General features: G+C 41.6%; 131 protein-coding genes and 1 riboswitch (2 of these 132 running past the window's edge). Of the genes, 21 read left to right on the forward strand and 110 right to left on the reverse strand.

What is annotated here, in order from left to right:
• Positions 1–1,805, forward strand: partial view of a transglycosylase domain-containing protein gene (locus ACY8D0_RS18670; protein WP_462412002.1) — the 3' portion only. The gene continues 748 nt to the left of window position 1, outside the view; only the last 1,805 of its 2,553 coding nucleotides appear in the window; its start codon lies beyond the left edge, outside the window; its stop codon occupies positions 1,803–1,805.
• A gap of 13 nt (positions 1,806–1,818) precedes the next feature.
• Here ACY8D0_RS18670 and ACY8D0_RS18675 read toward each other — a convergent pair whose 3' ends face one another.
• The 17 genes from ACY8D0_RS18675 to ACY8D0_RS18755 form a co-directional block, all read right to left on the reverse strand.
• Complete coding sequence (locus ACY8D0_RS18675) at positions 1,819–2,184, reverse strand: YpoC family protein (protein WP_462412003.1); 366 nt, start codon at positions 2,182–2,184, stop codon at positions 1,819–1,821.
• On the reverse strand, positions 2,177–2,839 hold the full coding sequence (nth, locus tag ACY8D0_RS18680; RefSeq protein WP_462412004.1) for an endonuclease III: 663 nt from the start codon (positions 2,837–2,839) through the stop codon (positions 2,177–2,179). Before nth ends, ACY8D0_RS18675 begins: the two co-directional genes overlap by 8 nt.
• 199 nt (positions 2,840–3,038) lie before the next feature.
• Positions 3,039–3,737: a DnaD domain-containing protein gene (locus tag ACY8D0_RS18685; RefSeq protein WP_462412005.1), complete on the reverse strand. Its 699-nt coding sequence runs from the start codon at positions 3,735–3,737 to the stop codon at positions 3,039–3,041.
• A 124-nt stretch (positions 3,738–3,861) separates the two neighbouring features.
• On the reverse strand, positions 3,862–5,055 hold the full coding sequence (locus ACY8D0_RS18690) for a pyridoxal phosphate-dependent aminotransferase (protein WP_462412504.1): 1,194 nt from the start codon (positions 5,053–5,055) through the stop codon (positions 3,862–3,864).
• Positions 5,056–5,086: 31 nt separating this feature from the next.
• Complete coding sequence (locus ACY8D0_RS18695; protein ID WP_462412006.1) at positions 5,087–5,560, reverse strand: cell wall elongation regulator TseB-like domain-containing protein; 474 nt, start codon at positions 5,558–5,560, stop codon at positions 5,087–5,089.
• Positions 5,561–5,759: 199 nt separating this feature from the next.
• Complete coding sequence (locus ACY8D0_RS18700) at positions 5,760–6,611, reverse strand: ComEC/Rec2 family competence protein (RefSeq protein ID WP_462412007.1); 852 nt, start codon at positions 6,609–6,611, stop codon at positions 5,760–5,762.
• Between the two features lie 46 nt (positions 6,612–6,657).
• Complete coding sequence (gene dinG, locus ACY8D0_RS18705; protein WP_462412008.1) at positions 6,658–9,459, reverse strand: ATP-dependent DNA helicase DinG; 2,802 nt, start codon at positions 9,457–9,459, stop codon at positions 6,658–6,660.
• A gap of 142 nt (positions 9,460–9,601) precedes the next feature.
• Complete coding sequence (gene panD, locus ACY8D0_RS18710) at positions 9,602–9,985, reverse strand: aspartate 1-decarboxylase (RefSeq protein ID WP_462412009.1); 384 nt, start codon at positions 9,983–9,985, stop codon at positions 9,602–9,604.
• Complete coding sequence (panC, locus tag ACY8D0_RS18715) at positions 9,970–10,851, reverse strand: pantoate--beta-alanine ligase (protein ID WP_462412010.1); 882 nt, start codon at positions 10,849–10,851, stop codon at positions 9,970–9,972. The genes panD and panC overlap by 16 nt, the downstream gene beginning before the upstream one ends.
• Positions 10,848–11,684 carry a 3-methyl-2-oxobutanoate hydroxymethyltransferase gene (gene panB / locus ACY8D0_RS18720; RefSeq protein WP_462412011.1) on the reverse strand — a complete coding sequence of 279 codons (837 nt, stop codon included), beginning with the start codon at positions 11,682–11,684 and terminating at the stop codon, positions 10,848–10,850. Before panB ends, panC begins: the two co-directional genes overlap by 4 nt.
• A gap of 250 nt (positions 11,685–11,934) precedes the next feature.
• Entirely contained in the window at positions 11,935–12,924 is a 990-nt protein-coding gene (locus ACY8D0_RS18725) for a biotin--[acetyl-CoA-carboxylase] ligase (RefSeq protein WP_462412012.1), read from the reverse strand.
• Positions 12,897–14,096 (reverse strand): CCA tRNA nucleotidyltransferase, encoded by a 1,200-nt coding sequence (locus ACY8D0_RS18730; protein WP_462412013.1) that lies wholly within the window; start codon positions 14,094–14,096, stop codon positions 12,897–12,899. Before ACY8D0_RS18730 ends, ACY8D0_RS18725 begins: the two co-directional genes overlap by 28 nt.
• A 5-nt stretch (positions 14,097–14,101) precedes the next feature.
• Positions 14,102–15,232, reverse strand: coding sequence for an N-acetyl-alpha-D-glucosaminyl L-malate synthase BshA (gene bshA, locus ACY8D0_RS18735; RefSeq protein WP_462412014.1), 1,131 nt, complete (start codon positions 15,230–15,232; stop codon positions 14,102–14,104).
• Positions 15,233–15,237: 5 nt separating this feature from the next.
• Positions 15,238–15,945: a bacillithiol biosynthesis deacetylase BshB1 gene (bshB1, locus tag ACY8D0_RS18740; RefSeq protein ID WP_462412015.1), complete on the reverse strand. Its 708-nt coding sequence runs from the start codon at positions 15,943–15,945 to the stop codon at positions 15,238–15,240.
• On the reverse strand, positions 15,938–16,354 hold the full coding sequence (mgsA, locus tag ACY8D0_RS18745; protein ID WP_462412016.1) for a methylglyoxal synthase: 417 nt from the start codon (positions 16,352–16,354) through the stop codon (positions 15,938–15,940). The genes bshB1 and mgsA overlap by 8 nt, the downstream gene beginning before the upstream one ends.
• A gap of 12 nt (positions 16,355–16,366) precedes the next feature.
• Positions 16,367–17,173: a 4-hydroxy-tetrahydrodipicolinate reductase gene (gene dapB / locus ACY8D0_RS18750; protein ID WP_462412017.1), complete on the reverse strand. Its 807-nt coding sequence runs from the start codon at positions 17,171–17,173 to the stop codon at positions 16,367–16,369.
• A 5-nt stretch (positions 17,174–17,178) separates the two neighbouring features.
• Positions 17,179–17,556, reverse strand: a complete 378-nt coding sequence (locus ACY8D0_RS18755; RefSeq protein ID WP_462412018.1) for a nucleotide pyrophosphohydrolase — start codon at positions 17,554–17,556, stop codon at positions 17,179–17,181.
• Between the two features lie 135 nt (positions 17,557–17,691).
• Here ACY8D0_RS18755 and ACY8D0_RS18760 point away from each other — a divergent pair, with 135 nt between their 5' ends.
• The gene (locus ACY8D0_RS18760) at positions 17,692–18,564 is read left to right on the forward strand and encodes a YitT family protein (RefSeq protein WP_462412019.1); all 873 of its coding nucleotides are present in this window, start codon (positions 17,692–17,694) and stop codon (positions 18,562–18,564) included.
• Positions 18,565–18,589: 25 nt separating this feature from the next.
• On the opposite strand, the gene ACY8D0_RS18765 is transcribed toward ACY8D0_RS18760, so the two are convergent.
• The 29 genes from ACY8D0_RS18765 to ACY8D0_RS18905 all read right to left on the reverse strand — a co-directional run bounded on the left by ACY8D0_RS18765 (position 18,590) and on the right by ACY8D0_RS18905 (position 44,524).
• Positions 18,590–19,270 carry a zinc metallopeptidase gene (locus tag ACY8D0_RS18765; RefSeq protein WP_462412020.1) on the reverse strand — a complete coding sequence of 227 codons (681 nt, stop codon included), beginning with the start codon at positions 19,268–19,270 and terminating at the stop codon, positions 18,590–18,592.
• A gap of 55 nt (positions 19,271–19,325) precedes the next feature.
• Positions 19,326–20,114, reverse strand: a complete 789-nt coding sequence (ypjB, locus tag ACY8D0_RS18770; protein WP_462412505.1) for a sporulation protein YpjB — start codon at positions 20,112–20,114, stop codon at positions 19,326–19,328.
• A gap of 69 nt (positions 20,115–20,183) precedes the next feature.
• Positions 20,184–20,774 (reverse strand): lipoprotein heptaprenylglyceryl N-acetyltransferase LhaT, encoded by a 591-nt coding sequence (gene lhaT, locus ACY8D0_RS18775; protein WP_462412021.1) that lies wholly within the window; start codon positions 20,772–20,774, stop codon positions 20,184–20,186.
• A gap of 148 nt (positions 20,775–20,922) precedes the next feature.
• Positions 20,923–21,696, reverse strand: a complete 774-nt coding sequence (locus tag ACY8D0_RS18780) for a c-type cytochrome (RefSeq protein ID WP_462412022.1) — start codon at positions 21,694–21,696, stop codon at positions 20,923–20,925.
• Positions 21,697–21,748: 52 nt separating this feature from the next.
• Positions 21,749–22,423 carry a menaquinol-cytochrome c reductase cytochrome b subunit gene (qcrB, locus tag ACY8D0_RS18785; protein ID WP_462412023.1) on the reverse strand — a complete coding sequence of 225 codons (675 nt, stop codon included), beginning with the start codon at positions 22,421–22,423 and terminating at the stop codon, positions 21,749–21,751.
• Positions 22,424–22,425: 2 nt separating this feature from the next.
• On the reverse strand, positions 22,426–22,932 hold the full coding sequence (locus tag ACY8D0_RS18790; protein ID WP_462412024.1) for a Rieske (2Fe-2S) protein: 507 nt from the start codon (positions 22,930–22,932) through the stop codon (positions 22,426–22,428).
• 130 nt (positions 22,933–23,062) lie between these two features.
• Entirely contained in the window at positions 23,063–23,533 is a 471-nt protein-coding gene (locus ACY8D0_RS18795) for a YpiF family protein (RefSeq protein WP_462412025.1), read from the reverse strand.
• A gap of 120 nt (positions 23,534–23,653) precedes the next feature.
• Positions 23,654–24,220, reverse strand: coding sequence for a ReoY family proteolytic degradation factor (locus tag ACY8D0_RS18800; RefSeq protein ID WP_462412026.1), 567 nt, complete (start codon positions 24,218–24,220; stop codon positions 23,654–23,656).
• 30 nt (positions 24,221–24,250) lie between these two features.
• Positions 24,251–25,513, reverse strand: a complete 1,263-nt coding sequence (locus ACY8D0_RS18805; protein WP_462412027.1) for a tetratricopeptide repeat protein — start codon at positions 25,511–25,513, stop codon at positions 24,251–24,253.
• 19 nt (positions 25,514–25,532) lie between these two features.
• Positions 25,533–26,456, reverse strand: a complete 924-nt coding sequence (locus tag ACY8D0_RS18810; protein ID WP_462412028.1) for a hypothetical protein — start codon at positions 26,454–26,456, stop codon at positions 25,533–25,535.
• Positions 26,457–26,591: 135 nt separating this feature from the next.
• Positions 26,592–27,884 carry a 3-phosphoshikimate 1-carboxyvinyltransferase gene (aroA, locus tag ACY8D0_RS18815; RefSeq protein ID WP_462412029.1) on the reverse strand — a complete coding sequence of 431 codons (1,293 nt, stop codon included), beginning with the start codon at positions 27,882–27,884 and terminating at the stop codon, positions 26,592–26,594.
• A gap of 22 nt (positions 27,885–27,906) precedes the next feature.
• A complete protein-coding gene (locus tag ACY8D0_RS18820; RefSeq protein ID WP_462412030.1) occupies positions 27,907–29,013 on the reverse strand; it encodes a prephenate dehydrogenase in 1,107 nt (368 codons plus the stop codon).
• A gap of 81 nt (positions 29,014–29,094) precedes the next feature.
• Positions 29,095–30,183 carry a histidinol-phosphate transaminase gene (hisC, locus tag ACY8D0_RS18825; RefSeq protein WP_462412031.1) on the reverse strand — a complete coding sequence of 363 codons (1,089 nt, stop codon included), beginning with the start codon at positions 30,181–30,183 and terminating at the stop codon, positions 29,095–29,097.
• Between the two features lie 37 nt (positions 30,184–30,220).
• Positions 30,221–30,595, reverse strand: a complete 375-nt coding sequence (gene aroH, locus ACY8D0_RS18830) for a chorismate mutase (protein WP_462412032.1) — start codon at positions 30,593–30,595, stop codon at positions 30,221–30,223.
• A gap of 13 nt (positions 30,596–30,608) precedes the next feature.
• Entirely contained in the window at positions 30,609–31,679 is a 1,071-nt protein-coding gene (gene aroB, locus ACY8D0_RS18835; RefSeq protein WP_462412033.1) for a 3-dehydroquinate synthase, read from the reverse strand.
• A complete protein-coding gene (gene aroC, locus ACY8D0_RS18840; protein WP_462412034.1) occupies positions 31,679–32,857 on the reverse strand; it encodes a chorismate synthase in 1,179 nt (392 codons plus the stop codon). The genes aroB and aroC overlap by 1 nt, the downstream gene beginning before the upstream one ends.
• Positions 32,858–33,317: 460 nt before the next feature.
• Positions 33,318–33,764 carry a nucleoside-diphosphate kinase gene (ndk, locus tag ACY8D0_RS18845; RefSeq protein WP_462412506.1) on the reverse strand — a complete coding sequence of 149 codons (447 nt, stop codon included), beginning with the start codon at positions 33,762–33,764 and terminating at the stop codon, positions 33,318–33,320.
• 148 nt (positions 33,765–33,912) lie between these two features.
• Positions 33,913–34,875 carry a heptaprenyl diphosphate synthase component II gene (gene hepT / locus ACY8D0_RS18850; RefSeq protein ID WP_462412507.1) on the reverse strand — a complete coding sequence of 321 codons (963 nt, stop codon included), beginning with the start codon at positions 34,873–34,875 and terminating at the stop codon, positions 33,913–33,915.
• A gap of 39 nt (positions 34,876–34,914) precedes the next feature.
• Complete coding sequence (locus tag ACY8D0_RS18855; protein ID WP_462412035.1) at positions 34,915–35,619, reverse strand: demethylmenaquinone methyltransferase; 705 nt, start codon at positions 35,617–35,619, stop codon at positions 34,915–34,917.
• 2 nt (positions 35,620–35,621) lie between these two features.
• On the reverse strand, positions 35,622–36,440 hold the full coding sequence (locus ACY8D0_RS18860) for a heptaprenyl diphosphate synthase component 1 (protein WP_462412036.1): 819 nt from the start codon (positions 36,438–36,440) through the stop codon (positions 35,622–35,624).
• Positions 36,441–36,633: 193 nt separating this feature from the next.
• Positions 36,634–36,873: a trp RNA-binding attenuation protein MtrB gene (gene mtrB, locus ACY8D0_RS18865; RefSeq protein WP_462412037.1), complete on the reverse strand. Its 240-nt coding sequence runs from the start codon at positions 36,871–36,873 to the stop codon at positions 36,634–36,636.
• Between the two features lie 28 nt (positions 36,874–36,901).
• Entirely contained in the window at positions 36,902–37,468 is a 567-nt protein-coding gene (gene folE / locus ACY8D0_RS18870) for a GTP cyclohydrolase I FolE (RefSeq protein WP_462412038.1), read from the reverse strand.
• A gap of 206 nt (positions 37,469–37,674) precedes the next feature.
• On the reverse strand, positions 37,675–37,947 hold the full coding sequence (locus ACY8D0_RS18875; RefSeq protein ID WP_462412039.1) for an HU family DNA-binding protein: 273 nt from the start codon (positions 37,945–37,947) through the stop codon (positions 37,675–37,677).
• Between the two features lie 456 nt (positions 37,948–38,403).
• The gene (spoIVA, locus tag ACY8D0_RS18880; RefSeq protein WP_462412040.1) at positions 38,404–39,882 is read right to left on the reverse strand and encodes a stage IV sporulation protein A; all 1,479 of its coding nucleotides are present in this window, start codon (positions 39,880–39,882) and stop codon (positions 38,404–38,406) included.
• 357 nt (positions 39,883–40,239) lie between these two features.
• Entirely contained in the window at positions 40,240–40,950 is a 711-nt protein-coding gene (locus ACY8D0_RS18885) for a hypothetical protein (protein WP_462412041.1), read from the reverse strand.
• A gap of 35 nt (positions 40,951–40,985) precedes the next feature.
• A complete protein-coding gene (locus tag ACY8D0_RS18890; RefSeq protein ID WP_462412042.1) occupies positions 40,986–41,171 on the reverse strand; it encodes a DUF2768 family protein in 186 nt (61 codons plus the stop codon).
• A gap of 227 nt (positions 41,172–41,398) precedes the next feature.
• On the reverse strand, positions 41,399–42,448 hold the full coding sequence (locus tag ACY8D0_RS18895; protein WP_462412043.1) for an NAD(P)H-dependent glycerol-3-phosphate dehydrogenase: 1,050 nt from the start codon (positions 42,446–42,448) through the stop codon (positions 41,399–41,401).
• A 21-nt stretch (positions 42,449–42,469) separates the two neighbouring features.
• A complete protein-coding gene (gene der, locus ACY8D0_RS18900; RefSeq protein ID WP_462412044.1) occupies positions 42,470–43,780 on the reverse strand; it encodes a ribosome biogenesis GTPase Der in 1,311 nt (436 codons plus the stop codon).
• Positions 43,781–43,915: 135 nt separating this feature from the next.
• Positions 43,916–44,524 carry a YphA family membrane protein gene (locus ACY8D0_RS18905; RefSeq protein ID WP_462412045.1) on the reverse strand — a complete coding sequence of 203 codons (609 nt, stop codon included), beginning with the start codon at positions 44,522–44,524 and terminating at the stop codon, positions 43,916–43,918.
• A 109-nt stretch (positions 44,525–44,633) separates the two neighbouring features.
• On the opposite strand from ACY8D0_RS18905, the gene ACY8D0_RS18910 reads away from it, so the two are divergent.
• Positions 44,634–44,780, forward strand: coding sequence for a YpzI family protein (locus tag ACY8D0_RS18910; RefSeq protein ID WP_462412046.1), 147 nt, complete (start codon positions 44,634–44,636; stop codon positions 44,778–44,780).
• A gap of 48 nt (positions 44,781–44,828) precedes the next feature.
• Here the strand turns inward: ACY8D0_RS18910 and fni are convergent, their stop codons facing one another.
• The 15 genes from fni to ACY8D0_RS18985 all read right to left on the reverse strand — a co-directional run bounded on the left by fni (position 44,829) and on the right by ACY8D0_RS18985 (position 58,312).
• Positions 44,829–45,884, reverse strand: coding sequence for a type 2 isopentenyl-diphosphate Delta-isomerase (fni, locus tag ACY8D0_RS18915; protein WP_462412047.1), 1,056 nt, complete (start codon positions 45,882–45,884; stop codon positions 44,829–44,831).
• A gap of 12 nt (positions 45,885–45,896) precedes the next feature.
• Entirely contained in the window at positions 45,897–47,036 is a 1,140-nt protein-coding gene (gene rpsA / locus ACY8D0_RS18920; protein WP_462412048.1) for a 30S ribosomal protein S1, read from the reverse strand.
• A gap of 245 nt (positions 47,037–47,281) precedes the next feature.
• Positions 47,282–47,863 carry a lysophospholipid acyltransferase family protein gene (locus ACY8D0_RS18925; protein WP_462412049.1) on the reverse strand — a complete coding sequence of 194 codons (582 nt, stop codon included), beginning with the start codon at positions 47,861–47,863 and terminating at the stop codon, positions 47,282–47,284.
• Position 47,864: 1 nt separating this feature from the next.
• The gene (gene cmk / locus ACY8D0_RS18930; protein ID WP_462412050.1) at positions 47,865–48,539 is read right to left on the reverse strand and encodes a (d)CMP kinase; all 675 of its coding nucleotides are present in this window, start codon (positions 48,537–48,539) and stop codon (positions 47,865–47,867) included.
• A 170-nt stretch (positions 48,540–48,709) separates the two neighbouring features.
• Positions 48,710–48,898 (reverse strand): YpfB family protein, encoded by a 189-nt coding sequence (locus ACY8D0_RS18935; protein WP_462412051.1) that lies wholly within the window; start codon positions 48,896–48,898, stop codon positions 48,710–48,712.
• 96 nt (positions 48,899–48,994) lie between these two features.
• The gene (gene ypeB / locus ACY8D0_RS18940; RefSeq protein WP_462412052.1) at positions 48,995–50,344 is read right to left on the reverse strand and encodes a germination protein YpeB; all 1,350 of its coding nucleotides are present in this window, start codon (positions 50,342–50,344) and stop codon (positions 48,995–48,997) included.
• A gap of 12 nt (positions 50,345–50,356) precedes the next feature.
• Entirely contained in the window at positions 50,357–51,118 is a 762-nt protein-coding gene (sleB, locus tag ACY8D0_RS18945) for a spore cortex-lytic enzyme (RefSeq protein ID WP_462412053.1), read from the reverse strand.
• A gap of 89 nt (positions 51,119–51,207) precedes the next feature.
• On the reverse strand, positions 51,208–51,897 hold the full coding sequence (gene prsW, locus ACY8D0_RS18950) for a glutamic-type intramembrane protease PrsW (protein WP_462412054.1): 690 nt from the start codon (positions 51,895–51,897) through the stop codon (positions 51,208–51,210).
• A gap of 73 nt (positions 51,898–51,970) precedes the next feature.
• Positions 51,971–52,927 (reverse strand): asparaginase, encoded by a 957-nt coding sequence (locus ACY8D0_RS18955; RefSeq protein WP_462412055.1) that lies wholly within the window; start codon positions 52,925–52,927, stop codon positions 51,971–51,973.
• Positions 52,928–52,934: 7 nt separating this feature from the next.
• Entirely contained in the window at positions 52,935–53,906 is a 972-nt protein-coding gene (locus ACY8D0_RS18960) for a YpdA family putative bacillithiol disulfide reductase (protein WP_462412056.1), read from the reverse strand.
• A gap of 406 nt (positions 53,907–54,312) precedes the next feature.
• On the reverse strand, positions 54,313–55,590 hold the full coding sequence (locus ACY8D0_RS18965; protein WP_462412057.1) for a Glu/Leu/Phe/Val family dehydrogenase: 1,278 nt from the start codon (positions 55,588–55,590) through the stop codon (positions 54,313–54,315).
• Positions 55,591–55,816: 226 nt separating this feature from the next.
• Positions 55,817–56,395, reverse strand: coding sequence for an adaptor protein MecA (locus ACY8D0_RS18970; protein WP_462412058.1), 579 nt, complete (start codon positions 56,393–56,395; stop codon positions 55,817–55,819).
• 79 nt (positions 56,396–56,474) lie between these two features.
• Complete coding sequence (locus ACY8D0_RS18975) at positions 56,475–57,251, reverse strand: metallophosphoesterase (protein ID WP_462412059.1); 777 nt, start codon at positions 57,249–57,251, stop codon at positions 56,475–56,477.
• 21 nt (positions 57,252–57,272) lie between these two features.
• A complete protein-coding gene (locus tag ACY8D0_RS18980) occupies positions 57,273–57,614 on the reverse strand; it encodes a hypothetical protein (protein ID WP_462412060.1) in 342 nt (113 codons plus the stop codon).
• A 65-nt stretch (positions 57,615–57,679) separates the two neighbouring features.
• The gene (locus ACY8D0_RS18985; protein WP_462412061.1) at positions 57,680–58,312 is read right to left on the reverse strand and encodes a CBS domain-containing protein; all 633 of its coding nucleotides are present in this window, start codon (positions 58,310–58,312) and stop codon (positions 57,680–57,682) included.
• A gap of 144 nt (positions 58,313–58,456) precedes the next feature.
• Between ACY8D0_RS18985 and ACY8D0_RS18990 the strand changes: the two genes are divergently transcribed.
• Genes ACY8D0_RS18990 through ACY8D0_RS19000 form a run of 3 tightly spaced genes read left to right on the forward strand, consistent with a single transcriptional unit; the run spans position 58,457 to position 59,537 of the window.
• Positions 58,457–58,687 (forward strand): spore coat associated protein CotJA, encoded by a 231-nt coding sequence (locus ACY8D0_RS18990; RefSeq protein WP_462412062.1) that lies wholly within the window; start codon positions 58,457–58,459, stop codon positions 58,685–58,687.
• The gene (locus ACY8D0_RS18995; RefSeq protein ID WP_462412063.1) at positions 58,684–58,944 is read left to right on the forward strand and encodes a spore coat protein CotJB; all 261 of its coding nucleotides are present in this window, start codon (positions 58,684–58,686) and stop codon (positions 58,942–58,944) included. The genes ACY8D0_RS18990 and ACY8D0_RS18995 overlap by 4 nt, the downstream gene beginning before the upstream one ends.
• A 23-nt stretch (positions 58,945–58,967) precedes the next feature.
• Complete coding sequence (locus ACY8D0_RS19000) at positions 58,968–59,537, forward strand: manganese catalase family protein (RefSeq protein ID WP_462412064.1); 570 nt, start codon at positions 58,968–58,970, stop codon at positions 59,535–59,537.
• Between the two features lie 30 nt (positions 59,538–59,567).
• On the opposite strand, the gene ACY8D0_RS19005 is transcribed toward ACY8D0_RS19000, so the two are convergent.
• From ACY8D0_RS19005 to ACY8D0_RS19025, 5 genes are all read right to left on the reverse strand, one after another.
• Entirely contained in the window at positions 59,568–60,023 is a 456-nt protein-coding gene (locus ACY8D0_RS19005; RefSeq protein ID WP_462412065.1) for a YpbF family protein, read from the reverse strand.
• A 93-nt stretch (positions 60,024–60,116) separates the two neighbouring features.
• The gene (locus ACY8D0_RS19010; protein WP_462412066.1) at positions 60,117–60,836 is read right to left on the reverse strand and encodes a LysM peptidoglycan-binding domain-containing protein; all 720 of its coding nucleotides are present in this window, start codon (positions 60,834–60,836) and stop codon (positions 60,117–60,119) included.
• A complete protein-coding gene (locus ACY8D0_RS19015) occupies positions 60,829–61,437 on the reverse strand; it encodes a CPBP family intramembrane glutamic endopeptidase (RefSeq protein WP_462412067.1) in 609 nt (202 codons plus the stop codon). The genes ACY8D0_RS19010 and ACY8D0_RS19015 overlap by 8 nt, the downstream gene beginning before the upstream one ends.
• 4 nt (positions 61,438–61,441) lie before the next feature.
• A complete protein-coding gene (locus ACY8D0_RS19020; protein WP_462412068.1) occupies positions 61,442–62,935 on the reverse strand; it encodes a RecQ family ATP-dependent DNA helicase in 1,494 nt (497 codons plus the stop codon).
• Positions 62,935–63,972: a YpbB family protein gene (locus ACY8D0_RS19025; RefSeq protein ID WP_462412069.1), complete on the reverse strand. Its 1,038-nt coding sequence runs from the start codon at positions 63,970–63,972 to the stop codon at positions 62,935–62,937. Before ACY8D0_RS19025 ends, ACY8D0_RS19020 begins: the two co-directional genes overlap by 1 nt.
• A 239-nt stretch (positions 63,973–64,211) precedes the next feature.
• On the opposite strand from ACY8D0_RS19025, the gene ACY8D0_RS19030 reads away from it, so the two are divergent.
• On the forward strand, positions 64,212–64,460 hold the full coding sequence (locus ACY8D0_RS19030) for a ferredoxin (RefSeq protein ID WP_042355233.1): 249 nt from the start codon (positions 64,212–64,214) through the stop codon (positions 64,458–64,460).
• Positions 64,461–64,589: 129 nt separating this feature from the next.
• On the opposite strand, the gene ACY8D0_RS19035 is transcribed toward ACY8D0_RS19030, so the two are convergent.
• The 18 genes from ACY8D0_RS19035 to ACY8D0_RS19120 form a co-directional block, all read right to left on the reverse strand.
• Complete coding sequence (locus ACY8D0_RS19035; protein ID WP_462412070.1) at positions 64,590–65,156, reverse strand: ECF transporter S component; 567 nt, start codon at positions 65,154–65,156, stop codon at positions 64,590–64,592.
• 148 nt (positions 65,157–65,304) lie between these two features.
• Positions 65,305–65,438: riboswitch (FMN riboswitch) on the reverse strand.
• An 81-nt stretch (positions 65,439–65,519) separates the two neighbouring features.
• Positions 65,520–66,281 carry a peptidoglycan DD-metalloendopeptidase family protein gene (locus ACY8D0_RS19040; protein WP_462412071.1) on the reverse strand — a complete coding sequence of 254 codons (762 nt, stop codon included), beginning with the start codon at positions 66,279–66,281 and terminating at the stop codon, positions 65,520–65,522.
• Positions 66,282–66,451: 170 nt separating this feature from the next.
• Positions 66,452–67,621 carry a hypothetical protein gene (locus ACY8D0_RS19045; protein WP_462412072.1) on the reverse strand — a complete coding sequence of 390 codons (1,170 nt, stop codon included), beginning with the start codon at positions 67,619–67,621 and terminating at the stop codon, positions 66,452–66,454.
• On the reverse strand, positions 67,596–68,147 hold the full coding sequence (sigX, locus tag ACY8D0_RS19050; protein ID WP_462412073.1) for an RNA polymerase sigma factor SigX: 552 nt from the start codon (positions 68,145–68,147) through the stop codon (positions 67,596–67,598). Before sigX ends, ACY8D0_RS19045 begins: the two co-directional genes overlap by 26 nt.
• A gap of 310 nt (positions 68,148–68,457) precedes the next feature.
• Positions 68,458–70,239, reverse strand: coding sequence for an ATP-binding protein (locus ACY8D0_RS19055; protein ID WP_462412074.1), 1,782 nt, complete (start codon positions 70,237–70,239; stop codon positions 68,458–68,460).
• Positions 70,236–70,952 (reverse strand): response regulator transcription factor, encoded by a 717-nt coding sequence (locus ACY8D0_RS19060; protein WP_462412075.1) that lies wholly within the window; start codon positions 70,950–70,952, stop codon positions 70,236–70,238. The genes ACY8D0_RS19055 and ACY8D0_RS19060 overlap by 4 nt, the downstream gene beginning before the upstream one ends.
• A gap of 177 nt (positions 70,953–71,129) precedes the next feature.
• A complete protein-coding gene (gene ccsB / locus ACY8D0_RS19065; RefSeq protein ID WP_462412076.1) occupies positions 71,130–72,317 on the reverse strand; it encodes a c-type cytochrome biogenesis protein CcsB in 1,188 nt (395 codons plus the stop codon).
• On the reverse strand, positions 72,318–73,943 hold the full coding sequence (resB, locus tag ACY8D0_RS19070; protein ID WP_462412077.1) for a cytochrome c biogenesis protein ResB: 1,626 nt from the start codon (positions 73,941–73,943) through the stop codon (positions 72,318–72,320).
• A gap of 35 nt (positions 73,944–73,978) precedes the next feature.
• A complete protein-coding gene (gene resA / locus ACY8D0_RS19075; RefSeq protein WP_462412078.1) occupies positions 73,979–74,503 on the reverse strand; it encodes a thiol-disulfide oxidoreductase ResA in 525 nt (174 codons plus the stop codon).
• A gap of 104 nt (positions 74,504–74,607) precedes the next feature.
• The gene (rluB, locus tag ACY8D0_RS19080; RefSeq protein WP_462412079.1) at positions 74,608–75,342 is read right to left on the reverse strand and encodes a 23S rRNA pseudouridine(2605) synthase RluB; all 735 of its coding nucleotides are present in this window, start codon (positions 75,340–75,342) and stop codon (positions 74,608–74,610) included.
• Between the two features lie 200 nt (positions 75,343–75,542).
• A complete protein-coding gene (locus ACY8D0_RS19085) occupies positions 75,543–76,079 on the reverse strand; it encodes a spore maturation protein (protein WP_462412080.1) in 537 nt (178 codons plus the stop codon).
• 4 nt (positions 76,080–76,083) lie between these two features.
• On the reverse strand, positions 76,084–76,671 hold the full coding sequence (locus tag ACY8D0_RS19090; RefSeq protein WP_462412081.1) for a nucleoside recognition domain-containing protein: 588 nt from the start codon (positions 76,669–76,671) through the stop codon (positions 76,084–76,086).
• Positions 76,664–77,803 (reverse strand): D-alanyl-D-alanine carboxypeptidase family protein, encoded by a 1,140-nt coding sequence (locus ACY8D0_RS19095; RefSeq protein ID WP_462412082.1) that lies wholly within the window; start codon positions 77,801–77,803, stop codon positions 76,664–76,666. The genes ACY8D0_RS19090 and ACY8D0_RS19095 overlap by 8 nt, the downstream gene beginning before the upstream one ends.
• 157 nt (positions 77,804–77,960) lie before the next feature.
• Positions 77,961–78,854, reverse strand: coding sequence for a superoxide dismutase (locus ACY8D0_RS19100; RefSeq protein ID WP_462412508.1), 894 nt, complete (start codon positions 78,852–78,854; stop codon positions 77,961–77,963).
• Between the two features lie 115 nt (positions 78,855–78,969).
• Complete coding sequence (locus ACY8D0_RS19105; protein ID WP_462412083.1) at positions 78,970–79,458, reverse strand: YpuI family protein; 489 nt, start codon at positions 79,456–79,458, stop codon at positions 78,970–78,972.
• A gap of 31 nt (positions 79,459–79,489) precedes the next feature.
• Positions 79,490–79,909 carry a hypothetical protein gene (locus ACY8D0_RS19110; RefSeq protein WP_462412509.1) on the reverse strand — a complete coding sequence of 140 codons (420 nt, stop codon included), beginning with the start codon at positions 79,907–79,909 and terminating at the stop codon, positions 79,490–79,492.
• Between the two features lie 204 nt (positions 79,910–80,113).
• The gene (gene scpB, locus ACY8D0_RS19115; protein ID WP_462412084.1) at positions 80,114–80,692 is read right to left on the reverse strand and encodes an SMC-Scp complex subunit ScpB; all 579 of its coding nucleotides are present in this window, start codon (positions 80,690–80,692) and stop codon (positions 80,114–80,116) included.
• A 5-nt stretch (positions 80,693–80,697) separates the two neighbouring features.
• Positions 80,698–81,447 carry a segregation/condensation protein A gene (locus ACY8D0_RS19120; RefSeq protein ID WP_462412085.1) on the reverse strand — a complete coding sequence of 250 codons (750 nt, stop codon included), beginning with the start codon at positions 81,445–81,447 and terminating at the stop codon, positions 80,698–80,700.
• A gap of 184 nt (positions 81,448–81,631) precedes the next feature.
• Between ACY8D0_RS19120 and ACY8D0_RS19125 the strand changes: the two genes are divergently transcribed.
• Positions 81,632–81,724 (forward strand): YjcZ family sporulation protein, encoded by a 93-nt coding sequence (locus tag ACY8D0_RS19125; RefSeq protein ID WP_335476553.1) that lies wholly within the window; start codon positions 81,632–81,634, stop codon positions 81,722–81,724.
• A gap of 183 nt (positions 81,725–81,907) precedes the next feature.
• On the forward strand, positions 81,908–82,429 hold the full coding sequence (locus tag ACY8D0_RS19130) for a DUF309 domain-containing protein (protein WP_462412086.1): 522 nt from the start codon (positions 81,908–81,910) through the stop codon (positions 82,427–82,429).
• 19 nt (positions 82,430–82,448) lie between these two features.
• Here ACY8D0_RS19130 and ACY8D0_RS19135 read toward each other — a convergent pair whose 3' ends face one another.
• Positions 82,449–82,799, reverse strand: a complete 351-nt coding sequence (locus ACY8D0_RS19135) for a GNAT family N-acetyltransferase (RefSeq protein ID WP_462412087.1) — start codon at positions 82,797–82,799, stop codon at positions 82,449–82,451.
• Between the two features lie 649 nt (positions 82,800–83,448).
• On the opposite strand from ACY8D0_RS19135, the gene ACY8D0_RS19140 reads away from it, so the two are divergent.
• Positions 83,449–84,312 (forward strand): DUF1002 domain-containing protein, encoded by an 864-nt coding sequence (locus tag ACY8D0_RS19140; protein WP_462412088.1) that lies wholly within the window; start codon positions 83,449–83,451, stop codon positions 84,310–84,312.
• Positions 84,313–84,651: 339 nt separating this feature from the next.
• Here ACY8D0_RS19140 and lysA read toward each other — a convergent pair whose 3' ends face one another.
• From lysA to ACY8D0_RS19230, 18 genes are all read right to left on the reverse strand, one after another.
• Positions 84,652–85,959 carry a diaminopimelate decarboxylase gene (gene lysA / locus ACY8D0_RS19145; RefSeq protein WP_462412089.1) on the reverse strand — a complete coding sequence of 436 codons (1,308 nt, stop codon included), beginning with the start codon at positions 85,957–85,959 and terminating at the stop codon, positions 84,652–84,654.
• A 223-nt stretch (positions 85,960–86,182) separates the two neighbouring features.
• Positions 86,183–87,673, reverse strand: a complete 1,491-nt coding sequence (locus tag ACY8D0_RS19150; protein ID WP_462412090.1) for a spore germination protein — start codon at positions 87,671–87,673, stop codon at positions 86,183–86,185.
• Positions 87,624–88,235 carry a stage V sporulation protein SpoVABEA gene (gene spoVAEA, locus ACY8D0_RS19155; protein ID WP_462412091.1) on the reverse strand — a complete coding sequence of 204 codons (612 nt, stop codon included), beginning with the start codon at positions 88,233–88,235 and terminating at the stop codon, positions 87,624–87,626. The genes ACY8D0_RS19150 and spoVAEA overlap by 50 nt, the downstream gene beginning before the upstream one ends.
• Before the next feature lie 27 nt (positions 88,236–88,262).
• On the reverse strand, positions 88,263–88,685 hold the full coding sequence (locus ACY8D0_RS19160) for a stage V sporulation protein AB (RefSeq protein WP_462412510.1): 423 nt from the start codon (positions 88,683–88,685) through the stop codon (positions 88,263–88,265).
• Positions 88,675–89,295 carry a stage V sporulation protein AA gene (locus ACY8D0_RS19165; protein ID WP_462412092.1) on the reverse strand — a complete coding sequence of 207 codons (621 nt, stop codon included), beginning with the start codon at positions 89,293–89,295 and terminating at the stop codon, positions 88,675–88,677. The genes ACY8D0_RS19160 and ACY8D0_RS19165 overlap by 11 nt, the downstream gene beginning before the upstream one ends.
• Positions 89,296–89,425: 130 nt before the next feature.
• A complete protein-coding gene (gene sigF / locus ACY8D0_RS19170) occupies positions 89,426–90,184 on the reverse strand; it encodes an RNA polymerase sporulation sigma factor SigF (RefSeq protein WP_462412093.1) in 759 nt (252 codons plus the stop codon).
• Between the two features lie 12 nt (positions 90,185–90,196).
• Positions 90,197–90,637, reverse strand: coding sequence for an anti-sigma F factor (gene spoIIAB / locus ACY8D0_RS19175; protein ID WP_462412094.1), 441 nt, complete (start codon positions 90,635–90,637; stop codon positions 90,197–90,199).
• A complete protein-coding gene (gene spoIIAA, locus ACY8D0_RS19180) occupies positions 90,638–90,988 on the reverse strand; it encodes an anti-sigma F factor antagonist (RefSeq protein WP_462412095.1) in 351 nt (116 codons plus the stop codon).
• A gap of 119 nt (positions 90,989–91,107) precedes the next feature.
• A complete protein-coding gene (locus ACY8D0_RS19185; RefSeq protein ID WP_462412096.1) occupies positions 91,108–92,280 on the reverse strand; it encodes a D-alanyl-D-alanine carboxypeptidase family protein in 1,173 nt (390 codons plus the stop codon).
• Between the two features lie 145 nt (positions 92,281–92,425).
• A complete protein-coding gene (locus tag ACY8D0_RS19190) occupies positions 92,426–93,730 on the reverse strand; it encodes a pyrimidine-nucleoside phosphorylase (RefSeq protein WP_462412097.1) in 1,305 nt (434 codons plus the stop codon).
• A 28-nt stretch (positions 93,731–93,758) separates the two neighbouring features.
• Complete coding sequence (locus tag ACY8D0_RS19195) at positions 93,759–94,577, reverse strand: purine-nucleoside phosphorylase (protein WP_462412098.1); 819 nt, start codon at positions 94,575–94,577, stop codon at positions 93,759–93,761.
• A gap of 227 nt (positions 94,578–94,804) precedes the next feature.
• The gene (gene deoB / locus ACY8D0_RS19200) at positions 94,805–95,992 is read right to left on the reverse strand and encodes a phosphopentomutase (protein WP_462412099.1); all 1,188 of its coding nucleotides are present in this window, start codon (positions 95,990–95,992) and stop codon (positions 94,805–94,807) included.
• Positions 95,993–96,226: 234 nt separating this feature from the next.
• Positions 96,227–97,120, reverse strand: a complete 894-nt coding sequence (gene xerD, locus ACY8D0_RS19205) for a site-specific tyrosine recombinase XerD (RefSeq protein WP_462412100.1) — start codon at positions 97,118–97,120, stop codon at positions 96,227–96,229.
• 5 nt (positions 97,121–97,125) lie between these two features.
• Entirely contained in the window at positions 97,126–97,353 is a 228-nt protein-coding gene (locus tag ACY8D0_RS19210) for a YqzK family protein (protein ID WP_462412101.1), read from the reverse strand.
• Between the two features lie 144 nt (positions 97,354–97,497).
• Entirely contained in the window at positions 97,498–97,962 is a 465-nt protein-coding gene (fur, locus tag ACY8D0_RS19215) for a ferric iron uptake transcriptional regulator (protein WP_462412102.1), read from the reverse strand.
• A 129-nt stretch (positions 97,963–98,091) separates the two neighbouring features.
• Positions 98,092–98,736, reverse strand: a complete 645-nt coding sequence (gene spoIIM / locus ACY8D0_RS19220; protein ID WP_462412103.1) for a stage II sporulation protein M — start codon at positions 98,734–98,736, stop codon at positions 98,092–98,094.
• Between the two features lie 337 nt (positions 98,737–99,073).
• Positions 99,074–100,237 (reverse strand): endonuclease Q family protein, encoded by a 1,164-nt coding sequence (locus ACY8D0_RS19225; protein ID WP_462412104.1) that lies wholly within the window; start codon positions 100,235–100,237, stop codon positions 99,074–99,076.
• Positions 100,234–100,788 carry an NUDIX hydrolase gene (locus ACY8D0_RS19230; RefSeq protein ID WP_462412105.1) on the reverse strand — a complete coding sequence of 185 codons (555 nt, stop codon included), beginning with the start codon at positions 100,786–100,788 and terminating at the stop codon, positions 100,234–100,236. Before ACY8D0_RS19230 ends, ACY8D0_RS19225 begins: the two co-directional genes overlap by 4 nt.
• A gap of 73 nt (positions 100,789–100,861) precedes the next feature.
• Between ACY8D0_RS19230 and mciZ the strand changes: the two genes are divergently transcribed.
• Positions 100,862–100,993, forward strand: coding sequence for a Z-ring formation inhibitor MciZ (gene mciZ, locus ACY8D0_RS19235; RefSeq protein ID WP_462412106.1), 132 nt, complete (start codon positions 100,862–100,864; stop codon positions 100,991–100,993).
• 66 nt (positions 100,994–101,059) lie between these two features.
• Positions 101,060–101,971, forward strand: coding sequence for an aldo/keto reductase (locus tag ACY8D0_RS19240; RefSeq protein WP_462412107.1), 912 nt, complete (start codon positions 101,060–101,062; stop codon positions 101,969–101,971).
• 23 nt (positions 101,972–101,994) lie between these two features.
• On the opposite strand, the gene ACY8D0_RS19245 is transcribed toward ACY8D0_RS19240, so the two are convergent.
• Entirely contained in the window at positions 101,995–102,522 is a 528-nt protein-coding gene (locus tag ACY8D0_RS19245; RefSeq protein ID WP_462412108.1) for a GrpB family protein, read from the reverse strand.
• The gene (locus tag ACY8D0_RS19250) at positions 102,523–102,774 is read right to left on the reverse strand and encodes a YqkE family protein (protein ID WP_462412109.1); all 252 of its coding nucleotides are present in this window, start codon (positions 102,772–102,774) and stop codon (positions 102,523–102,525) included.
• Positions 102,775–102,947: 173 nt separating this feature from the next.
• On the opposite strand from ACY8D0_RS19250, the gene ACY8D0_RS19255 reads away from it, so the two are divergent.
• The 4 genes from ACY8D0_RS19255 to ACY8D0_RS19270 all read left to right on the forward strand — a co-directional run bounded on the left by ACY8D0_RS19255 (position 102,948) and on the right by ACY8D0_RS19270 (position 105,422).
• Positions 102,948–103,862 (forward strand): hydroxymethylglutaryl-CoA lyase, encoded by a 915-nt coding sequence (locus tag ACY8D0_RS19255; protein ID WP_462412110.1) that lies wholly within the window; start codon positions 102,948–102,950, stop codon positions 103,860–103,862.
• A gap of 58 nt (positions 103,863–103,920) precedes the next feature.
• The gene (locus ACY8D0_RS19260) at positions 103,921–104,061 is read left to right on the forward strand and encodes a hypothetical protein (protein WP_462412111.1); all 141 of its coding nucleotides are present in this window, start codon (positions 103,921–103,923) and stop codon (positions 104,059–104,061) included.
• A gap of 128 nt (positions 104,062–104,189) precedes the next feature.
• Positions 104,190–105,107, forward strand: a complete 918-nt coding sequence (locus ACY8D0_RS19265) for an alpha/beta hydrolase (protein ID WP_462412112.1) — start codon at positions 104,190–104,192, stop codon at positions 105,105–105,107.
• Positions 105,108–105,218: 111 nt separating this feature from the next.
• Complete coding sequence (locus ACY8D0_RS19270; RefSeq protein WP_462412113.1) at positions 105,219–105,422, forward strand: CDGSH iron-sulfur domain-containing protein; 204 nt, start codon at positions 105,219–105,221, stop codon at positions 105,420–105,422.
• 38 nt (positions 105,423–105,460) lie between these two features.
• On the opposite strand, the gene ACY8D0_RS19275 is transcribed toward ACY8D0_RS19270, so the two are convergent.
• Both ACY8D0_RS19275 and ACY8D0_RS19280 read right to left on the reverse strand, forming a co-directional pair.
• Entirely contained in the window at positions 105,461–105,796 is a 336-nt protein-coding gene (locus tag ACY8D0_RS19275) for a YolD-like family protein (protein WP_462412114.1), read from the reverse strand.
• Positions 105,797–106,059: 263 nt separating this feature from the next.
• Positions 106,060–107,319 carry a Y-family DNA polymerase gene (locus tag ACY8D0_RS19280; RefSeq protein ID WP_462412115.1) on the reverse strand — a complete coding sequence of 420 codons (1,260 nt, stop codon included), beginning with the start codon at positions 107,317–107,319 and terminating at the stop codon, positions 106,060–106,062.
• Positions 107,320–107,522: 203 nt separating this feature from the next.
• Between ACY8D0_RS19280 and ACY8D0_RS19285 the strand changes: the two genes are divergently transcribed.
• The 3 genes from ACY8D0_RS19285 to ACY8D0_RS19295 all read left to right on the forward strand — a co-directional run bounded on the left by ACY8D0_RS19285 (position 107,523) and on the right by ACY8D0_RS19295 (position 110,551).
• Positions 107,523–107,714 (forward strand): YqzH family protein, encoded by a 192-nt coding sequence (locus tag ACY8D0_RS19285; RefSeq protein ID WP_462412116.1) that lies wholly within the window; start codon positions 107,523–107,525, stop codon positions 107,712–107,714.
• A gap of 40 nt (positions 107,715–107,754) precedes the next feature.
• Complete coding sequence (locus ACY8D0_RS19290; RefSeq protein WP_462412117.1) at positions 107,755–108,330, forward strand: TetR/AcrR family transcriptional regulator; 576 nt, start codon at positions 107,755–107,757, stop codon at positions 108,328–108,330.
• A gap of 112 nt (positions 108,331–108,442) precedes the next feature.
• Complete coding sequence (locus ACY8D0_RS19295; protein WP_462412118.1) at positions 108,443–110,551, forward strand: MMPL family transporter; 2,109 nt, start codon at positions 108,443–108,445, stop codon at positions 110,549–110,551.
• Between the two features lie 99 nt (positions 110,552–110,650).
• On the opposite strand, the gene ACY8D0_RS19300 is transcribed toward ACY8D0_RS19295, so the two are convergent.
• Positions 110,651–111,448, reverse strand: a complete 798-nt coding sequence (locus ACY8D0_RS19300; protein ID WP_462412119.1) for an SDR family NAD(P)-dependent oxidoreductase — start codon at positions 111,446–111,448, stop codon at positions 110,651–110,653.
• A gap of 31 nt (positions 111,449–111,479) precedes the next feature.
• Positions 111,480–112,442, reverse strand: coding sequence for an MBL fold metallo-hydrolase (locus tag ACY8D0_RS19305; RefSeq protein WP_462412120.1), 963 nt, complete (start codon positions 112,440–112,442; stop codon positions 111,480–111,482).
• Positions 112,443–112,946: 504 nt separating this feature from the next.
• Here ACY8D0_RS19305 and proC point away from each other — a divergent pair.
• Positions 112,947–113,786, forward strand: coding sequence for a pyrroline-5-carboxylate reductase (gene proC / locus ACY8D0_RS19310; RefSeq protein WP_462412121.1), 840 nt, complete (start codon positions 112,947–112,949; stop codon positions 113,784–113,786).
• Positions 113,787–113,876: 90 nt separating this feature from the next.
• Complete coding sequence (gene namA / locus ACY8D0_RS19315) at positions 113,877–114,899, forward strand: NADPH dehydrogenase NamA (RefSeq protein WP_462412122.1); 1,023 nt, start codon at positions 113,877–113,879, stop codon at positions 114,897–114,899.
• Between the two features lie 230 nt (positions 114,900–115,129).
• Here the strand turns inward: namA and ACY8D0_RS19320 are convergent, their stop codons facing one another.
• Positions 115,130–115,343, reverse strand: partial view of a Gfo/Idh/MocA family protein gene (locus tag ACY8D0_RS19320; RefSeq protein WP_462412123.1) — the final stretch only. It continues 908 nt past the right edge of the window; only the last 214 of its 1,122 coding nucleotides appear in the window; its start codon lies off the right edge, out of view; its stop codon occupies positions 115,130–115,132.

Genomic DNA, 115,343 nt, shown 5'->3' on the forward strand with positions numbered 1-115,343 from the left:
TTGTCTTATCATTAATGAAGCAGCATGGGTTTATTACAAAAGATGAGATGGAAGAAGCAATAAAAATAAAAGTGGCCGATACTGTTTTAAAACCGGAACAGCGTACTGTTAACGACAAACCTTATGATTCGTTTGTTGACCAGGTTATATCGGAAGTAAATAATAATACTGACTTTGATATTAACACAGATGGTTTGACCATTTATACAACGCTGGATTCAAATGCCCAATTATATGTGGATAAAATTTTGAACTCCGATGAAATCATTAACTATCCGGACGATCAGTATCAAGCAGGGATTGTTCTGCTTGATACAAAAACAGGAGAAATCCGGGCAATTGGGGGAGGAAGAAACCGGCAGAAGCGCGGCTTTAACTATGCTATTCAATCCCAGCGTCAGCCTGGTTCCACCATTAAGCCTGTCCTAGACTATGCCCCAGCCATCGAATACTTAAATTGGGGCACCTATCAAATGATTGAGGATAAGCCGATTACCTACTCTTCTGGTAAACAATTTGGGAACTGGGACTCCAAATATCTGGGAGCCATGACGATCCGGACTGCCTTGCAATTATCCCGGAATACCCCGGCAGTCCAAGCGTTACAGCAAGTAGGACTTGACAAAGCAAAGGACTTTGCTGTCAATTTAGGCATACCTTTAAAGGAAATATATGAATCATATGCCATTGGTGGTTTTGGGGGTAAAACGGTTGGGGTATCTCCGCTTCAAATGGCAGGAGCGTACAGTGCATTTGGCAATAACGGGATATATACCAAACCACATGCGGTTGCTAAAATTGAACTTCGTGATGGTACAGTGATGGATACTGCGCCAGAACCAAAGGTAGCCATGAAGGATTCTACTGCCTTTATGATTACAAGTATGCTTAAAAGTGTACTCGTCTCCCCAGGAACCGGTACCAGGGCCAATGTGCCTGGCGTTCCTGTTGCAGGGAAAACAGGAACTACCAACTATACAGTCGACGAAATGAAACAATGGGGAATCAAAAGCAGCAGTTCTGTCCCTGACGCATGGTTCACTGGTTATTCCACCAACTACACGGCATCGATTTGGACGGGATATGGTGATCGTAAAACACCGATTGAAGCTAAGGGTGACAACCAAAGGATCGCCCAAATGATATTTAAGAATTTAATGACGTACGTATCTAAAGATATTGAAACACCGGATTTCACGATGCCCGATAGTGTCCAGCAGGTTAGGATTGAAAAAGGATCAATGCCTCCTGCACTAGCAGGTGAATACACTCCGGATAGTGAAGTCATTACGGAATATGTAGTTAAAGGGCATGCCCCTAAAACAGTTTCTGAAAAGTATAACAAGCTTGAGACCCCTGTTAACCCGGCTGCTACTTATGATGCCGCGTCAAAGCAAATCACTTTAACATGGGAATATAAAAATGCAGTGAATGCAACCGTTCAATTTGATGTCTCCTACGATAACGGTTCTGGTTCAAAACATACCGTTGTAACAGAAAATCATTTGAGTCTTCCAGCCAACCCCGGTGAAAAATATTCATTTACGATTACCGCTATTAGCGGAAGTAACCAGAGTGATTCTGTATCGGCCTCTATCGATATCCCTCTGCCTGAAAGTGATGGCCAGGGAAATGATGGAGGAAACGGCGGTAATAACGGAAACGGAAATGGCAATGAGAATGGCAATGGCAACGGGAATGGCAACGGGAATGGCAACGGTCAAGGTAATGGGAATGGTTCAGGGACTGTCACACCGCCCGTTATAACTCCCGGAACCCAAAGCGGCCGTGGCAATGGAACATAAATAAAAAAATCGTCTAGGATTTCGACCTGGACGATTTTTTTATGCTTTCTTTGACATATAGCTTTTCCAATTCAATCATTAGTTCGGATAGCTGGCGATAGGAATGAAATAAACCGGGTCTCTTTTTTATAAACTCCAATCTCTCTTCCAAATTAATTGGTTTTATCTTTAGTTGAGGAAAAGGGACAGGCAAAAGGGAATGGGGAGCATCTTCCAGTTCATTGGTGATATATAATAAACGGATAAATAGGTAGATCCCTTGCTTCATCATCGCATCAGCATTTCTATCCTCCCGTTCCCTAAAAACCCTCTGAAGGCCTTGGTTTATTCCGTCCCATTCTGACAAAATCATTTCAAACGTCTCTTGCCGATTATTCATGAATGGTAACCTTCCCTCGCATCCGCTTCTTGCCCTCTCTGCATAAATCCAATAAAGGACAGCTTGGGCATTGGGGATTTTGAGCCTTACAATGGTATCTGCCAAAAAAAATTAACCGATGGTGCGTAACCGACCATTCGGATTTAGGAACCTTTTTCATTAATGTATTTTCAACTTCTAAGACAGAATCCTTCCATCGGCAAATTCCAAGGCGTTTACTTACCCTCTCCACATGCGTATCCACGGCAATAGCCGGAATCCCGAAAGCTACCGACACGACGACATTTGCCGTCTTTCTGCCAACGCCGGGCAGCTTAGTCAGCTCATCACGATCCTTCGGCAGTTCACCATCATACTCATTTAACAGCATCCTGCATAAACTCTGAATATTCTTTGCCTTATTGCGGTAAAGTCCTATTGAATGTATATCGTTTTGCAGTTCTTCTAGCGGTACACTCAAATAATCCTCAGGCGTCTTATATTTTTTGAATAATTCCTTTGTTACTTTATTGACAAGCGCATCCGTACATTGAGCGGATAAAGAAACGGCGATGACGAGCTCAAATGGATTGGAATGATTTAATTCGCAGTGCGCGTCGGGAAACATTTCCTCAATTTGGTCTAAACTATAACGGATTTGCGAATTATTTAGCATTTTTTTCACCTTCTTTAAAGTTTGACTCTGTTAGAATTGGGTGTTGATTTCCGCTCAAGGGGCCCCCTTTCCCCTGCCTCGTACTGCCGCAGGGGTCGAGCTTATCCACTCCAATCAACTGTGTTTAAAAGATAACAATAATTTCACTGGTCTTAGTTTGAAAGAAAAATAAACGAGAGCAGTCTCTCGTTTTTTAGGATTATTGTTCGAGCCAATTGTAAAAAGGGACCGTCGGCTGATTGGATTCATCTCTCGTTTTCCCTTTTTGCGCCTGATATTGGCGGAACTTTCGGCCATGATTTTTAGCCTGTTCAATTGTTTTAATGCCATTCTTCTTCCATTCAAAAAGAATTCTATCAATATAGCGAAAATTTAATTTTCCGGACATAACGGCTTCCTTTAAAGCTGCTTTAATAATAACAGGGTCATGGTGGTCATCGTCCAGCCACATGGCAAGGGATTCACATTCAAAAGGAGATAAAGGACGTCCGAATTCCTGCTCAAAGCAGGTATAAAGATCTGTCTCTCCCGACTTTTTCGCTGCCTCCTGTCCCTCCTTATTCGAGAGCAGGAACTGCTCTATTAGTCTTTCCCATAAAGGTTTTATGGAATACTTTTCATATCGTATACCTTCATTTGAGTACTCATCGATGATTTCAAGGAACCCCCTTTGGATCATCCTGCGAAGGGAATCATTACACTCCGCAATCGAAACGGTCATCCTGTCAGACAGTTGTTCGGGTGTAGGAAAAGAATTGCCTTTTTCTATGAAGGCCAATATATTCAGTAACAAAACAAGTTCTGTTTCGGTTAAATTCAGTTTACGATATTCAGAAAATAAAAGAGCAGGAACCGTAATGGAACCTTGTTCAAGCCAGGTTAATAGCGTATTCTTCATTTTTTAGACACCTCCTAGTTAGTATAACATGAACCAGTATTGCAAGTAAGTGTAATAGGCATCCAAGTATGGAAAGAAAAAAGCCTGCTGGTGCAGGCTTCTTCTTGATAAATAAGATTATCCTTTATTTTACTGCCTTGCTTTTTTCCTCGACAAATTGGTGCATTCTTGCAACAGCCGTTTCCAATTGGTCCAGTGCGGCTGCATAGGAAAGACGAATATTATCCGGAGTACCAAATCCGGAACCTGGCACAACGGCAACTTTGGCTTCGACAAGCAATCCCTCCACGAATTCATCCACACTCTTGTATCCTGTCAATTCAGCTGCTTGTTTGACATTCGGATAAAGATAGAAAGCGCCCTGAGGCTTCACACAAGTAAATCCAGGAATGGCCACCAACTTATCATAAATAATTTCCAGCCTATCTTCAAAGGCTTGGCGCATCTCCTCCACTGTCTCTTGCGAACCAGTATAGGCGGCAATGGCCGCATATTGTGCTGTAGTGGTTGGATTGGATGTACTATGGCTAGCAAGGTTCGTCATGGCCTTGATGATTTGTTTGTTTCCGGCCGCATATCCAATTCTCCAACCTGTCATGGAATGTGATTTTGATACACCATTAATGACAATCGTCTGCTCCTTTAATTCAGGAGAAAGCTGGGCAATTGACACATGCTTGGCCTCACCATAAATCAACTTTTCATAAATTTCATCGGAAACGATGAGAATATCTTTTTCCAGACAAACCTTTCCTAACTCCAGCAGTTCTTCTGCCGAATAAATGACTCCTGTAGGGTTGCTTGGCGAATTAATAATCACGGCCTTTGTTCTGCCGGTAATTGCGTTTCTTAGCTGGTCAGGGGTGATTTTAAAATGATTCGCTTCTGAACCCTCAATAAATACAGGAACCCCACCGGCAAGCTTTACTTGTTCCGGATAACTAACCCAGTATGGAGTAGGGATAATCACCTCATCATCTTCATTTAACAGCACTTGAAAAAGTGTGTAAAGCGCATGCTTGGCGCCGCTTCCCACGATAATTTCGCTCGATTCATAGTTTAAGCCTTGATCATTTTTAAATTTATTGACAATGGCCATCTTCAATGCTGGCAAACCCGCTGATGGTGTATATTTCGTTTGTCCTTCATTCATTGATTGGATGGCGGCATTTAAGATATATTGCGGCGTGTTAAAGTCTGGTTCACCTGCCCCCAACCCAATGACGTCCACACCCTGCTGCTTCAGTTCCTTTGCTTTTGCTGTGATTGCTAGTGTGGCAGAAGGCGTCAGCGCCATTACCCGCTTTGCTAATTCGATTGCCATTACCTGTTCCTCCATTCATATCCATCTATAAATTTTCAATTTGTTTCAGCCATTCCCCTGTTTCAAAATGAACATAATAATAGTTTATTAAATTATCTTTTGAACGGTAATAAATTTCCCATAATGGGATGTTTTTTTCCATTCCCAGCCGGATCGAAATAATTTTCACAGGACTCTTCTCATCTATCAGTTTTTGAACGGCTTCCTCTTTGGTAAGTCCTGAACTGGCTTTTTTCACAAATACTTTCTTAGTTTTTTCGGGAATCCAGACAATAATTTTTTTACCTTGTTGGTTTTTCCCTTCAATCACATTCACTGTCTCCAGACCATTGTAAATATGAAAATCATTTACCTGACTGATCTTAACCTTATTGCCAGCAAGTTCCACCGCTTTTTTTTCAGCAGTCTTTACAGGTTCCATTGCAGTTATATAAACTTTTATGGACATGCCCACAATAGCCACTATCACCACAATAAAAATAATAATCCATTTTTTCAAATTCATTCACTCACTATGTACATTTTATTAAACATTATGCTTGTTCTTTGGCGCTGCTTATAATCCAATCTTCCTTTCCATCCAGTTTACTTCTGTTATTTCGTAAAGTCTTTATTCGGATAAAATCCTCTCAACTATTATAACAGGTAATTTTAAAACTTGCCCTGAATCTACTGGAGTTTTAAAACAAAAAATTGAATTAATTTGCTTCCTTTTCTCTTGGTATGGTGAAAATTTCATATTTGGACTCAGAAAATTTTAAAGTCACCGTTCCATGCCTTTTAGTGGAATAAACTTCAGACCACGTTTGGCGCAGGCTCGAAATCATATCCGTATCAGAGAGGTCCTCGGATGTAAATAAAATGGATATTTCCGGATTTAAATAGGTAATCAACTCTTCTGAAAGAGATGATTCCTTATCGAGATTGGGTATTTTTAAGACGGTAATATTTCCAAGGTCCCTTGACATAAGAGTTTCTTCTGCACGGCTGCTAAAGGATGACAGAAAGAACAATCGATTACCAAAAAAATCCAGTGTAAGATCCAAGCCTTCATTCTGTCCGCTGCCGGCAAATTGGACTTCTGACATTAATTCGGGAAGAATCTCACTTTTCTTCCCTTGTTCCCAGGCATGGACAGAAACTTGGTATTGTTCATCTATTTCACTTACAACATTGGGATAGGCGCCTGGAAATGTGATGATTTCCCCAATCTTATAATTTGCAATCAGGTCGTTGAGTCTGTGGGCAGAAAGATGTTTGCTCTCCTTCGTTAAAATCAAAGTGTGAATTGTCTTTACATCATATAATTTAAGCCATCTGTTTAATTCTTTCTCCGTATCTTGACCGCCCATATCAACTAATATGGCTTTACCCTCCGGTCCCTGGATGAGAGTCGCTTCTCCCGCAGTCAAACCAATAAATGTAACGGCCATTTCATGGTCTTTTAAATTCAATTTAATATTTTCCACGTTGCCTGAATGAATCGTTTCGGCTGTGACAACGAAACTGAACAAAAAAACAAGCGGTAAAAATATAAGCAGTGTTCGCATATACACACCTCCATAAGGTATAGTATGCGTATTTTTCCAGATTTTATCATAACCACGTATGGACAACCTCAATTAATTCATCCATTGGGCCCGTTTTCATGGTCACAGGAGGAATAGATGCCAAGAAGTGTTTCCCATATTTCGTTGTAATAATTCGCTTATCGAAAACGACCATGATGCCCCTGTCCGTTTCAGATCGGATTAATCGGCCAAACCCTTGCTTAAACCGCAGAATGGCTTCCGGAAGTGCATATTCGCTAAAGGAGTTGCCGCCTTGTTCTTCGATAATTTGACATTTTGCTTGGGTAATCGGTTCTTCCGGTGGACTAAACGGAAGCCTGACCATAACCAAACAAGATAAATCCTCCCCAGGAATATCTACCCCTTCCCAAAAACTTCCTGTCCCAAACAATATAGCTTTTTCAAACCGCTGAAAGCTTCTTGTAAGCCTAGTGGGACTGCCGCCGGTAATCCCTTGGGCAATCAGCACATAATCTTCCAGGAATCCACTTTCCCGGATTAATTCGTAAGTCTTCCTCAACATGTCATAGGCCGTGAAAAGAATCAGCATTCTACCTTTGGTTGCTTCTGCTATACTGATAATTTGTTCTGAAATGGCAACCACATACTCATCCAATGACACTGAATTCACTTCAGGGAGATCAGTCGGGATTACCATTTGCACTTGTCTTTTATACTCAAAAGGTGACGGGATTACCAACTGATGGACTCCATCAGGACTAAGGCCTATTTCTTTCATGATATAGTCAAAAGATTGATTAACCGTTAATGTAGCAGAGGTAATTACAACCCCCTGTTTTACAGAAAAAAACTTTTCATGGAGAGTTGCGGCAACCGAAGCAGGCTGCGCCATGAACGCCGTTACGTTTTGCGGCGAGCGAAAATCAATCTCAATCCATTTAACATTATTAGTATCTTTCATGAAACAACTCTTTACGGTATTTTTCAAGTCCGTTACTTCATTTAACCAGAGATGAAGGTCAGTTATAATCATTTCCTGTTCATTGGTATACACCGTTTGCTGGCTGCTCAACCATTCCATCCGCGCCTCTGCCATTGTTTGAAGATCCGATAGTGCAAATGCTAACCGTTCCGCGCTATGAACAAGAGCTTTACCTTGTTTACTGGTGTCGGTATTAGAAAAGCGGATTTTTGTCCGGAAAGAAGTGCTTGTACCGATTTGTTTGGACTTGGCGAAAACACCAACCAGTTTAAAAAATTCATCCATTTCATAGGTTAAATGTGCCATCAGTTCATTTACTTCAAAAGTATGTGGCAATTCCGCCGGTGTATCAGGAAGTGCCTCAAGCATTTTTTCCAATTTATAGAATAACTGCCCCTGTTCATATTGACCAAATTGTCCCAACAGCAGACGGGTAGAAAAATAATCGAGCGAATACCCAAAAAATTGAGCCGCTGATTTCTCAAGATGATGCCCTTCATCAATAATGGCGAAATCATAATTTGGCAGAATTGAGCCGTGTTCCTTTATATCACTTAATAACAAGGAGTGGTTGGTAATAATAATATCTGAGGACTCCGCCTTTGATTTAGCCAGCTTGTAAAAGTCCCGATCTTGCCAAGCTTGATTCTCAGGGAAAACCTGCGTTTCATTTTTGATTTTATTCCAATAAATCAATCCACCGCTGGATAGATTTAATTCATCCTTGTCACCCGTTTCTGTCTCTGTCAACCAAACGAGGATTTGCATTTTAGTCAGTGTGGTGTCGTAGTTATCATCTTCATCCAGTAAGGTCAGATAAAACTTCTCCAAACTTAGATAATGTTTTTTTCCCTTCAATATGACAGCATTAACCTCGAAAGAAAGCATTTTATTCAATTGGGGTATCTCTTTTTTTAATATTTGATCCTGCAATTGGATGGTGTGGGTACTCACTATAATCGGTTTTTGGTGCTGTCTGGAAAAGTAGGCAGCCGGCAATAGATACCCAAGTGATTTGCCAATCCCGGTGCCTGCCTCGATTAAGGTATGGGCCTTCGTCTGAAAGGCATTGTATACCGCATCCATTATTTTAAATTGACCGGATCTTTTTGTGTATGTCTCTAATCCCTTACTGAGCACCGCCAGCTTATCGGTATCACTAGCCGGATAGGCATACTCATTATTACCTTCTGATAATCCCGCTTTCTGATCACGTTTCCTTAATGCCAATCCATTAATTATTTCCACAGAAGCCCCAGCTTGTACATCTTGGTCCTCCAATTTTAACTGCAGTTCATCAAGTAACAACTGCAAATCACTTTTAAGCCCGCCAGAAAGCGGCAGAAGATGCTGAAGGGTAACAGGCGGGAGTTTTGATAGCCGCTCTAACAACAGCAGAAACAATTCTGCTGTCACTTCCGCATCACTATCGGCTTGATGAGGGCGATTATGATTAAGGTTTTCTTTTTCGGCCAAATCGGAGAGCTTGTAACTGTCCGCAGTAGGGTATAAAATTCTTGCCATTTCTACTGTATCTAGAACAGAACCATAAAATCCTCCAAACCCTGCTTGAATCAATTCCTCCTGCAGGAAGGATAAATCAAATAAAACATTATGGGCAACAAAATAAGCATCCTCTAATAAAAATGATACCTTTTCGGCTATTTCCGAAAATAACGGGGCATCCTTTACCATTTCATCGTTTATGCCCGTTAACTCTTCAATAAACACCGGGATGGACTTTTGGGGATTGACAAGCGACGAAAATCTTTCAGTGATTTTGCCATTTACAATGACCACTGCCGCAAACTGAATAATTTTGTCACCCTTCTTCGGAAGGTTTCCTGTCGTTTCCAAATCAATTACTACAAATTTATTTACCATTTCAATAAACACCCCAAAACTTCTCGTTCCATTAACGATATGCGTCTGACAGTTACAAAAAATTGTCGGAGGCATACCATTTTCACTTATTCATTATAATAAAGTCCATGAAAAAAGAAAAATCCCCAGTAAAGGGGACTTTTCACAATATCGTTAGAGCCGGTTCAGCATGGATAAGTTCCTTAATCCTGTTATATTCATCCATGATAGCGACCTTTGGCTTATGAGTGGAAAGCTTTTCTTCAGGTACCATTACGTACGAGATAATAATGACCACATCACCAGGTTGCACGAGTCTCGCTGCGGCACCATTTAAACAAACTACACCACTGCCTCTTTCGCCAGGAATGATATAGGTCTCCAAGCGAGCACCATTGTTATTATTGACAATTTGCACTTTTTCATTGGCAATCATGCCCACGGCTTCTAGAATATCTTCATCAATCGTAATACTGCCAACATAGTTTAAATTCGCTTCGGTCACCGTTGCCCGATGGATTTTGGCATTCATCATGGTTCGAAACATATGGGTTCCTCCCCCCGCCAGTCTAAATCGATAATCAGATTATCGATTAAACGAACCTTGGAAAATTTCACGGCAAGTGCGATGATAATCCTGCCTGTAAGTTCTTCCAAAGGTTTTAATTGTGGGTATGACAATATATCCACATAATCTATTATTCCACTTGAATGGCTGGTAATCATGTCTTCTATTATTTCAAATAATGAACCGGGATTCCGCTCCCCTTGTTCAATTGCCTGTTTAGCTGCTTGCAAGCTATTATAAAGAATCGGTGCTTGCTGTCTTTCTTGCGGCATGAGGTTCACATTGCGGGAACTTTTAGCCAGCCCGTCCTGTTCCCGGACAATATCGACGGCAACCAGTGCTACCGGAAAATTAAAGTTCGAAACTAATCCCTCAAGCACAGCAACTTGCTGGGCGTCTTTTTTACCAAAATAAGCACGGTCCGGCATCATGATATGAAACAACTTTGTGATGACGGTGGCAACTCCGTCAAAGTGGCCTGGACGTGATTTGCCACACAATACATCTGTGCGGTCTTTAACCGAAACAATGACTGTTGGCTCATTGGGATACATTTCGGTTACGGATGGATAAAACAAGTAATCCACTTGCTCGCTTTCAGCCAAAGCCCGGTCCCGTTCGAAATCCCGGGGATATTCGGCAAAATCCTCTGTTGGCCCGAATTGCAACGGATTGACAAAGATACTCATGACCACAATATCATTATCTTTGCGGGCATTTCTCACAAGTGTTAAATGGCCTTCGTGGAGATACCCCATGGTTGGAACGAAACCAATAGTTTTTCCTTGCCGCTTTTGGCGGGTTATCTCTTCCTGCATTTCCTTGATTCCTGTTACTACTTTCATGATTTACCTCCGTAGAGTCCGTTTAGCTCATGTTCTTTCATTGTATAGGAATGCTTATCTTCCGGAAATTGCAGATTCCGTACTTCGGAGGCATAGGCTTGGATTGATTCTACCATGAACGTGTTAACAGCATGGTATTGTTTTACAAACTTTGGCACCCGCTCAACACCGTAGCCTAAGATGTCATGATACACCAAGACTTGTCCATCCACATAGACTCCAGCACCAATACCGATGACCGGTATGGCCAGTGATTTGGCTATTTCTTCGGCCAGCTGTTTAGGGACACATTCCAAGACAATCGCAAAGGCGCCGGCTTGTTCACATTTTTTCGCATCATCCAGCAGTTTCTTTGCCGCTTCGGCATCCTTCCCTTGTACTTTATATCCTCCGATTACCCCTACTGATTGCGGCATCAAACCCAAGTGTGAGCAAACAGGAATACCTGCATTTACAAGGGCGGATATTTTTTCAATCACACCATCGGCACCCTCCAGTTTAACGGCATGTGCACCGGCTTCCTGCATAATCCGGCCAGCACTCACAAGCGTGTCCCTAACAGACAGATGATAGGTTAAAAACGGCATATCAGTTACGATAAACGTATCTCTGGCACCGCGCTTCACTGCCCTTGTATGATGGATCATATCATCAAGCGTTACAGGAATAGTAGAATCATAGCCAAGGACTACCATTCCCAAAGAATCACCGACTAGAATCATATCGACTCCGCCCTGCTCCGCCTGTTTGGCGGACGGATAGTCGTAGGCCGTCAACATGACAATTTTTTCATTGTGTTGTTTCATTCTCAAAAAATCAGTTGTTTGCTTCATTGCATTCCCTCCTCATTATCATTGGGGAGAGGCGACAAAACGGGTAAAAAGCATAATAAAAAGGATCCTTCTGAAGGCAGAGGATCCCCAAGTACTCTTTACGTGTTCCATCCCTCTGTCCCGGTCCGTTTTACGGATCTAGGCAGAAACCTTTTTCAATTTAGTAAAGTCTTAAAAAGGTGCAGTTCCATTGATACTGCCCATTCAAATTATATAAAATTTACAGAATTCTTTCAAGATATCATTTATTCTAGAGTTCAATATCAGCTGAATAGACATGATGAACAGTGCCTGAAAAGTCCTCCAGCCTTAATACCCCTTCATCGGTAATTCCCAAGGCTTTGCCCTCAATGACATTCGTAAGGGTGCGTGCTTTGATAACTTTTCCAATACTGACGGCATATCCCTCCCATAAAACCTTAATGGGATAAAATCCTTGTTTAAGATAAAGCAGATATAACTTTTCGAAATGGGTAAAAATGCTTCTTACCAGTGAAGAACGGGACACCAAGTTACCAGACTCGATTAACAAGGAGCTTGCTGTGCCTCTCAATTCAACTGGAAAGTCTTCTTGTTTTTGGTTCGCATTTAAGCCAATTCCGACGATAATGGAATGGATACGGTCTGCTTCCGCTTGCAGTTCTGTCAATATCCCTGTCACTTTTCTACCGTTAATCAAGATGTCATTCGGCCATTTTATTTCGGGAGATAATCCAGTTATCTCTTCAATTGCCTGGACAATAGCAACAGCAGTGAGCAGGGTTAACTGAGGGGCTTTGGTGAGCGGGATGTTTGGCCGGAGAATGAGACTCATCCAAATACCGGTATATTTAGGCGAATGCCATTTCCGGTTCAATCTTCCTTTACCTGCCAGCTGCTCTTCCGCAATAACGACCGTTCCTTCCTGTGCATTTTCCGCAGTAAGTTTATGGGCAATAAACTGAGTCGAATCCACGCTTTCTTGATAATAAATGTTTTTCCCGATAAACTGGGTGGTAAGTCCCAGCCGTATTTCATCCGCTGTCATTTTATCCGGGGTCTTCAGGATTCGATAGCCCTTTTTACGGACTGCTTCCAATTCAAATCCCTCTTTTCTCAGTTCCTCTATATGCTTCCAAACAGCCGTTCTTGAACAGCCGATGACTTCGGCCAAATGCTGTCCGGAAAGAAATTGTTCCCCCGCCTGTGTAAAAGCATCCAGCAGTTTCTTTCTTAATTCCGACTGCACTCCATGAGCCACTCCTTAATTCTGTGTTTTTCGTTGACTACGCTTCCTTCTACTACTGCCTTCTCAATGTGCAAAAGTGTTTGTTTCAGCCACGGGCCGCCGCTTTGTCCGTACCACTTAATCAAATCACTGCCCGTCACATCCAAGTCATTCCGCGCCTTTATCGGCAACTTTTGATAAACCTCTAACCAATGTTGCGCGCTGTCGATGTTTTGGATACCATTTAGAGCCAGAGCAAGTATTTCCGCTGATTGGATTGTATCGTACCCTGCTGTGTACAACTGGTAAACGGCCCAATCCTCCTTCAGCCTTTGTCTGGTGAAAACCAAGCAATCCTTGATTTCCTTTATTTCTTTCACGGGTAGACGCCATCCTCTTAAAAATGGTTCCACAGCTTCTTCTTTTACTTCCAAACAGAATAACAGAAGGCACCACATTTCTTTTTTGCTTAAATGTTCGCAGGGGAAATCCAGCAGTTTAGCGATTTTCCCCTCTTGTTTTTCCAATCCTGGCAAAAACAAATGCAGATTGGCATCCAATAATATTTTTAGGGCATTTTTTCTGTTATCACCCATTAATAGTTTTTCAAACTCCGCCCGTTTTCGTTCCACTGCAATATTGGCAAGAAGATGATGGAGCTCCGATAGCGCCTTGCTGGTCTCTGCCTCAATCTGAAATGACAGCTGGCTAGCAAACCGAACAGCCCTCATCATCCGCAATGCATCTTCATGAAAACGTTCATTGGCTAGACCTACCGTTTGAATGATTTTATTTTGGATTGCCATTTGACCGTTAAACGGGTCTATAACCCGGCCGTTTTTGTCCATGGCAATCGCATTCATGGTAAAGTCCCTCCGCTTCAGGTCTTCTGTCAGGCTGCGAATAAAGGCTACGCTCTTTGGCCTTCGGTAGTCCTGATATTCACTTTCTGCCCTGAAAGTAGTAATTTCATAATTATTCCCATTATGCAGGACCAAAACGGTACCATGCTCTATTCCAATATCGACTGTTTTTTTGAATAATGTTTTGACTTCGTCCGGAGTAGCCGAAGTGGCAATATCCACATCGCTGATTGGCTTACCCAGCAGGTAGTCCCGTACGGAACCTCCCACGAAATAAGCTTCAAATCCAGCATTCTCGAGTATCTTTAAAACGGGTACGGCGGATAAAAAGGGTTCTTTCATGCGAATCACCTTGATAAGAGATTAAAGTATATGGATTCATACTGTTCCACAATTTTTTTCGTGTTAAATTTCGTTCTCGCAAGCTGTTGTGCTTCCTGGGAGAATTGCTTATGCAATTTCGCGTCTCTCAAAATTTCAATACCTTTTTGCGAGATGGCTTCCACGTCACCCACTTCACAAATATAACCGGTAACCCCATGATCTATGACCTCGGGAATGCCGCCCACATTTGTACCGATGCAGGGAACACCGCAGGCCATTGCTTCTAAGGCAACAAGTCCGAAACTCTCTTTTTCTGATAATAATAGCATTAAATCACTAATGGAGTATAATTCCTCTAGATTCTCCTGTTTTCCCAAGAACATTACTTGATCTTCAATGCCTAATTGGGTGACTAGTTTAGAAACGATGGTCATTTCCGGCCCGTCACCAACAAGCAGCAGTTTTGCCGGCATGACGGCTGCCATTTTCGCAAATGCTTTCACCACGTCCTGAACCCGCTTTACCGCACGAAAATTAGAAACATGGATAACAACCTTTTCATTGTCTTTAATCCCAAATTCCGTTTTTAAATGCCCGGCATCACTTTTCTGATAAATTCGCTCATCGATAAAATTATAGACTGTTTGAATTTGTTGATCAGGATGAATCAGTTCATGTGTCTGTTTAACCAACGCATTGGACACAGCTGTAACAGCATCCGATTTTTCAATGCCAAATTTGATGGCGTCAGAAAGTGACGGGTCATAACCTAATACCGTAATGTCCGTCCCATGTAAGGTGGTGATGATTTTGATGTCCCGGCCTAACATTTGCTTAGCCAATATCGCACAAACAGCATGCGGAATCGCGTAATGGACATGAAGCAAATCAAGCTTTTCACGATTTGCCACCTCGGCCATTTTACTGGCCAAGGCAATGTCATATGGCGGATACTGAAAAACGGAATATTGATTGACCTCCACTTGATGGTAATAAATATTGTGGTAAATTCGGTTCAATCTGAACGGAATGCTCGATGAAATAAAATGAATTTCATGGCCTTTTTCCGCAAGCATTTTCCCTAATTCTGTCGCTACTACACCTGAACCGCCCACCGTGGGATAGCAAGTGATACCAATTTTAAGTTTTTTCATAGAAATTAATCTCCTAACAAATCACGCTGCAGCAGAATTGGCATTTTAGTTTTGAAGCCTTCTGCGAAATTCACGCCCACCTGCTTGCCAAACATTCTTTCTCTTGCCTCCACGGTTTCAATATAGCCGTTGACAAGCGGCGTGTTAAAGCTTTCATCAGTTCTCGTAAACTGGCTTTCATAGGCCCTTAAAGCTGCCAGTTTTTTTTCGATGAATGGGGATATATCAACCGCAAAGTCCGGCCGATGGAACCCATTAATCATATAAAAATATACCCGGTCTGCCTTGTGTGGCACGTTTGCCTCATTAGTATGGTATTTTTTAATACCTGCAGAAAAAACCGCTTCTTCCACAAGACGCGCGCAGTTACCGTGATCGGGATGACGATCTTCAAAATACGGCGCAAACACAAGCTTTGGCTTATAAGAACGAATCACTTCAGCAATCCTATTTATGTATTCTTCCCTCATATATAATCCTCTGTCAGGAAAACCCAGCGAGGTTCGATACGCTGCGCCCAAAATTTCAGCCGATTTGGCAGCTTCTTGTTTTCGCAGTGTAACGGATCCATTTGAAGAGAGATCGGCATCGGTTAAATCACAAATGCCAATTTGCTTTCCTTCAGAAGCGAGTTTGGCAATGGTTCCCCCCATACCGATTTCCACATCATCCGCATGGGCACCAAAAGCCAGGATATCTAACGTCTTATTCATTGTCATCACTTTCTTCATTTACAATTTGGCGCCAATCCATTAGGCCTTCATCAATTCCCCGAATTAATAGTTCTGCTGTTCCCATATTCGTCGCAAGCGGGACAGAATATACATCACACAGCCGCACAAGCGCGGTAATATCCGGTTCATGTGGCTGGGCAGTTAACGGGTCACGGAAAAAGAAAACCGCATCCATATTGTTTTGGGCAATCATGGCGCCAATTTGCTGGTCGCCGCCAAGTGGGCCAGACTGAAAGCGGGTGATCGGCAGCCCTGTCGCCTCATGAATCCTCGAGCCCGTTGTTCCGGTAGCGAATAAGTGATGTTTGGCAAATGTGAATTGATAGGCTGTTGCAAATTGGACTAATTCATCTTTCTTTTTATCGTGGGCAATTAAGGCAATATTCATTTGTAATATCTCCTAATCCAAAATATTTTCGAGTCCATATACAAACTTGTTTTGCTTCATCACGGTTTCAACCGCTACCCTTACACCGGACATAAAGGAGCTGCGGTCATAAGAATCATGTCTAATCGTCAAGGCTTGTCCATCTGAACCCAATAGAACTTCCTGATGGGCAATTAATCCTGGCAAACGGACTGAATGAATATGCATGCCCTCGTAATTGGCACCACGGGCACCCTGAAGGGTTTCTTTTTCGCTTGGATGTCCCTGTTTTTTGGCTTCGCGTACAGATGCGATCATTTGGGCTGTTTTCACTGCGGTTCCTGAAGGCGCATCCAGTTTTTTATCATGATGCAGCTCGATAATTTCCACATCATTAAAATATTTAGCTGCCATTTGGGCAAACTTCATCATCAATACGGCCCCGATGGCAAAATTAGGGGCAATGATGCAGCCAAGCCCTTTTTCTTGGCAAATCTTATCCAGTTGTGCCAAATCTTCCTGAGAAAATCCCGTTGTACCGACAACAGGCCTTACATTGTTTTCGAGAGCAGCCAAAGTATGATCCATTCCTGCCTCTGGAGTTGTCAGGTCGATTAAAACATCCGCTTCTTCCGTTTGCAGGCATTTCCTGATATCCGTGTATACAGGAACATTAGAAACAGTTTGGAACCCTTCTATGTCACTTAACATCATTCCATCATATTTGTGGTCAACGACTGCAATAAGGACAAAATGCTCCGTATTCGTTACCATTTTGACCGCTTCACGGCCCATTCGTCCCCGTGGACCTGCAATAATCACTTTAATTGTATCACTCATTACCATTACTCCTCCTGTTCCACTCTTGTCCAACGATTTTTATCCCTTGTATTAAATTTTTCCATGACGGCATCGTGTGCTTGCTCCAAATCAATATGTAACGAATTGGCCAAACAGATCAGGACAAATAGCATGTCACCGATTTCCTCATCTATTTCCTTTTTCGTCTCCGTTTCTTTCTTTGGCTTTTCCCCATAATAATGGTTTATTTCCCTGGCAAGTTCACCAAGCTCCTCTGATAGCCTAGCTAGCATGGCAAGCGGGCTAAAGTATCCCTCTTTAAACTGGCTTATGTATGCATCCACTTCATTTTGAAGCTCTTTCATTGTTTTGCCTTCTGACATCATATTCACCTCGCTATCGTTGGTCTGGTCACTATTCATGTTAGCTAAATTAACGCTGATTTACAAATGTTTTCGTTTTTCCGAACTGTTTTTCTGCCCAATTGCGATAACCTGTTTAATTCGATATAATAAAAACCGCCATTAGGGGAAAAACATGGAAGAGGGGGAAAGAAAATGATTTTTGGACTCAAAGTGAAAAATATCCTATTTATCCTATTGGGGTCAGCTATTATGGCTTTCGGACTTGTAAATTTTAATATGCAAAATAAATTGGCTGAAGGTGGTTTTACAGGGATTACGTTGTTGCTGTACTTTTTGTTCCATTGGGACCCATCCTATACGAACCTCTTATTGAACATTCCTCTATTTGTTATTGGCTGGAAAACATTAGGCAGGAATGCCTTTTTATATACCATCCTGGGAACAGTCGGTGTTTCTGTTTTTCTTTGGGTCTTTCAGCGGACGGTTATTGACATGCCGCTTAAGCATGATTTAACGCTCGCTGCCCTATTTGCGGGTGTTTTTACGGGAATCGGGCTGGGGATCATATTCCGGTATGGGGGAACAACGGGGGGAGTCGATATTATCGCAAGGCTTGTGCAAAAATATGCCGGCTGGAATATGGGAAAAACCATGTTTATATTTGACGCTTGTGTCATTTTCCTTTCCTTGATTACATACTTAAATTATAAACAGGCGATGTACACACTGGTTGCTGTTTTTGTAAGCGCAAGAGTGATTGACTTTATCCAAGAGGGAACCTATTCTGCGCGGGGCGCGATGATTATTTCCGAAAAAAATGACCAAATAAGTGATAAAATATTGCAAGTAATGGGACGCGGGGTTACCGCCCTTAGAGGATACGGGGTATATACACAAAGTGAACGTGATGTATTATATTGTGTCGTAGGTAAAAACGAAATCATGCGGTTAAAAAACCTAATAACTTCCGTTGACCCGCATGCCTTTGTCTCCATATCGGTAGTAAATGATGTGCATGGCGAAGGATTTACTTTGGATGAAAATAAAATGCCCATTATAGACTAAAAAGCAATGTCAGAGACATTGCTTTTTAATCGTCATTTCTATTCATGCCAGTAAAGATTAAGACCAACCTTAGTAGTTCGAGAACAGCAACTGCTGCAGCAGCTACATAGGTAAGGGCTGCTGCGTTTAATACCTTTTTCGCTTCTCTTCGCTCTCTTTGATCGATTAATCCTAGTGAAACCACCTGATTCATGGCTCGGTTCGAGGCATTAAATTCCACTGGCAACGTGACAATTTGAAATAGCACTGCGGCTGCCATAAAAATAATCCCAAGTAAAAGCATGCCAGACAGTTGAGCAAAAACCCCAATCATAATCAGGATCCATGAAACATTCGAACCAAAATTGGCCACTGGGACCAAAGCATGACGAAACCGTAAAAAGGCATACGCTTCAGAGTCTTGGATGGCATGTCCGCACTCATGTGCCGCAACAGCAGCCGCGGCAATGGAAGGACTGTGATAATTTTGCGATGACAAACGAACGGTTTTGGTACGTGGGTCATAATGGTCACTTAAGTACCCACGGACTTCTTCCACCCCAACATGATATAAACCATTGGAATTTAATATCTCCCTGGCCACCTCTGCCCCACGGCGATTGGAAGCAGATCCAATGCGGGAATATTTAGAATAGGTACCTTTCACTTTCAATTGAGCCCAAATAGGAATAAGCGCAATGATGACAAAGTAAAGAAGGAAGAACATATGATACCTCCTAACCAGCTCTTTTGACTAATTTTAGTAAAGCTGATTAGATGCGTCAATCTTTATGCTCCCTTGAGCGGTCCTTTTTAAGGTCCTTTTCCCCTTGATACTTCCTCCAGCCAACATAAGATAAAGTCATGATAATAATGCTTCCGGTTGATATAATCACCCACCATAAGGATGGGTCCGCCTCATCATCTTCGATATCGGCAAATAACTTTCTTAGATCTGCATCAAGTTTGTCAAGCTCTTGCTGCCCTTTTGTATCTTTGATAATTTGGGAACGATATTCATCAATGAATTTTATGCGAGCATCTAATCTTTGTATATTCTCTGCCGGCACATCAATTTTCATACTTGGATAAATAACGTTATATAGGGAAAGAAACGAATTAAAGCTTGAGTGAAAATCGGCGGAATTGCCATTAACAGCCGCTTCTTTTACCTTATGGAATGAATTCATGACTGGATCTTCCATTTCCGCCCATAAAGGCTGGTTGCTTGTTGCAATTGCATCCATGACAAGGCGGAACTTTGTAAGTTTATTGATTCGCTCCTCATGTCTCATATCGGGACTCACGGCGGCTTCCATAGCCTCATCTCGGGAGCTGTTAATAATCCTTACCTCATCCATTGTTAAGGGCTGCACTGAAACGGAAATACTTTCAAACTGATCAGAAAAGTAGTCAAGCATCTTTTTTGCGTCTTCATATCTATGAAACTTTACCATTTGAAGGGCTTCATCCGAGATGTCATCTAACTTGTCCATCGGTGATTGGGTTTCAGCTGTTACGGACATGGGTAATAGAAAACTAAAAATGGCAAATAAAAGGAACCACTTCATTCTCACTTCTTGTCCCCCCTTTCATTTCTATAAATGTATGAAGGGGTGGACAAGGTTAGACCATGATTATTATATTTCCAATTTAAAACGGTTGGTCCGAATACAGAAATAATAGGCTACTCCAATAGAAGTGATGGACAGCCAAAATGTAAAGTAACCAATTTCCGGTATGTATTGATTAAGCATTGAATAATTTGGCATCATAAAGAATACATAATCAATTATGTCATTATGCAAGGTCCAGATAGCTGCAACCATTAAATGCCAAGCTTTCATCTTATAAAACGGCGAGTACAAAACACCTTGCACCGCCATGGCAAAGTGGGAGCCAATTAACATATATCCCGTCCAATCCAGTTCTCCTTGGACCATTAAAACAAGGAAATTCATCACAACCGCCCAAATGCCATACTTAAATAAGGTTACAATCGCTAGAGCTTCAATCAATGGCCAATTCTTTTTTAATAAAAATGCCAGAAGCACGAAAACAAAAAATAGGCTGGCGGTCGGACTATCCGGTACAAAGGCAAGAAAAATAGGAGGTGTTTGTTCTAGTTGATAACCATACCAATAATAACCATAAACAGTTCCCGCTATATTGACCAAGAATAATAGCATCAAAACCGTACGATTTCCCAAGATGGGGTAAATCCAGCGCACTTATAAACCTTCTTTCATAGTAGCTCTTTTTGATATAAAGAAAACTCGCCGACTAGCGAGCCCCAAGAGGCGAAGACAGAGGCGTAGTTGCCACTTATATGTTCTTATTAGCTGAAAAAAGCTGAGGTAACCCTCAGCTTTTTCATTTCTATTTTTTCGCAATATCTGCGATGAATTCAGATAGCTTTTTAAGCTGTTCATCATCACCCTTGAAGACGCCAGCAGGCATTTTGCCTTTACCTTGTTTCGCAATCTTGGTTACATCATCGGCTGTTACCCCTGAGCCTACAAGCGCTGGAGCAAGAGCACCGCCCGTGAGATTTTCTCCATGACATGTGAGACAAGTGTTATCCTTGGCGATTTGATAACCTTCCGCAGTCTTATCAATATCGACTTTAGCCACAATTTTCCCTTGACGTTCTGCTGCTTCCCAATCATGTGTTGCGACAGATTGCCATGTTAAAAAGGTAATGGCCGCCAAAGCCAATAACATTAAGCCTGTAGCCAACGGACGTCTGCTTGGACGGCGTTCAGGACCATTATCAATAAATGGAGCTAATATTAACCCCCCAAAAGCAAGCCCTGGAATAACCATGGCACCGATGACCGTATATGGACCAGAAGCATACGAATATTTTAAAAGTTGATACAAGAATAAGAAATACCAGTCTGGCATTGGTATGTACCCAGTATCTGTCGGATCGGCGATCCTTTCAAGCGGTGCTGGGTGAGCAATGGTTAAACAAAGGAAACCGACAAGAAAAACGGCACCTACCATCCATTCTTTTAATAGAAAGTTAGGCCAAAACGCTTCGGTTTTCCCTGGGTATTCTGAGTAATCTTTCGGAAGTTTCGGTGTCCGCATTTCAGGCGCTACCACGCGTGAGTCGCCGACAAACTTCATACCTTTACCGCGATGCATCGAGCAATCCCCCTCCTTTTTCCGTAGAAATAGAAAATGATATTAGTCAAAATCAAAGTGGACCGGAGATACCTTGTCTTCGAATCATTACAAAGTGTGCTGCCATTAAAGCAAACAGTACAGCAGGCAGGAAAAACACATGGATTGCAAAGAAACGAGACAGTGTTTGGGCCCCAACAATCGTTTCATGACCGGCCATCAAGGTTTTAAGATAAGGTCCCAAGAATGGTACAGAGTCAACAATTTGCAGGGTTACCTTTGTTGCAAATAATGCCTTCATATCCCATGGAAGCAGGTACCCCGTTAATCCTAGTCCCATCATGACGAAGAATATAAGCACCCCAACAATCCAGTTTAATTCCCGGGGCTTTTTGTATGCACCTTGGAAAAAGACACGCAAAGTATGTAAAAACATCATAACAATGACTAAACTTGCTCCCCAGTGATGCATTCCGCGGACAATTTGTCCAAATGCCACTTCATTTTGCAAATAAAAAACGGATTCCCATGCATTCTTAATATCCGGTACATAATACATCGTTAAAAACATACCAGAGAGAATTTGGATAACTGTTACAAAGAACGTAAGACCCCCAAAGCAATAAACAAACGCGGAAAAGTGATGCGCCGGGTTTACATGCTCAGGTACTTCATGATCTGCAATATCGCGCCACATCGGCGTAATATCTAAACGTTCATCTACCCAATCGTAAATTTTGTTTAACATGATTACGCCCCTTTCCGTGGTTCGGCTTTCCCTAAGTATAGGTAACCATCTTTTTCTTTGTACGGATATACATCAAGTGGTGCTAATGGCGGTGTACCAGGTATGTTGGTACCATCTTTTTCGTATCGGCCGTAATGGCACGGACAGAAGAATTGATTAGGATGCTCCTTGTTAGAGTTCCAGTTAACCGTACAGCCCAAATGTTTACAAACAGGCGACAGGGCCACTATTTTCCCGTCATCATCCTTATAAACCCAAGCTGATTGGGTAACATCTGACTCATACCAAGCATCCTTCTGCTTGAAAGTAAAGTCGACCCGTACCGGTTCTTTTGTCAATTCTGCAACTTTTTGAGTGGTTGCAATAAATTCTCCGCCTTCTTCGGCCCTTAAAACAGGATCAACAGCAAATCTAACCATTGGCATTAACATTCCGGCTGCCATGAAACCGCCTACACCTGTTAACGTGTAGCTTAAGAATTGTCGTCTTGAAACTCGCTCCTTACTCATGCTTATCCCCCCCTATTCGCGAAGTAAGTCCAATGGACATAATAAATACATATAAAACTAGGACATAACAATGATACTTCAATCTTCCATGAAGGTCAATATCATACTATTTCAAAAATAAGCGTTACCATCAGTTTTCCTGATTTCCACGCCACTTTTGGGTAAAAAGAGGCATAAGCTGGCTTACCTGGCTGTCAACAAGGGTCATTTTTTGCCCATCATTCATAGTTTCAAGCGGTATAACCGGCAGCCAAATGAAGGAACCGTCATACTTTTCTTCCTGCTGTCTCCACTCTGCATCGGCAGTTAAATAAAAAATGTACTTAAATCCTGCTTCAGCAAGACTTACTTCCCATTTTTTCAACTGTTCTGCAGTTATTTCGCTTGATTCCGTCTTTAGGTATGTAAGTGGTGGCAGCAGCAATAGTCTTCCCGCAAACTGCCTTTCTACTTGTGAGGATAATAATGTTATAAATTCAACCGCTTCCGCTGATTGTTTCATTCCAGACTCTAAGGAGATGGAATACAACGGCAATACGGCTGTATCGATATATTCCTTTGCAGCCAAGAATGTTTGTACATCCTTTGGATTCCATTTCATTTCATAGCACCCACCTTCTAAACTTACTATATCACTTTAATATCTATTATCTCATTTTATCAAAAAAGAAAAGGCATAACCATATATAAAGGTTTCAGAAAAAAAAGAAAGGAAGCTTGATTAATGCAAGCTTCCCGATTCATTGGATTTTGGCAGTTTGTTTAATTGTTCCGTTAGCACGCTGAATGCCTGCCTGTCTTGCTTATCTAATGCTTCGTCAATCAGCCTTAATAGCTTCTCTCGCTGGAAACGTTCAATACTGTTTAGAAGCAGCTGCTCTGCAATCACCCCATCCTTCTCGTTGACCTGAAGATGCTTTGGAACATATGGATTTTCTTCTAAAACCGCTGCATATTGATGGGCCTGGTTAGAGGCGTGAAAATTCAATTGAATATATATATCTTCATCCCTATTAAGGCGAATATCATGAAAAGATTTCTCTGCATCTGTTGTCATGACATTTTCTTTGTAAAAGCGAAACGGCACTTTATCCACGCAGTGGGTTGACATGATCAAACCGCGTGGACAATATTGGGCCTGCTCTACAAAATGTACTTTCTCCATCAAAGAATCATGGCTCATTAAATAATTAAGAATCCATACACATTCTCTTCTTTTTAATTGATAATGATTTAAAAACCAGCGAATAAAGTCCTTCTTCTCGTTGACAGAAACAGGGGTTGCCATAGTCATTTCCCTCCTCTGCAATTTTTGCGCTTAGTTATTTCCAGTAAGACGGTTAAGTACATCCATATATTCCGGATTGGTTGAATCTAATAATAGCAGCTGCTTAAAAATTTCGGCAGCACGGCCGGTTTTTCCTTCCTCAATTAAAAAATATCCATAATCCTGTAAAAAATCCTCATTATTTTTAAAGAAAGTATATGCACTTTGATATTTGTCTAATGCTTCCGAATATCTTTCAAGCTTGTCGAGGGCAAAAGCGGAATCCCATAACAGCCGCGGTTCCTGTTCCTCCAGTAGATCCAAGCTAGAAATCAGTTCAAGCACATCCTCATACCGTTCCTGATGAAACAACAGTTTGTTTAGCGTGAGGGCAGCTTCGATAAATCCTGGATCCAGTACGAGGGACTCCCGTAAATATTGTTCGGATTCCTCAGAAAGTCCCAGCTTCATGGCAATTTTCCCACCATGGAAAAACAAATCCTTGTTAAATTCATCCTGTTTGATTCCCTCTTTTACAGTCGTTAAACTGTTCTCAAGCTCCTCTTCCCGTTCATACCCTAGGCTAAGAGGCAGATAAAGGGAATGATACTCCGGATCCAACTCTTTTAATTCGGTAAATTTTTCGATGGCAGTCCGGTTATAACCTGCCTGAAGTGCGGTGAAAGCATAACCAAACAACGTATTAATTTCCAATTCTTCATTTAGTGCCTTCTCATAGTAGGCAAGGGCATCTTCAAATGCACCGGAAGCACTTAATAAGTCTGCCATTCTTGCATTTACATTGACACCGGCAATCACATCAGTTTCCTGTAAAACGCTCTTATAAGCATTGACTGCCTTAATAATCTCTCCTTGCTCACTGTAAAGTTCCCCTAATGCAAAATCAATGATCATTTCATCTGGGAGCAATTCCTTTGCTTTCAGGAGCTTTCCTTCACTAACCTCGAAAAGGCCTTGAAGCTGATAAAGGTCAGCTAGTAATAGTAATGACTGTCCAAAGAAAGAATCACTTTCGGAAATTTTCTCCAATACAAGGATTGCTTCCTCTTCTTCACCCTGTTCAAGGAGCATTTCACCTAACAACACGAGAAGCTCTCCTTCTTCCGGGTATGTTTTTAATAGATTCTCAATTAGAGCTTTTGCTTCATCCAAAAATCCGTAATGGAATAGTTCCTCTCCTAACATGAATTTTTCGTCAGGCCTGCCGCTTTGTAGTACATCATTATATTCATGAATTGCTGCATTATGTTGGCCGTTTTCCAACATATTTATAATTTTATTGATTCGATCCATTGGTCTATTACCTCTTCCCCTATAGTGAAAAATATGATGGGGTTTTCACCTTAACATGTTCTCCAAAACCCGGTTTAAAAGATACTTCTTTTCCGGAGCGGATAACTTTTCCTCGATGAACAGTCACCATAAGTCTATCCCTATGATATTGGAATAAGTCCGCTTCTTCAACTCTCCCGATTTCATTTGAATACGAGTAAAGATTATAGCTTAACTCTGTACCATTCATAAGACTGGCTTTGTGGGGGTAAATGCCGATTTTATTTAAAATGATTTTTGAAAGTGGCATGTTTTCCTGCATTTCCTCGAGGACCGCCGGTAATTTTTCTTTTGTCATGACCTCTTTCCATTTCGACAAAACCCTTTTTACCTCCTTCTTTTCAGCACAAGAAATAATTGGAATAAATGGGCTATTAAACGGAAACATCGCATCCTTGATCCAACTCCATGGTATAGTTTCAAGGTCATTGGCGTGATGAACTTCAAGAAAAATAGCCGGCACTTTTTCTCTTTTGCATTTTCGGATAAAGGATTGTGTGATTAGGCGAACAGGAACCCTTATTCCAATCAAAAAGTCAATTGGGCTGCTATACATCAATGTTTTCATTTCGGTTATCTTAGAAGTAAGTTCATTCTCATTACAAATCTTTACGCAGGTGAGAAAAGTAGTACAACCTTTTAATATGAACTGGTCCGTTATGAATTGTTTCAACCCTTGAAAAGGTTCATGCGGGGAGATGTTTGTATTGAACAGAATATAAGGCGGTGTCATGATGAACGGTTCTAGTTTCATTTTTATCAAAGAATAGCGATTTAAATTTGACTCAATGGCAGCAATTTGACCCTCCCGTATTAAGAAAGATCGAGTTATCAGCTGCTTATTTTTAAGAATTCGGGCATTCTCAATAATATAGGCCATCGGTGTCACCCTTTGCTCCTGCATGCTAAGCCCCCGCAGGCAGAAACAGGATATTGGGGGCCTCTGCAGAGAAATAGTCTGTTCTTAAAGACAAGCTATGCTAAAAGCACAAAATCTATGACAAACAGGACAAAAAAAGAGGTGACAATAAAGTCACCCTCATTCACCTAACAATTGATTTAAGTGGATAAAAAAGTTGGGATAGGAAACGGAAATCGCTTCTGGCTGCTCCAGGATGACCTCACCATCACAAAGAAGCTCCGCTATGGATAACATCATGCCAATCCGATGATCTCCATGGCTAGATACAGTACCCCCATGTAGTTTCGAGTTTCCGTGGATAATCATACCATCATCGGTGGCCTCAATTGCAGCACCTAACTTCTGCAATTCCTGAACAACCGTATCAATTCGATTCGTTTCTTTAACTTTTAATTCTTCTGCATTTCGAATCACGGTGGGACCATCTGCTTGTGTAGCCATCAGTGCAATGATCGGGATTTCATCAATCAAGGTTGGGATCATATCGCCTTCAACTATGGTTCCTTTAAGATTAGATGACCTTATAATGATATCCCCTGCAGGCTCAATTGATCCGTTGGCATATTCTGTAACTACAAGGTCTGCCCCCATTTTTTTCATTACTTCAACCATGCCGGTTCTGGTTGGATTTAAACCAACATTTTTCAGCACAATTCTGCTTTCGGGAACGGTTGCCCCGGCGGCTAAGAAAAATGCTGCTGAAGAAATATCTCCAGGAACATGAATGGATGTTGCGGTCAGTTTCTGCCCGCCTTTCACTTTTATCAAACGGTTTTCCTTGACTATTTCACCGCCAAATTGACGAATCATTCTTTCTGTATGGTCCCTTGTTTCAGCAGGTTCAAGTATCTCGGTTTCCCCTTCTGCTTGAAGCCCCGCCAAAATAATGGCAGATTTCACTTGTGCACTCGCTACAGGGAGCTGATATTCAATCGCGTTTAATTTGCCTCCACGAATTGAAATAGGAGTATACTTGGCGCCTTTTCTCCCATCAATGGCTGCACCCATTCTTGATAATGGGTCTGTAACCCGTGTCATTGGTCTTTTGCCAATTGAACGGTCACCAATAATGGACGAGAAAAAAGGTCTTCCGGCTAATATCCCCATTAATAATCGAATGGTGGTTCCAGAATTTCCTACGTCCAATATTTCATCAGGTTCTGTCAACCCCTCGAAGCCTTTGCCAACGATCCGAATTCTTCCGTTTTCTTCCTCAATGGTTACGCCCAATTTGCGGAAACATGCAATGGTACTTAAACAATCCTCTCCAGGCAAGAAGTTTGATATGATAGTCTCGCCATGGGCAATGGACCCAAACATGACGGAGCGATGGGAGATTGATTTATCACCAGGCACCGTTATTTCGCCTGTTAACCTTCGTTTTTTGTTTTTGAGTTTTAATGAGGTCATTTCATCACCTTATTTCAACATTTTATATGCCAATCGAAGTTGCAAAGTTAGTATGGGACATAATGCATTGTTCCGCACGAGAACGGTCGCTCTCTGTTTGAAAGCTAATTACACATACCCCGTTAATATCCTCGCGGGTTTCAAGTATCCTTATATTGGTAATGCTGATTCTTTCCATGGCAAGGTATCCTGTGATCTCCGAGATTACCCCTGGGTAATCAGGCAGGTCCACATATAAATCATAGAATGCCGGAATAGCTCCTTTTTCCTTTGTTGGCAGGCCGTCACGAAATCGTTTGGCTTTGTAAAAATAATCATATATTTCTTCTGATTGACCTTCCAGAAGTAACTGTTTTACCCGGTTCATCTCTTCTTGCCATTGGTCTAACAGATCGATTAAGTTTTCACTGTTTTGCAATAGAATGTCCTTCCACATTTTAGGACTACTGGAAGCAATCCGAGTAATATCGCGAAACCCTCCTGCCGCCAGCCGGGGAATAAGACGCTCTGACTCTGAAAGTTTTTCTGTCTGCTGGACTATGGACGCCGCAATAATGTGCGGAAAGTGGCTGACCACCCCAGTAAGATAATCATGGGTTTCAGGAGTAACGGTTAAAAACTTTGCCTTAGTTCCCGCTAACCATTGTTTTAGAATGTCTACCTTCCCTGCCTGATTATCCTGTGCTGGCGTAAATAAATAAAACGCGTTTTCAAATAAAATTTCTTTGGCTGCGGTTATTCCGCTCTTATGGGAACCGGCCATTGGATGTCCGCCAATAAATGTTATTTCTTTTTGCGTTAAACTTACTGAAGCATCCATAATTTTTTGCTTTGTGCTTCCGGTATCTGTAATCATTACCCCAGGTTTTAGAGGCAGACTAGCCAGTAATTCAATAATGGCATATGTCTCACTTACTGGCACGGAAATAATGATTAAGTCAGCCGCAAGAGCCCCAATCGAAATGGTTTCCGCAACCTCGTCTATCACACCGAGCATTTTGGCTAGCCTTGCTTGTTCGCTATTAATATCATAACCAATTATTTCTGCATGGTTATGTTCCTTTTTAATACAAAGGGCCAGTGAACCGCCGATTAAACCTAACCCAATGACAAAAACCCGGCCTCTCAAAAAAATCCCCCCAAAGAAAAGCGGAAGCGCCTGTGAAAGGCGCCAGGCTATTTTGTTATATTTAATATGAAGTCAAGAATGTTAGTTTTTATCAAGAAATTCGGATAATGCTTTAAGAAGACCTTCATTTTGTTCATGGGTTCCTACAGTGATTCTTATTGCTGTCGGAAACCCTAATGCTTTACCTGACCGGACAATATAGCCTTTCTCCAATAGGGATTGGAAGACTTTGTCTGAATCAACCTGTAAATCAATTAAAATGAAGTTGGTTTGTGTAGGATAGTAGCTTAATTTTCTCTGCTCGCAGAACTCAAAATATTGGGCTAACCCCTGTCTGTTCTTTTCCCTGCAGAATTGAACAAACTCTTGGTCACGGATTGCCGCAGCAGCAGCTAACTGACCCATAGAATTGGCATTGAACGGTTCTCTTGCAGGCTCGAGTGCCTTTATGATTGTCCGGTTTGCCACACCATAGCCAACCCGTAACGATGCTAATCCATAGATTTTAGAAAAGGTACGTAACACAATTAAATTGGGATATGCTCGAGTCAAACTAATAGAATCATAATAATCTTCAGCCGTTACATATTCGTAGTAAGCCTCATCAAGTACAACCAGGATATGCTCGGGCACCTTGTCCAGAAACCGGGTCAAGCGGTTTTCTGGTATATATGTACCTGTTGGGTTATTGGGACTGCAGACCCAGATAATATTCGTCTGTTCATCAATTGCCTCAAGCATAGCGTCTAAATTGTGCTCACCGTTAATATCGGGAATTTCTTTTATGATTGCCCCTTCAATAACAGCGTTGTGCTTATATTGGGAAAAAGTATGTTCCGACATAATCGTGCTTGCATTAGGATGTAACAATGCCCTTGAAATCATCTGAATCAGATTATCCGAACCGTTTCCTAAAATAACTTCCTCTTCGTCGACATGTAAAAACGCAGCCAGTTCCTGTCTTAATTCCGTAGCATAACCGTCAGGATAAATAGCCAAACTGGCCGGAGCTGTTTGAAGGGCTTCGAGCACTTGTTTGGAGCATCCAAATGGATTTTCATTCGATGCTAGCTTTACAATCCTGTCTAAATTGTACTCCCGCTTTACAGATTCAATTGATTTCCCTGGCTTATAGGGAGTCAAAGTTAATAATTGTTCTTTCCATCTCATTAGTCTCACTCCGTTGATAAAGTTCTCCATAAATATATTATACAGCCGTATTGGCATCCAAGTCTGGTCGTAACACCTTAGCCTCATTTAAATAAACATGTTGGATCTCTTCTTGAGTTAAATCTGTATTCAAATGCATCATAATCCGAATACACATTCTTAGGGATTTCTCCACAGAGATTTCCCGCATGCACATAACCGGAACATAGGTCCAACCGGCAAAATTACGAAGTGCCTTTGCCGGAAAAGCACCTGTGATGTCTTCGGTAGTTGAAATAAAAACGGAGGCTACGGCTTCAGGCTGTATACCATTCACATCAATCATTTTTCCTAACAGTTCTTCTGTAGCAGCCAAAATGTCTTCTGCTGTGTTACTGTTAATGGTCGTTGCTCCCCTGACCCCTCTAATCATGAACATCCTCCTTTTAAAAACCTTTTAATTTATCTAACAACAATGACTCGGATATTTCTTGGAGAACTGGCTGGCCCAGCTCTTTAAGCAGTACAAAACGAATTGATTCCCCAATCGATTTTTTATCCTGTTTCATTCTGCTGATGATTGAATCCAAGTCGAGCTGCTCTGGCATGTCTGTTTGATAGCCGAGAAGTTGAACCCAGTCGACAAAACTTTCCAAATCCACATGAAGTTCAAGTAATTCACGGCTTAGGTTTAGGGCAAAAACCATACCAATCATCACGGCTTCCCCATGGGTAAAGTTTCCATACCCCATTTCAGCTTCAATGGCATGTCCCAATGTATGACCAAAATTCAAATAGGCACGAACTCCGTGTTCCCTTTCATCATGGCTGACAAATGCATTTTTCACCTTAATTCCCTTTATTAACGACTCGGCTAACTGACCTTGTGTCAGGCTGCCCAGGTCTTGGATGTTGGTCCTCAACCACTGGTAAAATTTAGGATCATGAATCAGCGCGTGCTTAATAACCTCAGCAAATCCGGATCGGACCTCTTGTTCGGGAAGGGTCCCCAGCAACTCCAAATCATAGAAAACTGCATCAGGTTGATGGAAAGCTCCAATCATGTTTTTACCCAAAGGATGGTTAATGGCCACTTTACCGCCGACTGCGCTATCATGGGCTAAAATAGTAGTTGGAACTTGTATAAATGATATCCCCCTCATGTAAGAAGCGGCAACAAAACCGGTTAAATCCCCGACAGCTCCGCCCCCCAGTGAGAGGACCACCGATTTTCGATCCAGGCGGTTTTCTAATCCAGCCGTAAGGGCATCATAATAAACATCAAAGGTTTTTGCCTTTTCCCCTCCAGGCGCCTTAAAAACGACTGGACTCCACCCTTCAAGAACCGCTAACAATTGATCTAGGTGCAGCTTTGCAACAGTTTCATCGGTAATGATAAAAATCTTTGTCAATCCAGGAAACCGGCTTGCTAAAAACGGGGGGATTTGATTGAGGACTCCATCCCCGACAAAAACAGGATATTGCTTGGATTCCGTTTCAATATTGATTGTCTCCATCAAAATTCCCTCGCATATTCCCGTTGCTTTTGAATTTCTTCAGCAAAGGTATCAAAACGGTCACTATAAAATTGTTCTACAAGCGCATTGGCCAGTTCCCATGCAACAACGTGCTCCGCTACTACGGCCGCCGCAGGAACCGCACAGCTGTCCGAACGTTCTATGCTGGCCGAAAACGGCTCTTTTGTTTCAATGTCCACACTCATTAACGGTTTATAAAGCGTAGGAATCGGCTTCATAACACCTCTAACGACAATTGGCATGCCAGTCGTCATCCCGCCTTCAAACCCGCCAAGACGATTGGTTTTCCGGTAATAACCATTATCCTTATCCCAGGCAATCTCATCATGAACCTCGCTCCCGGGTTTCCTGGCTGCCTGAAATCCAATACCGAACTCTACCCCTTTAAAGGCATTAATACTGACAATGGCTGCAGCCAATTTTGCATCTAGTTTTCGATCGTAATGTACATAACTACCGACTCCAGCAGGCATCCCTTCGGCAATAACCTCTACAACCCCGCCAATGGAATCTCCATTTTTCTTTGCTTCATCAATCGCATTCATCATATCCTGCTCTACATTTGGATCTGACGTCCGGACCGGTGAGTTTTCTGTACGGTCTTTCAAAGCTTCCAATGTTAGAGAAGGGTCCATAGTGGCTTTAACTCCGCCAATCTCGACAACATGAGCCACAATGTTAATCCCAACAAGAGACAACAGTTTTTTTGCAACAGCACCGGCAGCGACGCGAACTGTAGTTTCACGGGCAGACGATCGTTCCAGTACATTTCTCATATCCCGATGCCCATATTTAATCCCGCCGTTTAGGTCCGCATGTCCAGGACGAGGGCGGGATACCTTTCGTTTCACTTCATCCTCTTCCATGTCGACAAGAGGCTCTGCCCCCATGATTTTGGTCCAATGTTTCCAATCGTTATTTTTTACTACTAAGGCAATCGGTGAACCAAGTGTAAGTCCATGCCGGACACCCGACATGATTTCGGCCGTATCTTTTTCAATTTGCATTCGTCTTCCCCGGCCGTAACCTTGTTGTCTTCTCGACAATTCCACATTAATATCTTCCGTCAAAAGCGGCATCCCTGCAGGCAGCCCCTCTATAATTGCTGTCAATTGGGGACCATGTGATTCACCAGCTGTCAGATATCTTAATCCCATACTCTTTCCCCCTTCAACTCATTAAAGGATTTATGTATCAATATAACATATTGAACTGATTTAGCATAGTAGGACAATTCAGAAAATAGTTTGAAAAATTTTTTAATAGGTCTATATAAATTTGGGCTGTTGATTGCAGTGAATGAAGCTCAGCGAACCCACCTGCGTGCCGGGGGCCTCCTCGGCGCTGAAAGCTCCCGCGGGGTTCTCCCATCCCCTTACTCCCACAGGACACCGAAATTCATGCTTGAATCTGCCCACGCACGAAGAATGCGATAGCACAAGGAAAGCATCCAGGAATTTTCATCGTACTCAATTATGCGATAGCAAAATCGAGGATTTTCGAGAAGTCCTGCTTATCCGCTCCAATCAACAAAGCTTAAAAAGTAAACAGTATCGTTTTAAGGAGCCACTATTAAAAAACACTTGCACCGGAAGTACAAGTGTTTTAATCATTGATTTAGTAAATCCATTCGTTGACAAGCTTAGAGTAATCGACTAATTCTGTTTCTTTGAAGAATAAGCCAATTTCACGTTCGGCACTTGCAGGTGAATCAGAGCCGTGTATGACATTTTTGCCAACTGTAAGGCCAAAATCCCCACGGATTGTTCCCGGTCCCGCGTCCTTTGGATTCGTGGAACCCATCATTTGACGGGCAACGGTAATAACATTTTCCCCTTGCCAAACCATTGCAAAAACAGGCCCAGAAGTAATGAAGTCCACTAACTCCCCAAAGAATGGACGTTCTTTATGCTCACCATAATGCTGCTCCGCAAGCTCTGCAGGGATACTCATGAGTTTGGCCCCAACAAGTTGAAAGCCCTTTCTTTCAAAGCGTGAAACAATCTCCCCCACCAGATTGCGTTGAACCCCGTCAGGCTTTACCATTAAAAATGTTCTCTCCATCATTCCCACTCCCACTTTGTATGTATAAGATTGCTATACGGAAATACAATCCACGAAAATATTATCATTATTTCGAATATTTCGCAAGGCTATAAAATAAAGACATAGCCTAAGCCTGCGATGGAAATGGAAATGATGAAATTGAGGTTTAAAACTTTCGTCTGCCAATCGTTTTTGCTATATTAAAAAGGGATTTTTTCGCGCGGTTATCCGGCAGCTCGTTTAAAATGGCTAAAGCCTTATCCAAGTAACGGTCGCTAAGCTTAATCGATCTTTCTATCGCATCTGTTTGTTTGATTAGAGAAATAACCATTTCAATTTCTGAAGGCTGGATATTTTGATGAACCCGTTCTATTTGCTTCCGCACCGCCTGATTTTCCATAGCATAAAATACGGGTGCCGTAATATTGCCATGCAGCAAGTCGCTGCCAGCTGGTTTTCCAAGTTCTTCGCCGGTAGCAGTAAAATCAAGAATATCATCCGTTATTTGATAAGACATGCCAACATAGTATCCAAACTTATATAATTTTTTATGAAGAGATTCATCCACATTTGCCGCAATTGCCCCTAATTGGCAACTGGATGCAATCAAGAGGGCTGTCTTCCGTTTTATTCTCCGTAAATAATCCCGAAATTTCTGATTAAAACGGTATTTGTCCTTGATCTGCTCTATTTCTCCTACGGTCACTTCAACCATTGTATTCGCCAATATTTTATGGGCCAATGGATTTTTAATATTAGTCATTAATTCAAGGGCAAGTGCAAAAACAAAGTCCCCTGTATACATGGCGACTTTATTATCCCATTTAGATTTCACAGTAGGCTGCCCACGGCGTAAATCGGCGTCATCAATTACATCATCATGGACCAAGGAAGCCATATGAATTAATTCAAGAGCCACTGCAACATCCTTCAGGACATTAATGTCGTACTCTCCAAATTTGCCTGCAAGCAGCACAAAAATGGGACGTATCCTTTTTCCTCCTGCTTGCAATGTATGCATGGAAGCATGTTCTAAAAGAAGAGACTCCGTCTTAATAGTCTCCTCCAGTTTTTTTTCTATGATGTTAATGTCTGAATTCAAAAATGAATACATCATTTTCAACTTCATTGTATTCACCCGGCTTTTCATCCTATCTTCTTTGCACAATTATTTTTTCTTACCGATGTGTACAGCAGCTGCACCACCACTATACGATTTATATTTAACCTCTGAAAACCCGGCTTTTTCAAATAAGGAGGCCAGTTCTTTCATCCCCGGAAAATCGCGGGCAGACTCCTGCAGCCAAGAATATTCATTATAACTTTTAGCGAACAATTTGCCAAATACCGGCATGATGAATCGGAAATATAGGTAGAAAAGCTGTCTATATCCAATTAAGGTAGGCTGGCTTGTCTCAAGGCATACAGCGATTCCGTCAGGCTTCACAACCCGATACATTTCCTTCAAAACCTGCAGGTAATCAGGAACATTCCGAAGTCCAAAACCAATGGTTACATAATCAAAACTATTATCCGGGAAAGGGAGTTCCATTGCATTCCCATGAATGAGCTCCACTTGGCTTAAATGGAGCTGCTCAACCTTTTCCTTCCCCACGTTCAGCATGTTTTGACTGAAATCAAGCCCAGTGACTTTCCCATTACGGCCGACAGCTTCAGCTAAAGCAATCGTCCAATCAGCAGTCCCGCAACAAACGTCAAGTGCCTGAGAACCTGGCTGAACATTCATTCTTTTCATCGTGTCCTTCCGCCATTTCAGGTGCTGTTGAAAGCTGATGACGGAGTTCATTTTATCGTAGCTGTCTGAAATCTTTTCAAAAACATGATGAACCCGTTCTTCCTTCGATTGCTGCATTTTTACCCTTCCTCCGCAAAAGTTTTCACATATGGCTTCTGTTGACTCAACAACGAAATCACTCTATATTCCAGAACATTATTTACATATGGGACTTTCGCCATTGTTTTTTCAATAGCCTGTTTTGCTTGTTCCAAATAACGGTCACAAACAGTTAATAACTGACGTTGCTGTTCACCTGGGATGTCGGTTAACTTGCTGTTGTTATGTGGAAATGCAATATTTTTTAGTATCTCAAATATAACAGAGTTCCTGTTCTGCAGATAATGCTCCTTTTCTCTTAGCAGCCGTTTGTAGAATAGCAAATCCTCTAGAAAATGATTCCAAAGGTCCAGCTTAAAGTAGCCTGCAAAACTTGTGATGATGGAGCTTTCCATCCTTTTCAGGCTCTCCATGGCCTTGTCTATCCCCAAGGAGTTTTGGTAAAAAAAGGCTATTTTATTTTCATTAACCTCTTTTACTCCTTTTGAAAGTGTTTTAATCATTAAAATATCATTAGAATCCGCAAGCAATTTATAATATAAACCGCTATAATAATCACCCGCTAAAACGGTAAGCTGACGTTCAATTCCATCTTCCGATAGCACGGATATATGTTCATGGGTATCAAGGGCTATTTGTATGAGCATGGTCGATAAACAGTAGTTCTCACTTAGCTGTTCCTGCTCCTGAAGCAAATCCATTATTGAGACCAAGACAAGGAGCTTATCCTGATCAATGATGGGGGTTTTAATATAGTCAAGCAAGTATGCGTCCCATACACTTTTTTCGACTCTCTCTCTAATATTGGTATACCTTTGTCGAATATTCAGCATAATCATCACCCTTGCTTCCCCGAAGTAATATGTCTATGTATGTTTATTATCCAACCGAATCAATAATTTACTAAAAAACAGCCAGTGTTGTTAAACAAGGCACACACCATTATAGCACAAAAGAAAATCTTTCGGCACCTGTTCCCCAAATAAATATATTTCCTTATCAAAGACAAACATTATTCAGGATATTAAGGTATTACTTATTCTTAATTTCACTTTGAATTTCACCATAATGAGTAAGGATTTTGGCATTTCCTCTCACCTTTATGGCAGAAGTGTGCTCTGTGAATTGGGCGAGCAGCACCTCACCTTTATCAAGTTTTTCCAGATGGTGGAATTTAGTATCTGACCCTCTTGTTAATCCGATTACACTCACCCCATCTTCTTCCGCTTTAATGACAACATAATCACTGCTCTGAATCTGCTTTTTTTCCAAGTTACTTCACCCCTGTCTTTAATGAACATTATTTTTTAATTAATGAAAGTATTTCAGCCCGTGCTGCCGGGTCTTCCGACAATGTTCCACGAACAGCCGTTGTCACCGTTTTTGATCCCGGTTTTTTAACCCCTCGCATCGTCATGCACATATGCTCTGCTTCAACAACCACCATTACGCCATGCGGTTCAAGTTTTTCTACGATACTGTCTGCAACGGTCGAAGTTATCCTTTCTTGCAGCTGCGGACGCTTGGCAACAGCCTCAACAGCTCTTGCCAGCTTACTTAAGCCGGTAACTCGGCCATTTTGCGGGATATACGCCACATGGGCTTTTCCAAAGAAAGGCACAAGATGGTGTTCACACATGGAATAAAAAGGGATATCTTTAACCAATACCAGCTCTTCATGGTCTTCGCTGAATATAGTTTCAAAATGCTGCTTTGGATCCTCATTTAATCCGCTAAATACTTCTTCATACATCTTTGCTACCCGTTTAGGTGTATCAAGAAGGCCTTCCCTGTTTGGGTCTTCACCTATGGCTTCCAATATTAAACGTACCGCTTTTTCTATCTGGGTACGGTTCACTTCTGTCATACGTCAATTCCTCCTGTTATTCGGCTGTCAATTTGTTGACAAATTCATATTAGCATACTCTTTTCAATGCAAGCAAAAAATAGAAGCCGATAAGAATGCTTTTTCTATAGAGGAAACTTTGTACCAATTCCTGACAAAGAAAAAAGGCCATGGGTCCTCCATGGCCTTTTGCCTAAGCATTCGCTTAAAGCAATAAATTTATGTAATTATTTTACTGCATCTTTAAGCGCCTTACCTGGTTTGAAAGCAGGAACTTTGCTTGCACCAATTTCGATTTCCTCACCAGTTTGAGGATTACGTCCTTTACGTGCTGCACGCTCACGTACTTCAAAGTTTCCAAAACCGATAAGTTGTACTTTATCACCATTTTTTAAAGCATCTAAAATCGCGTCAAAAACAGCATCAACTGCTTTGGTAGCGTCTTTTTTAGAAAGCTCGCCAGCCTCAGCAACTGCATTGATAAGTTCTGTCTTGTTCATGCCATTCACCTCCTCCCAAAGGAATTCAAGATAAATAAGATTACTTATCTACATTTCTAAACAAATTTTCTAATTTCTATACGTAACAGTACAGTTTTCCTGTAAAATTTAAACAAAAATAATGCTTTCGCAACCTGTATTCAACCCCCAGGAAATCCTATAAAATAAAGGTTTCAGCACTATTACGTAATCTGTTAAAAGATTAACACAATCAAATCCGCATATCAAGAAGAATTCATGAAATTATGGTAATCTTTTCTTTTGTTCTACAAAATTCTACTTTTTTAGACTTTTTCTGGTAGAAAAGTCCCATTATAAGTAAAATACTTTGGTAAATTTGGCTGTTGATTGCCGCACCTGCTGCTCGCTTTTGCTCCAATCAACCGAGTAAAAAAACAACGTTATCGTTAAATAGAGGAGCAAAATAAAAAAGGACTCCAAAGCGGAGTCCTTAACTTAGAGGATAATAGCGATCAAACCGCCAGAACCCTCATTAATAATTCTTTCTAATGTTTCTTTCAACTTATATCTGGCATTTTCTGGCATTAATGACAACTTGGCATGAATGCCTTCACGGACGATTGAGCTTAAACTGCGGCCGAAAATATCCGAGTTCCATATTGAAAGCGGGTCATCTTCGAAGTCCTGCATCAAATAGCGGACTAATTCTTCACTTTGCTTTTCGGTACCAATGATTGGAGCAAACTCTGATTCAACATCGACTTTAATCATATGGATCGAAGGGGCCACCGCTTTTAATCTAACGCCAAAACGCGCGCCCTGTCTGATAATCTCCGGCTCCTCCAAGCTCATATCGGCAAGAGTCGGCGAAGCGATCCCATACCCGGTCTGTTTGACCATTTTTAGCGCATCTGCAATATGATCATATTCCGCTTTAGCATAGGCAAAGTCCTGCATCAACTCCAAGAGGTGGTCTTTTCCACGGATTTCTACTCCGACGATTTCTTTTAAAATATCATCATATAACTCATCCGGAGCAAACAAATCGATTTCAGCCACTCCAGTACCCATTTCAACCCCAGCAAGGCCAGCCTTCTCAATAAAGTCAAAATCGCTGAATTGCTGCACTACCCGATCTACATCTCTTAATCTCTTGATATCTTTAACTGTTTCTCGTACGGCTTCTTGATAGCTTTCACGTAGCCAATGATTCTCCCGTAATACCATTACCCAACTTGGAAGGTTAACATTAACCTCAAGCACAGGGAATTCATAAAGCGCTTCACGGAGAACATTGAGCACATCACTTTCCCGCATGCTTTCCACACTCATGGCAATAACAGGAATATCATATTTCTCAGACAGGCTCGATCTTAATGTTTCTGTGGCCGGATGGTAAGGCTGGGCACTGTTGACCACCATAATAAAGGGTTTTCCGACTTCTTTCAGCTCTTCGATAACTCTTTCTTCCGCTTCAATATAATTACTTCTTGGAATTTCTCCAATTGTACCGTCTGTAGTGACCACGACACCAAGTGTGGAGTGTTCCTGAATCACTTTTCTGGTGCCGATTTCCGCCGCCTCATGGAAAGGAATCGGCTCTTCATACCAAGGCGTATTAATCATTCTTGGACCATTTTCATCCTCATACCCCTTCGCACCTGGTACAGTATATCCCACACAATCTACCAGCCGGATATTGACATCCAACCCTTCATCAACATGCACCGTCGCCGCCTGATTCGGCACAAATTTCGGTTCAGTTGTCATAATTGTCTTTCCAGCCGCACTTTGCGGAAGTTCATCCTGGGCCCGTGATCTTTCTGCTTCACTAGATATATTCGGCAATACCACAAGCTCCATGAACTTCTTAATAAATGTGGATTTTCCGGTCCGGACTGCTCCTACTACTCCTAAATAAATATCGCCTCCGGTCCTTTCGGCAATATCCTTAAAAATATCAACCTTTTCCAAGTGATCCCCTCCTGAATTTTAGAGTGTAAAGTGGGATAATTTCATCCATATAGCTATTTTTGGACAGTATATGTTTATGATGTTGTCCTATATGGTTATGACTCTTTTCTTAAATTTTTTACCCCCTTATTCAAGTTTCATAAGGATTAATGGATTAATCGTGAATATGTCTTTTTTACTGGAGGGTTTCTATTAAATATATTCACGGATATGAAATATCAGGATGATTCATATCACGCTTTTGACAAAACAAAAAAACCCTTCACCTACAATATATCTCTTGCTGAAGGGGATATGACTAAAATTAATTCTTATCTAAGCTATCCAATAATACTTATTATTATAGAGTTCATTCCATTACTGTTCCATGAAAACTGGTTCTTTTGTTGTTGCATCTATCGTATAAGCTAGTGAAAAAGCAGGAACAAACATAGAGTCCGCTGTTAATAGCCTCCGAATATCGTCGCCAGAAATCAGGTTTTGGTTTGTCTTCTTTAAAGCCTGGTACAAATCCGGAGCATAATCCACATAAATTTCTCCATTGGTACTGATGACAAAGGATAAGTTTTGCCCGCTAAATGGACTTACAGCATATGGCGGCTTAGTATAGCCCAATTGTTTAAAGTCTAAAGTATAAACATTTCTTGCAATCTGTTTTTTAAAGGGCGGATAACCCTTCGTCTTAATTCTTAACTTAATTTCACGGATGGTCTCAGCTACTCTTAAATCAAGCAGTTTTACGGTTGGATTCGTTTCTACATCGATTAGCACATATTGAAAAATCCCGCCGCTCTCAAACGCATTTCCTGGAGGCTCAGCCATATATTTCGGTGCAATTTTTTTAAAATCGATGGGATATTTTTGATAAATTGGTGTATCCATATCTTTTGTCTTGATAGGGAGAATTCCCCCATTGTCCTGTTTAAATTCATTTACCGCCGTTTGAACGGACTGTAATTGGTCCTTGTAGGGGATTTGATTTTCCGTTAATTTCTCATCAGGGTACATACATCCTGTCAAAAAAATAACGATTATGCTGAATAAACAGGCAGTCCTTGTCCACTTCATATAATCACCTTTATTATTATGTAAAATATACATGATTACGCTAGAAAAACGATTAACAGCGTCAATCCCGCTCCAAATAAAAATAAATAGGCCAAAATGGCAGTAAGAACTCGAAAAGCCCCTTTTAATTTAAACCTGCTTAAATAGATGGTGATCATGGCAAGAAACATCAAGCCCATTCCCGCAACTGAAATCCACATTTTTACCATTCCTGGTGACAAGCGTAATACCCCCCTTTTCCGAATGTTATTATAACATAGGAACCAGTTGTAAAAAAAATAAAAAAAGCTGAAGTAAAGCGGGGCGTCCCTTTACTTCAGCCAGCAGACTAAAAATACCCAAACTCCAGGCGTTAAACTACCAAGTTGCTTCGCTCCCATTTTATGCATAATTTATGAAAAGCGTATCATCAAACGCCTATATTATTGCTTAAAAAGCATTTTTTTGTTTATAACATTCTTTCATCCAAGACATTCACTAAATCTTCCATCTCATGAGTCTTTCCACGTGACATGAGTTCATCCACTGCATCTTTGGCGTCTTTGCCGGCAAACAGAATATCATACAAAGCATTGGTAATTGGCATTTTCACTTCAAATTTTTCTGCTAACTGGTGTGCCGCTTTTGTCGTCCTGACCCCTTCGACCACCATGCCCATATTATCGAGAACTTCGTCGAGTGTTTTACCTTTTCCTAGCTGATTTCCAGCCCTCCAATTTCTGGAGTGGACACTTGTACAAGTCACTATTAAATCGCCAATTCCGGCCAGTCCTGAAAATGTCAATGGATTGGCTCCCATTTTTGTACCAAGTCTCGCTATTTCCGCCAAGCCCCTTGTAATAAGAGCGGCCTTTGCATTATCCCCATATCCAAGCCCATCGGAAATACCGGCTGCCAGCGCAATGATATTTTTTAAAGCCCCGCCAATTTCCACGCCAATTACATCTGGATTGGTGTAGACGCGAAAATTATGGTTAATAAATAGATCTTGGAACCTTTCTGCCGCAGCCATATCTTCAGAAGTAACGGTTACCGTCGTTGGGTGGCGCAAACTCACTTCCTCTGCATGGCTTGGGCCGGACAGTACAACAACGGCTTCTAAAAGTTCAGGAGGCATTTCCTGTTGAATCATTTCTGAAATTCTCAGTAAGGAGTCGGGTTCAATTCCTTTGCTCACATGGGCTATAATAATAGGTTCAGCAAGAACTGCTGCCATTTTTCCGATTACTTCTCTTATAGCCTTGGTAGGAACGGCTAATATAACAGTGCGAATCCCTGTTAAAGCCTCAGATAGCGAAGAATGGCTAACGATTAACTCCGGCAGCACAATGTCGGGTAAATATTTTTTGTTTGTGTGGTGTTCATTAATTTCCTTTACCTGTTCATCGTTATGGCTCCATAACCGTACCTTATGGCCATTGTCTGCCAAGACCATTGCAAGTGCCGTACCCCAGCTTCCAGCACCAATTACAGCAATTTCCTCTGATTTTTCCTGCACGTCAACTCACCCGGCTTTCCGTTATTTTCTTTCCCTGGCGTAGATTTTGATTGGCGTTCCTTCAAAACCGAATGCGTCCCTGATTCGGTTCTCCAGGAACCGTTCATAAGAAAAATGCAATAACTCAGGTTCATTTACGAAGATGACAAATGTCGGCGGTTTTACGGCCACTTGGGTAGCATAGTAAATTTTAAGGCGCTTGCCTTTATCGGTTGGTGTTGGATTCATCGCAACAGCATCCATAATCACATCGTTCAGCACACTGGTCTCGACCCGCATGGTGTGGTTTTCACTTACCAAATCAATCATTGGCAACAGGGTATGAATCCGTTTTTTGGTCTTTGCCGATAAAAAGACTATAGGCGCGTAGGACAAATACAAGAAGTGGTCTCGGATGTTTTGTTCGAACTCCTTCATTGTTTTCTCGTCTTTTTCAATCGCATCCCATTTATTGACCACAATAACAACGGCCCTTCCGGCTTCATGCGCATATCCGGCGATTTTTTTGTCCTGTTCAATAATTCCCTCCTCCGCATTGATGACCATAAGCACCACATCTGATCGTTCTATGGCTCTCAATGCCCGGAGTACACTATATTTTTCGGTATTCTCATAGACTTTTCCTTTTTTTCTAATACCGGCCGTATCAATAATCACATATTTTTGTCCATTATATGTATACGGAGAATCAATGGCGTCCCGGGTTGTACTGGCAATATTACTTACAATTACACGTTCTTCCCCTAAAATTGCATTAACCAAAGAGGATTTCCCAACATTGGGCCGGCCAATCAGGGAAAACTTAATCACTTCGTCATCATACTCTGCTTGTTCATTTTTCGGAAAATACTTGGCAGCTTCATCCAACAGGTCACCCAAACCAAGTCCATGCGAACCCGAAATAGGGATGGGCTCACCAAATCCAAGCGCATAAAAATCATATACCAAATCGCGCATTTCCGGATTATCAACCTTATTTACTCCCAGAACAATCGGTTTTTTGGACTTGTACAATATTTTTGCGACCTCTTCATCTGCAGCAGTCACGCCTTCCCTGCCGTTCGTTAAAAAGAGGATGACATCCGCTTCGTCTATGGCCACTTCCGCTTGCTGGCGAATTTGCTCCAAAAAAGGCTCATCGCCGATATCAATTCCTCCAGTGTCAATAATATTAAATTCGTGTGTTAACCATTCCCCAGAACTATATATGCGATCGCGCGTTACGCCAGGAATATCTTCCACAATGGAGATTCTTTCACCCACAATCCGATTAAAAATTGTAGATTTTCCAACATTAGGTCTTCCGACAATGGCAATAACCGGTTTAACCATTATAATCGCCATCCTTTCTGCCTGTATTTAAGCGTTTAGCTTAAGAAAGAAACCCTTCTTACATGAGAAGGGTATAACTTTTATTATCTTAGCAATGTTATTCGTTCCCTGCAATGTTAAGCCATCATAAATATGTTAAGAAGATTTTTGTTTGGTTTTTTCCTGAAGATGAAAAGCATTTTGCAGGACTGCCCCGGTATGTTCAAGCAAACTCCACCCAGAAAGTAACAAGGCCGTCAATGAAAGGACATTCAAATAGTCCATGGATCCAATTTCATAAGGGAAATCCAGTCGTTTCACTATATAAGCATAAAGAATATCCCCCTGCATAGTACCGCTTACCACTATTACTAATCGTCCTCTTAATGTTTTTTGCAGCAACATACTCAAATACCCAATAACGATTGCCAGCATCCAGTCCCTTTTAAACATAATCCAAATGGGATCGAATATTTCGAACAATTGAAACGTGATATAGGAAATTGATAAGATTAAAGAACAAACGGAAAGATAAATGATGGATCGTAATTTTTCTTTTCTGACGAGCCAATAAACCGTTACTAACAAAAATAATCCACTCAAAACTATTTTATAATGGCCAACGAAAATATAGCTGTTTGAAAAAATAATGGTTATTAAGATTATGGCTGAAAGTTGTAACCGAAAAGGGTTTTGTTTTTTAACCATAAAGGTGAGACACACCCAAAACAGCCAGAAAACCAAGTAGAACACATAATCCTCCATACGCCACCCACCTCCTATTATTTTCATTATGGGTTGGCATTATGTATTTTCATACTTCCTTGAATAATATTTAAGGAGAGAATCATTCTATAAACAGGAGGTGTGGAGGATGGGAAAAGACCGTCAAGAAAAAAAGTTGAAAAAAGTCGGCAAAACAGGAGTAGACAGGGATCAGGCGTTACATTATCCAGGTTCAACTAAAATGTCAAGCCCGGAGGAAGCACGGGATTTAAATAACGGAAAATACGATTCATAAGTGGTTGAATCACCAAAAAGAGGATGATACGAATCATCCTCTTTAATGTTACATTGAACGTTGACTAAAGATTTTTGTATCAATGCCTCTCTGATTTAACCAATGATAGACTTCACCCGTGATCAAAAGTGGGATTCTTTTTAATTCAGAAATAGTTTCCGCACCCAATGCCGTCATGATCAACACCATTTCATTCTGAAGAAAATCAATTTCTTCTATGAGCCTGTCAAGACCTTCTTCGACTAGGAATTTCAGGAAATACCCTGCGATCCCAATAGCATCAGCCCCTAAGGCGATTCCCTTAATGATATCTAATCCGTTGCGGAATCCTCCCGAACCAATGATGGCCATTTTATCGGAAACAGAAGTGGCCTCGACAATCGATATCGGGGTCGGAATTCCCCAATCCGCAAAAAACGGCAATGCTTTATTCCGGCGTTTATTCTCTATCTCAGCGAAGTTTGTTCCGCCAAATCCACCGACATCCACCATAGTTACTCCCGCGGAGATTAACTGCCCTACTGTTTCCTTCGACATTCCGAATCCAACTTCTTTCACAATAACGGGTATATCCAAATCTTTAGCCATTTTTTCAATCCTATTTAACGCACCGGTGAAATCCCGGTCTCCTTCCGGCATGGTCAATTCTTGTATCACATTCAGATGAATTTGCAAGGCATTTGCTTCAATCATTTCTGCGGCAGCTTTAGCATCTTCCACTGTTGCTTCGCTTCCAAGATTAGCAATGATAACACCGGTTGGATTCTCTTTTCGGATGACTTCGTACGTATATCTTTGAGTTGGGTCCTTCAAGGCGGCTGTTTGGGAACCAACCGCCATCGCAAGTCCTGTTTCTTTCGCAGCTATTGCCAGCTGCTTGTTGATTTGAAAAGTTTTTTCACCGCCGCCGCCTGTCATCGCATTGATAAAAATTGGCGAACTTAAAGAAAGTTCGCCAATGACGTGATTTAATTGAACATCAGAAACACTAATATCCGGTAAGCTCTGGTGAATTAACTTTATATCATCAAAAGCAGATCGGTTTTTCTGCCCGGTTTCCAGGGCATAGCGTATATGGTCCCATTTACGTTCCATTCTGGACACGGTTAATCACCATTATTTTCCTAGATTTTTTAATTTATCTCCAATCATTTCGCCTAACTGGAAGCCTTTTGACTCTTCCGGAAGTTCATAGTCCATATTCTCTTCCGCTTCTTTTTCCAGAAGGTCTTTGATACTCAAGGAGAGCCGTTGTTCTTTTTCATTGGCATCGAGTACCTTTACCTGAACTTCTTGGCCTTCTTTCAACACTTCATGAGGAGTGGCAATATGTTTATGGGCAATTTGCGAAATATGGACAAGCCCTTCCACTCCAGGGAACACTTCAACAAAGGCACCATAGGACACCAATCTCTTGACCGTACCGGTTAAAACACTTCCTTTTGGAGCTTTTTCGGGAATATTTGTCCAAGGCCCCGGCAACGTGTCCTTGATCGATAAGGAAATTCTTTCACTTCCTCGATCAACATTTAAAACTTTTACCTGGACCTTTTGTCCTTCTTGAACCACATCAGATGGTTTGTTGACATGCTCATGTGATAATTGGGAAATATGAACAAGTCCGTCAATTCCTCCAATATCAACAAATGCGCCAAAATCGGTTATTCTTTGCACGGTTCCTTCAATCACCTGGCCCGGCTCAAGTGCATCCAGACGATTTTGCTTCTGCTTTCCCTTCTCTGCTTCGACTACTGCACGATGAGAAAGGATTAACCGATTCTTTTCTTTATCTAGCTCAACGATTTTGAAAGTAAGGGTACGCCCTTTATAGTCACTGAAATCTTCTACAAAATAGGTCTCCACTAAGGAAGCAGGCACGAAGCCACGGACTCCAAGATCGACAACCAAGCCGCCTTTTACAACATCCTTAACTTCCGTCTCAATAATTTCCCCAGTTTGGAATTTTGCTTCTAAGCTATCCCAAGCCTTCTCAGCATCTACTTTCCTTTTTGAAAGAATCAATGCCTCCTCCTCCACTTTCAAAACGGCAAGATCGAGTTCATCTCCTTCAGAAACCACATCTGAGGCTTTTTCAATATGAAGACTTGACAGTTCGCTTATCGGGATGATTCCATCCAGTTTACTTCCTTGAATATCAACAAGGACCTGTTTTTCCTCCACTTTAGTAACTTGTCCGGTTACTTTGTCGCCAATTTCAAAATTTCTTACTTCAACTTGATTCAACTCTTCAGACATATGTAATCCTCCTTAATCCTACTGCAAATCTATACATGAACCGAGAATTGCGAAAAGCAGTCCCACAAAGATATAAATATGAAACGTTCATATAAATAATCCACTTAATTGGGACTAGTTTTCCAGCAACTCTTTTGGCTGCAAATATCATTATAGGCACAGAATTTATCAATAAATTCTGACTAGCCAAAAAAAGAATCTCATTTATTAACTTCTTACAAATAGGTTATTTTGTCAAGCAGAACCTATCGATACTCATTAATAAGTTTATGAATTTCCGACATAATTAATTCAGTGACTTGTTCAGGAGATGCTTTGGATGCCCGCATTTCATCCATCGCTATCGGTTTGCCATAAACCATTTTCAGCTTACGTAACGCCCTGTAGGGCCCAATGATGGCACATGGTACTACAGCACAATTAGTTCTTAGGGCAAAGAAGCCTGCTCCTGCCAGACCTTTTCCCAAATCTCCAGTTTTACTTCTGGTTCCTTCCGGGAATAGGCCTAGCACATGACCTTCCTTTAGTACGTTCATGCCCTTTCTAAGCGCCTCGCGGTCGCTCATTCCCCTTTTTACAGGGAATGCATTGCACTTTCTTACGATGTTACCTAAAACCGGAACGCGAAAAATTTCTTCCTTAGCCATATAATAAATGGCCCTTTGCGTAGAGATCCCGACAACTATAGGGTCAAGATTATGAATATGGTTGGAGCATAAAAGCACGCCCTGTTCCTTTGGAATATTTTCCTCCCCAATTACTTCAATTCTGTACAATGGTTTAAAGATAGATTTCACAACTGATCTGGCAAATGTATAAAATGTCACCCTAACCAATCCTTTCCTGAACGAGCCTCATAATCGTTTCGACTACATTAGGAATGGTCATGGAAGTTGTGTCGATTTCAATTGCATCCTCCGCTTTTTTCAGGGGTGCAGCCTCGCGTTCAGAATCAATTTTGTCTCTTCTTGCTATTTCCTGTTTGAGTTTTTCTAAATCCGACTCAAATCCTTTATGGAGGTTTTCCTGATGGCGCCGCAATGCCCGTTCCTCCACACTGGCCAACAAAAATACTTTTACCTCGGCATTAGGCAGGACATGGGTACCGATATCTCTCCCATCCATCACCACTCCGCCCCCTTTTGCAAACACTTGTTGGCGCCTTACCATTTCTTCACGTACCCTTTTATGCTTAGAAACGATTGAGACGGTGTTCGTTACATCACTTGTCCGAATCGCCTCTGTGACATCCCGGTTGTCCAAATAGACCAATTGTCCCGTCTCTGACGGAAGCAGTTCAATGCTTGTGGATAACAACATATCCACTAAGTTATCCTCATCCTCTAGGTTCACCTGATTGTTCAGCGCTTTATAGGTTAACGATCGATACATCGCACCTGTATCAATGTAAATATACGATAATTTTTCTGCAACAATCTTTGCTACTGTGCTTTTCCCTGCCGCAGCGGGACCATCAATAGCAATTGATATTTTCTTATCCATAAATCCTCCTTGATTTGTTTCTCTTAGGTTGTCTCCTGTTTATTTTACCATAATTTATGGATTACCTTTGCTTTTTAACCCCTTAAAAAAGGATAATTTTATTAACTTTTATTGGGGAGGACCATACTACTAGGAGGGATAAATGCAAAAAAATAAAGCAGCTGCCTGCTTTATTTTTTTTGCTGAAAAGATTGGAGAATGTCTGTAAGGGTATTTTCATTTACTCCTTCATATTTTATCAACTGATTTAAATGTGGCATGATTTCTAACTGATGAAAGATCAGTTGTGATAAAAATAAAAAAATGAACTGTATGATAATGACTTTGATGAGAATTTGTTCTGCTCTTTTCACAACCATCACCCTGAAATTATAAATAATACCATTATCGGTATCTGTCTGACTTTTTATTCCGGAAATTCGCGAACAATAAATAAGGAAAAGCAGCTGCTTTTCCTATAGAACCCCATTGTAAGTTTCTTCCGGGTTTTTCAGTTTTTCCACTTCTTCTTCAGCACCATCCTTGGCATTGATGAAAATACGATATGTATCATTGCCGATGGTTCCGAGAAACTCATAACATAATACTTCTTTATTTAAGTCATTGACAATAATCGATTGCCGGTCCTCCATTATTTTTAAGTTTGGATTGATTTTGCTTTTTGCCTCATCAACGGAAATGGCCGGTTTTTCTATCTTTCTTGTCTGGTAGGTCTTTAGGTACTCTTCAGCAGAAAACCCTATGATGTCCCCATTGTCTAAAGCCACCTGTACTTTTACGGATTCCGGGTAAATCCTTACACCGTTAATAGTGGTAACAAAATTAAAAACGCCAGTGTTTTCATATTGCGAGCTTTCAAATATCTCCATATTTTTAAACCCGGTATCAGTTAGGAAAGCTTGTGCTTTATTGCTAGCATCATTTAGGCTGATTACTTGTTTATTTATTTCCCGGTTATTGATGAACCATATGGGGTGTCCGGCTTTTTTCGTGATATCCATATTCGCTTCCTGACCGGTTTTTTTATTTTGGATAGCCACACTATAAAATCCGAAATCAGATCCTTTTCCATTTTCCGTAACCTTCACCTTGGCATTGCCATCAAAATTCATATATTTTTTGGCAATACTAACGGCCTCATTACGCGTAATGGTCTTGCCCTTAAGGTTCTTATAGTTTTCGTCCTTTATTTGCAAATTGGAAGTTGTCAGACCTTGGTCTGATTCATCGTATCCGGTTACCGTTTTTTCGACTGTTTTAAATCCATCAATAATCGTATTGTCTGTCTGCTCCTTACCTGATGCAAGTGCCAGCTCGACATCCATCCACCTCAGGTTATTTTTTAACACCATTGACTGTACTTTGCGGAGTTCATTCTGGATATCGCCAGATTGCTTATAAAGTGTCTTTAATGTTTCATACTCCTTATCTGATAACGGGTCTTTCTCCAAGTCTCTTACTGCAGTCCGATAACTAAAATTCCCTATGTTTGCTAAAAATTCTTCTGTTTTATTAAATGGCAGCAAGGTCAATGGCAGCTGCCCCACGTCACTGTGTGCCTGGGAAGTCAGTCTCCATACTTCAATCAGTGATGGGGATAATGAGTTTTTTGAGTTCATGGCAAGAGTTGTGCCAATTTTGTCATGCAGTAAATCAAGCCGATAGGTCAAATTGTGAAATGCCCGTTGATAATTATTTTCAGCATTTAAAAGTACGGCGTTTTTATCCTGATGCTCCTGGTAACCCCAGAAGGCTGTCCCGGCAATACCCAATGCCAGAATCCCAATCAATAATCCTCTAATCATATTTTATCACCCCTATTTACAGAAGATATGCTTTCCAATCCGTTTAATTTGTGGCCGTCCCCAAATCCACGAACTTGTGGCTGTAGCGGGGTTAAAATAGTACAAGGCTTCACCCGTTGGATCCCAGCCATTCATGGCATCCAATACGGCTTTTTTCGAATTTTCGTTTGGTGTCAGCCAAATTTGTCCGTCCGCTACTGCGGTAAATGCACCTGGTTCGAAGATGACTCCAGAAACAGTGTTGGGAAATGAAGGGCTGTTTACCCGGTTTAAAATAACCGCAGCCACTGCCACTTGACCAATATAGGGCTCTCCTCTGGATTCTCCATGTACTGCATTGGCCATTAACCGGATGTCATTCTGCGAAAACCCTTTTGGTGTATTGGATGCAGTGGGCTTGGCTTGCTTTGTTCCGGATGTATTTGCGGAATTCCCTCCTCCAGTCGCTGGAGGGTTTGTATAATCGTATTTTGTTACCTTAACAAGTTTTTCTTTCGTTTTGGATCCTGCCATACCGTCAATGGGCAGTCCAAACTCATATTGAAAGTTCCGTAATGCCCAATAGGTTCCCCAGCCAAAAACACCGTCAATTCTCCCATTGTAATAGCCAATATATTTAAGCCGAGCCTGCAATTCAATGACATCATTTCCGGTCGCTCCCTGCTGAATTACTTGGCCTGTAAAGGCTTGGGCCGTGTTGAACCTGAGCAAGGATAGCGGCATAAAACAAAGAAGAGCCAAGATGAGATATTTTGTAAGCCAATTCTTCTTCATGGAATAATAACCCCCATTGTCAATCTTTTAACAGTAACCCTATTTTTTGTTTTACTGGGGATTTTATTCCAAAAAATAAAAACCCTCCATTATGAATGAAGAGTTTTTTGAAAAGGATAGGGTTTATTAAAATGTTTGGCACTTAGTATTTTTGCCTTTTTGACTTTTCTGAGGCCAAACCACCATAGAAAAATCATAAACGGAAAAATAAATGTCAGCCAATTTTCCTGTGATATCAAAATAAAATCGTAGAAACCATGAAGCAATGCTGGCAGCAACAACGCAAGGGCTATCCACTTTGCTTTGTTTCCGGTCGTAAATTTTGCTTTACCAATATAGAAACCCATAATGACTCCAAAAAGGGCATGACTGGACACCGGCAATAATGCACGAGTCATCGCATGTTCAATTCCATTGGCAATTAAATAAAAGACGTTCTCTACTGTAGCAAATCCAAGTGATACAGCGGACCCATAAACAATTCCATCAAATGGTTCATCAAATTCAACATGCTGGTAAACGATATAGAACAGGATAAACCATTTTATAAATTCTTCTAGCAAACTGCTGGTAAGAAACGCATCAATAAAATTAGTCTTAATTAAATTTTCAGTTTCAAGCACGTGCTGGATAAACATAATTGGAAAAACCAATAGAGCACCGTATAAAAATGTCCGCAACACAAGCGAAACCGGTTCTGATTCATATTCATCTTTTAAGTAAAAATAACTAAGCAGGGCAAAGCCCGGAGCAATTCCGGCTGATAATATTCCCAGCATGATAAACTCCTTTTACATCATTTTACTTAAGTCTACCATGGAAATGCACTTAAAGAAACCATAGATTCTTTCCTTAATAAGATATATTGTTATTACTGCTGGCTAAAGCCACAGCCAATTTAATCCTGGCCTTTTTAGAATCATAATCGCTGCCGAGGATAACCCCTTTTTTATATAAATCATAGGCACTTCCTTTATAATCATAGGTTGTATAGACGGCCCCTTCTTCAGCACTGGTGGTTACGACAATTTTAATCCCTTGCTTAATGGCCTTATCTATTTCTTCCATCATCGACGGGGATACCTGACCCCGTCCCACGCCCTCAAGAACGATACCGTTTACCCCGGATTCTCGTGCCGCCTTTATAAATTTCCCGTCAGCACCTATATAGCACTTAATGATATCTACTTGCGGGATAGGAGAAACAGGCTGGTAATGCTCCCGTTTAATCGGTTTTTGAAATACTTGAACTTCATCATTATCAATAATACCTAAATATCCAAATCCAAAAGCATTAAAGCCTTGGATATTGGATGCGTGTTCCTTTTTAACATACCTAGCAGCAAAAATACGCTCATTGAAAACGACAACCGTGCCGGCTCCACGTAAATCGGGTGAACAAGCGGAATAAATTGCATGCCGTAAATTGATATACACATCACTGCCTAAATCATCAGGAGATCGTTGCGAACCTGTTACTACAACCGGACGGAAGTCATCAATGGTTAAGTCTAGAAAATAGGCGGTTTCCTCCATCGTATCAGTTCCATGTGTAACCACAACCCCGGAAATGGAGGGATCCTGAAAATATTCACTAATTTTATCCTTTAAGATAAGCAAATCATCAAAAGTGATATGCATACTCGCTTTTTGAAAGACCGATTCCACAATGACTTCAATATCTTTAGGCAAATGGCACATGGCCGTTAATTCTTCCCCTGTTAAGGCACCTGAAGAAAGCTTTCCTGATTCCTCATTTGGCTTACTCGCAATCGTACCACCTGTCGTTAACAGAACTACCTTTCTCATAATCGAATCACCCTCTAGACTCTTTTTCCAAGATGGAGCGGGCAATTTGACCGCCGTGAAACCTTCCGTTCTCTATAAAAATTTCATTTGCATTATTTCCCGCGGCGATCACACCTGCGATATATATTCCTTCAATGTTGGTTTCCATGGTATCTAGGTTATAGGCAGGCCGTCCCGTCTCCAGGTCAATTTCAACCCCCATTGTTTTTAAAAATTCATGATCTGGATGGTAACCTGTCATCGCAAAAACATAATCGTTCTTGACAACCAATTCCTTTCCATTTTTAACATATACTACCTTATCTTCTGTAATTTCTTTTACAACCGCTTGAAATTCCATCTTAATTTGCTCATTACGGACTAATGATTCGAATTCTGGGAGGATCCAAGGCTTAATGCTGGGAGAGTATTCACTGCCCCGGTAAATCACGGTCACTCGAGCATTGGCTTTTACCAGTTCTATGGCGGCATCAACACTGGAATTTTTACCGCCAATCACACAAACATCTTTATCAAAATAAGGATGTGCTTCTTTAAAGTAATGGAATACCTTTGGAAGACTTTCCCCCGGCACCTTCATATAATTAGGATGGTCATAATACCCTGTTGCAATCACAACATAACGGGATTGATATTCCCCTTTGTCTGTTTTAACATGAAAGGAATCTCCGTTTTTCGATACTTCCATGACTTTTTCAAACGCGTTGATCCGGATCCGCTTTCTCTTGGCCACTTCACGATAATAAACAAGCGCTTGGTTTCTAACTGGTTTGTAGTTATCCGTTACAAAAGGAAAGTCCCCAATCTCCAGTTTTTCACTAGTACTAAAAAATGTCTGGTGGGTGGGGTATTGATAAATGGAATTGACTATATTTCCTTTTTCGATAATTAAAGGATTTTTTCCTATTTCCTGCATGGCGATGGCAGCCGCAAGACCGCACGGACCGCCGCCCACAATTATGATATCCTCTATTTGCATTTATTGTTTCACTCCTTAAAACAAACATCACTCGGCAATTTTTATATCAAGCTTGATTTCAATTGGCTGTTGATTTCCGCTCCAGCAGCCCAGCGAACCTACTGAAATTCTTCCTCGACCCGCTTTTGCACGAAGAAAAGGCGATAGCACAAGAAAATGCATCCATGAATTTCTATCGCACTCAATTATGCTAAAGCATAATTGAGGATTCGTGGAGTCGAGATTATCTGCTCCTAACAACAGAGGTAAAAAATCAACAATCCTGCTTAAAAGAGCATAAATATAAAACTCCCATCAACTAATGATAGGAGTTTTTAAGAGATATTTCAATGTTAAATGCCCACTGATTGCTGAGTCCCCTAAGGACGGTTTATAAGGCGCAGGTGAATTTATGATTTCTAATTAGCTAAATCCAGCCTCTGAAACGGCTTGCCTCTGCCATTTTTCTCACTCCGACCATATAGGCAGCCAAGCGCATATCTACGCGGCGTGTTTGAGCTGTATCATAAATATTATTGAATGCCTTAACCATCACTTTCTCAAGTTTCTCTTCCACTTCTTCCTCGGACCAATAGTAACCCTGATTGTTTTGAACCCATTCGAAGTAAGATACCGTTACTCCACCGGCCGATGCAAGCACATCAGGAACAAGGAGAATCCCCCGATTGGTTAGGATTTGGGTAGCTTCCAGAGTTGTTGGCCCATTAGCAGCTTCAACAACAATGCCGGCACGGATATTTGGGGCATTATCTCCTGTAATCTGATTTTCAATTGCCGCTGGTACCAATATATCGCATTCCAGCTCGAGCAATTCTTTATTGGTTATTGTATTGTTAAATAGTTTGGTTACAGTTCCAAAGCTGTCACGCCGATCCAAGAGGTAATCAATATCTAGTCCATCCGGATTATAAAGCGCCCCGTAAGCATCAGAAATACCTACTACTTTAGCTCCCGCATCATGCATGAACTTGGACAAATAGCTGCCGGCATTGCCGAATCCCTGAATGACCACCCGAGCACCCGCAAGCGATATCCCCCGTTTTTTCGCAGCTTCCCGGATACAAATGGTTACGCCTTTTGCGGTTGCGGATTCACGGCCATGTGAACCACCAAGAACAAGTGGTTTCCCCGTAATAAATCCTGGTGAATTAAATTCATCAATCCTGCTGTACTCATCCATCATCCAAGCCATGATTTGTGAATTGGTATAAACGTCCGGGGCCGGAATATCCTTAGTAGGTCCGACAATTTGACTGATCGCTCTCACATAACCCCTGCTCAATCTTTCTAGCTCCCTAAAAGACATATCGCGCGGATCACAAACGATTCCACCTTTTCCTCCCCCATAAGGCAAATCAACAATTCCACATTTTAAACTCATCCAAATGGATAGCGCTTTTACTTCCGTTTCCGTTACGTTCGGATGGAAACGGATCCCCCCTTTTGTCGGTCCTACAGCATCATTATGCTGCGCACGATATCCAGTAAATATTTTAACGGAACCATCATCCATTTTCACAGGAATCTTCACAGTCATCATACGTAACGGTTCCTTTAATAGTTCATATACTTCTTCAGGATAACCTAATTTATCAAGGGCACTATGGATAACAGTCTGTGTGGATTTCAACACATCATTTTTACCCTCTAAATTAGTTTTATCAGTACCGTTTTCGGCTGCCATGAGTAAACCTCCTAGGAATTCACTTTAAGGAATGTTATCCGCTTTCAGTCACAAGTATACACTTTTACTATATATATGCAAAGAATAAAAACCATTGTCAGTCACTGATATGTAATCGCTGCCATTGGCTCTAGAGGTGGACTTTAGTGGTTGGAATCTTAGTAGTGGTTGAGTGCATGCAGAAAGGAGAGGACACCCCCTCCTTTTCTAGAATATTATTTTTCTATTAGAAGTATTTGACAATTGTTTCTATTGCGTGTTTCCCAATGATTTTCCTGCCATATTCTTCAAGGATATACGGACTTTTGATAGAGGCATTACCATATTCAGAAAGAAGGGCTGCGGCGGCCTCGGTTTTACTTTGATCGATTTGGTCCATCAGCAGGTAATAACGGTTACTCATTCCATAGACACTTCCACCTAATACATTTAATGGGTATAGTCGTTTCGATAAGCCAATCAAATCTTCAAATTCTTCAAATACATATAAAAGATCTTGATAGCCGCCAACCATTACCTGCATTTCGATAAACCCATCATCGATTATTTCTTCGTCTTCTTTGGCATTACTCACTGTGATAATCATAATAATGCCTTGGGCATGAAGGGAGAAAATTTCCACCGCAACAGGCCCTCTAATCTCCACATCAAATTCCACACTAGCTTCTTCCACCATATCGTGAAACAGTTGGTTCCACTTTCCGGAATCATTCCAAACTTCTTCGTTGGAGAGTCCCCTTTCAAACAAATCATCAGAGGTTAAAAAAATTTTTATTTTATTGATTGCCAATCGTTCTAAGCGCATGTTTTTGCCCCCTGCCGTGACATCACTCTTGTTTTAATGTATGGTTACCGGGGCGTTATGGTGAATTGTCTACTTTAACCTAGGGCCGTGACTCGTTTCCAAGAATCAGCAAATGGCTCTCTGCGGGGGCACCTAACCTTAGTGGGATTCCTGTTGTGCCATAGCCATTACTGACTAATAAAATGGTCTTTCCTTTGCTTTCCAGGCCGCCCCGCTTAAAGGGGCTATATCCGAATAAATGGATTTGTCCGCCGTGAGTATGACCACTTAAAACGAGGTTAATATTATGTTCAGACAAGATTTTCTTCATTATGTTTGGATAATGGCTGGCTACTATTTTAAAACTGGATTTCTCCGTTGCCTGGAGTGCCAAATCCAACCGGTCGCGGTTTTGATTTATATCATCCACGCCTATTAGGCAGATTTTATCTTCCAGGTCCTCTTTAAGGATTACCATTTTATTGTCGAGCACCTTAATGCCTATTGTCGCAAATAGGGTCGACAGTATTTGCATATCCGCTTCAAAGTCATTATTTCCCCATACAAAGTAGACGGGCCCAATCTGAACCAATTTTTCCAAATTTCTTTTAACCCGTTCGTATGGTACCCCCTTCTCAGTCAGATCGCCACCGATGACAACAAAATCTGCTTTTCCTATGACTAATTGAATCACTTCATTGGATATGTTTCGTCTATGTATATCCGAAATAAAAAAAATCGAGACAGGTTCCAGATTTACTGGATAGTCCGGGAATAACAAATGATGAACGACCACTTTATTTAGAAACGCTTCCCGAAGCATAATAACTAGCAGGCTTCCTCCCATAATAATAAGGATAACCATTATATAAACCATTCCACTTTCCCCTTTAACTATTCATCTTTTCACGGAAATGATACCATATATCAAACTTAAAGAAAAAAGGATGATGCTATGGATCCAGCTAAGATGAATTAAATTTGAATAAACGATAAAAATTCCAATTAGGTTCAAGACCGAGTATTTTCTCCAATGTCTTTGAATGATCTCTTTGACTTGGCCGCCACTCATGATTACCCCTATACATAACGCCAATGTAGAGGCAAAAAACTCCAAAGGATGAAGAATTACCTGTAGAATAAAATCTGTAAAATAAAAAGGCCGCTCAATTGAAAGCCAGTTAATCATGGCATAGCCGCATAGTAATATCATCAAATGCCTTACTAACGTGATTACCATAAAATATCCCTCCCATACAATGTATGAGAGGGATGGTGATCTTTTCACGAATTTAGTCCATATGGCTAATCTTCTTGTATACTTAAGATGCGGAAGCCATGCTCCTCAAGCTTTTTGAGAAATTTATCAACATTATTCTTCTTCTCAATTTTCATGACGATTCTTCTTACAAGTCTATCCGTTTCATCGAAAGTGACGAATGAGATAATATGGACGTGAAAATGGTGGGCAATTTCGGAAAGCCGGGCAATACGGCCTTCTGTTTCAACAGATGTAAAGGCAATCCTTATTCCTGGACGATTGACACCAAAGGCACTTTCAAATGCCCCTAAAACATCCGAGCGGGTGACAACCCCCAGAAAAGACTGATTATCGTCAACCACGGCTAAAAGCGGAAAATCTTTCAAATCTAAGAGTGTCCTTTCAAATAATTCTGCTCCCTGGAGGAACATGTCCCTATGGGAAACGACCTCTTTCACTAAGGTGGAATTTACATACTCTTCCTTCGGTTTATTTATCTGAAAGAATTTCTCATAAATATTGTATCTTGTTGCAACACCAACATACTGATTCCCCTGCAAAACCGGCACCCCATCGATTTGGTGTTCTTCTAATTTCTCCAAGGTTTCCTTCACAGTGGCATCAACCTGAACCGTTATGCACTCGTGCTTAGGTATCATCATGTTTTTTACGAACATTTTCCCATCACCTCAAGTATTAATACTTCCTTCCTATTATATTTCGATAATCTTTTGAAAAACCCTCTACCAAAGATAGGTAGAGGTCATGAATGTATAAATTTTTTCATATGATTAATTGATGTTAATTAAAGGAGGGAAATAATGAATACTCACTTTAAGACATTTCGTCCTTATGTAAGTCCTTTCGACCCCTGTCCGCCTATTTTAGAGAAGGCCTATTCTACACCGCCAAATTTATATATGGGTTTTCAGCCTCCCAATCTTCCACAGTTTTCACCGTTAGAGGCACTAAAAGCAGGGACATTATGGAAGCCATTTTATGACCCATGGTATGGCCCGCTCGAACCTGGTAAAGGAGGGCTGCCACAATGAAACAAGTTCCGGATGAATATTATCAGTTAATGGAACAGCTGCAAGCAGTGGATTTCGTATTAGTAGAACTGACCCTATATCTTGACACGCATAATGATGACCTTGAAGCCATCAATCAATTTAATCACTACGCCCGTGAAAGAAAGCGCTTGAAGAAGGCCTTTGAGAGTCAATTTGGCCCCTTACAACAATTCGGCAACAGCTACTCGGCATACCCATGGAACTGGGATGATTCTCCATGGCCATGGCAGGTTTAACACCTTAAAGGAGGGGATAAGGGATGTGGATCTATGAAAAAAAATTGCAGTACCCTGTTCGTGTCAGCACTTGTAATCCGATGTTGGCCAAGTTTTTAATTGAACAATACGGTGGCGCTGATGGTGAACTTTCCGCAGCACTAAGATACTTAAACCAAAGATACTCCATTCCCGACAAGGTAATTGGCCTGCTCACCGATATTGGGACAGAGGAATTCGCCCACTTAGAAATGATTGCCACCATGGTATATAAATTAACTAAGGATGCTACGCCGGAACAACTAAAGGCTGCAGGACTCGGTGACCATTACGCAAACCATGACAAGGCGCTTTATTACCATGATGCAGCAGGTGTTCCATGGACAGCTTCCTATATACAAGCAAAAGGCGACCCTATAGCTGACCTTTATGAGGACATTGCAGCCGAAGAGAAAGCAAGAGCTACTTATCAATGGATCATTAACTTAAGTGATGACCCGGATTTAAATGACGGATTGCGCTTTTTAAGGGAACGGGAAATTATCCATTCCCAGAGGTTCCGTGAAGCAGTCGAAATATTGAAAGATGAGCAGGGAAAAAAGAAAATCTTTTAAGACCCTTGAGAAGCAGTATCAAACTGCTTCTTATTTTTTCTCATGATAAAGATTAATATCGTAGGTTTTTTTCATTATTTCAAAAACAATGTGGCGGTTTCTCCATGCTTCTTCCTTTTTCCATAAATCTTTACTGCGGTCAACAATTTCGCAACGAAGCTCTTGGTACTCTTTTTCTTTCTTGTCTTTCTGCTGCCTCAACAAATTCATCGCACCATAACTAATGATGGTTAAACCAAATAGCAATACCGTCTTTTGGTCATTGAGCGAGGCAGTAAACATCGCAAAAAATGAATAAGAATAATCCCTGGCAATGGTAAAGTAAAAATAGCCAAAGAAAACAAACGCCAATACTAAAGTTATGTAGATGGACAAAAAATGCCGCTTTTCCGCTATATCAAATTTCTGTTTCCTTTTTCTTAAATTTTCCAACATTTGCTTGGTCGCTTCGTCTGTATGTTCCAGTAACAGGATTGGAGTATCCATCAGTATCCCTCCATTTCTCCGTATATATTTATGAACTTGTCCGTTAAAGTATGTTTGTTTGCAAAAAAAAAACCAACCCGAATGGATTGGCTATTAGTTTAATGGTATTTTCAACACTTGGCCCAAGTTAACTTGATCACCGTGAAGATTATTCGCTTTTCGAATCGTGTCCATCCCTGTTTGGGACTTATAATATTTCATGGCAATCCTAAAAAGCGTTTCCCCTTGCTTAACCTTATGAAACACAATCTTTGGAGTTGGTTCAGCCTTTGCTGGATTGATAGTTTGCGTCGGCACTGGGGCATTCTTATCTGTAGTGTTGGCATTTGCCTGCACGGAAGGTACCTCGGATGTTGGAGCCGATTGCGGTGTCACATTCGCCCCATCTGTTTCCTCTGTCCCGGTTTGACCTTCATCGGATGCAGGAACGGCTGGCTCATCTATTTCCTGGTCTTGCTCTGTTGATTCTGTTTCTTGCTCACGAGGTGATTGATTCGGTTTATCAGGCTTTGATTTTTCCAGATTGATAGTTTCATAACCAACAGAATCTCCCGACGTTTTGGTACTTACCGTGTTTGTTTTTCCGTCAAGATAGGAAATAACACTGAAAATAATTAGCGGAAGGAGAATAAAGGAAAGGACTAGCAGTCGAATAACCGGGTATTTCAGTTTCCATTTAAACTTATCTTTCTTTTGCCGATGCAGCTGTTCCCTGGGAGGAAGTTGGTCGTTGGCATCAATGGTATCGTTTATTTTTTGGATGCGTTGTTTTAGTCTTTCTGCCTGTTCCCGATATGGTTCTTCTTTATTCATGTAGTACTTCCTCCTGTTCATCAGTTCTTGGAGAATGTTTAAATTTAATATAGATACCTAATAAAAAGTCAATGATAAAGTGCATCATAATCGTTACAGCCAAGTTGCCTGACCATTCATAAATGAAGCCAATCAATAGACTTAGGGAAACAATATTCATAAACAGGTACCAATTAAACAAGTAACGGTAGTGAATAACCGCAAAAATAATGCTGGCAAAAAGGAGACCAACCTTGGTCTGAATGATTCCCCTGAAAAGTAATTCCTCACTAAAAGAAACGATAGCTGCAATAATAAAAATAGTAAAGACACTTCTATTCCGAAAAATCCGATTGTTCAATCCGCCATCATCATAATATGAAGCAGGCAGCCATTTCATCATAACAATGTCAAGGATGACTATAACTACACCGGATATCAGCCCTACAGAGAGAATTCGTGAATCGAAAAGGCGGATACTATTCAAATAGGCAAAGCCGTCAAATAAAATTACACCTAACACAAACGAGACCACCAAGAGTATGATTTGTGTTAAAAACAAATGAAACAGCAGTTCCCGGTCAGTTAAGCTCTTGATAAGTTCACTGTATTTGGTTTTCATTCCCTCAACTCACAATGGATAATAATTTAGTAAGATATTCCTGCCAGGTTTCTTCGTTTGTCACCAACTTGATTGGTTTGGTGATGGTCTGATACCTATGCAGGTCAAGGCTGCATAAATCACAGCAGGCTTCCGGTTTATCCGTAGTGGTTTCATCGAAATAATCAAGGACCGCCTCCCTGCGGCATTTTTTCGATTCTGCCCACATCTTCATTCGATAAATGTTTTTTCTTTTTATGCTTAATCGTTCATTCACATACGACTTTACATTTTCCTGTAATTTCTCAAGTTCTGTTTTATTCCGTGGAATCTGTTCCAGAAAATTTTCCAATAGTCTCCACTGCAGTTCGGAAAACCCCCCCAGGTTCCTGAGTTCAGGATTTAGTTTATCCTCTCCCGCCTCGCTGTCTTGCAAAATTTTATGGAACAGCCAGTCAATCTGTTGTTCCGCCGGAAGTTCACTTTCCGCAAGCTGTATGGGGAGAATCTCATCCCCCGGAGAAAATAAAAGAATCGCAACACTTGGATGCCCGTCACGTCCAGCCCGGCCAATTTCCTGAAGATAAGATTCCATTTGCATTGGCATATGAAAGTGAATGATAAATCGGATATTTTCTTTATTTACACCCATACCAAATGCGCTCGTTGCACAAATAACATCAAGCTGATTATGGATAAATTGCTGCTGGATTAAAATCCTCGAATTCTGGTCCATGCCTCCGTGATAAGCACTAGCCCGGCAAATCCCTTTTTCAATTAACAAAGCCGCCATTTGGTCAGCCGCCTTTTTGCTGGAAAAATAGATGATCCCCGGCTTTTCCAGCATCGTCACCAGGTCCAGGACACGCTTTTCCTTATCATGGTAGTCCGGAATTTTCTCCACATAAAATGCAATATTGGGACGATCGATGGTTGATTCCACTTTCGTTACGTCCGTTAATCCTAGAGAGCTTAAGATGTCTTCTCTAACTTTTTTAGTTGCTGTTGCAGTTAAGGCGAGTGTTAACGGGGAACCCAGTTTTTGGCGCACCTCCCCCAGTTTGGAATAATCGGGGCGAAAATCATACCCCCACTGTGATATGCAATGGGCTTCGTCCACGACAAATAATGAAATGGAAAGCCCCTTGAGCCTTTTAATAACAAAAGACATATTAAGCATTTCCGGTGAAATAAAAATATATTTGTAATTTGACAAATGGTTAAGTACAGCATTTTTCTCTGCTGCCGAAAGAAACGAATTTAAAGCGACCACCCGTTTTTCACCAAAACGCTTAAATTGTTCCACTTGGTCCTGCATTAGTGACAGAAGGGGCGATATGATTAGCACCTGCCCCTCTAAAATCAAACCAGGCAATTGATAGCATAAAGACTTTCCCGTTCCGGTAGGAAGCATGGCCAATGTGTGATTTCCTGCAAGAATTGAGGAGATCACTTGCTTTTGGCCCGGTTTAAACGAGGTATAACCAAATCGTGTTTCTAACAGTCTCTCTAATTCCATTATTTAACACCATACTTTGCTAATACTAATCTAATTTGAAAATAATTGGCGGATTGCACCTTATTTTTAATCAATTTTAACTGCTTTGTCTCAATTTCCTGTGAGGCATTCAGAATCTCTTCCATCAAGCGCGGACTTACGTAAGAATCAATCGAAAAATCCGGCAAATGTAAAGCAAACTCGACGAAATGGTCCTCGATTGTACTTAACTTTAAGTTTCTTAAAGCGGCAATTTGATCCAACGGGTAACCTTGATTCCATAATTCCCAAGTCCTTCGCGAGGATGCGGTCAAGGGATTGCTTGGCTGGACATTACGGAGCATGGTTTGCAGCATCGGATACATTTGTTTATTTCGATAAAGTTTTTCTATCAAGAAATGTAATGAATTGATAAATTCAACATGGTAGTCATAAACATCCAAATGAAACTTCTTGGCTGCTTGCTCTTCTGTTAAGCCTATCTGACGATAACCAGAAAGGCGATAAACTAAGCAAGATGGATTTACATCTTGCTTATGAAGGAAACAGGCCATCAACTCCGACAAAACCACACCGGCTACTTCCCTTTTGGGGACGGTAATTTCACTCAGCACCAACTTAATCCAGTCGTGCACTTGTTTATTTTTTTGTATTGGAATATAGTTCGACTCCTGGTTTGCAAGATTGGAGGCGACCTGAATAAATAAAGATAATCTTTCCCAAAACAGGGTGGTGAATTGTTGATTGTCCCAACCATTAATATACTTGGGAATCAGATTGGTTTCCACCTGCAATTCACCGGATTTTGTCACACTATATCGCTGTTGGCCAATACTTTCAATTTTTTGTTGGCCGGCCAATTTTTGAATAATCTCCTCAAAGGACTCTCTAGACATCTGTTCGGATATTCCAAAGAATCGTTTCAGATTAAATAAATGGGCATCTTGAATGGTTTGGGATGATTTTTTTCCATTTAACAGATGAAATATAGAGAAGACAGTCCTTTCCCCATTCAGCTGTTTTAAACAGTATAAAATAATGGTTTCAATTTTCTGCATTCTCCCACCACTTCAGGTTGTTTCGACATTTTCCTCTCTATTTTAACATGAAACAACAGGAGATGTTGCTTGAATTTGGAGAAGTTGCAGAATTAAGCAAACCATTGGAAAGCATGGCACTTTTCTATTGAAAAGTTACCGTTACACCTATACAATAGATATGAGTAATGCGTTTTCCATACAGTTTGTGGAAAATAGTACCATATTATTTTTGTTATAAAACTGGGAGGTTTTTTTTCATGGCAAAGTATACGATTGTTGACAAGGAAACATGTATCGCATGTGGTGCATGCGGCGCGGCTGCACCGGATATTTACGATTATGACGATGAAGGAATTGCGTTTGTTACCCTTGACGATAACGAAGGGATTGTTGAAATTCCTGATGTTTTAATCGACGATATGATGGATGCCTTTGAAGGCTGCCCTACTGATTCCATTAAGGTTGCAGACGAGCCATTTGACGGCAATCCAACTAAATTCGAATAAGATTTGCCACTAAGGATATTTTAAGCTCTAAGCCCCCGCTTTTTGGCGGGGGTTTTCCTTTTAGTTTTATAGATTTTGATACGAATTTATACAAATAAAAAGCAGCCGTAGTGGCTGCTTTACTTTTTATCAAGCATTCTTAATAGTTGTATGTTTATTAATCCAAGACTGCATCCTTACGAATAACAGCATAAAGATAAACGACATCATGATTCCCTTGATAAAGTTAAACGGAAGGACGGCTGGTACTACAAGGTTTCTCATATCAGGATAGTGTAATAAAGCCGTATAGGCTGGAAGGATAACCAAATAATTAAGGACACTCATCAAAACTGCCATTGTAACTGTCCCGGCAACCAGGCCCAGTGTCATCCCCTTTTTGGTTTTTAGCCTGTTGTATACAAAATAAGTTGGCAGCATAAACAAAATTCCGGCTGCAAAGTTAGCAAGATGCCCTACAGGGATCCCTGTCTGGCTTCCTGTTGCAATATAATTTAAGATATTTTTAAAAAGCTCGACCAGTATCCCAGCGACTGGCCCAAACATGAGAGCAGCAATCAGCGGAGGGATATCGCTGAAATCAATAGACAAGAAATTTGGAAACATTGGCAGCGGAAAGTATAGCAGCATTAACAGATACGAAATGCTGCTCAGCATGCCTATTGCAACCATTGCCTTTACCTTATTGTTCTTCATTTTTCCTCTCTCCTTTTCGATCCATCATTAGGAAGAGAGGTTCAGCACTAGTCAGCCTAAAATAAAACTCCCTCAATCGGTAAATTGAGGGAGTTAAAGGCACACTTAATAAACGTTCAAACGTTGATTTTTTGAACGTATGCGGAACCTCCATCTTCTCCCATCCAGACTATACTGTCGGCTTTGGAATCGCACCAAATCCTGCCTATAAAAGGCTCGCGGGCTCTAGAGCTGTGCTCTAATACCGCCGATCGGGAATTTCACCCTGCCCCGAAGATAGATCATATTAAATTTCTACTTTATTATACTGAAAATTACTGAGTTTGTTAAGTACTTCTGTTTGACTTTCATTAATTATTCACATTATCGCAAATATAAAACTTGTGCTGGTGTAATTAAATCAGTCGACAGATGGTTAAGTTCCTTTATTCTGGTTACGCTAATATTATTTTTTCTGGAAATGGCATACAGCGTATCACCTGACTTCACAACATATTGTTGGGTAGTAGAATGTAAATTCGACGATGGCGGATTATTTTCCATTTGTGCCTGAAGATGCATACTAACTTCCACAACATCTCCCGCACTGGTCTTCCCTCCCTGTACAGTCTCACCGACTTCGGCTTTTCCGAAAACCATTTCAGGATTTATGGCGTATTTTTTATCGTATCTCCACTCGATTTGGTGCGATTCAAAATGAAGATGAACACCAGTAGCTTGCCCTGTTTGTCCCATATAACCAATTACTTCCCCTTGTTTTACTCTTTGTCCTTCCACTGCATTACGGTTACTTAAATGGGCGTATACCGTTACAAACTGATTAGGGTGTTTAATAAATATCACATTGCCATATGTATCAGAGGAATAAGATTTCTCCACCACACCGTCATCTACTGCCAGAATGGGCGTATTTAGGTTCCCTGCAATATCGATTCCTTTATGTTTTCCTTGCCTTGTCCCATAAATATCGGATATTATTCCATCCGCCGGCCAAATCCAGTGGTCCTTAACCTCTTTCATATCCTGCAACACAGCTGCTTGTGAGTGCCTTCCCCCCAAAAATAATAAACTGACACAAACAGCCATTAGAATGGCAATGAAAAACCTTTTTACATAATCACGCATTTATAACCTTTCCTCCTTAGAACTTGTCCCCTCCTACCATATGTTCCCATGTATAAATTTAGAACAATCCGCATAGAGAGGTACTGCCTAACATACTTGTTATAATTTGGTTTATTTTGCAGTTTTATTCAAAAAAAAATAAATCAACCATTGCGGTTGATTTAAACAGGTTAAAAGTCACGCCTATTTGGGGCTAAAGGCACCCTGATTTCTTTCGTTAGATCAAATGGGCCGATTTGGGTGATTGGTGGATTTGTAATGGAAATCCTTTCAAAGCCAAAATCTTTTGCCGTCAGCAAAATCGCTTCGAGTGAAAATAAGGTTTGCTGATTATTCTCGAGTTCGGTATTGGTTTTAAGAGACAAATTTAAAATTTTTCCTTCATCCACCACGTTTTCAATTTGAAATGAGGGCAAAATGGATTTTTGCAATCCTGTAACCGGAGCCTCCCCCATCATGGCCCCAAAAGCCGACTGGACATCATTAAATGGCGTGTTATAGGGTACTATAAAGGGCTGTTCGCTGCCTTGTGGATAATAAAAGTAAAAGGCACGGTTCTTGTCATTGGTGACAGTAATATCATCTACTTCCCCTGTATTTCCAAATTCAATGCCAGGGTTTCCGGCTGTAGAAAGTTTAATTAACTTAATAGCGCTATTCGAAGAAACATCCTTTTTTAATATCTCCATAAAGTCATTTTCATTTGCCGATCCTTGGCCATATTGGTGACCGTATGGTACATCCACTAAAACCTGGTTATTTTGTTGGTCAAGGTTTACGGATGCATTAAGTGGATAATAATCCGTCAATCCCCATTGGGACTCTTTAAGTTCAGATGCCTTTTCATTGAATAATTCGACCCATGTTTTTCCTTGTGTCTCCTTCACGATACTGGAGACCGGTACCAGGAATAGAGCCTGCTCATCAGGTATCCAATAGGTTACAACTTGGCCATTACCAATTTCATCATCATAAATAGCGGTTTTTTCCATTTCTGAATTCACAGCTGCCATCTCTGGCGAACCCGTTGTATTTTCATTGGATGGTTCCTTTTTAAGGGCTACATTGCCGTCAGCCTGCATTTCTCTGCTCTGGACCGATTTTTGTTCACCGGCCCTATCCATTGATTGTTGGTTTCCATCCATAAGCTTAGGTACCAATATAAAGAAAAGAAATAATGCCGCGGCGGCTGCAATTCCAGGGAATAGCCATTGTATCGATTTACGCCTTCTTTGAGGAATATTATGGTAAATATTACTAGGATGGCGATTATCTTCTATCTTTGGCATCTGTCTAAGTAGCTGAATTAGTTCTTCATCGCTCCACTCTGACTTTTTCACTATTCTGTCCCTCCTTCTCATAAAAAGTCTCCATCTGCTTTTTTAAAACCTTTAACGAGCGATGTTGCGTTGTCTTAACTTTACTTTCTGTCCACCCCAAAGCTTGAGCAGTTTCTGCAATCGATAAATCTTGAATAAATCTCAAAATGATTACCGCTCTTTGGTCGACTGTGCAATATTTCAAACATTTATATACCCACTGTATCTCTTCTCTTTGTACAGTAATTTCCTCTGGTATTGGATAATCATCCTTTACTTGATTGTTAGACCAATCGAACTTCTCGAGAATTTTTTCCTTCCATCCTTTTTGCTTCCGGAAAAAGTCGATGGCCACATTTCGGGCGATGGAAAATAACCATGTTTTTTCGCTGCTTTTTCCTTCAAATCGTTCATAAGATTTAAACACCCTGATGTATACTTCCTGGACGAGATCTTCTGCTTGTTCTTTGTTTCTAACCATATAAAATAGAAATTGGAACACGTCATGATGGTATTTTTGATAGAGTTCATCGAAAACGGAGTCCATCAATTCCCCTCCCCGTTCAAAATATTAGTCGATGTATAGGTATAAAAAGTTTCACTTCCATAAGTGTAGACTTTTTTCCAGCAAAAAGGAAGGCGCTTTTTTATGAAAAACTCAGTAGAAACGGGCTGTGGATTTTGGCTCCACAGAATTAAAAAAATAAAAAATATCTTTTAAAAGAGCCTATTAAAAAAAGGATGACTCTAGTTTTATGAGTCATCCTCTCTAAAATCACATCGGTTTCTTTACTAGCTCGCTTGCGAAAATGTTCCTTGTGAATCAAGAACAATCGGCAAATTCCTTCCTGTTTTTCCTATTTTCGCGGGAGCAAAAAGGAAAATGTCGTTCCTTGGCCGAATTTACTACGCACGGAAATCTGTCCCCGATGTGCCTCAATAATATTTTTTGCAATGGCCAGCCCAAGTCCAGTTCCGGATTTGCCCCGCGTTCTGGCCTTATCCCCTTTGTAAAACCGTTCAAACACAAATGGAAGGTCTTCTTCAGTAATTCCCGAACCAGAGTCCTCCACCTCTATTCTGATTCCTTTGTCTTCAAACGCAGCTTTTAAAATAACTGAACCGCCTATGGGAGTATGCCGGATCGCATTATCAATCAGGTTTGTCAGCACCTGTTCAATCCTGTCAGGATCAATGTGAATGAAAGGCAGCCCGTCTTCGATTTCGGCATTTAATTGTATCCCATTTTCTTTAGCCAATCCTTGGAACTTATGAATAATCCTCTGAACAAAAGCTGACAAATCCACTTCTTCTATCGTTAGTTGAATGTGTCCAGCCTCCATCCTGGCCAAGTCCAACAGTTCATTGACCAGTCTGCCCATTCTAAGGGATTCATCATATATTACCTTTGCCATCTCACGTTTCTCTTCTTGGCTTTCTGCAATATCATCTACGATTGCCTCGCTATATCCCTGTAACATGGAGATTGGAGTTCTTAATTCATGAGATACATTGGCAATAAAATCTTTTCTCATTTTTTCTAGTTGTCTTTCTTCCGTCATATCACGAAGTACTGCAACGGCGCCACGGATGAACTGGTTACTGTATAACGGACTGACGAGCATCACCCAATGGCGGCCTTGTAGAGAAATCTCCCCAATCTGCTCACTCTCAGTGTCAACCGCTTTTTGAAAAAGTTCCATTACTTCAGATGGAATGGCTTCATTCGAACGGTTCTCACCTGTTTCATAATACCAATATTGAAGAAATCGATCAGCAGGCGGATTGGTAATCAAAATCGTACCATCCCGATTAAAGGTGATTACCCCGTCCGCCATACTGCTTAAGATGCTTGCAAGCTGTTCTTTTTCCTGATTGAGGGCATTCATATTAAACTTTAACTGTCTACCCATTTGATTAAATGCGGTAGCCAATTCTCCGATTTCATCATGTGTTAAGATAGGAACCTTTGTATCGAACTTTCCTCTGGCCACTTCAAATGCGGCTTCTCTCATTTTCCTAAGCGGCGCCGTTATTCTTGTTGACAGAAAAAAGGCGAAAATAGTGGTAAGAATAATGGCGACCCCCGCGACCAGCAAAATAAATTTTGCGGCAGACCGGGATGTTTCCTGCATACTTTCCAATGATTGATAGATAAAGACGGCACCGTTTTCTTCTTGTCCAGGAAAATGCAAAGGCACCCCAATAATCGAGTAATTAGACTCTGAATTGCCTTTATTGTTTCCGGAAATATTCGTTATCTTCTCAACGGTTTGGTCATCTTTGAATACTTTTGACAGTTCCGAGTCACCTTTAATTTCTGGCAGCAATAATTTGTTGTCTGATTCTATGTTGGGAGAGTAATAAAGTTCTTGGTCATTTTTTACAACCATCACTTTAGTGAAATCATCAATCATTTCCCATGATACCTCAAGCCCCAATTTAAATTCCTCATTTGGGTGCTCTTCCAGAACATGGGCTATTTTACCAGCAGTATTGGTTAAATCATTCTTGGTTTCTGTAATGCTGTAGTTTTGAAAGTACTCAAGTAGCATAACTGTTAATATAAACAGTACAAATGCAACTAACAAGATGATGGTAAACCAGAGCTTACCTACTACACTTCGCAGGAAGGTCATTCATTAATTACCTCGAATTTATACCCCACTCCCCAAACTGTGACAATCATTCTGGCAGCCTCTTCTGACACCTTATTCAGTTTTTCACGAAGACGCTTTACATGGGTATCAACCGTACGTAAATCACCGAAGAATTCATAATGCCATACTTCTTTCAGCAATTGTTCCCGGTCAAATACTTTATCCGGTGCTTTGGACAGAAAATAAAGCAGTTCGTATTCTTTTGGAGTCAAGCTGACTTCTTTCCCATCAGCTGTTACTCTGTGCGCGTCATTATCAATAGTCAAGTGCGGGAATACAATCACATCTTTGGTTGTGGTTTCTGTTTGAAGATAGCTGGTTTGGGATGATCTCCGTAAAATGGCTTTGACCCGTAAAACCACTTCCCGAGGGCTGAACGGTTTAACAATATAATCGTCCGTTCCCACTTCAAAGCCCTGAACCCGATTGACTTCCTCGCCCTTGGCCGTTAACATAATGACCGGAGTGGCTTTTTTCTCTCTAAGTTCACGGCAAACCTCAATCCCGTCTTTGCCGGGCATCATCAAATCAAGCAGTATGACATCATAATCATTGGCAAGAGCTTTAGATAAAGCTTCATTTCCATCTTCAGCTTCATCAATAATAAACTCTTCCCTTTCTAAATACATTTTTAATAAGCGGCGAATTCTTTCTTCATCATCAACGACTAATATTTTCACGTTTTTATCCATTATAATTCCCCCTATGGAGTTAATTTTACAAAATGGTCATCGTTTTTGCTAGATTTTCTAAGGAATTACCCCTATAAAAAGTGTCAATAATTTGACAAAGTAAATATGATTATTAAATTTATTATATTATTTAAAAGCCTTCACTAGTATGAAAGTGAAGGCTTTATTGTGTGCTGCTTAGGAACCCGCATATGAATGTAGTCCGGCAATCACAAGATTCACAGCAACAAGGTTAAACATAATGATAACGAAACCGAGAACGGCCAGCCACGCTGATTTTTCACCATGCCATCCTTTAGAAAGGCGGAGATGCAAAAAGGCCGCATAAAATAGCCACGTAATGAGCGCCCAAACCTCTTTAGGGTCCCAGCCCCAGAAACGGGACCAAGCCATATGTGCCCAGATCATGGCAAAAATTAGTGCCCCCAACGTGAAGACGGGGAATCCGATTAAAACGGAACGATAGCTTATTTCATCGACAAAATCAAGTTTAATATTCTTGACCAGCGGCTTCAAAGCTGCGGCGATGCGCTTTCTCAGAACCAATCGAATAATGGCATAAAGCACAATACCGCCAATGAGGGACCAAACGACTGTGTTCAATTTTTTTGCATTAATAAGAGCCGGCACGCTAACAAGGGGTTTTAACCCGCCCTCTGACAGCAAATGTCCTTCATGAGGCCCAAATAATGCGGGCATGGAATAGTCTAAGGTAGCTTCATTGTCATGCTTATCTACCCACGAAAATTCTTCATGGTAATCGGCTGCTGAAAATATAGTGGAGACAGCCACAAATCCAAGAACCGTCACTAGCGCGAACATGATGACTTCAAGCCAAAAAGTTTTCTTGGATCTGGTAGCTTGATCAATCGCCTTCACCAGGTAGATGAGGCCAGCGGCAAAACTAATCGCCAAAATGGCTTCCCCAATAGCTGCAGTTGTAACATGAATATGAAGCCAATAACTTTGAAGCGCAGGGATTAAGGGTGTAATTTCGCGCGGAAACATGCTGGCATAGGCGATGACGAGTATCGCTACCGGCATTGTGAATAATCCCAGTAACGTTGTCCGATAAATGAAATAAATTACGATAAATGCTCCTACTAAAGCCATACCAAAAAAAGTGGTAAATTCAAACATATTGCTGACCGGTGCATGTTTTGCAGCTATCCATCGTGTAATAAAATATCCCAGTTGTGCAATAAAACCGATAATCGTTAAAGATACAGCAATTTTTCCCCACTTGTTGGTTTCTCTTTTACCTTGATTGGCTTTTTTCTCCTTAATTGATCCACCATAAAAGAGAATCGACACTAAATATAGAATAAAGGCAATAAACAATAAATTACTGCTTAATCCTGCCAACTATGCTCCCTCCTGTTCTTCTTTTTCTGCCTGCAACTGGTCATCGGGAACATTTAACCCCGTATTATCCAAACAAGCTTCAATTTCCCGTTTTAGACCATACCAGTTTTTGTTCGTATGCGCAGCAATCCAGACTTGTCCGTTTTTTTTCTGTACCCAAATGCGGCGATGATTCCAATACGCACCTTGAATCACGCCAATCATGAAAATAATCCCGCCCAATATGATGACCCATAAGGTGGAATCTTTTCGAACCGTAAATCCTGAGACATTTTTCGTTCCAATGCCTCTAAAGGTCATTTTGTACGTATTATCACCAAATGGCTCGATTGTTTGCTTAATTGCAACAAAACTGGTTTCTCCTTCAGGTTTTTCAGGCGTAATCATCCGAAATACGAAGGCTGGGTTGTTAGGGACCCTGGATTTAGTAGACGGTTCTTTATTCTCATCAAATTCAAAGTCTGGAAAATACTCAGCAATCTCCACTGAATAGCCATTGCCAAGGTCATATTTAGACTTTGGATTTACCAAGTCTATAGTTAAATCCCCCACTGACTGATTTGTCTGTTTATTCGTTAAAGAAAAAGTCATTGCATTTAATTCACTTCTATAGGAGGATTGAAAGATCGAATACCCGTCAAATGTTAACGGATGATTCACACGGACTTTATAGTCTTTTACTCTTTCAAGCTTTGGTTTCGCACCGGGCAGACTGTTTCCTGCTTTTTGATATAATACCACATTGGACTGATAGTTTTTGACAACTTCTCCTGCTCTTTCGATGGCTTTTTCAAATGTTTTATCTTTATTTTTATTATAGGTTTGCAAGATGAATTGATTGTTTTTTAAATAAAACTTTTCCCCGGTCTCTGGAACTAAAGCGGTTTCGCCTTCCCGGACCCATAAATTCTCGTTCACATACATCCCCGGAATAAACCGAAGCATTCCGCCGATTAAGAAGATAATTAATCCCACGTGGTTCACATATGGTCCCCACCGTGAAAATCGTCCTTTTTCGGCTAATAAATCGCCGTTTTCCTCACGGATTTGATAATGTTTTGCTTTCAGATGTTCTTTCAATCGCTTAAAATCATCTTCATTGGTGTTTGAACTAATGCCGAACACTCGCTGGCGCTGTAAAAATCCTTCATTCCTTGTGACTCTTTGTGCCTTTAATGCCTTATATAATGGGATAACTCTGTCAAGGCTGCAAATAACCAACGAGACACCAATCATGGCAATTAACAATAAATACCACCAAGACCCATACAAGTCATGAAAACCCAACTGATAATAGATTTTTCCAAACCAGCCATATTCTTGTTCATAATAAACATCCGCAGGCAGGTTTATATACATTTCCTGCGGCAGGATCGTGCCAAGGATGGAAGCAATAAGAGTTAAAACAATCAACCAAACCCCAACTTTTACCGATGAAAAGAAATTCCAGATCTTATCAATAATCGTCTTATTATAGGTTTGCGAGCGCCGCGCACTCCCCTCGTAGCGCATGTCAAGCAACTGGTTATTATCCTTTTCCCGTTCATCCAGTACCTTTCCACAGGCTTCACACAGTACCGTACCATGTGGATTGACATGACCACATTCACACTTTACCTCTTTCATTGCGAAAACTCCCTACGCCCATAAATTGAAAATCCTTATGGCTTTATTTTCTCCATAAACTCCCTGACCATATTTTCAGTTAACTCTCCGGTATAATACTTTACTACTCTCCCATTTTTATCTATTAGAAAAGTGGCGGGCAGCTGGTCGATATCATAGGCAGTCATGACTTCCTTTTCGGAATCAATCATGATAGGAAAATCCAGCTGGTACCGGTCAATAAATTTATTAACAGCAAGTTCTGATTCCTGAATATCAACTGACAATACCTGAACCCCTTCATCTTTAAATTGTTGGTATTGATTGTTGATATAGGGCATTTCCTTTTTACATGGCGGACACCATGTTCCCCAGAAATTCAGAAATACCCCTTGACCGCGATAATCGGACAAACGATGCTTGTTGCCCTGCATATCTGTTAAAACAAAATCGGGTGCAGTATCATTGACCGCCACCTTTTGTTTATTGTCCATCGCGAAGTTTGAATATAGTGTATAAACAACGGCCGCAGCTAGTATAAGCAGGATAATTGTCCTTATGACTAATCGCCGTTTTTTCATAACCAACCCTCCTGTTACCTTAACGATCTCCCGAAAGTTATTCTAAATTATATCATTTACCAATATAGTCATAGTGGTAACAGCTATTGGCAATTGTGACGTTTTTATGACTTTTTTGCAGTTTCCAAGGCAAGGGTTCTTAATTGCTTAACCTCATGGGGAGTCAATTCACGTGCTTCGCCTGAGGATAGTCCGCTTAAAGTTAAAAAGCCGTAACGTTCCCGCTTTAATTTGATCACTTCATGCCCTATCGCTTCAAACATTCTCCTTACTTGGCGATTTTTCCCCTCATGAATCGTGATTTCGGCAATGGAAGTCTGTTTTTTCTTGTCAAAGGATAACAGCTTAACTTTGGCAGGGGCTGTCTTCCCATCTTCCAGTTTGATTCCTTTTTCCAATTTTCTTAAGTTTTCTTTCAATGGGACACCTTTAACCTTTGCAACATAAACCTTCTCAATTTCATGACTTGGATGCATGAGTAAATGGGCAAAATCACCGTCGTTCGTGAGTAAAATCAAACCTGAAGTATCATAATCCAAACGGCCGATGGGATAAATTCTTTCTTTAATCTCCGGGAAAAAGTCAGTTACCACTTTTCTCCCCTTATCATCACTAACACTTGTGATGACACCTCTTGGTTTATACAATAGAAAATAAACGGGTTCTTCCTTTTCAAGCGGTATTTCATTGACTTCGACTTTGTCAGACCCGGAAACCTTGATCCCAAGCTCGGTAACCACTTTTCCGTTTACTTTTACTTTGCCTTCTTTAATTAGCTCCTCAGCTTTTCTCCGCGAAGCAATCCCGGCACGGGCAATCACTTTTTGTAATCTTTCCACAGACTTCACCTCAAAAATTTTTTCCAATCATTCAAATTATGTTATACATCTATAAAAATTTTTCACCCTTAAAGATGGGCATATATATCTATCCTAATGAATTATGACACAAAACCTTCACTTTTCAAAGTAATGGCTACTAGTTAACAATAAAAAAGTAAGTCTTCCCATTTAGAAGACTTACTTTTTGTAGGATAGCTTTATTTTGTTCCAAATATATATACGACAACAACAATGGCAGCAATGATTCCCGCTACATCTGCCAATAAACCAACTTTTAATGCGTCGCCCATTTTTTTAATTCCTACGGCACCAAAGTACACGGTTAGTACATAGAAGGTGGTGTCAGTGCTCCCTTGAAGCACGGATGCCAACCTGCCAATAAACGAATCCGGCCCATAGTTTGCTATTAAATCACTTGTCATGCCAAGAGCCGCTGTACCGGAGATCGGCCTGATTAAAAGCAACGGGACGATTTCAGCCGGAACGCCGATGGTTTGCATAATGGGCCTTACCCAGTTCATCAGCGCCTCTAGTGCGCCGGAAGCACGAAAAATAGAAATAGCGACTAACATTCCCACTAAGAAGGGGATAATTTGAAAGGCAATTTTTATCCCTTCTTTGCCGCCTTCAACAAAACTCTCATAGGTAGGGACTTTCTTAAAAGTTCCATACAGTAATATAAAGCCAATTAAAATCGGGATAAATGTAAGAGAGATAAACGAAATTAACGCCATTTTTTCACCCTTTTCGGCTTCTGCGATAATAAAAATATCGATCAATAAGAACAGCACTGATGGCCGAAAGGATGGTGGCAATGATGGTGGGGACCACTATTTCGGTTGGTGCTGCAGAATGATAGGTCATTCTTATGGCGATCACTGTTGTCGGGATTATGGTAATACTGGCGGTATTAAGCGCCAAGAATGTGACCATCGACCTGGAGGCAGAATCTTTACCGCCATTTAACTTCTTTAATTCCTCCATCGCTTTTAATCCGAGGGGGGTTGCCGCATTTCCTAAACCAAACATGTTCGATATCATGTTTGACAGCATATAACCCATCGCCGGGTGATTGGCTGGCACCTCCGGGAACAGCCTTTTGACTAGGGGCCGGAATAATTTCGAAAGTTTTTCCAATAGCCCGGATTCCTCGGCGATTCTCATCATTCCCAGCCAGAAAACAAGCACGCTAATAAGACCAATACATAGTGTAACCGCTTCTTTGGCTCCGTCAAATACTGCTTTGTTCACGGCCTCCATCGTCCCGTTGAATAAGGCAAAAATAATCCCTGTAACTGTCATGATTACCCAAATATAATTAACCATTGGCATTCACACCCGTAAATGAAAAAAATAGCTTTTTCACATTCTCCAAAAACCCCTTTTTTTGTTCTGGCTTATTTCTATAAAAAATTGCTGTTTCACTTACAGCACGTCCATCTAAATATACGACGGCTTTGCCAACCTTCACTTCCCGCACGTTTTGCCATTTCTCTTCTGGCTTATATAACTTATACTTAATGGAAAATAAGTCCATCTCTTCATCCGTTACAGGATAAACAACTGATTTCTTGATAAAGATATGATCCTTATAAATTTTATTGTCAACAGCAGAAATTTTCCCTTTTGTTAACACCTCGGCCATGTCAAAGCTTTTAAATCCTGCTTCATACATGCTAATATGGTCATTCCAGTCATCCGGGCCATTAAGGGTTACGGCAATTAACCCCATATCACCTTTGGACGCTGTCGTAACAAGAGTTCTTTTTGCCAGCTTCGTATAGCCTGTTTTACCGCCTGTTGCATATTTGTATTTTGTCAGCAGCCGGTTTTTATTTCGCCAAACATACTCCCAATTTTCCGAAGGATTGTCAGTACGGTACACCTTGGTGCCGGCGATTTTCTGGTAGGTTTTATTCTGCATGGCATATCTGGTCAAAAGGGCCATATCATAAGCGGTTGAGTAATGGTCATCAGAGTCATCCAACCCATGAGGATTGGAAAAGTGAGTGTCCAACATGCCAATCTCTGTTGCCTTTTGATTCATAAGAAGAGCAAAGCCATCGATACTTCCCCCGATATATTCGGCAATGGCTACGGCGGCATCATTTCCCGAACGGAGCATCAGCCCGTATACCAGATCCTCCAATTTCATTTTCGTGCCTGGCTTTAAATAAATGGAAGACCCCTCTGCCCGTACGGCTTTTTCACTGATTTTCACTGATTGGTTCATTTTCCCCGACTCAATCGCTATGATAGCTGTCATAATTTTAGTAATACTTGCAATCCTTCTTTTTTTATGGGCGTCTTTCTCAAATAGGACACGCCCTGATTTTTGCTCCATTAAAACCGCACTTGATGCACTTACAGTCGCATCTGCCTTTGCACTTTGTGGAATATTGACCGCCAATAACGAGACAATGAGGGAATAAACTATTAGACTCCAAATCTTTTTCATTATGTATACCTCGTCCCCCCTGTTAATTTAATAAAAGTTTATGCGGGACTAGCCTTGTTATGACAACTAAATTGAACAAGCTTATTTATATAGCGAAACACAAAAAGTCACTAAAAAAGACAACCCCTTTGATTCGGATTGTCTCTTCCCTGTATTTTTATATTCCTGGCCTCTTATCAATCGCTTTTTCTAATCTCATCTCCACATCATGCCAATAAACTATATTCCACCAGTTATTTATATATTCCGCCCGGTTATTTTGGTACTGAAGATAGTAAGCATGTTCCCAAACATCAAGGACCAATAGCGGGACTACAGTCCATTGCGTCAACAGCATATGCCGCTCGGATTGCAAAATTTCCAAGTGCCCAGCCATCGGCGACCAAACTAATAATGCCCAGCCAACGCCTTCCACCTGCTTGGCTGCCTCGGTAAACTGCTTTTTAAAAGCGGCAACACTTCCAAAGTATCGATTGATTTCATCGAGTAACAAACCTTTGGGTTGCCCGCCCCCATTTGGATTCATATTGTTCCAAAAAATCGAATGCAGATAATGACCAGATCCATGGAAGGCAAGCTCACGCGACCAATGTTTTATCAGCGAAAAATTATTCGTCTCCCTAGCTTTTTTTAAGCTTTGCTCCGCATTGTTCAATCCGTTGACATAGGAGCGATGGTGCTTATCGTGATGAAGTCTCATGATTTCTTCCGAGATATACGGCTCTAATGCATGGTATGGATACGGAAGATCCGGCAGAGTGTGCCCTCCAGGGGGAAGCTGTCGGTCTTCCGCCCAAAGGGTCCCTACCCCCTTCCCTTGCTTTCGGGTAAAGTAATTTTCCAATTGGCCGTGAATACTTTCGGCTTTTGCCTGCAGGCTTAGAAGTTGTTCAGTCGATAACTCCTGGTTCACATTTTCAATCAGATCTGTAAATTCATCCAACTGTTGCCAAAGTTCGGCATCCCCTTCCACTTGTTCAGATTGGAGAAATTGTTTCATTTGCTCATTCCAGATAAACAGGTCATTAACATATCGGCTAAACCGGCCCATCCAATCCCTCTCTTCCAAATTGGTCCTCTCTAACTTTATGAGAGGGCAGACCCATTAAGAACAGAGAAGGAGGCTGACTATAAAGCAATGTCAGCCTCCTTGTCCAGTTGGTAGGTTATTTGGATTGCATCATCTTAGTCCGATAGTCAGTCTCATAATATTCCAATTCTTCCCTGATTCGTTGGAAGTCACCTTCTAAACCTTTGATAAGTTGGACTATGCTGTCCGGAACATTTCGGTAAAATTTAATCGAATTTCTGCCAGTGTAGGCAGAGCGGCTATTTTCAAACCAAGCATCATTTTTCGGAGCAAAAAATTCTTCAATACATTGGTGGTAGATTCGATATAATGTCTTTTCAGCAGCGGCTTTCTGAAATGGCTCAGATTGTAAAATAACACCGCATGCATCTAAGCCCTCTTCACTGTATACAGCCAATTTTCGAAGATGCGAAAAAATCAGCTTAATATAGTTACAATCTTCATCACTTTCCAATTTCCACTGGGATACCGTAGTTTCGTTTAAAAAGTCCTCAATAGTTGTATTGGTTTTACTTAAAAACCCCTTTACATCTTGAAGCTGTGAATGAACTAGTGTGTTTCCCATACTTATCCCCCTATAGTCGTCTGAAATCAAATTATTGCTGCTGTTTTACAAATTCAAGTGGAGACCGCAGTTCATACCCTTTGGTTTGATTCAGTTCCAGAAAAATTTCAGGCAATTTCTCAAAGTTAATCCCTTGAAAATATGAAGAAAACTCATGTTTAGAATTAATATATAGCCGTTTGCGGCCTTTGAGACCCGGATTTTTCAACAGGCAGACAAGCGCTGCAAGATCCTTAAAGTAAACGTCCTTCCCCTGTATGCAAAAAACAGGGTCCTGCTGAAAAGGAGTAAATTCATTCAATACTTGCTCAAAATACCTGACATATAACACATGCAGCGTTCTTTCTTTTCCATTTTCCAAGTAAGTGACTTCACTTCGGTTAAAGAAGTCCTCCGAGGTGTTTGATTTTTCTTTTTCCAGCTCATATCCCTTACACTGTTTAATTAGCAACTTCATTCCCGCTCCTTACCCTTTGATACAGCACTTAACCACAATGGTGAAATAGGATTGCTATCTCTATTTTAGCATAGATTGCTATACTAATTGTATTTAGGAGTTAATTGTTTCCTTAAATTTTTTAAAGAAAACTCTCCGATTGGCGAGCCCGTTAGGGCGAAGACAGAGGCGTAGTTGCACTTATGTCTAATCGGAAAGTTATAAACTTTCCAACTGGCCGAAAAATAGGTCAGCTTCCTCTTGGACATATTCCTCATCCACCTTTTCGGGCAATGGCGGCAGTTCCTTGAGGCTTTTTAGACCGAAATAGTCAAGAAATTCCTTGGTTGTACCGTAAAGATACGCCCTGCCGGTTCCTTCAGAGCGGCCGACTTCTTTAATTAACGCCTTTGCCGTAAGGGTATGGAGAGGCCTTTCTGTTTTTACACCACGGATTTCTTCGATTTCCGCGCGGGTGATCGGCTGTTTATAGGCTATGATAGCTAAGGTCTCCAATGCGGCTTGTGACAAAGTCGACGTGTTTGGAGAGTCCACAAGCTTTTTTAAATAAGCGGAATTTTCCTTTTTCGTGGCTAGTTGAAACGTTCCAGCCAGCTGAACCATCATAATCCCTCTGGTTTCATATGTTTCATATTCACGCTTTAAATCCTCAATGATTTCACTGGCTTTTATTTCATCAACCTCCAAAACCTCAGCGATTTGCTTCAGGGTTAACCCCTCGTCTCCAGCAGCAAACAAAAGGCTCTCCAAAATACTGGTCCAGTTAATGAGATTCAATCCAATCAAGCTCCCTTCTTTACAGCTTCTACATAAATCTCGGAAAAATTGTCGTCTTGCTGGGCATCAATTTCTTTTCGTTTCATTAGTTCTAAAATAGCTAAAAACGTTACAACGATTTGTTCCTTAGATGGATGTTCAAATAAATCATTAAACTTTTTCCGCCCATTCAGCTGATGCAATTCATCCATAATTTCTGTCATTCTTGTTTCAATTGATATTTCCTGGCGGGTGATTTTTGTAGCCATCGGACGCTGCAGTTTCTTCCGACGCATTAATTTTTGAAATGCCGCCAGCATATCATAAAGGGATACATCCAGCTCGGTTTTTACCGGCTGGACATTCTTTGCAAAATTAGACAGATCGCTGGGCGGTTTGGTATAGATCAATCCGCGTTCTTCTTCCATTTCTTTTAACTCATGTGCCGCTTCCTTGTATTTCCTGTATTCAATTAGCCGTTCTACCAACTCTTCCCTCGGGTCTTCTTCAAAGACATCTCCGGAATCATCATATTCTAATTCATCATGCTTAGGCAGAAGCATTTTGCTTTTTAGCTGCAAAAGCTCTGCCGCCATCACCAAATATTCACTGGCAACATCCAGTTTGAGTTCACTCATGGTGTGTATATAAATTAAATACTGTTCGGTTATCTGTGCTACAGGAATATCGTAAATATCAATTTCAAGCCGATTGATTAAATGCAGCAATAAATCCAACGGCCCTTCAAATGCATCAATCTTTACCTGATAAGGCATACTTCTCACCAAAATTCTCGAAATATAAATCATTTTAAAAAATGACTATTAATAGTATAGAGGATTCATTAAGCATATCCAATAGAAAAATCAACCTAAAACAGGATGTTGGCCCATAACAATGGACAATGACCCTACATATGATGACAGAGTAAAGAATAAAACTCACAGGAGGTATATTAATATGGCTGATGGAGTAGGTTTTGGCGGCGGGTTTGCGTTAATCGTCGTTTTGTTCATTTTATTGATTATTGTGGGTGCTGCTTGGGTTTGGTAATAAAAACAGCGTAGGCGCTAGGGCGCTTTAGCTGAACAATTTTATAAGTTCGATTCCTTACTCTAAAATCAATCAAAAGGACCCGTCGTTTTGGCGGGTCTTACCATTTTCAGGTATAATTTTACAAAAAAGTTTCTATATATATGTTACACTGTACATAAACCATTTGTGGAGGTAAAACAGTTGTACCCGAAAGAATATGTTGACTACCTGGTTCATTTTCATGGTGACCGTGATTATTTCGAATGCCATGAAACACTGGAAGAATATTGGAAAAAGACAGATCCTGGCAATAAAGACTCGGTATGGGTGGGCCTGATTTTATTAGCGGTGTCAGCTTACCATCACCGGAGGGGAAATTTCCATGGTGCCAAGAAAACTTTACAAAAATCGATGCCTATTTTTCAGCAACATGCTGCCACGTTAACCGAACTCGGTTTAAATCAGGAACAATTATTCGAGCTATTAGCACAGCGCGAAGAATTGATTGATGCATGCCAAATCTATACTAGCTTTTTATTGCCAATCAATGATCCCGAATTACAACATCTATGCATGAACAAATGTAAAAAGCATGGCTATGTATGGGGAACTGACAGCAATATGGCGAATAGGGAATTGGTCCATCGCCATAAACTGCGTGACCGATCTTCTGTTATCGAGGAAAGAAACCGGGCGCAGTTAGCTAAAAGAGGCGGCAAATAGTCATTCGCCGCCTCTTGGATTAACAAACATCGCACTTTTCTACAAATGCCGCTGTATTTTCATTCGGGATAATTTTTTTGTCCGGAAACATGTCTTTCAAGGCTTTAACCATTCTTTTCCCAATCCCTTGAAAACGGTGAGAGGGATTAACTGATATATGCTGAATCTCCAAAGAATCGGTATCGGGATGGTATAACACTCCGATTAATCCAATAATGTCTTCTTCTTTCCATAGAAAAAGCTGACGATGTTCTTCTGTCTCATATTCTTTCATCGTCTGCTGGAGTTTCTTTAAGTCCTTTTCATTGGGCATAAAGGACAATAAACCCATGGCAATTTTCTCAAACGCTTTCTTATAACGAATTAACATTTAGATCCCTCATTAAATTATATAAACCGACTAATCCTGGTTTAACAATAATATATATTTCCCATTTTACATCAATCATAAACCCTTTTATAAATTATGAAAATAGAAAGCTTATCGTTACTAACAATCATCATACCTAATTCCTGATGAATCATCAATTGAAAATATTATGAACTCCCTGGCGCGAAAAACATCCAGTACACAATGCCCCAGACAATACAAAGACTGACAAGGACACCAAATAAAATCCAATTTGACCGTTGCATAATGAATTATCCCCCAAAAGTATTTACCTTGTCCTACATTCTACACCAAAAAAACCGACAAATCTATCCGCCCTGAAGCAAAATCGCAGAAGGAAAGATTTTATCCTATGAAACTATTCGTCTATTTTTTTCGTTTATATCTACAAAATGAGTTATATTAATATATGGGCAACACTTCTTTTAAAAAGGCTCAGATCAATATGGCTGTTGATTGCAACGCAAGAAGCTCAGCGTTCCCGCGGGCGTGCCCGGGGAGCCTCCTCGGCCCCTTACCTCGCAGGAGTCGAGCGGACCCGCTACAATCAATAGAGTATTAAAAAAGACAACAAATTTCATAACAGAACCTTTTAAAAAAACTATTGGTAAAATTAAGGAGGCAAATAATGAAAAAAATCGTCATGTTCCTATTGGCCGCTGTCTTGTTTGTGATTCCTATCCGCACCTTTGCAGACATGGCTGAAGGCGATATGATTGTTACATTGGGTGAAAATTTAACTGAGGATCAGAAAACAAAACTGCTTGATGAAATGGGAGCACCAAACGATGTTCAAATCGTTACGGTCTCCAACCAAGAAGAACATCAATATTTAGGAAATTATATTGCGAAATCTCTGATAGGTACAAAAGCCATTTCTTCTTCCGCAATTACCATCGCCCCTTCAGGATCTGGTGTTACTGTTAAAACCAAAAATATTAGCTGGGTTACTGATGAAATGTATATTAATGCTCTAATCACAGCGGGAGTAAAAGATGCAAACATCTATATTACAGCACCATTTTCGGTATCTGGCACGGCAGCCTTAACAGGTATTATTAAGGCCTATGAGATATCTGCAGATAAGACGATACCGGAAGAGGTAAAGCAAGCAGCAAATGAGGAAATGGTGGAAACGGCTAAACTTGGAGATTCCATTGGGAAAGAAAATGCTGCTGCATTAATCGCCAAAATAAAGGAAGAAATCGCTAATAACAAACCAAAGAATGATGCGGAATTGCGAAGCATTATTGAACAGGCCGCAAAAGAGTTAAATGTAACTTTAACCGAAGAACAAATAAAAAGTCTGATTGATTTATTTAACAAGCTAAAAAACTTGGATATTGACTGGAATCAGGTCGGTGACCAGCTGAATAAGGCGAAAGACCAAATAACCAAGTTCCTTCAATCGGATGAAGGCCAGGGATTTCTTGAAAAACTGAAACAATTCTTTATTTCCCTGATTGATGCTATTAAAGCTATGTTCTCATAAGAATTGCGCAAGTACTCTGGTCAGCGTTCGAATGGCCTCCTTCACACGGAGGAAAAGCGTTAGCTTTTTCGAGGAGCGCCTTAGCAGCGAGACGCTTTCAGTCTCCGTCCTTCGATAGGTCAAGCACGAATGCGCCTCTCTGCTCCTGCGCCAAAGATTATTCAAGGAAGCGGCTGTTCAGCTCGTCACAAAGCCGAATAAGCCTATTCTAGTAGTTGCTTGGCTCTTTGTGTTTCCTTTATGCCGCTGCTGCCGAAACTTTATGGAGCTGGACAATTCTCAAGGTCAAAAATTATATACCTAAAAAAAGCTGCCGGGTAACCGGCAGCTTTTTCTCAATTATTTTAATGGTAAATCCAGTCTTAACATATCCTCATACGTCTCACGCTTGACCACTAAAGTGGCTTTGCCGTTTTCAACAAACACAACAGCAGGACGCGGCAATCGGTTATAGTTGTTTGCCATGGAATATCCATAAGCCCCTGTACAAAAAACAGCCAAGATATCCTCATCTTCTGAGTTCGGCAAAGGCAAATCCCATATCAACATATCCCCTGACTCACAACATTTTCCTGCAATTGAAACCGTCTCATCGGTTTTAGCCAATGGTTTATTCGCAAGGACTGCCTCATATTTAGCTTGATAAAGCGCAGGACGGATATTATCGCTCATGCCGCCGTCTACCGCCAAATATCTTCTGACGCCCGGAACATCCTTGGATGACCCAACCTTGTAAAGCGTAATACCCGCATCACCTACAAGAGAACGGCCTGGTTCAATCCAAATTTCCGGCATTGCCATGGAATATTGTTCGTTTAAAGATTTGACCTCATTGATGATTTCACTTACATATTGAGCTGGTGGTATCGGCTCATCCTCTTTTGTATACCGAATTCCAAAGCCCCCTCCCAAGTTTAACACTTCCGATTCAAAAGCATATTTGTTTTTCCATTCTGCCAGCTTCTCGACAATTTTTTGGGCAGCCAACAGAAAACCGGTTGTTTCAAATATTTGCGATCCTATATGACAATGCAGTCCCAGCACATGAAAATATTGAAAGTCCATAGTCTCGGTTAAGGCCTTTTCTGCTTGTCCGTTTTGGAGATCAAATCCAAATTTAGAATCTTCTTGGCCAGTTAAAATATAATCATGGGTATGGGCTTCAATTCCAGGAGTTACCCTTAACAGCACATTGAGCTCCTTAGGCTGCTTTTCAAAGCAAATCGATTTTAACAGTTCGATTTCATAAAAATTATCAATGACAATGCAACCAATCCCGTTGTCAATTGCCATTTCCAATTCAGCCCGACTCTTATTATTCCCATGAAAATGGATTTTCTCCGGAGGGAAACCTGCGGTTAAAGCAGTGTACAGCTCTCCTCCGGACACCACATCAAGTGATAATCCTTCTTCCTCAGCCAGCTGAATCATGGCAACGGTAGAAAATGCCTTACTGGCGTAGGCAACCTGAGCCTTTACTTGTTGTTCTTCAAATGCTTGTTTAAATCCTTGAGCTCTTTCTCTTATTAGCGCTACGTCATAAACATACAGGGGTGTACCAAAGTTTTCTGTTAACTCAATGGCGTCCACTCCGCCTATTTCCAAATGCCCCTTTTTATTGACTCCGGTTGTTCCGTAAAAATGCATTTTCTTCCCTCTCTCCATAACGACTCTATACAGTTTATGTAAACAATCGTAAAACAAATAGACAGAATCCGCAAAAGAGACTGCCTATTTTTCATATCAGAATGTAAATCCCTGTTTTGGCGATTGTCCGGTTTCCAGCGCATTAAGCCTGCGCTTTTCTGATAATTCAATAATCCTTTACTCAATTAAAACTAACTTTAGCACAATTATTGGCGCTCCGCAATTATTTCTGATCCCCAGATGGGGGCTGGCGATATAAATTTCTTGGATGAACAATACTCGGCCTTAAATAAGCCCCAGGTATGGCGCGCCGGATAAGAATCTGTAAGAATCCCTTAGGCTCAAAAGGAAGGAATGGCCATAAATACGGGGTATTCAACGCCCGCATATGGACTAGGTAAATAAATAAAAGTGTGGTGCCAATGACAAAACCGGGAGTATGGAATATGGCGGTTACAATCATCAGCAGCATTCTTGCAATTTTATTGGCCACACTTAATTCATAACTCGGCGTGGTAAACGTGCCGATTCCGGCGACAGCTACATATAAAATGACCTCTGGTACAAACAGTCCAACATCAATGGCGATTTGCCCGATTAACACGGCTGCAATTAACCCCATGGCGGTTGATAATGGAGTAGGGGTATGAATCGCTGCGATTCGCAAAAACTCAATCCCAAAATCACCCAAAAACAGTTGAACAATAATCGGGATGTGGGTTTTGTCATTTGGCCCAATAAACGACAGTTTATCCGGTAATAACGATGGTTCGAGCACTACTAACAGCCAAAACGGCAGCAAGAAAATCGAGGTTAATACTCCCAAAAACCGCGCCCAGCGGACGAATGTTCCCATCGCAGGGGATTCCCTGAATTCTTCCGCATGCTGGACATGGTGAAAATAAGTGGTCGGGGTAATGATAACGCTTGGGGACGTATCACAATATATCACCACGTGTCCCTCCAAAATATGGGCCGCCGCCACATCTGCCCTTTCTGTATATCGGACGATTGGAAACGGATTCCACCCCTGTTTCACAATAAACTCTTCTAATGTCTTATCAGCCATTGGGATTCCATCTGTTTGAATGGCCATTATTTCTTTTCTTAAGATGTTAAGTAAGTTGGGATCGGCTACATCCTCCAGGTAGCCTAGTGCTACATCTGTTTTTGATCTTTTTCCTACCTTAAGCATTTCAAAGCGGAGCCGCTCATCGCGAATTCGTCTTCTGGTGAGTGCTGTATTCAGAATGATGTTTTCTACAAATCCATCCCGTGCTCCCCGAACCACTTTTTCGGTATCCGGCTCTTGAGGGGAACGCCCTGGATAGCTTCTTACATCCACGACAAGGGCATAACCCGCACCTTCCACGACCACGGCAATTAATCCGGACAGCACTTTATCGACGACCTGGTCTAATTCCTTTACTCTTTCTACTGATTGATTGACTAAACGATTTTCAATGATTCCAAACAGATTCGTTGATAGCTTTTCATGATCATTGATTTGAACCAGTTCCTCAATCAATTCAATGACGAAACGTGTATCACACAATCCATTGACAAAATAGATATGTACATCTTTTTTTAGAACCTTTAACTTCCTAACTCCAAAATCAAAACTGATTCCCAGTCCAACTCTTTGTTTCATATAGTTTTCGATTTCATTCACCGATTCCGGGATCGGCCATTTTGGCACTTTCGTTTCTGTCATAAAAACCACTCCTTTCCAGGATGAGCTGAACAGCCTTTTCCGTAATCGGCGAGCCAATTTTATAGGAATCGTGCCTTGCCATTTTCCCGATATCCCCTATCCCGACTTTAATGGGAACATCCAGTTCATCAAGACAATATACCGTATCCCCATAAATTCTCCCCATTTCTATGTCCGGCACACCATATTTATCAACTCCATATGGGGTTAGGTTCCCGTCACGGTCAACACTGACATCTACTCTTGACCATTCTTCATGTCTCGACTTTGCTGCAACAGCTAAAACCCCTAACACCTCAATTTCTTTATGGCTTGCAACGTACTTTAATGCCGACTCCCCCTGGCCTTCTCCAACAATTCCACTGTCATCGAACATGATTAAAACAGGATCATGGTCTGCCTGCTTGATTAACTTAATTAATTCAGGACCTGTCTTTGAAGAGGGATTACCTTGCGAGGCAGAAATACATCTGCCGCCCATTTTTTTGGCCACACCCTCAAGTGCCCTTTTCGTATGTTCATCGCCATCTGTTACTAGAATGACACGTCTTTTGGAAGTCATACCTTAATCCTTTCCTAAAGGAGTCCTTTATTGATGTCCAAAGTAAACCCATTGAAAGATAGAACCAAAAATTTTCCCTAAAACGATTGCCATAATTAAAATCACAATTTTCCCATCAAGATGAATTCGTTTGGCTAGAATCGGGAATACATTTACAGCCTCTGTCAATCCGGCAGCCAACATTCCCACAAAAACTCCACCAGTCAGTCCGAGAAAAATCAGTAAAAACCCGGGCAATCCTAAAGTTGGATCCCTTAAATCCGCTATTACTCCAGCTAGTGCTCCAATGACTACAGCCCACTCATAATGATGAATCATTTTCATGGTTTTGGATAATTGCATCAATCTTGGGATGATCCCAAGTACAGTTAGAAATGCCACATAGCCTGCCCCAACTGACAGCCCACTTGCAAATCCTAAAAATAAAATCATCAGGACTTTAATCGTCATGAACATGTTTCATACTTTCTTTATTTTCATGAAGGATGACGTAATTATCCAAATCCATCTGATAATTGAACATTTCTACCTCGAGCGGACTGGGCTCATCGTTAATTCTTTTCTTAAATACGTGATTAAAAAATAAAATCATCCCAAGACCCAAACCAATCGAATAAGGTATTTGAAACAACAAAGGCCTTGTATCTTTCTTTCCTGTAATAATGGTATAGATTTTTTCTTGAACACTGCCCATACTGACATCATCATGGAAATTCATCAGCGTCATGGCTGAACCAAAAAACAGAAGGAACCATATTAAAAGAAAAAAAGGAATGGATGCTCCTTTTTTCTTTGTAACCACTTCAATTATTGTTTGCGGAGGTCCAATGGTCTGGACTTCAAAATCCCCTAATTGTTCGGTAATTTGCTTAATTATCTTCATGACATCAATAATGACTATATTCCCATCTGATTCTGTCAATTGATGGATTACAAGATTTTCGATTTTCTTGTGAACATGTTCGGGAGCGATAATTTGGGCCGCATCTTTTAAAATGACATTCTCATCTGCCGCGATATGTAAACGATGCCTCATGCGGATGTAAATTGTTTTTTCCAAAGAACTCACTTCCCACATTTTGTTTTCTTTGTAATATGTAGTATGCATAACAAGCCATATATTCATGTATTAAAATAAGGGACAAGCATTGGAAGTTGATGCTTTGTCCCAAGAAAAAAAGACCGATGGATTAGAGTTCCATTCGGTCTTTCATTTGCTGAAGTATCTTTTTTTCCAGCCGGGATACTTGAACTTGGGAAATTCCCAGCCTCATGGCTACCTCCGACTGTGTTTGGTCTTTATAATACCGTAAATAGACAATTAGTCTTTCACGTTCATCCAATTCGCTGATTGCTTCTTTTAAGGCAATCTTATCAAACCATTTTCCCTCATTGCCATCATCAATCTGATCCAATAACGTAATGGGGTCTCCATCATTTTCATATACTGTCTCATGGATAGATGAAGGCGAACGGCTTGCTTCCTGGGCTAAAATCACATCCTCAACCGAAAGATCCAGGTATTCTGAAATTTCGTTGACAGTGGGAATCCTCCCCAGCGTTTTCGATAATTCGTCCTTGGCTTTGCGGATTCTGTTTCCCATCTCTTTTAGGGAACGGCTTACCTTTACCGTTCCATCATCTCTAATAAATCGCTGGATTTCACCAATAATCATTGGGACAGCGTATGTGGAAAATTTAACATCATATGATAAATCAAACTTATCAACTGACTTTAATAACCCGATACAGCCAATTTGAAAGAGGTCATCCGGGTCATAGCCTCGATTAAGAAACCTCTGCACGACAGACCAGACAAGACGCATGTTCTTTTCAACAATAAGATCCCTTGCTTCTTGGTCACCTTCTTGGCTTCTTTGGATGAGTTCTTTGACTTCATGATCTTTTAAATATGTTTGATTTTTATCGTTTTTGACTTCCACATCCATTGGCAAGTCTCCTTAATTGCAAAGCATTTTGCGGGATTTTAAAGATTTGCGTAATTTCACTTCTGTTCCGCTGCCAGGCTGTGTGAGAATCTCGATCTCATCCATAAAATTTTCCATGATGGTAAAACCCATTCCGGACCTTTCCAATTCCGGCTTTGTTGTAAATAACGGCTGTCGAGCTTCTTCCACATTTACAATTCCTAATCCATTGTCTTTAATCGAAATATCAATAACACTGTCTTCAATGGTCACAGAAATATAAACCAATCCTGTAGGATCATTTTCATATCCATGAATAATGGCATTGGTAACTGCTTCCGATACTACGGTTTTAATTTCCGTTAACTCATCCATTGTCGGATCGAGTTGGGCAATAAATGCTGCAACAGTGACACGGGCAAACGATTCATTTTGACTTAAAGCACTGAACTGAAGATTCATTTCATTTTTCAATTAAGCCACCCCCAATCTTTGCAAAGCGAATTCCTCTGTCGGTTCCATTTTAATTATTTTGAATAAACCGGACATATCGAATAATCTTTGTAAGCTCGGGGAAATCGCACAAACAACCATTTCACCCTGTACCTGTTTTATTTGTTTATATCTTCCAAGAATCACACCTAAACCGGAGCTGTCCATGAAGGTTAGCTGTTCCAGATTCAAGACAATATGGCGGATTTCATTTTTTTCAATTAGTTCCGACGCCTTCTCGCGCAGTTCATCTGCAGTATGATGGTCCAATTCACCGCCAAGACGAATGCATAAGACATTATGTCTTGTTTCAAACTCTATGTTTAGACTCACTATCCTTAGTCCTCCTTAATCTGGTATAGTGAGTCAATTCGCTTCAGGGTTTAATATCTCCTTCTTGGCATACAAAACTAGTTGTTTTTCGCCAAAAGAAGTGAAATCCCGACATATGTTTATTTCCCCGCTTTGGTAAACATTCCGAATGAGCGTTTATACAGTGTCCACCAGCTGGCTTCTTTCACGTCTTTACCTGCCACCAGAGGGCTTTCCAAGACGACTTTCCCTTCTTTTGTAAGCTTAATCGTCCCTACTTGGTCACCTTTTTTGATTGGGGCCTTCAAGTCCTTTTGCAGGATCACCTTTTGTTTTACATTTTCAGTTTTTTCGCCTTTTTTGGTAAGCATTGATAAAGATTCACTGGTTACGGCCCGAACCGTCTTATCTTGCCCCTTACTGATTTTCACTTGGCCAATTGGCTGGTTCCGTTTATATACGGGGTGGGTTTGGTAGTGATTAAACGCATAGTCAAGCAGCTTTGTTACTTGGGCATTTCTTTCCTTCGATGTCGGAGCACCGAATACGACTGCTATTACCCGCATGCCATTTTTCTCCGCTGTGGCAGTCAGGCAATATTTGGCCTCAGCGGTGAAACCTGTCTTTAATCCATCCACTCCTGGATAGAACCGTACAAGTTTATTTGTGTTGACCAGCCAGAACTTTTTTTCCGTATTTTCGCGAAGATAGGATTCATACAGGCCGGTAAACTTGGTGATATCTTCATACTTTAATAATTCTTTTGCCATAACAGCCATATCGCTAGCAGTGCTGTAATGTCCGGTCTGCGGGAGCCCTGTTGGGTTCTTAAAAAAGGTGTGCTTTAAACCTAGCTCTTTTGCTTTAGCGTTCATCAAATCCACGAAGGCCTCTTCTGAACCGGCAATTCTCTCCGCCATAGCAACGGATGCATCGTTGCCGGATCCGATTGCAATCCCCTGCAGCATTTCCTTCGTTGTCATTTCTTCGCCGGGTTCAAGGAAAATTTGCGAACCGCCCATGGAGGCAGCATGCTCACTTGTGCGGATTTTTTCATTCCAGCTAAGTTTCCCTTTATCAATGGCCTCCATAATCAGGAGCATTGTCATAATTTTTGTCATGCTTGCGGGAGGCAGTTCTTCATTGGCATTTTGTTCAAACAAGACCTTTCCGGTATCTCTTTCGATTAAAATTGCTGCTCTTACATCTGTGACAATCTCGGAACTCTTCTTTTCTTCAGCTGCAAATGCAGAAGGAACCGCTAAACTGGTAAACATGGATAGTGACACTATAAATATGACCAATCGTTTCATACGCATAACCCTCCATTCTTTATGGTTACCAGTTTTTCCAATTCTGGTTACTTTATACAAAAATTCCCTGTCGTTGAAATAAAAATTGGGTGCCTGTTATTATGTTAGCTTACACATAATAACCAGCACCCAGCTTACGGTCTCATTATTCGGTTATGGCTTCATGAATCAAGATTGGCGGCTCTACCTTTGAATTCGTAATCTTTATATTTTCATATAGTTTTTGTTTTACTTCCCTAACATCTTCAAAATTGCTATATATGGTTACTAATGATTCCCCTTGCTTCACTTGATCGCCAATTTTTTTCCTTAATACAAGACCAACAGCCAAATCAATGACTGAATCCTTTGTTGCCCGTCCTGCCCCAAGCAGCATAGCTGCCGTTCCGACTTCATTGGCCGTAATTTCAGCCACATAACCGTCCTGTTTGGCTTCCAATTCAAAGGTGAATTTTGCCTGAGGAAGCTTGGACGGATGATCGACAACCGTGGCATCTCCCCCCTGGGAACTTAAGAATACTTTAAATTTTTCAAGAGCGGATCCATCATTTATTGCCTTCTCCAGCAATGTCCGTGCTTCTTGAAGAGAGTTTGCCTTTTCGGCGAGTAGGACCATATAACTTCCAAGGGTTAAACAAAGCTCGGTTAAATCTTCAGGTCCCGCTCCTTTTAATGTATCGATCGCTTCTTTCACCTCTAAGGCATTACCGATGGCATACCCCAGAGGCTGACTCATGTCGGAAATAACCGCCATGGTCTTGCGGCCGACGTTATTACCGATTCTTACCATCGCTTTAGCCAGCTCACGGGAATCCTCGAGTGTCTTCATAAAGGCCCCTGCGCCTGTTTTTACATCAAGGACAATCGCGTCGGCACCTGCTGCAATTTTTTTGCTCATGATGGAGCTCGCAATAAGCGGGATGCTTTCAACCGTACCCGTTACATCCCTAAGTGCATAAAGTTTTTTATCTGCTGGAGTGAGGTTACCACTCTGGCCAATGACCGCCAGTTTATTTTGATTCACCAGTTCAATGAACTTATCGTTGTCGAGTTCAACATGGAAGCCGATTACGGATTCTAGTTTGTCGATAGTCCCCCCGGTGTGGCCTAAGCCGCGCCCGGACATTTTAGCGACCGGGACTCCAACAGAGGCAACGAGCGGCCCCAGCACAAGGGTCGTGGTATCGCCGACACCGCCGGTAGAGTGTTTATCTACTTTTATTCCTTGTATTTGTGACAGGTCTATTTGATCTCCTGATTGGACCATCGCCATCGTCAAATCTGCTCGTTCTTGTTCTGACATGCCCCGGAACACGATTGCCATGGTTAAGGCACTCACTTGATAATCGGGGATGGAACCCTCTGTATAGCCTTTAATAATAAAATTAATTTCGTCGGTAGTCAGTTCATACCCGTCTCGTTTTTTTTCAATTAAATCAACCATTCTCATTTGACTCACCACTTTGCCCACATTTTAATCAAGCCAGTGCATTCACTATTTCTTTGATATAAAGCAAAAAATTGGCTTTTACCTTTTCGGTTGTTTCCATAACTTCATCATGTGTCAACGGCTGATCAAGAATCCCAGCCGCCATGTTGGAAATACAAGAAATGCCGAGAACTTTCATTCCGCTGTGACGTGCAACAATGACCTCGGGAACAGTGGACATCCCTACCGCATCACCGCCAAGCCCACGGATCATGCGAATTTCTGCAGGGGTCTCATAAACCGGTCCTGGATTGCCAAAATAAACGCCTTCCTTTACATCTATATGTAAACGGGTGGCAATTTCTTTTGCCAGGTTCCGCAAATCCTTGTTGTAAGCCTCGGATAAATCCGGGAATCGGACCCCAAGCCTGGTTTCATTCGGACCAATTAAGGGGTTGGTCCCCATATTATTTATATGATCGGTGATGATCATTAAATCACCAGGTGAAAAACTCTCATTCACTCCGCCGGCGGCATTGGTCACTATCAATATTTCGACACCGATTTGTTTCATTACCCGGACCGGTAATGTGACTTTTTCCATGCTATATCCCTCATAAAAATGGAAACGTCCTTGCATTGCCACTACTTCGACACCGTTCAAATTTCCAAACACAAGCTGACCCGCGTGACCTTCAACGGTAGAAACAGGGAAATCCGGAATTTCCTTGTACGGTATTTTTACGGCCTCTTTTATTTCATCCGCCAATACCCCTAGACCCGAGCCTAAAATAAGTCCGACTTTTGGAGTTTTATTATATTTTTTCTTTAAAAATTCAGCCGCATTTGTTATCTTTTCATAACTCATCCTGCTGCCCTCTTTTCCTTTTTATTTGGCTCTATTAAATATGGCTGTTGATTGCAACAAAAGGTTTCGCGCGGGCGTATTTGGAGCCTCCTCGGCACTGGAGCGCCTGCAGAGACTTTCCTTCCCCGTACTCTATTAGGAGGCGAGCTTATCCACTCCAATCAACAGAGGTTTAAAAAAATCAACAATTTCGTTTAACAGAGCCCTTTTATTTAAGTCCTTACCCGTCACTGGTTTAATTCTTTCAAGAAACTTTTTCCATAGTTTGGAAATTTCACTTGGAAGTTCTCGGCAACGGTCGCTCCAATATCGGCGAAAGTTTCTCTTAGAGGCAGTTCTTTGCCTTCCTGCCTGTTTGTTGAGTAGACAAGCAACGGAACATATTCGCGAGTATGGTCTGTTCCTGGAGCAATTGGGTCATTTCCATGGTCGGCCGTGATGATGAGCAAATCGTCCTGTTTCATTTTGGCGAACACTTCAGGCAGCCTAGCATCATATTCTTCGAGTGCCTTTCCATACCCTTCTGGATCGCGGCGATGGCCATATAACGCGTCAAAATCCACAAGATTTAGAAAGCTGATACCAGTAAAATCCATATCAAATGTTTCTATCAGCTTATCCATACCGTCCATGTTGGAAACCGTTCTCAATGATTTTGTCACACCTTCGCCATCATAGATGTCGGAAATCTTCCCTATAGCAATAACATCAAAGCCGGCGTCCTTTAACTCACTCATGACCGTACGATCAAATGGTTTTAGGGCATAGTCATGGCGGTTAGGTGTCCGTTTAAAGTTACCAGGCTCTCCAATAAACGGGCGGGCAATGACCCTTCCAACCATATATTTTTCATCCAACGTCAGTTCCCGTGCAATTTGACAAATCTTATAAAGCTCATCCAGCGGTACAATTTCTTCATGTGCTGCGATTTGCAGAACGGAATCGGCCGATGTATAAACGATTAGCGCTCCTGTTTTCATATGGTCTGAGCCAAGCTCATCTAGTATCGCTGTCCCGCTTGCCGGCTTATTCCCTATTACTTTCCGTCCTGTCCTGGTTTCAAGCTCGGTGATTAGTTCATCAGGGAAGCCATTTGGAAAAACTTGAAATGGAGTTTGAATATTTAACCCCATAATCTCCCAGTGTCCCGTCATTGTGTCTTTACCGTTGGATGCTTCCTGCATTTTTGTATAATACGCTAACGGTTTTTCGGCTTTGGCAATTCCTTCTAATTCCCGAATATTGCTCAAGCCGAGTTTACCCATGTTCGGCATATGGAGCCCATTCCTTTTTTTGGCGATATGCCCCAATGTATCTGCTCCTTTGTCACCGAACCTTTCCGCATCAGGCGCTTCCCCTATTCCCACTGAGTCCATGACAATAATAAAAATCCGTTTATATGTATTCTCAGCCATTATTTACATCCTCCTGTTCGCTCACCATTGGTAACGTTTTCAAACGCTAGAAAGATAACCTCTCGATAGGTTTCCCTTTTAATGTGGTATTAATCTTAAAATAAGCTGATTATTGGTCAGAAGTCTGACAACTATATTGTACTAAATGCGGCTAAAAAAACAAGGAAAAAGCTGGCTTTTTTTCAGACAGCTTTTTGTAACTTGCGTGAACTTGTCTTCAAAGCTATGACTCTATCAAGCTCGCGGATGAAATTTGTTATAAACGTCCTTCAACCGGGTTTTTGTTACTTGTGCGTAAATTTGTGTCGTGGAAATATCCGCGTGGCCCAGCATCTCTTGTACGGCCCTCAAATCCGCACCATTTTCAATTAAATGAGTGGCGAATGAATGCCTTAGTACATGTGGGGTCAGCGGTTTGTTAATCCCCGCTTCATAAGTTAATCTCTTTAGGATTTTCCAAAATCCCTGACGAGTTAGTCTATTTCCATGATGATTCAGGAACAAAGCATTTTCGGTGTGCTTTGGGGAGACAAAATGTTGACGCCCATCTTCCAAATACCGTTTAATCGCATCCGAGGCTGTCCGGCCAATTGGAATAATCCGCTCTTTGCCGCCTTTGCCTATACAACGGACAAATCCCATGGTCAGATTGACATGTTCCGTGTCCAAACCAATCAGTTCACTTACCCTGATCCCGGTAGCATAAAGCAGCTCCAGCATGGCCTTGTCGCGTTTTCCATAGTGATCCAACAATTTCGGTGAATTTAATAAAGTTTCCACTTCCTCAAGGGTTAACACTTGCGGCAATGTTCTTTCGATTTTGGGAGGATCTATTTCCACGGATGGGTCATGATCAACCGTCCGCTCCCTTAAAAGATATTGATGAAAGGCCCTAATGGAGGCAATATGCCTGGCAATGGTTTTCGCGGACTTCCCCCCCTCTTTTAACATTCCAAGAAAATGGCTAATATGAATACGCTGCACTTCATTTAATGCCGAAAGTGATTCAACCCTTTGGATATATTCAAGATAATTCTTCAAATCCCTCTCATACGATAAGACCGTGTTCTTAGCCAGCCGTTTTTCAAAATCCAGATAATGGATAAATTTTCGCAAGTACTCTTCCATTGCTTTTACTCCCCATCTAAATAAAACAATATCAGCCGATCAAACAAGGAAGAAGATTGCTGGTCAATGGCGTTTGAGACCTTTACCGCAGATCCTTCCGGTTCATCATAGCGATGATAGTTTTGATATTCTTCAGTTACCCACATGATACCATAATAAAACAATACAGTGCATCCGGTGAAAAGGATAAATACCTTTAAGGTTTGCATTATGACTTTAAAAAAAGAGAACATCTTATTTCCCCCAAATTCCATTATTCACTAATAAAAGGTATGCCTTTTTGTCCAAGTTTTATACCTGTGATAAGGAATTGACCGAAATAAATATGCTTAAAAAATAGAAAAAAGCCCTTTTGCTCTAAAAAGGACCCTTCCCTACTATTCTGCTTTTTCCTCTTCCTTGTGCTTGGCTTGGCAACGATGGCAAATGCCATGGAAGGTTAGGCGATGGTCTTTGATTTTAAAATTCCATCTGCGCTCCACAATAGCCTCAACGTCTTCCAGTAAATCTTCCTGAATTTCATCCACCGCACCACATTCAATGCACACAAGATGGTGGTGAAAGTGGGCTGCCCCCTCCTGCCTTAAATCGTATCGGGATACCCCATCACCAAAATTTATTTTATCAACAATTTTCAATTCGGTTAACAATTCCAATGTTCGATAAACAGTTGCCAATCCTATTTCTGGCGATTTTTCCTTCACGAGGAGGTACACATCTTCTGCGCTTAAATGATCCTCTTCATTTTCCAGCAAAACTTTGACGGTTGCCTCACGCTGAGGGGTTAGTTTATAGCTTGCTGAATGCAATTGTTTCTTTATTCTTTCGATTCTAGTTTCCATCCGAAGTCCCTCCCGCGCCACTGTTAATTCTCATTATAACAGATGGCATTGGAGATTCAAAATAAAATTATTATAAACAACATTTTATAATAATTTTTATATAATATTAATTATAAAGCGCATTTTTTCCTAAAAATTTGTCGTTCCAATGATGGTTTTCATCAACCATGGCGAAAGGTACGCTTCTAAACCAGAGGCGGCCGTGATGAATATGACGGCTGCAATTAATGCAATAATGTAGCCTTTGAAAAACGGCAATATCGGTTCGGCCATTTTTTTTACAAACTGCCGTTTAATCATTCTTAATGAGAATATGACGGAAAAGGCAGCCATGATGATGAAAACGGGAATGATTATCACATTTTGCGGCAGAATCGATACGAATGCAAGTGTGAACCCTTTCCACCCCATTTGGCTGACGAGAAATCCAACGGTGAAACCGACCACCATACCTTTTACAAACAAGAGAATCAGAATTATAGGCAGGCCGATAATCGAAATGCCAAGAACCCATATTAAGCCAATGAATTTACTATTATGAAAAAAACTTTGCAGGAACAAATCAACGCTCCCTGCCGTTTTTCCTTCCGATACTTGCCCAAAGAATTGGGATAAATAGTAGAACAGGTCTTCTTTTTGGGTAAAACTCATACTATTAACGACAATGGCTCCAAATATGACTCCCATAAGAAATAAGACGACAATAAACAAAAAAATTGAGGAATGCTCACGGAAATAACTAGCGGCATTGGACTGGTACAAACGTTTTTTCATACGCGTTTCCTCCTAATAACGGTTCAGTTAGTACAGTCTATGCTTTGCTAGCAAATCTATGACGATTTTTAGTAGATTTGCTGATTCTTCCCTCTCAACAGTAGAATTAATAACCTATTATCCTAATAGACTCAAACAAACTCATTGAATTGATGGAAAGCCTTTTTACCTTGCAGGCTTTTTTTCTTCTGATACAGGCTTTTGGAAAGCTACCTATTTACCCAACACGCCCTTTTTCTACCTGTTACGAGTTTTTGTAATGTTATTGATACTTTTCTTGATTTCCTTTACCAATTAAAAAACCCAGCAGTGCAGCCCGCTAGGTTTTAACCATTGTTTACTCCGAAATTTTTCCATATTTCCCTCCACCTCCAGCGGCTAAAGTGATGTTCCCTTCCCGTGCTTTCATAATCAAGTTGGCCATTTTTTCCGGTACCACCTGTCTTAGGGCATCAGAAGGAACTTCATGTAAAACCGCCATTTCACTGCCAAAATGATTGACCAGTTTTTCTAAGAGGCGCGGTCCCAGTCCAGGAATAAACTCGAGCGGGACCTGATGAACATAAGGCGGCCGCCATGATGGACTAAAATCAGCGGTTTTTAATTCCAAAATCCTGTCCGCCACCCCTTTGACAATCTTTTGACTGCCGCACAAATTACAGATTGGGTCCTCAGTGCCGAGCGGATTCAAGCATTCGGCACAGACGGTCTTGTGGTATTTCCCAAGCAAAGGGTCGAGCCCATAATTGGCTATGACTCCCCTGCCAGCTTCCATGTTAAGTGCTTTTTGCAATTCTTTAAAGGTAGGTTCTTCCATGGCCACCACTTGGTACTCACGGGCAATTTTCGCTAATGAATGGGCATCCGAATTCGTCACAAATGTATAATCGTGCAACTCCCCCAATTGATCTGCCATTTTAGTATCGGAACTTAGGCCGAGCTCGATTCCGTCTATCAGATGCGGATCGAACACTTCTGTTAAAGAGCGGTTTACACCTTTGCCATAAAGGCTTTTAAAGGGGGTGAACACATGGGCAGGAATAAAAATCCCGCCCATTTCTTTTACTTTTGCCTGCAAAACTAATCCCGTAATGTACACCCGCTGGGAGCTCAACTGGATATTTTTCAAATGGCCAGAAAGCCAGCCGGAGAACTCTTTCATCGCTTCTAGGGTAGGCATAAAGCAAAGAACATGAATGGGACCGTTGCATTGCACGTCGTAAATTTCTAGTTCTGATCCAGGGATGACAGTCAATTCCCCAAAGACCAAACCGCCATCCTGATGCTCATAAACCTCCCCACTCTCAATCAGGCTTTCTATTTCCTCTATCACCTCGGGGGAATGACTGTCAATGATGCCGACCATATTGAGTCCTTTTACATGCCGAGCGTGTTCGATAATATTCGTGAACGTCAAGGATTTAGCGCCGGTAATTTTCACCGGTTTGCCGGTCCACGTCCGCCCGATATGGATATGTAAGTCTACATAATACCGATTCATTTTGTGCCTAACGCCTTTTGGAGCTGCAGGTACTGCACAGCATAAATGGTTTTCGCATCATAGATTTTCTGTTGTTCAACATATTGCAACGCCTCATTTAGCGTGATTTCCTCCAGATTCACAAACTCGTCCTCGTCAAGTCCAGCAGCATTTTCTTTTTTCGATAACCCTGTAGCTAAAAACACGTGAACGATTTCGTCGGCAAAACCCGGTGACGTATAGAAGGATGTGATAGGTTCAAGATTTTTGCACTCATATCCGGTTTCTTCTTCCAATTCTCTCCGGGCGCAATCGGCGGGATCTTCTCCTTTTTCCAATTTTCCGGCAGGGATTTCCACAATCGTTCTTTCCAGCGCTTTGCGGAATTGTTCCACCATCAAAATTTTGTTGTCATCTGTAACAGCCAAAATGGCAACTGCACCAGGATGCTTAATAATTTCTCGTTTTGAATGATTTCCATTTGGCAGTTCTACCTCTTGCAGGTGAAGACTGATCACTTTTCCAGAAAAAATTTCTTCACTTTTAATCGTTTTTTCTTCCAGTTTACTCATTTTTGTCACTCCCGTTCTAATCCGTTCCACTATCGACATACATTTTATCATACTTTAACTGGGGGGTATAAAGATGAAGGTGTATGTCCATGACAAAGGAATCACCATGGCCGGCAAGTGCTGGGAAGTTCTTCAGAAGCTAAAAGAATATAATAAAGAATTCACTAGCGTAGCCGAATGGCTGAAAGCAGTCAGTCAAAAATAAGCTTTCAATTGATAGTCTGCCCTGTTTTATATAAAATTGTAGTAAAAGAGCAGGGGGGGATTTTTTTTGAAGAAACGACAGCTTGGCAAATCAAATTTACATGTAAGCGAGCTAGGCCTTGGCTGCATGTCGATTGGGACAGACGAAAAAACGGCTTTAAGAATGATTGAAACAGCTTTTGATGAAGGCATCAATTATTTTGATACAGCCGATTTATACGATGCTGGGGAAAATGAAAAATTGGTCGGGAAAGCATTAAAGAAGGTTCGCGATCAAGTAATTATCGCCACAAAGGTCGGGAACCGCTGGAAACCAGACAAAACCGGCTGGACATGGGACCCGTCCAAGGCATACATAAAAGAAGCCGTCAAAGATAGCTTAAGGAGGCTTGGAACGGAGTATATCGACCTCTACCAGCTTCATGGTGGAACCATCCAGGACCCCATCGATGAAACGATTGAGGCATTTGAAGAATTAAAAGCGGAAGGGCTGATTCGCTATTACGGCATTTCCTCCATCCGCCCCAATGTCATTCGAGAGTATGTAAAGAAATCCAATATTGTCTCCGTCATGATGCAATATAGCATGTTAGACAGGCGCCCTGAAGAAGAGGCATTGCCACTGCTTGCGGAGCATGGCATTAGCGTGGTTACCCGCGGTCCGGTTGCCAAAGGCCTGCTAAGCGATAAGATGTTGGAAAAAGCAACTGCCAGCGGCTATCTGGATTATAGTTTGCAAGAATTGCAAGACATTCTGCCTGTACTGAAAGAAAAACTGGCGGCAACGCGTCCGTTCACGGAGGTGGCGCTGCAATACAATCTAGCGGATCCTGCCGTTGCTTCTGTTGTGGCCGGGGCCAGTAGTCCGGAACAGATAAGGCAAAACGCGGCAGCCGTTAGAAGCAAGTCTTTGTCAGAGGAAGAGGTAGAAGTTATTAAGAAGGTCACAAAGGCGAATACATATAAAGACCATAGATAAAAGGAGAGCTTCCCGCTCTCCTTTTATCTGGCTTTTCCCCATTCAATCGTACTTTTCTCGATTTCTTTAATGATCGATTCTTTATAGTTTATATAAGAGTCAATATCATTAGGAAACTGCTTGGCCCCGGTCATTTTCACTTCCGCATAGCGATTGGCATCTTCAGGATGCTGGCGCAGATAGTCCCGAAATAGGAGATGTCTATGAACTTCCAGGCTGCCGGTTTGAAACGCGTGAAGATGATAGAGCCGTTCCCCGCCGGGATTATTTTTTATAAAAAATCTTCTTCCAGGTATCCCGTTTTCACCTTTTGCGATGTAGCCTTCCGCCTCTAAAATGGGGATTGCCTCATCGAAGATGGTAATATCCCGCACTTCCGCCAGTAAATCAATAATCGGTTTTGCCGATAGTCCGGGCACGGAAGTACTCCCAATATGATGAATGATCACCTCATGGGATACGAAAATACTTTTAATCCTTTGGCTTTCCTTTTGAAACAGTTCCACCCATTCGCTTCGGTAAGGCACTACCTCTACTCTGCGCGCACTCATCTATTTGAATTCCTTCCAATTCATGCCGCTTTCATTTAGCAATTCTTCAAATGACTTATTTTTCTCTTTTAATCTTCTTTCTTCCCGTTTTTTTTGTTCTTCCGCTTCAAGCAGTTTCGCTTCTTCGGCTTTTAAACGCTCTCTTTGTTCTGTTAACTGCTTTAGTACGTTGGGGTCCATCCGGTCTTTAAGTGTTACGGCTGCTTCGTCCTTTTTCGGTTTGGCTGTCGGTTTGTTATGCTTTTTCTTCATCTTTTGACGCTCCTTAAAGAACTATTATTTCTATATATTATAGCACCGAAAGACGGTTAAATCATTTGAAAAGGTTTTGGCACCTCATTTGATTTCTAAAAATTGTTTTTATTCTTGATTTTCCAGAATTTTCCCTCCACAATAAAACTAGGATGCCAAGGAGGAGATGCAGGATGCTTGCTCTGCCTAAAAAAGTAACGGTCATTGAAGTTGGCCCTCGGGATGGCTTGCAAAACGAAAAGTCTTTCGTTCCCACTGAAGTGAAAAAGCAATTTATTTCCGCCTTAAAAACAGCTGGATTCCAGGAGATGGAACTGACCTCCTTCGTCTCACCCAAGTGGGTGCCGCAAATGGGCGATGCTGCTGAAATAGTGGCAGACTGTCTGGATGACCACACCAGAAATATAGTGCTCGTCCCCAATCGTAAAGGCCTTGATCGAGTCTATTCAACGGACTGCCGGGCCATTGCCGTATTCCTCGGGGTCAGCAATAGCTTTAATAAAAAAAATATTAATAAAACTACCCAAGATAGTTTGAACGAATTAATTCCAATGATTAGAGAGCTGAGGGAGAAACATTATTTTATCCGCGCTTGCATTTCCACCGCGTTTTATTGTCCGTACGAAGGAAAAATCAATGAAGAGGATACCATCAAGCTGTGCCGGGAATTTGCGAAAGCAGGGGTCGATGAGTTAAGCGTTGCCGACACGATTGGAATGGCGGCACCACACGAAGCCTACTCCTTGTTTTCAAATTTAACCCAAGAATTTAACCATATCCTGATGACAGCCCATTTCCATGACACCAGAAAGATGGCACTGGCCAATATCTTAGCCTCGCTTCAAGCGGGAATTACCCGATTTGACACCTCAGCGGGCGGTCTTGGCGGCTGCCCTTTCGCACCAGGTGCCAGCGGTAATGCGGCAACAGAAGATGTCGTGTACATGTTGGAACGGATGGGAATCCACACAGGTATTGACCTAGGTAAATTGGCAGCTGCCATTGACATCGTCCGCCCCCATCTTTCCAGGTCCATAGACAGTGGTTTTTACCGCCTGCACGGGCAGTCTGTTCAACCTCATGAATAATGCCCCATTCAACTATGCATCTTATTAGATGAAACTATTGCGAAGGGAGACCTCATTCATGAATCAAAAGCGTGAAAAAGGATATAGCAAAAAAGGAAAGGACTATGCGGATTCTGCTGGCGGAGGTAAGCGGATGATCGCCGCCGAAGAAGTAGAAAAAGCCATCCACCCGACAAAACGGCATAACGCGGAATCATAAAAAAAGTGCATCTCCAAAATATCCAGAGCCGCTCATTGGTATTAGCGGCTTTTTCTTTGTTACAATAATACTTGAAAAATTATCCAAATACATTTGAATTCATCCACTTACTTCTGGAGGTGCCCTACGTGAAAAAGGCATTTCGTGTCTTGTTCTTTATTTTATTTTTCTGGCTTGCGATCGGTTTATATCTTTCAAACCGGCTGATGTATATGAAAAAAAAGGATGAAAATTTCATCCTGCAACGGGAAAAAGATGCGGGAAGGTTTAATCCTGAGGAGTTGAAGTCCTTGCCTAAACGGGACGTGGAGATTCCTTCGCCATTTGGCTATAATATCAAAGCTTGGCTGGTAGAACCTTATGATACGAACCGTTATGTGATTATCTCCCATGGGGTAACGGAAACGAAAATCAATTCCGTTAAATACATGAGGCTTTTTCTGGACCGGGGTTTTAATACCTTAATTTATGACCATCGCCGCCACGGGGAATCCGGCGGAAAAACGACCAGCTTTGGGCATTATGAAAAATTTGATTTGAAGTCGGTTGTTGATTGGCTGAAAAACGAGAAGGGCGATGATTTGTTGTTGGGGATTCACGGGGAATCGATGGGGGCTGCCACAATGCTTTTGTATGCCGGCTTGTTGGAAGACGGGGCTGACTTTTACGTGGCGGACTGCCCGTTTTCTGATTTCAAAGAACAGGTGGCACATGTGATTAAACGTGATTTCAAAATCCGTCCTGGGCTGTTGCTTCCAGTTGGGGATTTTTTCTTGCGCTTGCGGGATAAGTACTCACTCCGTAATGTGTCCCCCATTTCCGTTATTGAAAATATAAAAAAACCGATATTGTTTATTCACAGCCAGGAGGATGATTTCATTCTTCCCTCGATGACAAATGATTTATATGAGCATAAACAAGGGCCAAAAATGATTTATATCGCAGAAAATGGCCGCCACGCCCAATCTTTTAATGAAAACCGCGCGGATTACGAACGGGTGGTCGATGAATTTTTAGATAAGTATGTGGCAGCCCAGCCAGGTTAAATATTAATGCCTTTATACTCTTGCAAATTCCTTATTTTCCCTTTAATCTTTTAGTTAATATCAATATTATTTCTCTTAATTAATATCATTTTATGAAGGGGTGCGGGAGCGATGTCAAAGGTGCAAATCAAAGTAAATGATAATGGGTCATTAAGAATCACTGGTGATGTGGAGTTATTGGATGGAGAGGGCAATGTGTATACCACAAAGCCATCCTTTTCCCTGTGCCGCTGCGGAAGGAGCAATAACAAACCTTTCTGCGACGGCTCCCACAAAGGAAATTTCCAATCGGAAGTCCGGGTGCCGGAGGAATAAGCATCAAAAAAAGCGGCTGAGCACATGTCAGCCGCTTTTTATAAATCTGTCAACCGTATATCAGCAATTGCCTCAACGGGAATCCGGTGTGCCTCATTAAAATGATCCACCACATGGAGTTTCTGGGCTAACTCATCCCAATAGTGGATTTTCCCGATGACAATTTCATATTGATGATTCCGATAGTAGGTAATGGTGACATTTTGATCAAATTCAATTGCCTCTAACAATGTTTCATTCATGAGTTCCATCTGCTGCTCATCCATTTCTTTGGGTTGTTCATACTGGTCTTCTTTGACCCAATCCCGAAGCATTTTTACGTGTTCAGGCAGCATCATCGACGTCCATTTTATTCTTCCCCGATCCCGAATCATCCGCCTCACCTCTTTTCATACTGTAGAGCGCCTAAACAGGTGCTCCGTTTTTCTGATTGTCCAGCTCCAGCGGCTAGTTTCCTTCGCTCTTCTCCCTCCCTACGATAAGTCAACATCGGACGCTTGCGCTCCCCGTGTTTCCTTTATCTCAGTCGAAGCGCTCCACAAGGAACGCTTCGGCAGCATCCGCATCGCACGAACAAAAAGCGGCAGCTTTTTGGAGGAGGCCATACGCCGCTAACCGGGCACTTCCGCTTTTCTTTTTACATTTTATGTCCGCCCACAAGGGTTGCCCGGTGCTTGGCGGTTCCACCCGATGTATAGGAAACAGCACGCAGGAGAGCCCCCGGACCGAATCGCCTTCGGACTGAATCCACCACATAGCCAAGCTCCCGCCTTTTGTAAGCCCCCATGTCAAACAGATCGAGCTGCATCTCGCAATCATCCACAATATTGCCAAGGGAAATCGAGATTTGCCTTACAGTCTTGCCATTATAATGCTCGTGAAATAATTCGAGACAAACGCGGTAAAGGTCCATCGTCACGTTTGTCGGCTCCTTGACGGTTCTGGCCCGATTAAAACCGCCGCCAAATTCATCCTGACTGTAGCCGATGCCAAGTGTAATGGTTCGCCCAGCCTTACGCCTCGTTCTTGCCCTTCTGGCGACCTCTTCGCATATTTCTAAAATGACATGCTTGATTTCTTCTTCGTCTTTATAGTCGCGGAGCAAAATCTGACTTTTGCCGAAACTTATCTGCCCTTCAATAATCGGTGCCCCCAAATCGGACAGGTCGACACCCCAGGCATGGTGGTAAAGCTGATTGCCCATAATGCCAAATTTCTTTTCCAATTGTTCCAAGTCATAGCGAGCCAGCTGGCCGACATTAAAAATTCCCATGCCGTTTAACGTTCTTTCTACCCTTCGGCCAATCCCCCACATCTCCCTTAATGGGGACACCTTCCAAAGCTTTGTCTTCACATCATCATAGGTCCATTCGGCAATGCCATGGTGCTTGGCATCCAGATCCAAACAAAGCTTCGCCAGTAACATATTAGGGCCAATCCCGACAGCGCAGGGCAGTTGAAATTCCCGCTCAATATCGTCCCTGATTTTTCTGGCAATCGTCCCCGCATCCCCCCATAAATGCAGGGCCCCGTCCACCTTAATAAAGCTTTCATCCACGCTGTACACATGAATGGCTTCTTTTGGGACATAGCGGTTGAACACACGGGTGATTTCCGTGGAAATCCGGAGATAGGTGGCCATCTTTGGCTCAATAATTCGGATTCTGGGGTCTTTGGGAATCTCAAACAGCCTGGAGCCCGTTTTGATGCCAAATTCTTTTTTTAACCGCGGAGAAGCAGCCAGAACAACACTTCCCTGCCGGTCCTTGTCGCCCACAATGGCGACATAGCAGTCCAAAGGATCAAGGCCCTCCATAACAGCCGAGCAGCTGGCATAAAAGCTCTTCATGTCCACACATAAAATTTTATTTTGCGGTAACGTGCTGTAATCGACCATAACTTTTCCCTCTTCGCATTATTATAGAACACCTGTTCCTTTATTATATCTATTATCTTAAGGGAATATGCGTTCGTATTCAATGGTAATTTTTTGACAGCAACAAAAGCGCTAAGGCGCTGGATCTGGACAATTCTCAAGGTCTGAAATAAATTCTGGTACAATAAAAGAAAAGCAGTATAATGATGGATGGGGTGCAGCCGTTGGAGAAAAAACTGATTACTAAAATGATCTTAACTTGTTTTAAACAGTATGGTGAAGCCGATTCCGCGCCAATTGGCGAAAAAGAACTGGACGAGCTGACCCGGCAGATTCTCCTGACCAAACAGCAAGACCCGGCAGCCGATTTGTATGAAGTGGTCAATGACAAAGTGTATGAATTTTTAACTGGTTAATGATTGGCAAAAGAAAAGTTAAGGAAATGAGGTGTGGCATATGGCACGTGAGCGCAAGTTCACTACGGGTGATTTATTTCAGGCTGCTGAGCAAATCCTGCTCCAGCACGGCTATGAGGGGTTTACCTTTAGCCTGCTGGCAGAACAATTAGAAGTCTCAAGAGGAGCTATTTATAAATATTTTGACAACCGCGAGGAACTAATCACCGACTATATGATTTATGAAATGGAGAAATTTTTAGCCGATTTGAAGCAAATGGATGCAGCCGGGGACTTTGACGGGCAATTCACCTTTTTGTTAAATCTCATGTTTAAAAATACCGCTGTGCCGCAAATGATTGAAATTGGTCGAAAGATTCCCGAAGGCGGCAATCAAAAGGTGAAGCAGAACATCGAGACACTAGGACAGTTGCATTTTGAAATGTACAACTACTGCCAAAGGCTGGTCACAAAAGGAAAGCTGGAGCACAAAATAAAAGCTTCCATTGAAGATTCGATTATTATCGGGATGATTTTTCAATCGATTATGATTCCGAATCGGTTTCGTATCCCCCACTCAGAATGGGTCGCTTCGATTAAAGAAATGCTGTGCCATGGAATGGTAAAAACCGATTAATTGACACTAGTGTCACTTTAAAAGATAATGATAATGAAAAGTGCTGCTAAATGAAGTGGCACAAAAGTGACGCATGCGTTACTTTCAATTACGGTTTTGAAAGGAGAACAGGATGATGACATTTTTACAGGCGGTTACCGACCGCGTCACAACCAAAAAGGGCATGTGGATCACCTTGACAGCCTGGCTGGTCATTACAATGATTCTGGCGATGTTTGCGCCAAGCGTCCGGGATTATGAAGCCTCCAAAATTGACTCACTGCCGGATGATGCCAAAACAGTCATTGCCCAAAACAAAGTCGACCGGTATTTTGACAACAATGACGGGACGCCGGCGATACTAGTATTCCAAGCAAAAAGCGGGGAAGTGGAATATTCCACGCTCGCTGCCCTGTTAGACAAAATAGAAAGTGATAAGATAAATGGCGTCCAGCAGGTAGTGTCCTTATCGAAACTGCCGCCGCAAGCAGCCGCCAGCTTTTTTTCAGAGGACAAAACAACCGCTGTGATTCCGTTAACATTCGATTCCTCGATTGAAACAAAGGAAATGCGGACATCTATCGAACGAATCAACAAGGTGATAAAAGATTCATCCGATTTGAAATTATATGTAACGGGTCCAGCCGGAATTGCCACCGATACACTGGATTTATTTTCCCGTGCTGATTTTGTCCTGTTATTCTCAACAGTTGGACTTATTTTAGTATTATTAATCGTGATTTATCGTTCGCCGCTGCTCGCATTAATCCCACTCTTGGCCGCTGTGTTCGTTTATGAAGTCGTCACCCAGATCCTTGGCATCATGGGAGCATCAGGACTGGTTATGAGCAGTCAAACGGTCTCGATTATGTCGATCCTGTTGTTTGCCGCGGTAATTGATTATTCCCTGTTTGTTTTCTCCCGCTATCGCGAGGAACTAAAGCTTCACGAAAGCAAATATGAAGCGATGCAGGCGGCCATGAGTGAGACCGGGATGCCGGTGTTCTTTTCCGGCGGCACTGTCTTAGCCGCGATGCTGGTGTTATTCTTTGCCAAGTTCGGCGATTACCGAAACTTTGCGCCAACTTTTGCAACAACGATGGTTGTCATCATGGTTGCCTCCGTCACACTGGTTCCGGCCTTGTTTACGTTATTTGGCCGAAAATCGTTCTGGCCGAGGATCCCCCGTGTCGGTGAGAAGACCACTCATAAGCAAACGCTTTGGGCAAAAATTGGCCGGTTCGTCGCCAAAAAGCCAGGCCTATCCGTCGTGGTGATTGGACTGTTTCTGGTGATTGCCGCCAGCAATATGTTTAATTTAAAGTATGAATTTGACACGATGAAGTCTTTCCCTGAGGATATGCCTTCCCGGCAAGGATATGAAATCTTGGGAGACAAATTTGAGGCGGGTGATCTGGCCCCGACAACGGCTTTGTTTGAATCGAAACAAGCTATGACAGCCGAACAGCAGGAAAAGCTCAAGAGTACGCTTGAAAAACAGCCGCTGGTCTGCAATGTCCGCATAAACGGCATAACAGAGAATCAAAAAGTGATCAACTACAGCCTCACCTTTAAAGAGAATCCATATGCGGTGGTAACCATCGATGCGATGGAAAAAATCATCACCAAGAGTGAAAGTATCGTCAAGGACAGCGGTCTGAGCGGTAAGCTGTATTTTGCCGGAGAAACTGCAACAAAAGTCGATGAACGTGATGTGAACAATCGCGATGTCATCCTGATTGTCATCCTGGAAACCGTGTTAATTTTCGCCCTGTTGATTGTGTTAACGAAGTCGGTCAAGATGCCGATTTATATGATGGGAACCATATTAGTATCGTTCCTGGCCGCACTTGGACTTGGCATGTTCTTAAGCCATCTGTTCTTTGATATCAGCACCATCAGTGACCGCGTTCCGCTATATGCATTCGTCTTCCTGGTGGCACTGGGGATTGACTACAATATTATGCTGATTTCCCGGTACCAGGAAGAGAAGAAGACGCACTCTGTCAAGGAGGCGGTGGAAATTGCCGTTGCCAATACCGGCGGCGTCATTTCTTCGGCCGGAATTATCCTGGGAGCCACGTTTGCGGTGTTGATGACCCAGCCGATTGAATTGCTATTTGTTTTTGGCTTCATTGTCGCAGTCGGAATTATTTTGGATACGTTCTTGATTAGGGGGATTTTATTGCCTGGTTTGATTGTGCTAATTGAAAAGGATAAGCAGGTAAGTGCAGATAAATAAGGTCATTGAGCTTTATATACGCTATTTCAGGAACTAACGAAATAAAAAAGGAGTTTGTTTCAATCGAAGCAAACTCCTTTTTTCGTATAAAACATTTCTCTACTTCTTATTTAGCACTTTTTTCCCGATCCGTTCAAACAATCGAGGAAATAAAACGTAGATGGCACTCCCCATATTCATCCAGCGAGGCAGGTTGATCTCCCTTGTTTTTGTCAGCATACTGTCGACCACCTTGCGAGCTACAAACTCCGGCTGAAGCATAAACCGCTGGACATTTTTTACATATGTCCCCTTTTCATCGGCAATGTTGAAAAAATTGGTGGCAATCGGCCCGGGATTGACCGTAGTTACTTGGATATTAAAATCATCCACTTCCATCCTCAGGGCATTGGAATAACCGAGAACCGCATGCTTGGTAGCGGAATACACACTTGATTTGGGTGTGGCAATTTTGCCGGCCTGGGAGGCAATATTGATGATATGGCCGAAGCGCCGCTCACGCATATGGGGAAGCACCATACTGGTGCAAGCCATTAATCCGATGACATTGACCTCAAACATTCCCTTGATCTCATCCATCCTGGCTTCATGGGCTTCGCGAAACACCCCAAACCCGGCGTTATTCACCAGTATATCAATGTGCCCGATGGCGGAGAAAATTTGTTCAAAGACCTCCCGCACATGGTTGGTATTGGCGACATCCAATTGAAATACGTCTACATTTACACCATGCTTTTGCTCGAGTTCTCTTTCAAGCTGCTGCAACTTATCAATGCTTCGGGCCATCAGTACCAGATTAGCCCCGTTTGCGGCACAAAGCTTGGCAATTTCGGCACCGATTCCGCCTGAAGCGCCCGTAATGACAATATTTTTTCCTTTTAGCTTATCACTTGACATATTCACACCTCATCTGAGAATTCCCTTTTCCTCACACCTTTGCAAAAAAGCGCACCGGCTGAGTATCGATACTATTAATTTCCCCAATGGAGGCCAAATAGTCAAGCTGGGCCACAGTTTCCGACAACGTTAAAAATAACTGGCGCTTATAGGCCGCGGGAAACAGGCGCCGACAGATTTCAAATGCGGTCAGTTGTTCTTTTTTCAACCAGCCGTTCACCTTCATGGCGCGTTCGTGCTGAGAAACAAGCCTTTCTTCAACCAACTCTTTTAGGTTAAACACCTCATCGCCATGCCCTGTGTAAACCATTTGGAGTGGGTAAGCCAGCAGTTTCTGCATCGAACGGTTATGCTGCAGCTGTGGTTTCGGCCTTTCTGTTTCACCAGGAACCGGCGGCTCGAGGAGCGGATTAGGGGAGATATGGGCTAAAATCACATCGCCGCCAATAAGAATACCGTCCTTTTCCCGGAAAAGCCCAATCTGGCTCTGCGCATGGCCCGGAGTTTCAATCACCTGCCAGTCCGGCAGTCCGGATGTCCGCATCCCTTCTGTCAAAAGTCCCGTCAAGGAACGGCTGCAGGAATATTTCAACATTTTTTTAAAATTAGCTCCATAGGAGGAAAACTCCTGCGGCAAACCTGCCCTCTGAAACAAAAAATCAGAGAAATCCTCCAGCTGTTGAAAAAATGACTCTGTCGGATGAATCCAACGTTCGTTCAACGGATGTCCGAGAACTTCAAGTGAGTCAGGAAAAAAGTCAAGCATGCCAGCGTGGTCCGGATGGTCATGGGTAAGCACCACTTGTTCAATATCCTTTGGCGTCAAATGCAGCTCCTGTAATTGCCTGGTCAGTGCCTCCCAAGCTTCTTTTGTTTTAGGGCCAGCATCCACCAGCGTCAAGCAATCGCCCTTAAGCAAATAAACATTCACATCCCCAACAGGGAAAGGGGTCGGGAGCGTAATCTTGGCAATTCCGTCTCTCCATTCCGTCATACATCAAACTCCTTTTATTGTTATAGTTAAATAATGAGCACATTACAATATGGTAAATTTTATGAACCATTTTTCATTATGAACTAAATTTTAACGATTTTTTACTGGATTGTCATTATTTTTGCAAAGTGTTTTGATAAGTAATTTTAAAATTCAATAAACTTATCCCTTGACAGACAGGCTCTGAATCTTGCATAATCACTATTAAAATTGTTTGTTTATGCAATGACTAAGGCCAGTAAATGCAAATATGGCGAAAGAGAGTGAAGCCCCTAGGCTGAAAGACTTCACCGCCCGCTTTTACATTGAACCTACCTTACGAGCATTCAGGAAAACCTGACGTCATCCCGGCGTTAACGGGTTTAGAGTGAACTCTAATTTTATTAGAGTAAATGAAGGTGGTACCGCGGAAGCTTTTAGACCTTTCGTCCTTTAAGGATGAGAGGTCTTTTTATTTTGCGATGGTCTGCCACCGGTTTTCACGATTAAGAAGGAGGAATCATCATGCAAAAAATGGCGATTGTTGGTGCCGGTTCGATGGCTGAAGCCTTTATTTCCGGTATTCTTGAAAAAGAACTAATTGATAGAAAAAATATTTGGGTGACGAATCACTCCAATCAGGAAAGATTATCCTGCTTGCAAGAGCGTTACGGCATCCGGACAACTTATGAATTGAATGCATTGTTTGAGGATGCTGATATTGTCATGCTTGCGATGAAACCGAAGGACGCGGGAAGTTCCATTGACAATATCCGCGAGTATTTAACCGGGAACATGCTGGTTGTTTCCGTGCTGGCAGGTGTATCGATGGACACCATAGAAGCAATCGCAGGAAAGCGCCTGGCCATCGCCCGTGCGATGCCGAATACATCGGCAGCTGTCGGAAAATCCGCAACGGCTATTGCCGTAAACGAGAGGGTTTCCGAACTCCAGCTCGAAACCGCGGGAAAATTATTCGAATCAGTAGGACTGGCATCTATTGTGGGCGAAGAACAACTTGATGCGGTTACCGGCCTATCCGGCAGCGGTCCAGCTTATATTTATTACTTAATCGAGGCCATGGAAAACAGTGCCGCAGAAATTGGCCTAGAGAAGGACATGGCCCAACAGCTGATTATCCAGACCTTAATCGGGGCAGCAGAAATGGTGAAAAATTCCTCGAAGTCCCCGGAACAGTTGCGGCGGGAAGTCACAAGTCCCGGCGGCACGACCGAGGCAGGCCTCCGAGTCTTAGAAGAAAACGGAGTCCATCAAGCGTTCGTATCCTGTATCAAAGCAGCCACCGCGCAATCAAGAAAAATGGGCGAAGCTTTAAGTTCCAAGCTTACAGTGGGAAAACGGTAGCATAATCCAGCGGAGCACAGGAAACACATCATTTAGCTATCATTTGCTATACTAGTATTGGTTTAAATTTTTAAACAGGAGGGCTTTTGAATGGCAGCAAAATTATTTTCTCCCTATACGATAAAAGATGTGACGTTTAAAAATCGCATTGTCATGGCGCCAATGTGCATGTATTCTAGCGATAATGAAGACGGTCGTGTGATGAACTGGCACCGGACGCACTATACAACGAGAGCGGTCGGCCAAGTCGGGCTCATCATTGTCGAAGCAACCGCCGTTACTCCCCAAGGTCGGATTTCACCGCGGGACTTGGGCATCTGGAGCGATGACCATATTGAAGGCTTACAAGAACTGACCGGCCTCGTGAAAGAGAATGGCGCCAAGATTGGCATCCAGCTCGCCCATGCCGGCAGAAAAGCCGTTTTGGAAGGGGAAATCATTGCTCCTTCGGCAATTGCATTTAATGAAAAAAGCAAAACCCCTAAAGAAATGACGTTAGAGGATATTAAGGAAACCATAAAAGCGTTTAGAGACGGTGCGGAACGCGCCAAAAAAGCCGGGTTTGACGTCATTGAAATTCATGGTGCCCACGGCTATTTAATTCATGAATTCCTTTCACCGCTTAGCAATAAACGGACAGATCAGTATGGAGGTTCCGCTGAAGGCCGCTATCGGATTCTGCGCGAGGTCATTGATGAGGTAAAAACCGTATGGGATGGACCGTTATTTGTCAGGGTCTCGGCTCACGATTATCTAGAAGGGGGACTGGTGCCGGAAGATTACATACCGTTTGCTGAATGGATGAAGGAGCAGGGAGTCGACTTAGTGGATGTAAGCTCGGGAGCCGTTGTCCCTGCCCATATCCATACCTATCCAGGCTATCAAGTTCCCTTCGCAGAAACGATTCGCAAGGGTGCCAGTATACCTACAGGCGCAGTAGGATTAATCACCTCCCCGGTACATGCGGAAGAAATCTTGGAGAATAACCGGGCCGATTTAGTCTTTCTTGCCAGGGAGCTGCTGCGTGACCCGTACTGGCCAAGAAGAGCCGCTAAAGAACTTGGCGTGTCCATCGAGTCTCCTAAGCAGTACGAGCGGGGCTGGAATTTCTAAGTAGCAATCCATTAACGAAAAAAAGAGCTGTCTCATAAGGGGTCTCCCCACTTACTTTGAGACAGCTCTACTCTTATTAATCCGTAAGGTCGATAATAGGCTGGATTAACTACCTCGTTCAAGCATTTTTTCCCCATTCGGCCGGTTATAGCCTCGATTGGCTCCCCTACTTTACTCTTTTCTTGCCGTTCGGTCGGTAATAAGTTTTAGCGGTTCCCCTATTGTGCTTATCAATGATTTTTCATATTACTTGATAGATTGATGTTCTCTTGTAATTTTTCATAATAGAGATCAGCATCGATTGGCAGCTCGATTGTTTGCTTTAACCATGATGATAGGTAAACCGCATTGGCCAGTTCCAAACTTTTGATTCCTTCTTCACCGGGTGCCAGCAGTGGAGTTCCTTTTGCGATGGCGTCAATCCAGTTTTGGATAATCCCTTGG

It is taken from the genome of Neobacillus camarae, from assembly GCF_054950115.1.

Coding starts and splice junctions, on each gene's coding strand:
- ACY8D0_RS18910 (WP_462412046.1), top strand. CDS start 44,634: ATGGGAAAAGACCGTCAAGAAAAAAAGTTGAAAAAAGTCGGCAAAACA.
- dinG (WP_462412008.1), bottom strand. CDS start 9,459: ATGGTAAATAAATTTGTAGTAATTGATTTGGAAACGACAGGAAACCTT.
- bshA (WP_462412014.1), bottom strand. CDS start 15,232: ATGAAAAAACTTAAAATTGGTATCACTTGCTATCCCACGGTGGGCGGT.
- ACY8D0_RS19135 (WP_462412087.1), bottom strand. CDS start 82,799: ATGTTAATTCGTTATAAGAAAGCGTTTGAGAAAATTGCCATGGGTTTA.
- ACY8D0_RS18975 (WP_462412059.1), bottom strand. CDS start 57,251: ATGGTTTATATAATGGTTATCCTTATTATTATGGGAGGAAGCCTGCTA.
- ACY8D0_RS19260 (WP_462412111.1), top strand. CDS start 103,921: ATGAATCAAAAGCGTGAAAAAGGATATAGCAAAAAAGGAAAGGACTAT.
- ACY8D0_RS19185 (WP_462412096.1), bottom strand. CDS start 92,280: ATGAAACGATTGGTCATATTTATAGTGTCACTATCCATGTTTACCAGT.
- ACY8D0_RS19120 (WP_462412085.1), bottom strand. CDS start 81,447: ATGCCTTATCAGGTAAAGATTGATGCATTTGAAGGGCCGTTGGATTTA.
- ACY8D0_RS18810 (WP_462412028.1), bottom strand. CDS start 26,456: ATGCAGGAGCAAAGGGTGACACCGATGGCCTATATTATTGAGAATGCC.
- ACY8D0_RS18960 (WP_462412056.1), bottom strand. CDS start 53,906: ATGCAAATAGAGGATATCATAATTGTGGGCGGCGGTCCGTGCGGTCTT.
- ACY8D0_RS19225 (WP_462412104.1), bottom strand. CDS start 100,237: ATGAATCGGTATTATGTAGACTTACATATCCATATCGGGCGGACGTGG.
- ACY8D0_RS19290 (WP_462412117.1), top strand. CDS start 107,755: ATGGCACGTGAGCGCAAGTTCACTACGGGTGATTTATTTCAGGCTGCT.
- ACY8D0_RS18760 (WP_462412019.1), top strand. CDS start 17,692: ATGATTTTTGGACTCAAAGTGAAAAATATCCTATTTATCCTATTGGGG.
- ndk (WP_462412506.1), bottom strand. CDS start 33,764: ATGGAGAGAACATTTTTAATGGTAAAGCCTGACGGGGTTCAACGCAAT.
- aroC (WP_462412034.1), bottom strand. CDS start 32,857: ATGGGATTAAGATATCTGACAGCTGGTGAATCACATGGTCCCCAATTG.
- aroH (WP_462412032.1), bottom strand. CDS start 30,595: ATGATTAGAGGGGTCAGGGGAGCAACGACCATTAACAGTAACACAGCA.
- ACY8D0_RS18995 (WP_462412063.1), top strand. CDS start 58,684: ATGAAACAAGTTCCGGATGAATATTATCAGTTAATGGAACAGCTGCAA.
- ACY8D0_RS19025 (WP_462412069.1), bottom strand. CDS start 63,972: ATGCAGAAAATTGAAACCATTATTTTATACTGTTTAAAACAGCTGAAT.
- rpsA (WP_462412048.1), bottom strand. CDS start 47,036: ATGTCTGAAGAGTTGAATCAAGTTGAAGTAAGAAATTTTGAAATTGGC.
- ACY8D0_RS18765 (WP_462412020.1), bottom strand. CDS start 19,270: ATGTTCTTCCTTCTTTACTTTGTCATCATTGCGCTTATTCCTATTTGG.
- qcrB (WP_462412023.1), bottom strand. CDS start 22,423: ATGTTAAACAAAATTTACGATTGGGTAGATGAACGTTTAGATATTACG.
- proC (WP_462412121.1), top strand. CDS start 112,947: ATGCAAAAAATGGCGATTGTTGGTGCCGGTTCGATGGCTGAAGCCTTT.
- ACY8D0_RS19305 (WP_462412120.1), bottom strand. CDS start 112,442: ATGACGGAATGGAGAGACGGAATTGCCAAGATTACGCTCCCGACCCCT.
- sigF (WP_462412093.1), bottom strand. CDS start 90,184: ATGGATGTGGAAGTCAAAAACGATAAAAATCAAACATATTTAAAAGAT.
- ACY8D0_RS18905 (WP_462412045.1), bottom strand. CDS start 44,524: ATGGAGGATTATGTGTTCTACTTGGTTTTCTGGCTGTTTTGGGTGTGT.
- ACY8D0_RS18805 (WP_462412027.1), bottom strand. CDS start 25,513: ATGGATCGAATCAATAAAATTATAAATATGTTGGAAAACGGCCAACAT.
- hepT (WP_462412507.1), bottom strand. CDS start 34,875: ATGAAGTTGAAAATGATGTATTCATTTTTGAATTCAGACATTAACATC.
- panC (WP_462412010.1), bottom strand. CDS start 10,851: ATGAAAGTAGTAACAGGAATCAAGGAAATGCAGGAAGAGATAACCCGC.
- aroA (WP_462412029.1), bottom strand. CDS start 27,884: ATGACCTCATTAAAACTCAAAAACAAAAAACGAAGGTTAACAGGCGAA.
- ypeB (WP_462412052.1), bottom strand. CDS start 50,344: ATGATTAGAGGATTATTGATTGGGATTCTGGCATTGGGTATTGCCGGG.
- ACY8D0_RS19095 (WP_462412082.1), bottom strand. CDS start 77,803: ATGAAAAAGATTTGGAGTCTAATAGTTTATTCCCTCATTGTCTCGTTA.
- ACY8D0_RS19100 (WP_462412508.1), bottom strand. CDS start 78,854: ATGGGCCGGTTTAGCCGATATGTTAATGACCTGTTTATCTGGAATGAG.
- ACY8D0_RS19300 (WP_462412119.1), bottom strand. CDS start 111,448: ATGTCAAGTGATAAGCTAAAAGGAAAAAATATTGTCATTACGGGCGCT.
- ACY8D0_RS19125 (WP_335476553.1), top strand. CDS start 81,632: ATGGCTGATGGAGTAGGTTTTGGCGGCGGGTTTGCGTTAATCGTCGTT.
- mgsA (WP_462412016.1), bottom strand. CDS start 16,354: ATGAATATTGCCTTAATTGCCCACGATAAAAAGAAAGATGAATTAGTC.
- ACY8D0_RS18955 (WP_462412055.1), bottom strand. CDS start 52,927: ATGAGAAAGGTAGTTCTGTTAACGACAGGTGGTACGATTGCGAGTAAG.
- prsW (WP_462412054.1), bottom strand. CDS start 51,897: ATGCTGGGAATATTATCAGCCGGAATTGCTCCGGGCTTTGCCCTGCTT.
- ACY8D0_RS19255 (WP_462412110.1), top strand. CDS start 102,948: ATGCTTGCTCTGCCTAAAAAAGTAACGGTCATTGAAGTTGGCCCTCGG.
- ACY8D0_RS19245 (WP_462412108.1), bottom strand. CDS start 102,522: ATGAGTGCGCGCAGAGTAGAGGTAGTGCCTTACCGAAGCGAATGGGTG.
- ACY8D0_RS18790 (WP_462412024.1), bottom strand. CDS start 22,932: ATGAGTAAGGAGCGAGTTTCAAGACGACAATTCTTAAGCTACACGTTA.
- ACY8D0_RS19000 (WP_462412064.1), top strand. CDS start 58,968: ATGTGGATCTATGAAAAAAAATTGCAGTACCCTGTTCGTGTCAGCACT.
- ypjB (WP_462412505.1), bottom strand. CDS start 20,114: ATGAAGTGGTTCCTTTTATTTGCCATTTTTAGTTTTCTATTACCCATG.
- deoB (WP_462412099.1), bottom strand. CDS start 95,992: ATGGCTGAGAATACATATAAACGGATTTTTATTATTGTCATGGACTCA.
- ACY8D0_RS19035 (WP_462412070.1), bottom strand. CDS start 65,156: ATGAAGAACAATAAGGTAAAGGCAATGGTTGCAATAGGCATGCTGAGC.
- ACY8D0_RS18985 (WP_462412061.1), bottom strand. CDS start 58,312: ATGTTCGTAAAAAACATGATGATACCTAAGCACGAGTGCATAACGGTT.
- aroB (WP_462412033.1), bottom strand. CDS start 31,679: ATGGAGACAATCAATATTGAAACGGAATCCAAGCAATATCCTGTTTTT.
- ACY8D0_RS18990 (WP_462412062.1), top strand. CDS start 58,457: ATGAATACTCACTTTAAGACATTTCGTCCTTATGTAAGTCCTTTCGAC.
- ACY8D0_RS18685 (WP_462412005.1), bottom strand. CDS start 3,737: ATGAAGAATACGCTATTAACCTGGCTTGAACAAGGTTCCATTACGGTT.
- ACY8D0_RS18755 (WP_462412018.1), bottom strand. CDS start 17,556: ATGAATAGTGACCAGACCAACGATAGCGAGGTGAATATGATGTCAGAA.
- sigX (WP_462412073.1), bottom strand. CDS start 68,147: ATGGACTCCGTTTTCGATGAACTCTATCAAAAATACCATCATGACGTG.
- dapB (WP_462412017.1), bottom strand. CDS start 17,173: ATGAGTGATACAATTAAAGTGATTATTGCAGGTCCACGGGGACGAATG.
- ACY8D0_RS18795 (WP_462412025.1), bottom strand. CDS start 23,533: ATGAAATGGAATCCAAAGGATGTACAAACATTCTTGGCTGCAAAGGAA.
- ACY8D0_RS19190 (WP_462412097.1), bottom strand. CDS start 93,730: ATGAGAATGGTTGATTTAATTGAAAAAAAACGAGACGGGTATGAACTG.
- ACY8D0_RS19140 (WP_462412088.1), top strand. CDS start 83,449: ATGAAAAAAATCGTCATGTTCCTATTGGCCGCTGTCTTGTTTGTGATT.
- bshB1 (WP_462412015.1), bottom strand. CDS start 15,945: ATGAATAAGACGTTAGATATCCTGGCTTTTGGTGCCCATGCGGATGAT.
- ACY8D0_RS19085 (WP_462412080.1), bottom strand. CDS start 76,079: ATGGCGTTAATTTCGTTTATCTCTCTTACATTTATCCCGATTTTAATT.
- ACY8D0_RS19195 (WP_462412098.1), bottom strand. CDS start 94,577: ATGAGTTATGAAAAGATAACAAATGCGGCTGAATTTTTAAAGAAAAAA.
- ACY8D0_RS19005 (WP_462412065.1), bottom strand. CDS start 60,023: ATGGATACTCCAATCCTGTTACTGGAACATACAGACGAAGCGACCAAG.
- ACY8D0_RS18980 (WP_462412060.1), bottom strand. CDS start 57,614: ATGGTAATCACGTTAGTAAGGCATTTGATGATATTACTATGCGGCTAT.
- ACY8D0_RS19160 (WP_462412510.1), bottom strand. CDS start 88,685: ATGACGATTAAAGTCCTGATGATTTTATTTTTAGGATTTGCAAGTGGG.
- resB (WP_462412077.1), bottom strand. CDS start 73,943: ATGAAAGAGGTAAAGTGTGAATGTGGTCATGTCAATCCACATGGTACG.
- der (WP_462412044.1), bottom strand. CDS start 43,780: ATGGTTAAACCGGTTATTGCCATTGTCGGAAGACCTAATGTTGGAAAA.
- ACY8D0_RS19055 (WP_462412074.1), bottom strand. CDS start 70,239: ATGACCTTCCTGCGAAGTGTAGTAGGTAAGCTCTGGTTTACCATCATC.
- nth (WP_462412004.1), bottom strand. CDS start 2,839: ATGCTAAATAATTCGCAAATCCGTTATAGTTTAGACCAAATTGAGGAA.
- ACY8D0_RS19010 (WP_462412066.1), bottom strand. CDS start 60,836: ATGAATAAAGAAGAACCATATCGGGAACAGGCAGAAAGACTAAAACAA.
- ACY8D0_RS19250 (WP_462412109.1), bottom strand. CDS start 102,774: ATGAAGAAAAAGCATAACAAACCGACAGCCAAACCGAAAAAGGACGAA.
- ACY8D0_RS18800 (WP_462412026.1), bottom strand. CDS start 24,220: ATGGCAACCCCTGTTTCTGTCAACGAGAAGAAGGACTTTATTCGCTGG.
- spoIIM (WP_462412103.1), bottom strand. CDS start 98,736: ATGAAAAAACGTTTGTACCAGTCCAATGCCGCTAGTTATTTCCGTGAG.
- namA (WP_462412122.1), top strand. CDS start 113,877: ATGGCAGCAAAATTATTTTCTCCCTATACGATAAAAGATGTGACGTTT.
- ACY8D0_RS18700 (WP_462412007.1), bottom strand. CDS start 6,611: ATGCGAACACTGCTTATATTTTTACCGCTTGTTTTTTTGTTCAGTTTC.
- ACY8D0_RS18780 (WP_462412022.1), bottom strand. CDS start 21,696: ATGCATCGCGGTAAAGGTATGAAGTTTGTCGGCGACTCACGCGTGGTA.
- ACY8D0_RS19280 (WP_462412115.1), bottom strand. CDS start 107,319: ATGGTCGATTACAGCACGTTACCGCAAAATAAAATTTTATGTGTGGAC.
- ACY8D0_RS19150 (WP_462412090.1), bottom strand. CDS start 87,673: ATGACAGAAACGAAAGTGCCAAAATGGCCGATCCCGGAATCGGTGAAT.
- ACY8D0_RS19105 (WP_462412083.1), bottom strand. CDS start 79,458: ATGGGAAACACACTAGTTCATTCACAGCTTCAAGATGTAAAGGGGTTT.
- ACY8D0_RS18730 (WP_462412013.1), bottom strand. CDS start 14,096: ATGAAAGAACCCTTTTTATCCGCCGTACCCGTTTTAAAGATACTCGAG.
- resA (WP_462412078.1), bottom strand. CDS start 74,503: ATGAAAAAACGGCGATTAGTCATAAGGACAATTATCCTGCTTATACTA.
- ACY8D0_RS18860 (WP_462412036.1), bottom strand. CDS start 36,440: ATGATTATGCTGAATATTCGACAAAGGTATACCAATATTAGAGAGAGA.
- ACY8D0_RS18885 (WP_462412041.1), bottom strand. CDS start 40,950: ATGAAGTGGACAAGGACTGCCTGTTTATTCAGCATAATCGTTATTTTT.
- ACY8D0_RS19270 (WP_462412113.1), top strand. CDS start 105,219: ATGTCAAAGGTGCAAATCAAAGTAAATGATAATGGGTCATTAAGAATC.
- ACY8D0_RS18935 (WP_462412051.1), bottom strand. CDS start 48,898: ATGGTTGTGAAAAGAGCAGAACAAATTCTCATCAAAGTCATTATCATA.
- panD (WP_462412009.1), bottom strand. CDS start 9,985: ATGTTTCGAACCATGATGAATGCCAAAATCCATCGGGCAACGGTGACC.
- ACY8D0_RS19230 (WP_462412105.1), bottom strand. CDS start 100,788: ATGAGTAAACTGGAAGAAAAAACGATTAAAAGTGAAGAAATTTTTTCT.
- ACY8D0_RS18970 (WP_462412058.1), bottom strand. CDS start 56,395: ATGCGCTTAGAACGATTGGCAATCAATAAAATAAAAATTTTTTTAACC.
- ACY8D0_RS19295 (WP_462412118.1), top strand. CDS start 108,443: ATGATGACATTTTTACAGGCGGTTACCGACCGCGTCACAACCAAAAAG.
- ACY8D0_RS19030 (WP_042355233.1), top strand. CDS start 64,212: ATGGCAAAGTATACGATTGTTGACAAGGAAACATGTATCGCATGTGGT.
- fur (WP_462412102.1), bottom strand. CDS start 97,962: ATGGAAACTAGAATCGAAAGAATAAAGAAACAATTGCATTCAGCAAGC.
- lysA (WP_462412089.1), bottom strand. CDS start 85,959: ATGCATTTTTACGGAACAACCGGAGTCAATAAAAAGGGGCATTTGGAA.
- spoVAEA (WP_462412091.1), bottom strand. CDS start 88,235: ATGACTTCCAAAAGACGTGTCATTCTAGTAACAGATGGCGATGAACAT.
- hisC (WP_462412031.1), bottom strand. CDS start 30,183: ATGAGATGGAAAGAACAATTATTAACTTTGACTCCCTATAAGCCAGGG.
- ACY8D0_RS19275 (WP_462412114.1), bottom strand. CDS start 105,796: ATGATTCGGGATCGGGGAAGAATAAAATGGACGTCGATGATGCTGCCT.
- cmk (WP_462412050.1), bottom strand. CDS start 48,539: ATGGATAAGAAAATATCAATTGCTATTGATGGTCCCGCTGCGGCAGGG.
- ACY8D0_RS19040 (WP_462412071.1), bottom strand. CDS start 66,281: ATGCGTGATTATGTAAAAAGGTTTTTCATTGCCATTCTAATGGCTGTT.
- ACY8D0_RS18875 (WP_462412039.1), bottom strand. CDS start 37,947: ATGAACAAGACAGAACTTATCAATGCAGTTGCTGAGGCTGGCGAGCTT.
- ACY8D0_RS18855 (WP_462412035.1), bottom strand. CDS start 35,619: ATGCAGCAATCGAAGGAAGAACGGGTTCATCATGTTTTTGAAAAGATT.
- ACY8D0_RS19015 (WP_462412067.1), bottom strand. CDS start 61,437: ATGAAAACCAAATACAGTGAACTTATCAAGAGCTTAACTGACCGGGAA.
- ACY8D0_RS19060 (WP_462412075.1), bottom strand. CDS start 70,952: ATGGATAAAAACGTGAAAATATTAGTCGTTGATGATGAAGAAAGAATT.
- ACY8D0_RS19210 (WP_462412101.1), bottom strand. CDS start 97,353: ATGTTCTCTTTTTTTAAAGTCATAATGCAAACCTTAAAGGTATTTATC.
- ACY8D0_RS19020 (WP_462412068.1), bottom strand. CDS start 62,935: ATGGAATTAGAGAGACTGTTAGAAACACGATTTGGTTATACCTCGTTT.
- ACY8D0_RS18675 (WP_462412003.1), bottom strand. CDS start 2,184: ATGAATAATCGGCAAGAGACGTTTGAAATGATTTTGTCAGAATGGGAC.
- panB (WP_462412011.1), bottom strand. CDS start 11,684: ATGAAGCAAACAACTGATTTTTTGAGAATGAAACAACACAATGAAAAA.
- xerD (WP_462412100.1), bottom strand. CDS start 97,120: ATGGAAGAGTACTTGCGAAAATTTATCCATTATCTGGATTTTGAAAAA.
- ACY8D0_RS19090 (WP_462412081.1), bottom strand. CDS start 76,671: ATGGTTAATTATATTTGGGTAATCATGACAGTTACAGGGATTATTTTT.
- mciZ (WP_462412106.1), top strand. CDS start 100,862: ATGAAGGTGTATGTCCATGACAAAGGAATCACCATGGCCGGCAAGTGC.
- folE (WP_462412038.1), bottom strand. CDS start 37,468: ATGACAGAAGTGAACCGTACCCAGATAGAAAAAGCGGTACGTTTAATA.
- sleB (WP_462412053.1), bottom strand. CDS start 51,118: ATGAAGAAGAATTGGCTTACAAAATATCTCATCTTGGCTCTTCTTTGT.
- ACY8D0_RS18965 (WP_462412057.1), bottom strand. CDS start 55,590: ATGGCAGCCGAAAACGGTACTGATAAAACTAATTTAGAGGGTAAAAAT.